The organism is Pedobacter gandavensis, assembly GCF_032677645.1.
Taxonomy (GTDB): domain Bacteria; phylum Bacteroidota; class Bacteroidia; order Sphingobacteriales; family Sphingobacteriaceae; genus Pedobacter; species Pedobacter gandavensis_A.
Genome location: NZ_JAVTSB010000010.1, coordinates 57,672 through 173,014 on the forward strand (window position 1 = coordinate 57,672; position 115,343 = coordinate 173,014).

94 protein-coding genes and 1 tRNA gene (2 of these 95 cut by a window edge) are annotated in these 115,343 nt (G+C 41.7%); 54 read left to right on the forward strand and 41 right to left on the reverse strand.

Annotated features, from left to right (window positions below):
• The 6 genes from R2Q66_RS16995 to R2Q66_RS17020 all read right to left on the reverse strand — a co-directional run.
• Positions 1-563, reverse strand: partial view of a response regulator transcription factor gene (locus tag R2Q66_RS16995; protein ID WP_316751172.1) — the 5' portion only. It extends 124 nt beyond the left edge of the window; 563 of the gene's 687 nt are visible here — the first part of the coding sequence; it begins with the start codon at positions 561-563; its stop codon lies beyond the left edge, outside the window.
• Positions 564-785: 222 nt separating this feature from the next.
• Entirely contained in the window at positions 786-1,946 is a 1,161-nt protein-coding gene (locus tag R2Q66_RS17000; RefSeq protein WP_316751174.1) for an iron-containing alcohol dehydrogenase, read from the reverse strand.
• Positions 1,947-2,041: 95 nt separating this feature from the next.
• A complete protein-coding gene (locus R2Q66_RS17005; RefSeq protein ID WP_316751175.1) occupies positions 2,042-3,037 on the reverse strand; it encodes an NADP-dependent oxidoreductase in 996 nt (331 codons plus the stop codon).
• 19 nt (positions 3,038-3,056) lie between these two features.
• Positions 3,057-3,494: a MarR family winged helix-turn-helix transcriptional regulator gene (locus R2Q66_RS17010; RefSeq protein ID WP_316751177.1), complete on the reverse strand. Its 438-nt coding sequence runs from the start codon at positions 3,492-3,494 to the stop codon at positions 3,057-3,059.
• Positions 3,495-3,617: 123 nt separating this feature from the next.
• Positions 3,618-4,346 carry a LytTR family DNA-binding domain-containing protein gene (locus R2Q66_RS17015; RefSeq protein ID WP_316751179.1) on the reverse strand — a complete coding sequence of 243 codons (729 nt, stop codon included), beginning with the start codon at positions 4,344-4,346 and terminating at the stop codon, positions 3,618-3,620.
• The gene (locus tag R2Q66_RS17020) at positions 4,321-5,412 is read right to left on the reverse strand and encodes a sensor histidine kinase (protein ID WP_316751181.1); all 1,092 of its coding nucleotides are present in this window, start codon (positions 5,410-5,412) and stop codon (positions 4,321-4,323) included. The genes R2Q66_RS17015 and R2Q66_RS17020 overlap by 26 nt, the downstream gene beginning before the upstream one ends.
• Before the next feature lie 183 nt (positions 5,413-5,595).
• Here R2Q66_RS17020 and R2Q66_RS17025 point away from each other — a divergent pair, with 183 nt between their 5' ends.
• The 4 genes from R2Q66_RS17025 to R2Q66_RS17040 are packed head-to-tail and all read left to right on the forward strand — an operon-like array spanning position 5,596 to position 10,191.
• Positions 5,596-6,948 carry a TolC family protein gene (locus tag R2Q66_RS17025; protein ID WP_316751184.1) on the forward strand — a complete coding sequence of 451 codons (1,353 nt, stop codon included), beginning with the start codon at positions 5,596-5,598 and terminating at the stop codon, positions 6,946-6,948.
• A 2-nt stretch (positions 6,949-6,950) separates the two neighbouring features.
• Complete coding sequence (locus tag R2Q66_RS17030; protein ID WP_316751186.1) at positions 6,951-8,216, forward strand: efflux RND transporter periplasmic adaptor subunit; 1,266 nt, start codon at positions 6,951-6,953, stop codon at positions 8,214-8,216.
• Entirely contained in the window at positions 8,213-8,962 is a 750-nt protein-coding gene (locus R2Q66_RS17035) for an ABC transporter ATP-binding protein (protein ID WP_316751189.1), read from the forward strand. Before R2Q66_RS17030 ends, R2Q66_RS17035 begins: the two co-directional genes overlap by 4 nt.
• Positions 8,963-8,973: 11 nt before the next feature.
• Positions 8,974-10,191, forward strand: coding sequence for an ABC transporter permease (locus R2Q66_RS17040; protein ID WP_316751190.1), 1,218 nt, complete (start codon positions 8,974-8,976; stop codon positions 10,189-10,191).
• A gap of 10 nt (positions 10,192-10,201) precedes the next feature.
• Here R2Q66_RS17040 and R2Q66_RS17045 read toward each other — a convergent pair whose 3' ends face one another.
• Positions 10,202-10,693, reverse strand: coding sequence for an Lrp/AsnC family transcriptional regulator (locus R2Q66_RS17045; RefSeq protein WP_316751192.1), 492 nt, complete (start codon positions 10,691-10,693; stop codon positions 10,202-10,204).
• Positions 10,694-10,824: 131 nt separating this feature from the next.
• Here R2Q66_RS17045 and R2Q66_RS17050 point away from each other — a divergent pair, with 131 nt between their 5' ends.
• Entirely contained in the window at positions 10,825-12,213 is a 1,389-nt protein-coding gene (locus R2Q66_RS17050) for an MFS transporter (RefSeq protein WP_316751194.1), read from the forward strand.
• Position 12,214: 1 nt separating this feature from the next.
• On the opposite strand, the gene R2Q66_RS17055 is transcribed toward R2Q66_RS17050, so the two are convergent.
• The gene (locus tag R2Q66_RS17055; protein ID WP_316751196.1) at positions 12,215-14,107 is read right to left on the reverse strand and encodes an ATP-binding protein; all 1,893 of its coding nucleotides are present in this window, start codon (positions 14,105-14,107) and stop codon (positions 12,215-12,217) included.
• Between the two features lie 122 nt (positions 14,108-14,229).
• On the opposite strand from R2Q66_RS17055, the gene R2Q66_RS17060 reads away from it, so the two are divergent.
• Positions 14,230-15,546, forward strand: coding sequence for a HAMP domain-containing sensor histidine kinase (locus R2Q66_RS17060; protein WP_316751198.1), 1,317 nt, complete (start codon positions 14,230-14,232; stop codon positions 15,544-15,546).
• A 2-nt stretch (positions 15,547-15,548) separates the two neighbouring features.
• Here the strand turns inward: R2Q66_RS17060 and R2Q66_RS17065 are convergent, their stop codons facing one another.
• The gene (locus R2Q66_RS17065) at positions 15,549-16,205 is read right to left on the reverse strand and encodes a hypothetical protein (RefSeq protein WP_316751201.1); all 657 of its coding nucleotides are present in this window, start codon (positions 16,203-16,205) and stop codon (positions 15,549-15,551) included.
• A 148-nt stretch (positions 16,206-16,353) separates the two neighbouring features.
• Between R2Q66_RS17065 and R2Q66_RS17070 the strand changes: the two genes are divergently transcribed.
• Both R2Q66_RS17070 and R2Q66_RS17075 read left to right on the forward strand, forming a co-directional pair.
• Positions 16,354-16,785 (forward strand): VOC family protein, encoded by a 432-nt coding sequence (locus R2Q66_RS17070; protein ID WP_316751203.1) that lies wholly within the window; start codon positions 16,354-16,356, stop codon positions 16,783-16,785.
• 80 nt (positions 16,786-16,865) lie between these two features.
• Positions 16,866-17,102 carry a hypothetical protein gene (locus tag R2Q66_RS17075; protein ID WP_316751205.1) on the forward strand — a complete coding sequence of 79 codons (237 nt, stop codon included), beginning with the start codon at positions 16,866-16,868 and terminating at the stop codon, positions 17,100-17,102.
• Positions 17,103-17,174: 72 nt separating this feature from the next.
• Here R2Q66_RS17075 and alaS read toward each other — a convergent pair whose 3' ends face one another.
• Positions 17,175-19,877: an alanine--tRNA ligase gene (gene alaS, locus R2Q66_RS17080; RefSeq protein ID WP_316751207.1), complete on the reverse strand. Its 2,703-nt coding sequence runs from the start codon at positions 19,875-19,877 to the stop codon at positions 17,175-17,177.
• 118 nt (positions 19,878-19,995) lie between these two features.
• On the opposite strand from alaS, the gene R2Q66_RS17085 reads away from it, so the two are divergent.
• The 16 genes from R2Q66_RS17085 (at position 19,996) to R2Q66_RS17160 (ending at position 41,073) form a co-directional block, all read left to right on the forward strand.
• Complete coding sequence (locus R2Q66_RS17085) at positions 19,996-20,331, forward strand: MerR family transcriptional regulator (RefSeq protein WP_062547648.1); 336 nt, start codon at positions 19,996-19,998, stop codon at positions 20,329-20,331.
• A gap of 53 nt (positions 20,332-20,384) precedes the next feature.
• Positions 20,385-22,427 (forward strand): helix-hairpin-helix domain-containing protein, encoded by a 2,043-nt coding sequence (locus tag R2Q66_RS17090; protein WP_316751211.1) that lies wholly within the window; start codon positions 20,385-20,387, stop codon positions 22,425-22,427.
• 26 nt (positions 22,428-22,453) lie between these two features.
• The gene (locus tag R2Q66_RS17095) at positions 22,454-24,316 is read left to right on the forward strand and encodes a ComEC/Rec2 family competence protein (RefSeq protein WP_316751213.1); all 1,863 of its coding nucleotides are present in this window, start codon (positions 22,454-22,456) and stop codon (positions 24,314-24,316) included.
• Positions 24,317-24,407: 91 nt separating this feature from the next.
• Complete coding sequence (locus R2Q66_RS17100; protein WP_316751215.1) at positions 24,408-25,187, forward strand: enoyl-CoA hydratase/isomerase family protein; 780 nt, start codon at positions 24,408-24,410, stop codon at positions 25,185-25,187.
• A gap of 85 nt (positions 25,188-25,272) precedes the next feature.
• Complete coding sequence (locus R2Q66_RS17105; RefSeq protein ID WP_316751217.1) at positions 25,273-25,950, forward strand: hypothetical protein; 678 nt, start codon at positions 25,273-25,275, stop codon at positions 25,948-25,950.
• A 116-nt stretch (positions 25,951-26,066) separates the two neighbouring features.
• A complete protein-coding gene (locus R2Q66_RS17110; RefSeq protein ID WP_316751219.1) occupies positions 26,067-27,827 on the forward strand; it encodes an LTA synthase family protein in 1,761 nt (586 codons plus the stop codon).
• 2 nt (positions 27,828-27,829) lie between these two features.
• Positions 27,830-30,004, forward strand: a complete 2,175-nt coding sequence (locus tag R2Q66_RS17115) for a S9 family peptidase (RefSeq protein ID WP_316751222.1) — start codon at positions 27,830-27,832, stop codon at positions 30,002-30,004.
• Between the two features lie 155 nt (positions 30,005-30,159).
• On the forward strand, positions 30,160-30,969 hold the full coding sequence (locus tag R2Q66_RS17120; protein WP_316751225.1) for an ABC transporter permease: 810 nt from the start codon (positions 30,160-30,162) through the stop codon (positions 30,967-30,969).
• Positions 30,970-30,979: 10 nt separating this feature from the next.
• Complete coding sequence (locus tag R2Q66_RS17125) at positions 30,980-31,753, forward strand: ABC transporter ATP-binding protein (protein ID WP_316751227.1); 774 nt, start codon at positions 30,980-30,982, stop codon at positions 31,751-31,753.
• A gap of 4 nt (positions 31,754-31,757) precedes the next feature.
• Positions 31,758-32,753, forward strand: a complete 996-nt coding sequence (locus R2Q66_RS17130) for an MlaD family protein (RefSeq protein WP_316751229.1) — start codon at positions 31,758-31,760, stop codon at positions 32,751-32,753.
• 137 nt (positions 32,754-32,890) lie between these two features.
• Positions 32,891-33,088: a YtxH domain-containing protein gene (locus tag R2Q66_RS17135; RefSeq protein WP_316751231.1), complete on the forward strand. Its 198-nt coding sequence runs from the start codon at positions 32,891-32,893 to the stop codon at positions 33,086-33,088.
• A 207-nt stretch (positions 33,089-33,295) separates the two neighbouring features.
• A complete protein-coding gene (locus R2Q66_RS17140) occupies positions 33,296-34,390 on the forward strand; it encodes a sensor histidine kinase (protein ID WP_316751233.1) in 1,095 nt (364 codons plus the stop codon).
• Between the two features lie 10 nt (positions 34,391-34,400).
• Positions 34,401-35,159: a LytTR family DNA-binding domain-containing protein gene (locus tag R2Q66_RS17145; protein WP_316751236.1), complete on the forward strand. Its 759-nt coding sequence runs from the start codon at positions 34,401-34,403 to the stop codon at positions 35,157-35,159.
• A 124-nt stretch (positions 35,160-35,283) separates the two neighbouring features.
• The gene (locus tag R2Q66_RS17150; protein ID WP_316751238.1) at positions 35,284-36,471 is read left to right on the forward strand and encodes an efflux RND transporter periplasmic adaptor subunit; all 1,188 of its coding nucleotides are present in this window, start codon (positions 35,284-35,286) and stop codon (positions 36,469-36,471) included.
• A 25-nt stretch (positions 36,472-36,496) separates the two neighbouring features.
• Positions 36,497-39,652: an efflux RND transporter permease subunit gene (locus tag R2Q66_RS17155; protein ID WP_316751240.1), complete on the forward strand. Its 3,156-nt coding sequence runs from the start codon at positions 36,497-36,499 to the stop codon at positions 39,650-39,652.
• A 2-nt stretch (positions 39,653-39,654) separates the two neighbouring features.
• Positions 39,655-41,073, forward strand: coding sequence for an efflux transporter outer membrane subunit (locus R2Q66_RS17160; protein ID WP_316751242.1), 1,419 nt, complete (start codon positions 39,655-39,657; stop codon positions 41,071-41,073).
• Between the two features lie 60 nt (positions 41,074-41,133).
• Here the strand turns inward: R2Q66_RS17160 and R2Q66_RS17165 are convergent, their stop codons facing one another.
• Complete coding sequence (locus R2Q66_RS17165; protein ID WP_316751244.1) at positions 41,134-43,491, reverse strand: PAS domain S-box protein; 2,358 nt, start codon at positions 43,489-43,491, stop codon at positions 41,134-41,136.
• 50 nt (positions 43,492-43,541) lie between these two features.
• On the opposite strand from R2Q66_RS17165, the gene R2Q66_RS17170 reads away from it, so the two are divergent.
• A complete protein-coding gene (locus R2Q66_RS17170; RefSeq protein ID WP_316751246.1) occupies positions 43,542-44,414 on the forward strand; it encodes an aldose 1-epimerase family protein in 873 nt (290 codons plus the stop codon).
• An 11-nt stretch (positions 44,415-44,425) separates the two neighbouring features.
• Here R2Q66_RS17170 and R2Q66_RS17175 read toward each other — a convergent pair whose 3' ends face one another.
• From R2Q66_RS17175 to R2Q66_RS17205, 7 genes are all read right to left on the reverse strand, one after another.
• On the reverse strand, positions 44,426-45,622 hold the full coding sequence (locus R2Q66_RS17175; protein ID WP_316751248.1) for a GAF domain-containing sensor histidine kinase: 1,197 nt from the start codon (positions 45,620-45,622) through the stop codon (positions 44,426-44,428).
• Between the two features lie 175 nt (positions 45,623-45,797).
• Complete coding sequence (locus R2Q66_RS17180; RefSeq protein ID WP_316751250.1) at positions 45,798-46,706, reverse strand: NAD(P)/FAD-dependent oxidoreductase; 909 nt, start codon at positions 46,704-46,706, stop codon at positions 45,798-45,800.
• Between the two features lie 171 nt (positions 46,707-46,877).
• Positions 46,878-47,663 (reverse strand): DUF4249 domain-containing protein, encoded by a 786-nt coding sequence (locus R2Q66_RS17185; RefSeq protein ID WP_316751252.1) that lies wholly within the window; start codon positions 47,661-47,663, stop codon positions 46,878-46,880.
• A 12-nt stretch (positions 47,664-47,675) separates the two neighbouring features.
• Complete coding sequence (locus tag R2Q66_RS17190) at positions 47,676-50,003, reverse strand: TonB-dependent receptor (RefSeq protein ID WP_316751254.1); 2,328 nt, start codon at positions 50,001-50,003, stop codon at positions 47,676-47,678.
• A gap of 190 nt (positions 50,004-50,193) precedes the next feature.
• On the reverse strand, positions 50,194-51,462 hold the full coding sequence (bioA, locus tag R2Q66_RS17195; RefSeq protein WP_316751257.1) for an adenosylmethionine--8-amino-7-oxononanoate transaminase: 1,269 nt from the start codon (positions 51,460-51,462) through the stop codon (positions 50,194-50,196).
• Between the two features lie 2 nt (positions 51,463-51,464).
• Entirely contained in the window at positions 51,465-51,896 is a 432-nt protein-coding gene (locus R2Q66_RS17200) for an NUDIX domain-containing protein (RefSeq protein WP_316751259.1), read from the reverse strand.
• Positions 51,893-52,816 (reverse strand): cation diffusion facilitator family transporter, encoded by a 924-nt coding sequence (locus R2Q66_RS17205; protein ID WP_410479439.1) that lies wholly within the window; start codon positions 52,814-52,816, stop codon positions 51,893-51,895. The genes R2Q66_RS17200 and R2Q66_RS17205 overlap by 4 nt, the downstream gene beginning before the upstream one ends.
• A 189-nt stretch (positions 52,817-53,005) precedes the next feature.
• Between R2Q66_RS17205 and R2Q66_RS17210 the strand changes: the two genes are divergently transcribed.
• A complete protein-coding gene (locus tag R2Q66_RS17210; protein WP_316751263.1) occupies positions 53,006-54,199 on the forward strand; it encodes a pyridoxal phosphate-dependent aminotransferase in 1,194 nt (397 codons plus the stop codon).
• Between the two features lie 511 nt (positions 54,200-54,710).
• Here the strand turns inward: R2Q66_RS17210 and R2Q66_RS17215 are convergent.
• Complete coding sequence (locus R2Q66_RS17215; RefSeq protein ID WP_316751265.1) at positions 54,711-55,952, reverse strand: ABC transporter permease; 1,242 nt, start codon at positions 55,950-55,952, stop codon at positions 54,711-54,713.
• A 453-nt stretch (positions 55,953-56,405) separates the two neighbouring features.
• Between R2Q66_RS17215 and queA the strand changes: the two genes are divergently transcribed.
• Both queA and R2Q66_RS17225 read left to right on the forward strand, forming a co-directional pair.
• Positions 56,406-57,455, forward strand: coding sequence for a tRNA preQ1(34) S-adenosylmethionine ribosyltransferase-isomerase QueA (gene queA, locus R2Q66_RS17220; protein WP_316751267.1), 1,050 nt, complete (start codon positions 56,406-56,408; stop codon positions 57,453-57,455).
• A gap of 114 nt (positions 57,456-57,569) precedes the next feature.
• Positions 57,570-58,244, forward strand: coding sequence for a 2-C-methyl-D-erythritol 4-phosphate cytidylyltransferase (locus R2Q66_RS17225; protein ID WP_316751268.1), 675 nt, complete (start codon positions 57,570-57,572; stop codon positions 58,242-58,244).
• A gap of 45 nt (positions 58,245-58,289) precedes the next feature.
• Here R2Q66_RS17225 and R2Q66_RS17230 read toward each other — a convergent pair whose 3' ends face one another.
• The 6 genes from R2Q66_RS17230 to R2Q66_RS17255 all read right to left on the reverse strand — a co-directional run bounded on the left by R2Q66_RS17230 (position 58,290) and on the right by R2Q66_RS17255 (position 61,317).
• Positions 58,290-58,451, reverse strand: coding sequence for a lmo0937 family membrane protein (locus R2Q66_RS17230; protein WP_182955044.1), 162 nt, complete (start codon positions 58,449-58,451; stop codon positions 58,290-58,292).
• A gap of 155 nt (positions 58,452-58,606) precedes the next feature.
• Positions 58,607-58,828: a DUF2795 domain-containing protein gene (locus R2Q66_RS17235; RefSeq protein ID WP_008240955.1), complete on the reverse strand. Its 222-nt coding sequence runs from the start codon at positions 58,826-58,828 to the stop codon at positions 58,607-58,609.
• An 86-nt stretch (positions 58,829-58,914) separates the two neighbouring features.
• Positions 58,915-59,463 carry a cob(I)yrinic acid a,c-diamide adenosyltransferase gene (locus tag R2Q66_RS17240; RefSeq protein WP_316751273.1) on the reverse strand — a complete coding sequence of 183 codons (549 nt, stop codon included), beginning with the start codon at positions 59,461-59,463 and terminating at the stop codon, positions 58,915-58,917.
• Positions 59,464-59,472: 9 nt separating this feature from the next.
• A complete protein-coding gene (locus tag R2Q66_RS17245; protein ID WP_316751275.1) occupies positions 59,473-60,231 on the reverse strand; it encodes an ABC transporter ATP-binding protein in 759 nt (252 codons plus the stop codon).
• Positions 60,232-60,296: 65 nt separating this feature from the next.
• Positions 60,297-60,587: an Asp-tRNA(Asn)/Glu-tRNA(Gln) amidotransferase subunit GatC gene (gene gatC, locus R2Q66_RS17250; RefSeq protein ID WP_187666921.1), complete on the reverse strand. Its 291-nt coding sequence runs from the start codon at positions 60,585-60,587 to the stop codon at positions 60,297-60,299.
• A complete protein-coding gene (locus R2Q66_RS17255; protein ID WP_316751279.1) occupies positions 60,574-61,317 on the reverse strand; it encodes a lysophospholipid acyltransferase family protein in 744 nt (247 codons plus the stop codon). The genes gatC and R2Q66_RS17255 overlap by 14 nt, the downstream gene beginning before the upstream one ends.
• Positions 61,318-61,457: 140 nt before the next feature.
• Between R2Q66_RS17255 and trpS the strand changes: the two genes are divergently transcribed.
• The 11 genes from trpS (at position 61,458) to R2Q66_RS17310 (ending at position 76,980) form a co-directional block, all read left to right on the forward strand.
• Positions 61,458-62,456, forward strand: a complete 999-nt coding sequence (trpS, locus tag R2Q66_RS17260; protein ID WP_316751281.1) for a tryptophan--tRNA ligase — start codon at positions 61,458-61,460, stop codon at positions 62,454-62,456.
• A gap of 50 nt (positions 62,457-62,506) precedes the next feature.
• Positions 62,507-63,121 (forward strand): deoxynucleoside kinase, encoded by a 615-nt coding sequence (locus tag R2Q66_RS17265; RefSeq protein ID WP_316751283.1) that lies wholly within the window; start codon positions 62,507-62,509, stop codon positions 63,119-63,121.
• Position 63,122: 1 nt separating this feature from the next.
• The gene (kdsB, locus tag R2Q66_RS17270; protein WP_316751285.1) at positions 63,123-63,854 is read left to right on the forward strand and encodes a 3-deoxy-manno-octulosonate cytidylyltransferase; all 732 of its coding nucleotides are present in this window, start codon (positions 63,123-63,125) and stop codon (positions 63,852-63,854) included.
• A 35-nt stretch (positions 63,855-63,889) separates the two neighbouring features.
• Positions 63,890-64,438 (forward strand): hypothetical protein, encoded by a 549-nt coding sequence (locus tag R2Q66_RS17275; protein ID WP_316751287.1) that lies wholly within the window; start codon positions 63,890-63,892, stop codon positions 64,436-64,438.
• Positions 64,439-65,194: 756 nt separating this feature from the next.
• The gene (locus tag R2Q66_RS17280) at positions 65,195-67,930 is read left to right on the forward strand and encodes an outer membrane beta-barrel family protein (protein WP_316751289.1); all 2,736 of its coding nucleotides are present in this window, start codon (positions 65,195-65,197) and stop codon (positions 67,928-67,930) included.
• 5 nt (positions 67,931-67,935) lie between these two features.
• Positions 67,936-68,694 (forward strand): GLPGLI family protein, encoded by a 759-nt coding sequence (locus tag R2Q66_RS17285; protein WP_316751291.1) that lies wholly within the window; start codon positions 67,936-67,938, stop codon positions 68,692-68,694.
• Positions 68,695-68,852: 158 nt separating this feature from the next.
• Positions 68,853-70,469 carry a CTP synthase gene (locus R2Q66_RS17290; protein WP_316751293.1) on the forward strand — a complete coding sequence of 539 codons (1,617 nt, stop codon included), beginning with the start codon at positions 68,853-68,855 and terminating at the stop codon, positions 70,467-70,469.
• A gap of 20 nt (positions 70,470-70,489) precedes the next feature.
• Positions 70,490-72,289, forward strand: a complete 1,800-nt coding sequence (yidC, locus tag R2Q66_RS17295) for a membrane protein insertase YidC (protein ID WP_316751295.1) — start codon at positions 70,490-70,492, stop codon at positions 72,287-72,289.
• A 156-nt stretch (positions 72,290-72,445) separates the two neighbouring features.
• Positions 72,446-75,289, forward strand: coding sequence for a prolyl oligopeptidase family serine peptidase (locus R2Q66_RS17300; protein WP_410479440.1), 2,844 nt, complete (start codon positions 72,446-72,448; stop codon positions 75,287-75,289).
• Between the two features lie 136 nt (positions 75,290-75,425).
• Positions 75,426-75,584: a hypothetical protein gene (locus tag R2Q66_RS17305; protein ID WP_316751299.1), complete on the forward strand. Its 159-nt coding sequence runs from the start codon at positions 75,426-75,428 to the stop codon at positions 75,582-75,584.
• Between the two features lie 124 nt (positions 75,585-75,708).
• Positions 75,709-76,980, forward strand: coding sequence for a nucleoside recognition domain-containing protein (locus R2Q66_RS17310; protein WP_316751301.1), 1,272 nt, complete (start codon positions 75,709-75,711; stop codon positions 76,978-76,980).
• 73 nt (positions 76,981-77,053) lie between these two features.
• Here R2Q66_RS17310 and R2Q66_RS17315 read toward each other — a convergent pair whose 3' ends face one another.
• From R2Q66_RS17315 to R2Q66_RS17325, 3 genes are all read right to left on the reverse strand, one after another.
• Positions 77,054-78,493: a SusD/RagB family nutrient-binding outer membrane lipoprotein gene (locus R2Q66_RS17315; RefSeq protein WP_316751304.1), complete on the reverse strand. Its 1,440-nt coding sequence runs from the start codon at positions 78,491-78,493 to the stop codon at positions 77,054-77,056.
• Between the two features lie 10 nt (positions 78,494-78,503).
• Positions 78,504-81,728 (reverse strand): SusC/RagA family TonB-linked outer membrane protein, encoded by a 3,225-nt coding sequence (locus R2Q66_RS17320; protein ID WP_316751307.1) that lies wholly within the window; start codon positions 81,726-81,728, stop codon positions 78,504-78,506.
• A 134-nt stretch (positions 81,729-81,862) separates the two neighbouring features.
• A complete protein-coding gene (locus tag R2Q66_RS17325; RefSeq protein WP_316751309.1) occupies positions 81,863-82,099 on the reverse strand; it encodes a hypothetical protein in 237 nt (78 codons plus the stop codon).
• 189 nt (positions 82,100-82,288) lie between these two features.
• Between R2Q66_RS17325 and R2Q66_RS17330 the strand changes: the two genes are divergently transcribed.
• Together R2Q66_RS17330 and R2Q66_RS17335 are read left to right on the forward strand one after the other, a co-directional pair.
• The gene (locus R2Q66_RS17330) at positions 82,289-82,693 is read left to right on the forward strand and encodes an OsmC family protein (RefSeq protein ID WP_316751311.1); all 405 of its coding nucleotides are present in this window, start codon (positions 82,289-82,291) and stop codon (positions 82,691-82,693) included.
• Between the two features lie 101 nt (positions 82,694-82,794).
• Entirely contained in the window at positions 82,795-84,165 is a 1,371-nt protein-coding gene (locus tag R2Q66_RS17335) for an exonuclease domain-containing protein (RefSeq protein WP_316751313.1), read from the forward strand.
• Here the strand turns inward: R2Q66_RS17335 and R2Q66_RS17340 are convergent.
• A complete protein-coding gene (locus R2Q66_RS17340; RefSeq protein ID WP_316751315.1) occupies positions 84,162-84,632 on the reverse strand; it encodes a hypothetical protein in 471 nt (156 codons plus the stop codon). The genes R2Q66_RS17335 and R2Q66_RS17340 overlap by 4 nt on opposite strands.
• Before the next feature lie 176 nt (positions 84,633-84,808).
• On the opposite strand from R2Q66_RS17340, the gene R2Q66_RS17345 reads away from it, so the two are divergent.
• Positions 84,809-84,882, forward strand: a tRNA-Arg gene (locus R2Q66_RS17345).
• Positions 84,883-84,950: 68 nt separating this feature from the next.
• Here R2Q66_RS17345 and R2Q66_RS17350 read toward each other — a convergent pair.
• From R2Q66_RS17350 to R2Q66_RS17365, 4 genes are all read right to left on the reverse strand, one after another.
• A complete protein-coding gene (locus tag R2Q66_RS17350; protein WP_316751317.1) occupies positions 84,951-85,664 on the reverse strand; it encodes an SPFH domain-containing protein in 714 nt (237 codons plus the stop codon).
• On the reverse strand, positions 85,665-85,853 hold the full coding sequence (locus R2Q66_RS17355; RefSeq protein WP_316751319.1) for a hypothetical protein: 189 nt from the start codon (positions 85,851-85,853) through the stop codon (positions 85,665-85,667). It abuts the gene before it with no gap.
• 324 nt (positions 85,854-86,177) lie between these two features.
• The gene (locus R2Q66_RS17360; protein WP_316751322.1) at positions 86,178-86,483 is read right to left on the reverse strand and encodes a hypothetical protein; all 306 of its coding nucleotides are present in this window, start codon (positions 86,481-86,483) and stop codon (positions 86,178-86,180) included.
• A gap of 130 nt (positions 86,484-86,613) precedes the next feature.
• Positions 86,614-87,216, reverse strand: coding sequence for a GNAT family protein (locus R2Q66_RS17365; protein ID WP_316751324.1), 603 nt, complete (start codon positions 87,214-87,216; stop codon positions 86,614-86,616).
• Between the two features lie 528 nt (positions 87,217-87,744).
• Between R2Q66_RS17365 and R2Q66_RS17370 the strand changes: the two genes are divergently transcribed.
• Together R2Q66_RS17370 and R2Q66_RS17375 are read left to right on the forward strand one after the other, a co-directional pair.
• Positions 87,745-89,244 (forward strand): acyl-CoA dehydrogenase, encoded by a 1,500-nt coding sequence (locus R2Q66_RS17370; RefSeq protein ID WP_316751327.1) that lies wholly within the window; start codon positions 87,745-87,747, stop codon positions 89,242-89,244.
• Positions 89,245-89,361: 117 nt separating this feature from the next.
• Positions 89,362-93,339 (forward strand): Pls/PosA family non-ribosomal peptide synthetase, encoded by a 3,978-nt coding sequence (locus R2Q66_RS17375; protein WP_316751329.1) that lies wholly within the window; start codon positions 89,362-89,364, stop codon positions 93,337-93,339.
• 64 nt (positions 93,340-93,403) lie between these two features.
• On the opposite strand, the gene R2Q66_RS17380 is transcribed toward R2Q66_RS17375, so the two are convergent.
• From R2Q66_RS17380 to R2Q66_RS17415, 8 genes are all read right to left on the reverse strand, one after another.
• The gene (locus tag R2Q66_RS17380; RefSeq protein WP_316751331.1) at positions 93,404-95,431 is read right to left on the reverse strand and encodes an ATP-binding protein; all 2,028 of its coding nucleotides are present in this window, start codon (positions 95,429-95,431) and stop codon (positions 93,404-93,406) included.
• A 141-nt stretch (positions 95,432-95,572) separates the two neighbouring features.
• On the reverse strand, positions 95,573-96,670 hold the full coding sequence (dinB, locus tag R2Q66_RS17385; RefSeq protein ID WP_316751334.1) for a DNA polymerase IV: 1,098 nt from the start codon (positions 96,668-96,670) through the stop codon (positions 95,573-95,575).
• A gap of 97 nt (positions 96,671-96,767) precedes the next feature.
• Positions 96,768-96,944: a histone H1 gene (locus R2Q66_RS17390; RefSeq protein WP_265840216.1), complete on the reverse strand. Its 177-nt coding sequence runs from the start codon at positions 96,942-96,944 to the stop codon at positions 96,768-96,770.
• A 222-nt stretch (positions 96,945-97,166) separates the two neighbouring features.
• Entirely contained in the window at positions 97,167-98,030 is an 864-nt protein-coding gene (locus tag R2Q66_RS17395) for an RNA polymerase sigma factor RpoD/SigA (RefSeq protein ID WP_316751337.1), read from the reverse strand.
• A 399-nt stretch (positions 98,031-98,429) separates the two neighbouring features.
• On the reverse strand, positions 98,430-99,503 hold the full coding sequence (locus R2Q66_RS17400; protein WP_316751339.1) for a Gfo/Idh/MocA family oxidoreductase: 1,074 nt from the start codon (positions 99,501-99,503) through the stop codon (positions 98,430-98,432).
• Positions 99,504-99,514: 11 nt separating this feature from the next.
• Entirely contained in the window at positions 99,515-100,972 is a 1,458-nt protein-coding gene (locus tag R2Q66_RS17405; RefSeq protein ID WP_316751341.1) for a Gfo/Idh/MocA family oxidoreductase, read from the reverse strand.
• 40 nt (positions 100,973-101,012) lie between these two features.
• Positions 101,013-104,438, reverse strand: coding sequence for a DUF1080 domain-containing protein (locus R2Q66_RS17410; RefSeq protein ID WP_316751343.1), 3,426 nt, complete (start codon positions 104,436-104,438; stop codon positions 101,013-101,015).
• Positions 104,439-104,480: 42 nt separating this feature from the next.
• Positions 104,481-105,752: a Gfo/Idh/MocA family oxidoreductase gene (locus R2Q66_RS17415; protein WP_316751345.1), complete on the reverse strand. Its 1,272-nt coding sequence runs from the start codon at positions 105,750-105,752 to the stop codon at positions 104,481-104,483.
• 280 nt (positions 105,753-106,032) lie between these two features.
• Here R2Q66_RS17415 and R2Q66_RS17420 point away from each other — a divergent pair, with 280 nt between their 5' ends.
• The 10 genes from R2Q66_RS17420 to R2Q66_RS17465 form a co-directional block, all read left to right on the forward strand.
• Positions 106,033-106,929 (forward strand): J domain-containing protein, encoded by an 897-nt coding sequence (locus R2Q66_RS17420; RefSeq protein ID WP_316751347.1) that lies wholly within the window; start codon positions 106,033-106,035, stop codon positions 106,927-106,929.
• An 11-nt stretch (positions 106,930-106,940) separates the two neighbouring features.
• Complete coding sequence (locus tag R2Q66_RS17425) at positions 106,941-107,228, forward strand: chaperone modulator CbpM (RefSeq protein ID WP_316751349.1); 288 nt, start codon at positions 106,941-106,943, stop codon at positions 107,226-107,228.
• Positions 107,229-107,263: 35 nt separating this feature from the next.
• On the forward strand, positions 107,264-107,938 hold the full coding sequence (locus R2Q66_RS17430) for an SOS response-associated peptidase (protein WP_316751351.1): 675 nt from the start codon (positions 107,264-107,266) through the stop codon (positions 107,936-107,938).
• Positions 107,939-108,007: 69 nt separating this feature from the next.
• On the forward strand, positions 108,008-109,570 hold the full coding sequence (locus R2Q66_RS17435) for a SulP family inorganic anion transporter (protein ID WP_316751353.1): 1,563 nt from the start codon (positions 108,008-108,010) through the stop codon (positions 109,568-109,570).
• A gap of 95 nt (positions 109,571-109,665) precedes the next feature.
• Complete coding sequence (locus tag R2Q66_RS17440; RefSeq protein ID WP_316751356.1) at positions 109,666-109,995, forward strand: metalloregulator ArsR/SmtB family transcription factor; 330 nt, start codon at positions 109,666-109,668, stop codon at positions 109,993-109,995.
• A gap of 37 nt (positions 109,996-110,032) precedes the next feature.
• Complete coding sequence (locus tag R2Q66_RS17445; RefSeq protein WP_316751358.1) at positions 110,033-110,602, forward strand: DUF6428 family protein; 570 nt, start codon at positions 110,033-110,035, stop codon at positions 110,600-110,602.
• A 4-nt stretch (positions 110,603-110,606) separates the two neighbouring features.
• Complete coding sequence (locus R2Q66_RS17450) at positions 110,607-111,023, forward strand: arsenate reductase ArsC (RefSeq protein WP_316751360.1); 417 nt, start codon at positions 110,607-110,609, stop codon at positions 111,021-111,023.
• Between the two features lie 21 nt (positions 111,024-111,044).
• On the forward strand, positions 111,045-112,115 hold the full coding sequence (gene arsB / locus R2Q66_RS17455) for an ACR3 family arsenite efflux transporter (RefSeq protein WP_316751362.1): 1,071 nt from the start codon (positions 111,045-111,047) through the stop codon (positions 112,113-112,115).
• A 151-nt stretch (positions 112,116-112,266) separates the two neighbouring features.
• The gene (locus R2Q66_RS17460) at positions 112,267-112,587 is read left to right on the forward strand and encodes a DUF6660 family protein (protein WP_316751365.1); all 321 of its coding nucleotides are present in this window, start codon (positions 112,267-112,269) and stop codon (positions 112,585-112,587) included.
• A 67-nt stretch (positions 112,588-112,654) separates the two neighbouring features.
• Positions 112,655-115,343: the 5' portion of a CusA/CzcA family heavy metal efflux RND transporter gene (locus R2Q66_RS17465; protein WP_316751366.1), read on the forward strand. The gene runs 1,697 nt beyond the window's last position; 2,689 of the gene's 4,386 nt are visible here — the first part of the coding sequence; it begins with the start codon at positions 112,655-112,657; the stop codon falls past the right edge of the window.

The following is a 115,343-nucleotide window of genomic DNA, read 5'->3' on the forward strand; positions in this document are numbered from 1 at the left end:
TCAAAATGGGTATCCCATACCTTTTCGGCGATTTCTGTGCGGGACAGCATCCGTTCTTTATTGCGCAACATATATTCCAGTAACTTAAACTCTTTAGGAGTCAGGCTGATTTCCGTTCCCATGCGGCTTACCACCTTCGTTTGAAGGTTCATTTCCAGATCTGCATATTTTAACAAAGTAAGCATTGGCACCTGTAAAGTACCGGTATTTCGGTTCAGCAACACCTTAATGCGCGCATGAAGTTCGCGGAAATCAAAGGGTTTCACCAGGTAATCGTTAGCACCGGCATCAAAGCCATCCAGTTTATCTTCTGTTGTCCCCAATGCAGTGAGCATGATAATAGGTAGCTCCGGCCATACGCCACGAATCTCCTTACAAAGTTCAATCCCGTTCATTTGCGGAAGCACAATATCAGTAATGATGAGGTCATACCGATTCGCAATCATTAATTTCTTGCCCATCAGGCCATCATAAGCCAGCGTTACCTGATAGCCATGTTCCTCCAATCCTCTTTTGATCAGTTCTGAAACACGAAGATCATCTTCAACTAATAACAAGTCCATATTTATCCTGCTTTATTTCCCTGCTGGAATCTTCCGGAAGGGCTATCGCCAAATATCCAGAATTATTTCTGAATTCGGCTGTTAAGGGGTTTTTAAGAAAAACTCAGTTCCTTGAATCATCAGCCGGTTATTAAAACAAAAATGCCGGATTCCTGAACAATTCAGCAACCCGGCATCTTAAAATCAGCGGTCAAAAATGGCAGTATGACCGCCTTTTAAACTTTAATAACTCATTTCTACAATTTTCTCCACGTCTGATGGCGCAAGGGTTTTATGTTCACCCAAACCTAACCAACCTCTTTCCGTAAAGCGTTTCGCGATCTTTTGTGCAGTTCCCTCGAAATCATCGGTATATTCAGAAAGTGTTGTTTTGATTTCCATCGAATGGAAGAAATCTTCCGTTCTGGCAATTGCCGCGTTAGCGATATCATCGGTACTACCAGAAGTAATTCCCCATACACGCTGACCGTATTGCGCCAGTTTTTCTTTCTTCGCTTCAAAGTTATAACGGTAATGACTTGGCGCAATGATGGCCAAAGTTCTCGCATGGTCGATACCGAATAAAGCCGTTAACTCATGACCCATCGCATGTACTGCCCAATCGGTAGGTACACCTTTTTGAATCAATCCGTTCAGGGCCATCGTACAAGACCACATAAAGTTAGCTGCAGCCTCATAATCTCCAGGGTTTTCAATCACCTTCGGACCTACTTCAATCAGCGTTTGCATGATACTTTCTGCAAAGCGATCTTGTAAATGCGCACCTGCAGGATAAGTCATATACTGCTCCAAAACATGCGTAAAGGCATCCGTTACCCCATTTACCAATTGGCGTTTAGGGATAGATTTGATCACTTCCGGATCAAGAATAGAGAATTCAGGGAACAAACCAGGACCGCCCATAGCCAGTTTCTCCTGAGTTTCCTTGCGGGTAATTACCGCGCCAGAGTTCATTTCTGAACCTGTAGCAGGTAAAGTCAGTACCGAAGCAAAAGGCAAACCTTTTTCGGTTCTGATGTTTTGTGTCAGGATATCCCAAGGGGTATCTCCATCATATAATGCTGCTGCAGAAAGGAATTTCACCCCGTCAATCACAGAACCACCACCCACAGCCAACATATAAGTCACCTTTTCTTCTTTGATCACTTTCAGTGCCTGCATCAACACTTCATATTCAGGATTTGCAGGGATTCCAGAGAATTCCAATACTTCAAAACCTTTTAATGCATCCATTACCTGGTCATACACGCCATTGGCTTTGATACTACCAGCACCATAAAGCACCAATACTTTAGCACCTGTAGGGATTTCTTTACTTATCTTTTTTATTTCCCCTCTTCCAAAAATGATCTTGGTCGGGTTTTTAAATTCAAAATTTAACATCTTGATTGGGTTGTTTATAATTAAAATTTGACAGCTGTTATAGCTAACAGCTGTCATTTGAGTTTTATCTTTCGGTTAGCGATTCGATCCCAGGGTTAAACCTTAACGATCATTTTACCTTCATTTTTACCTTCAAAAAGATCCATAAAGGCTTGTGGGATCTGATCAAAACCATTTACTACCGTTTCTGCATAGCTCAATTTACCTTCTTTTAACCAGGTACTCATCTGTCCAATGGCCTCAGGAAACTTATCGGCAAATGCAGATACAATAAAGCCTTGCATTAACGCACTTTTGATCACCATAGTTGGCTGGATACGTGGTCCTAAATCTGGTGCCGTAGCATTATACAGTGATATTGCACCACAAACCGGGATACGTGCATACCTGTTGATATTGGCAAGTACTGCATCAGAAATCGCTGCACCCACATTATCAAAATACACATCTACGCCATCCGGACAAGCGGCTTTTACGGCAGCTTTCAGGTCTTTAGTTGTTTTATAATTGATGGCTTCATCAAAGTGGAACTTAGATTTCAGCATTTCTACCTTCTCATCCGTACCTGCAATTCCAACCACTCTGCAACCTAAAATCTTACCAATCTGGCCAACTATTGTTCCAACAGCACCCGCAGCACCAGAAACAACGATGGTTTCCCCTGCTTTTGGCTTCCCGATTTCTAATAAACCACAATAAGCAGTTAACCCGGTCATGCCCAGAATCCCCAGGTAAGCACTTAAATCTGCCGCCTTAGGATCAACTTTAAGCAAGCCTTTTCCATCATGACTCTGGTATTCTTTCCATTCCAGGTTTCCGGAAACGAAATCTCCTTTTTCAAAACCTGGTAATTTACTCTCTATTACTTCTGCAACCACACCTGAACCCATCGGTTTACCCAACTCAAAAGGTGGGATATAAGATTCCGAATCATTCATTCTTCCTCTTAAATACGGGTCTACAGAAACATATTTTGTTTTCAGTAATACCTGGCCTTCATTCGCCACTGGCATTGCTTCTTCTATAAATTTAAAATCACTTAATACCGGTTTTCCTACCGGCCTTGCGTTCAACAGAATTACTTTATTCATAGCCATTTTCTTTACAATTTTATTTTCTTAATTTTTCCAGAAGACCATTTAACAGGTCAGCATCTTCATTACCAAGGTCAAGCACCCCCTGGTCGATAATCGCTCTGGCCTCCATTTTCAGCTTCAGCCCTTCCGGACTTAGCTTAACGTATACCACACGTTGATCAGATAAGTTTCGTTCTTTTACAATTAGTCCTTTATCCATCAATTTATTGAGTAATCTGGATACATTGGGCATGCGGTCTATCAAACGATCTTTGATCAGGTTAACGGTAGCCGTTTGTCCCTCCTGACCATGTAAAATACTCAACACATTAAACTGCTGTAGTGATAAACCCGTCGGTTTTAAAGCAACTGCAATCTTATTGAGAATCCAGTTTGAAGTAAAAATGATATTTGTTGCTGCCCGCTGTTGAGGAGTTACAAATTGATGTTTTAATTCTTCTTCTATCTTCATACGTATTGGTTTTAGAGGCGCTATCAGTAGCTGACACAAAATTAACATCCATGGATTATAATTCCAAGGGACACAATAAGGGAATTGCCTAAGGAATGTCATTTTAGCTGGATCGGATCTCCTTTAAAGCCATTTTCTGAGGTAAGTATTAAAAGCCTCCTTGTGTTGTTCGGAAAGCGAAATCATCCGGTCTCCGATAAATAAGGTGTTTTTAGTAACCGCAGTAATCTGCTCCAGCGAAACAATAAAAGAGCGGTGAACCCGCATAAAATCTTTAGGAGCAAGCTTAACTTCCAGGTCTTTAAGACTAGTTAAACTGAGTATCGGCCTGTCATTATTTTTCAGGTATACCTTCACATAATCTTTCAGTCCTTCGATATAAAGAATGTCTTTCACCGCCACCCTAACCAACTGGTATTCCACTTTCAAAAAGATAAAGGCATCACCTGGTTCCTCCAGGGATTTAACTGGAGCTTTCATTTCAGCATAATTCCGTGCTTTATGGGCTGCGGTTAAAAACTCTTCGTAATCAAAAGGTTTCAGGAGGTAATCCAGTGCATCTACTTTATAGCCATCCAAAGCAAAATTATTAAAGGCGGTGGTAAAAATCACCCTTGGTCCGGTACCGCCTGGCTGATGATCTAAGAGACGAGCCACCTGAATTCCATTGAGATCAGGCATCTGAATGTCCAGAAAAATGAGATCAACCTGCTCATGATGCACCATTTCCAATGCTTTCAACCCTCCGGAAAAGAAACCTTTAAGCTCCAGAAAAGGCGTTTGTTCGATAAAACCACAAACCAACCCTAAGGCCAGCGGCTCATCATCAACTGCTATACATTTCAGTACCATCAAGAATTAGTGTTAAATGAACGATAAAGACATTGCCAGGTTCAGACTTCGCAGCTGAAAAGGTGTATTTTTCTGGATACAACAAATCTAACCGTCTTTTTGTGTTGGCTAATCCAATTCCGCCATAAGGATCTGCCAAAGCCCCCTGTTCCTTAAAAATGGAGTTTTCAACAGTCATCTCTAAGCGCTGGCCATTCATTTTAATCGCAATGCGAATCTCCGAAGGAGAAAGCGTACTGATGCCGTGTTTGAAAGCATTCTCTATGTAAGGAAGGAACAACATAGGTGCGACCATCAGCTCTTCATTCAACACCGGCTTTTCAAAAGAGATTTTCACAGTATCAGTCAGGCGAAGCCGCATCAATTCAATATAATCACTGATAAAAGAAAGCTCTTTACTTAAAGGCGTAATCCCTTGCTGCGTCTCATACAACAGGTAGCGCATCATCCTTGACAATTTATGCAGCGCTTTTCGCGAAGCTTCCACATCAACATGGCTGAGTGCATAGATATTATTCAGCGTATTGAAAAAGAAATGAGGATTGATCTGTGCCTTTAAAAAGGAAAGCTCCGAGCTGATCTTTTCTTTCTCTAAAAGTTCTCTTAGTTGTTTATCGGCCTGCCACTTCTGAATCAACGTTAAACTGGTACTGATCCCCACAATCAGGAGGATCATCATCACTAAAAAAAGATCTACGCCATCATCCCTTTTCGGCAAACGGGGAATGCCCACCTTACGGACGGCCTGCTCCATCAATAAGGGCAGGTGTAGTATATTTTCGAGAGCTTTTACCAAAGGGCCGGCGAGTAAAGCAATGGCCAGCACGATGACAATGAACAGGATGTTTTTGTTCCTGAGCAATAACCGGGGCACCAATACATAACTATTCAGGTAGAAAACTACCATTAGAATCACCAGCACCAGTCCCTGTTTAATCCAAAACTGCAAAGGCAGCCGAATATTCCAGGACAAAGGATGATAAAACAGTAAAATAAAGGCAAACAATCCCCAAAGCAAAAAATGCAGTAACACGGTAATATAGGAACGGCTTTTTAAAGAAACCATCGTCTTCAGGATTAGGTACAAATTCGATAGCACAAGGTACTGAAAGGGGAAAATAAAGTCCAAATATTGCCGTCGGCGTATTCGGCTCATTCGTCGACGTGTTTTCCCGCTCCGTCTATTCTGTTTTTTATAACGCGCAAAGAAGCGTTGATTTGGGTGTTATTAGCAGTTTAAACGCATCCTATGTCACGATTAACTTTAAAAATCCTGCTCCTCTCCTGCCTCAGCATCCCTGGTATTCAAGGATATGCACAGGACAGCACTGCCCTTCAAAACGCTGCGTTGAAAGTTATCCCTCCGGTATGGGATCTGGCCAGTTGTTTACAATATGCCAAAACCAACAACATCCAGGTAAGAAGTCTGATTCTCAACAAAAAAAGCGCGGTAGAAGATCAGCTACAAGCTAAATCTGCGGTATTACCCAATCTTTACGGCTCCGCCTCCCAATCGTTTAACCATTATAATGTGACACAAACAACGGGGAGCAACGCGATCAATACTTCGGGTTCTTATGGGCTAAACTCTTCCTGGACTTTATACAAAGGAGGTTACTTAAAGACCGACATCAAACAAAAAGAACTTTCTGTACAATCTGCCGGACTCAGTGTGCTCGAAACGGAGAACGACATTACCTTACAGATCACACAGGCCTACCTCAACATTCTGGTGGATAAGGAAAGTATTGTGTACAATCAGGACCTGGTAAAAACCTCCGAAGCGCAGCTGGGGCAATCCAGAAACCGGTTCAAAGTAGGCGCTGCCGCACAAAAAGAAGTGGTACAGTTTGAAGCACAGCTGGCTACGGATAATTACAACTTAACCGCTTCACAAAACGCAGAACGCCAGGATAAAATCACCTTAAAACAATTGCTCCAACTTCCCGAAAGCAGGGAATTTGACATTGTAAAACCGGATACCATCATTGGCAACCAAAATATCCCTGATCTGGCAACAGTACAGCAATATGCGTTGCAAAATCGCCCTGAGGTTAAAAACGCGGAACTGGGCATCCGGATTTCCGACCTCAACCTCAGTAAAGCTAAATCCGGATTCTTACCCAGTCTGACTTTAGGTGCTGGAATTGGTTCCAATTATGCAAACGACCCAAATTACAACGTATTCAAACAGATCAATAACAACTTCAATCAGCAGGCTGGATTAACCCTTTCTGTCCCAATTTTCACCAACAGGATCAACAAAACCAATGTAGCGAAGGCGCGGATAGACCTGGAACAATCCCGGTTAACGCTCGAAAACACCCGGACTACCTTAGCCCTGACCACAGAAAAAGCGCTCATCACTGCCGAAAACAGCAAAAACCAATTGGTTGCCGCAACTGAGCAATTGAAATACAACACCGAAATTTATCGCATTGCGAATCAGGAATTAAAGATCGGCGCGGCTAATATCGTCGACTTTTATCAGCAGAGAAACCTGTATATACAGGCCATGCAAGCCTATATACAAGCCAAGTATAACGCGCTGCTCGCTGCCAAAATCTATGAATTCTACCTTGGAACACCTATAAAACTATAACCATGAAACCGAAAAAAATATTCATCATCCTTGCCTGCGTCATCGTGTTATTCGGTATCTGGTATTTCTTTTTAAGGAGCAAAGAGCAAAAAGTAACCCTCAGCACAGAAAAACCGGTTATTGGCGCCATATCGACCAATGTAACGGCTACAGGAACTGTTCAGCCTGTAGATACCGTAACCGTTGGTACACAGGTTTCAGGAACCATTTCTGCCCTTTATGCCGATTTCAATTCTACCGTTAAAAAGGGAGAACTGCTGGCGGAGCTGGATAAAACCCTGATTCAATCTACCGTAGATCAGGCAAAAGCCAGCCTGGTACAGGCACAGAGTAACCGGAATTATCAGGAGGCTAATTTCGACCGCCAGAAACAACTGTTTCAGACCGGGTCTATTAGCAAGGCGGATTACGACCTGGCTTTAAACACGTTGCAAGTCGCAAAAGCCAACGTCAGTAATGTACAGGCACAGTTAAGAGCCGCAGAGCGGAACCTCTCTTTTACACAGATTTATTCTCCGATTGATGGTGTAGTCCTGAGCAGAAGTGTTAGCATTGGTCAGACTGTTGCCGCTAGTTTTAGCACACCTACCCTGTTCACCATCGCCAAAGACATCACTAAAATGCAGGTGCAGGCCAAAGTGGATGAAGCCGATATCGGAAATGTAAAAACAGGTCAGCGCTCCACTTTTACTGTAGATGCTTTTATTGACGATACGTTTAATGGCACCGTTAAAGAGATCCGGTTACAACCTTCCATCTCTTCCAACGTAGTCACCTATGCCACTTTAATCGATGCGCCCAATGACGATAAGAAGCTAAAACCCGGAATGACTGCCAATATTGTGATCTTTACCAAAGAAGTAAACAATGCCTTGCTCGTTTCTGCGCAAGCTTTAAAATTCCAACCGGATTCATCCCTTTCCAAACAGTATGAAATCATTCCTGACCCCGGACATAAAAAAGGCGGCAGAGGAGAAAGAGGTTCCCGACAAGGAAGTGCCGGAAAAGGAAATCGTCAGGGTAAATCCCCTAAACCTACCGACGGAGACGTTGTAGCCAACCCTACCGCCTATGTATGGGTGTTGGAAGGAAATAAGCTGATTCAAAAGAAAATCAAGACTGGTCTGAATGACAATACACAAGTACAGGTATTATCCGGACTTTCCGAAAATGAGGTCGTGGTTACCGGAACAAACGGGCTTACTTCCACAGCTCCGGCAGCCGCAGCAAGCAGTCCCTTTATGCCAAAAAGAGGAGGTAGACGATGACCGGCAAAAAGATCCTGGAAATCCAGAACGTAAAACGGGAATTTATCATGGGTGATCAAATCGTTCGTGCCCTCAAAGGAGTTTCATTTGATGTGAATGCAGGAGAATTCCTGACCATTATGGGCAGTAGCGGTTCGGGCAAAACCACCTTATTAAACATGCTCGGTTGTCTGGATAAACCCACCGAAGGCAGTTATATCTTAGATGGCGTAAACGTTAAAGCGCTCAGTAGGGATGAACTAGCAAAAATGAGAAACACGAAGATTGGCTTTGTATTTCAAGCCTATAACCTGCTACCCAGAACCACCGCTTTAGAAAATGTAGAACTTCCCTTATTGTATAATCCAACGATCAGTACTAAAGAGCGTCACGAAAGAGCTATCGCAGCATTGCAAGCAGTAAAATTAGACGGCCGTTTTGACCATACGCCAAATCAGCTTTCCGGCGGGCAACAACAAAGGGTTGCCATTGCCAGAGCACTCGTTAATGAACCGGTCATGATCCTGGCGGATGAGGCCACAGGAAACCTCGACACCCGAACCTCTTATGAGATCATGTCGCTGATGCAGGAACTCAATCAAAATGGTAAAACCATTGTATTTGTAACCCATGAGCCTGATATCGCTGCATTTACCAGTCGGACTGTAATGTTAAAAGATGGCCGTGTACAAAAAGACACGGTCAATCCAAATCCACGTTCCGCGAAAGCCGCTTTAGCCGAACTACCCGATTCTGATGATTATTAAATGATAAGCAAATGAAAATCCTAAACCTCATCAAACTTGCTATAAGGGCATTACAACGCAATAAATTACGCGCCCTGTTGACCATGTTGGGCATCATCATTGGTGTTGCTTCTGTGATTACCATGATGTCTATCGGTGAAGGTTCTAAACAAAGTATCAATGCTTCACTGGCCAGTATGGGTTCCAATATGATCACCATTCAACCTTACAGCAATGAACCTGGCGGAGCAAGAGCAATGGGAAGCAGCCTTAAAACACTGACCATTAAAGATGTAGAGGCCTTAAAAAACGCAGCTGATGTTGCCCTGATTTCTCCATTGGCTTCTTCCAGCGGACAAGCGATCAGTGGCGCAAACAACTGGCCTACTTCCATCCAGGGCGTAAGCCCGGATTACCTGGAAATTAGAAAAGTAGTGGTCAAAGAAGGGATTATATTTTCAGATCAGGATGTACGATCTTACGCAAAAGTATGTCTATTAGGTAAAACGGTGGTCGACAACCTCTTTCCTAACGGGGATGACCCGATTGGGAAAGTGATCCGGTTTGGCAAAACGCCTCTCCAGGTGATTGGCGTTTTGGTTCCAAAAGGAACCAGTAACTTCGGACAAGATCAGGACGACATCATCATTGCTCCTTATACCACAGTACAGAAAAGAATCTTATCTACCATCTATTTCAACAGTATCTATGCCTCAGCGGTTACAGAAGCTGCTTCTGATGCTGCAGTTGCTGAAATTACGACCATTTTAAGGGAAACACACCATCTGCGCGACAACCAGGATAACGATTTTCAGGTGCGTACCCAGGCAGAGCTGATGACCATGATGAACTCCACCAGCAGTATGCTTACCGCTTTACTAACCGCCGTTGCCAGTATTTCCCTTTTAATCGGAGGGATTGGCATCATGAACATCATGTATGTATCGGTAACGGAGCGCACCAGGGAAATCGGACTCCGGATGTCTATTGGCGCCCGTGGGGTAGATATTTTACTTCAATTTTTAATCGAAGCAGTCATGATTAGTATTACCGGCGGCATCATCGGCGTGCTACTCGGCATAACCGCAGCCATTGTCATTCCGTCAATGCTCAACTGGCCAACCGTAATTTCACAGTCTTCCATTGTTATTTCATTTCTGGTTTGCGCCCTGACCGGCATATTTTTCGGCTATTATCCGGCACTAAAAGCCTCCAGACTGGATCCTATAGAAGCCTTACATTACGAGTAAAGGTTGTTTTTTACAACAAATGATGGGTATCTTTAATGGTATCCATCACAAAAATACTCTTCGTCTGGGCAATCCCCGGAATTTCACTCAGCTTATTCATGGAGAAAGAATGAAAACTTTCCATGCTTTCCGTGACAATTTTCAGCATAAAGTCAAAATCTCCGGATATATTATAACATTCCGTCACCTCTTTAAAAGCCAATACCGCATCAATAAATTCCTGAGCTGCTTTTTTATTGTGAACCTTCAGCGAGATCTGTACAATCACAATAATACCCTTATTGATTTTCCGGTTATCCAGCAAAGCCACATACTTCCTGATTACCCCTTCCCGCTCCATTCTTTTGATCCTTTCATGCACGGGGGTTGGACTTAAATGCACTTGAGACGCGATTTCACGGATAGTAAGCTTCGCATTCTCCTGCAATAAGCGCATAATTTCATAATCTTTATCATCTAAAACCAGTGCTGCCTGGCGGACTTGTTCTGTTTGGGGAGCCATATCTAAGATCAATAACGCATTTGTTCTGTTAAATTAGGAAATAATACTCATTTGTTCTAAATAAGCAGAACTTATTTTTAGTCTGTGTTACGAAAGTTACCTTTGTAAGGAAAATTTCCTCCATCACTTTTATGACTCAAAGAAAAAACCTCATCCTTGCCATCGCTTCTATTGGTATTTTTATAGAAGCACTGGATATTGCCATTGTTAACCTTGCCATTCCATCCATACAATCAGATTACGGACTCAGCAGTGATAAGGTACAATGGTTACAAACACTCTACGTGTTGTTGTACGGGGGATTTTTAATAATTGGAGGTAAATTATCCGACCTTATCGGAAAGAAAAACATCTTTCTTGCCGGCTCTGCACTTTTCCTGATCACCTCTTTAGGTGCCGGTCTTTCCAGCTCTTTCGAAATGCTGGCTTTTTTCCGTGCCGCGCAGGGAATTGGCGCCGCATTGATTATGCCCTCCGCCTTTTCTATTGTAACCCATACTTTTACAGAACCCCGTGAACGTGCAAAAGCCATCGGTATTTTCAGTTCATTTGCCGCTATCGGATCTGGTAGTGGCCTCGCATTAGGTGGTATCATCACCACATTCTGGGGTTGGCATTGGATTTTCTTTATCAACGTACCTGTATTATTTGTCATTATCGGCCTTGCCTGGTATTACCTTGCTCCGGACGACTTAAAGAAATCGAAATCCAGACCAGACTTATTATCCGGTATCTTATTGGTATTAGTATTGCTGATGCTGAGTTATGGTGTTCATGAGCTGGGTAGAATCCGCGAACATTATATGATGCTGATCGGTCTGACCATCGCGGTTATTGCCGGCTTTAAAATCATCCAACACCGCTTAAAATCTCAACAGGAACCTTTAATAGAAGTTTCCTTATTCCGTTCTAAAGCAACTACAACGGGTATTGGGGTCTTCTTTTTACTAGGCGCCTATTTCACGGGATATATGTTTTTACTTTCTTTATTGATACAAAAAGACATGAGTTTCACTGCCGCAAAAGCAGGTGTCACCCTGGTTCCATTCAGTATTATTTCTGCCCTGTTTGCAAAATTTGCACTTCCTCCTTTAATGAGAAGGCTCAATGTATGGCAAACAGGTGTTTTTGGAATGTCTTTAATGGTAGGTGGCGCAGGGTTTTTACTCGCCTCTGTCCTGATAGACCATAATTTTATTTTGCTATTGTGTTCTGCATTTTGTGTATCCGGATTGGGTATGACGATCTGCTATACCAGTTTATCAGTGATTTCGGTGCAAGGTATTCCGCCACAGCATTACGGACTTGCATCCAGTCTGGCTTCAACCTCTTATTTTCTGGGCGGGGGCATCGGACTATCGATCCTTTCCTTATTTATCAGCAGTCATGACACCGGCAATTCAGTAAGTACAACGGCTATTCTGGTCTTGTGTATTTATGCGATTGGCGCATTAATCTGGCTGGCCTCTTATACCAAAAGACACGTTTCAGTACAGCGACCAAGCCTGGCCGCAGAATAAATTATTGACTATTGATCCAGTCTTCTCCAGACTGGATCTCTTCAAAAAACTGAATGACCACCTCAACATTGGCAAGCTCTACAGCCTTTTTCGCAGAAAACCGACAAAAAAGATCAGGGGAATTAATCCAGGCAAAATGGGTTAGCCCAGCTCTTTCTACCATCGGAAACCAGATTTCTCCCACCCATTCTGAAGCATAAGACCAGGAGCCGATTACCCCGCTGTTGTCATTTAATATCTTAGTACAGGCATTCGCTCTTAACATGGCCAACATCACCATCGCCCCATGTTGTACGGTTTCTTTGTTGTTAAAACCTGTCCAATAAGCATCTATACGATGATGTACTTTGTTATAGGTAACAGTTACGGTATCATCTTTATAATAATGATGTTTTTCGACCTGACAGTCGGCTGCTTCATATTCCTTTAAAGGAAGCCTGAAATAAAAGGTAGAACCAGCATCCAACTCACTTTCAACCCAGAAGCTGCCCTGATGTGCTTTCAATATTTCTGAACAGATAAACAGTCCCAGACCAAGACCTTCATAACGTAGCTCCTCGTTATCCACCCGGTAATATCGCTCAAATAACCGCTCCATTTCAAAATCAGCAATGCCTATTCCAAAATCCTGTACAGAAACCACGATATTATCCAACTGAATCCTTCCATTCACCAGTACTTTACCTCCATTCGGAGAATATTTCACCGCATTGGTTAAGAAGTTAATCAGCAACTGCTCGATTCTCAGCAAGTCTCCATGGTACTGAACAGTTATACTGTCCTCCAAAAGCAATACATGATCCGGAGACACTGCCTGAACCGTATCCACCGCACGTTGCATAATTTCATGGAAATTGAACTCCGATTTTTCAAAGATCATGTTGCCGGAATTGATCTTCGTGACGTCCAGTAAATCTGCGATCAGCTGCTCCAAACGAAAAATATTACTCGCAGATTTCTCCACAAAACCATGTAATTTCTCTGCATCACTCGTCCTTTTCATCAATTGATTAAAGGCTTTTATAGCGGTTAAAGGGGTTTTCAATTCATGACTGGCGATAGCCAGAAACTCATCTTTGCGTTGTTCATTTGATTTCTGAACGTCAATATTGGTATTTGTCCCCATCCACATTTTCAGTTCACCACTTTCTATCAGTGGAATCGCCTTTCCTAAATACCATTTATATTGTCCGTCGGCCATTCTAAGGCGAAATTCTACGGTATATTCAGAATTCTGACCTAAGGCATAACTCCATGCCCTGATACAAGCAGGAAGGTCATCCGGGTGCACGAAAGACTGCCAGGCCAGCCCCCTCAATTCAGCTAGGGTATATCCAAAATCACGACAACAGATTTCATTCACATAACTGATGATGCCATGGGCGGTACCTGTCCAAACTTGTTGAGGCATGGAATTCAGCAAAAATTCAAGGTGTTTTTCACTGACCACAATTTTTTTCTCGCGTTGCTCTACTTTCTTGCGCTCTGAAATCAGATTGCTGACGTCAAAACTGTACTGAATAATATACTGGATGGAGCCATTTTCATCCAGGAATGGCGTATGTGTCGTATCCCAATATCTGGAAATGACGTTCCCTTTATCATTTGGATCCGGCAACGCTAATCTCAATAATGGCAACTGGTGTGCTTGTCTGGTTTCCACAACCCGTTGAAGAGAGGCAGAGAAGCCCAATTCATATGGAGTTAGCGGATCCTGGGGGAAAAGTGTTAAGAAATCACGTCCTTTGATGTCTGCCCTGGTTAGCCCTTGCGCAGCTAAATAAGCATCACTGGCGGTAAGCACCGTCAATTCAGGAGAAAGCACCAAATATAAGCCAGGCACTGTTTCATACGTTTTTAAAAGGGCAGCAGGCAGTACAACTAATTGTTCCATAATGTGATATTTTACCCCTTACAAGACTCATACCACGAATGCTAAATTTTACCTAATTCAAAATCATTCCCTATAGCGCTATTATTTTCTACAACATCAATTACTTTGCTTATTTTTAGGTAATGATTCCAGAAAGCATCACCCACATTCTCAACGGCTTAAAAAGACTGGTTTATTTACTTATCGGGCCAAGCGAACATTTCAAACTTGAAAATCAGGTTTTTAATGCCATCTGTCTACTTGCTATCCTCATTATCGGGTACGATGTGCCCTTTAATTATTACAATGGCATGGAAACAATTGCAGCGCTGTTTGCCGGAGTACTGCTCGCATTGATTTTCAGCTACTACCTTTCCCGGTTCAAAAAGAAGTTCAGATACAGTATTATTCTCTCTTCCCTACTGGTTTTACTGGCCTTAGGAAGTATATATTTTTTAAATAACGGGATAAAAGGACCATCGTTACTCTCTTTGTCCATCGCGTTTTTTATGATTATGATCATTTCTCCCAGAAATCAGTACTGGTTCTGGTCTATTCTTTGTCTGACTACAGGCTTAGGTTTACTATTCTTTGAGTACAAAAATCCAGGTCTCATCCAGGATACTTATAAGGATAGAGCGGCCGTTTTTGCAGACATCGCTTCCTCTTATATCATTACGATTGTGGTCACATTTATGGGCTTATTTTATCTTAAAACTGCTTATTATAAAGAGAAGCAGGATGCGGAGGCGAAAACCGCAGCACTGGAACGGATGAACTATGAAAAGACAAAATTCTTCTCTATCATTGCGCATGACCTTCGCGCTCCACTCGCTTCCATACAAAGCTATATGGAACTTTTTCGCATGGATATCCTGACTAAAGAGGAGAAAGAAATGATGGATAAAAAGTTGAGCAATGCCATCTGCGGTACACAGGAAATGCTGGACAATATGCTTTCCTGGTCCCGCGCAGAGCTCAACGAAGGAAAAGCATTAATGGGCGTTAATAAGCTGTATGAGGCACTGGATTCTGTAATTATGATTCAAAAAGCCGCATCAAAAGAAAAACAGATCACCCTTACTGCTGAAATTGACCCTTCCCTGGAGCTGTTTTCCAATGTACACATGCTGCAACTGATTGTCAGGAACATCATTGGCAATGCAATCAAGTTCACCCCTTCAGATGGTTTGATAGAACTGAACGCCAGCCGGTATGGGAAAGATTGTTTAATTGCCATCCGCGATACCGGAAATGGTATTCCCGAAGAAAATAAATCAGAAATATTTACGCTGAAAGCACAGTCAACTTTCGGCACAGCCAATGAAAAAGGGATCGGCCTCGGATTATTCCTTTGCAAAGAATACACCTTGGCTCAGGGAGGAAAAATATGGTTTGAAAGCCAAAAAGGTGAGGGAACTGTTTTTTATGTATCCCTCCCCCTTTCTATGAATACCTAAAATCAGGAGATATTCAGTTCCTGATCTTCCGCTGTGCCATTATTGAAAACCATTTTTATAGGAAATGATTTTGCCTTTTGTGTGGTAGGATACCAATCCCTATCCTGATTTACCAGGATTAATAAACCATGATCGTCACCCAAAACCGTAAAATTATCCTGCGCAGGTTGCTTTTCATATACCTCCAGGTCGTATTTACCCATTAGCGTTTCTGCTAAAAAGGCAACATCCTCAGACACCAGTCCGATTTCAGTAATGGCCAATATAGAGGAGCCGTCAAACGGAAGGTCAGATTCATTGTCCAGGTCGTAACGGCAAATGAATTCCAGCAGGTTTTTATTATTATCATGGAAATAAAAGGATTTCGCATTCCACAATTCGAAGTTAGAAAAGTCTGATTCCGGACTTAAAGGAATCACTGGAGTTCGTTGCTTTAACCATTTGTAAGCCTCCATCAATTGGTTCTTTGGGATATCAAACGCAATATGATAAACGGGTTGCACTGCTGTGGTGACTTCAAATGAAAGTTTGCTGCTACCCAACATAAAAGACACTTTATTTTCGGTTTTCTCCAGGGTAGAAATATTTAATATCTGATTGTAAAACGTTTCCGTTTCTGCTAACTGACTGGTAATGACTTGTAATTCCTTAATCTCCATAACACGGTTCTTTTTGTACAGAACAAAGCTAAGGGTTAATGGTTAGGAAACATTGCAACAATAATATATATCCCCAATTATTGGTCGATTCCAAATATTCTATTACCTTAATGGAATGATCTGTTAACCAGTTAAAAAGGAGAAATTTATGTCAAATGAGACCACTTCAGTAAAACCGATAAAAATTCAGGGATTTACCCCTTTACTTTCGGTTTTCAATATGCCCACATCAGTACGTTTTTACCGGGATTTACTCGGTTTCGATCTGGTAGAAGCTTCTGAAAGCCCTGAAAGACCGGATAATTTCAAATGGGCAAGATTGAGCCTGAATGGAATAGAACTGCTGCTGGAACCAAGAGGCGAAAAAACATGTCCGAAACCTGCCACTGCTCATGACTGGCTGGACCGGCACGATATGTCCATTCATTTTGGCTGTTCGGAATTAGATCACGTTTATGAATATCTGCAATCTAATGGTGTGGATGTAACCGCGCCAGCCAGTACTTCTTATGGGTATAAAGCTCTATATGTTAGAGATCCTGATGGATTTCCCCTGGTATTTCACTGGCCGGAAGCATAGGTCGAATAAACTTTGCTTTGATTGATTTGAAACAAGCGAGCACAATCTGCTGTTATGGATATATACTTAAATATGCAACTATGGCTATCCCAAAAAACCCTGAAGACAATGTGCCCATCGATGACGCTGTAAATTCAGAAGCTGATGATCAGCAAAGTCAGAAAGACATTCATTCTAATGGCTTCGATGAAGATTTTGATAAACCAACAGAGATTGAACAACCTCCGATAGGTTTACTTAAACAAGCATTTGAGGCCTCTGAAGCCGCTTTTACATTAGATGTAGATAAAGGAATTGCCCCGAAAAAAGGATCTTAACAACCGTAATTAAATAAGAAAACTCCCTGCATAGTAGATGTACTTTGCAGGGAGTTTTTTGCTTTATATTATTTATGCTGGAATTAACGCTTCTACTTTAGTTAGAACCGCAGCTAAACCATCCTTGTTCTTACCACCTGCGGTAGCGTAGAATGGCTGGCCACCGCCACCACCCTGGATATCTTTAGCCAGTTCTCTAACAATGTTTGAAGCATTCAAACCTTTGCTTTTAATCAGATTTTCTGAAAGCATCACCGTAATCCCCGGTTTGTCATCGATCAAAGTAGTGAATACTAAAAACAGATCATCTACTAAATCTTTCACAGCGAAAGCCAGATTTTTCACGGCATCCGCATTCGGAAGATCTACATGCGTTGCAATCACATTTACCCCATGAATGGTTTTAAGGTGATGAACAATTTCATGTTTTAAGTTTGCACTCTGCTCTCCTACTGCTTTCTCCGCTTCCTTTTTCAGCTTTGCATTCTCTTCCAATAAAGAAGAAACCGCAGCTTTAAGGTCTTTATTCCCTTTCAATAAGGTTCTCAGCTCATTAAGCTCTCTGTTTTGTTCTAAGATAAAAGCTTCAGCTTTATCCGCTGTGATCGCTTCAATACGTCTCACACCTGCCGCCACTGCACTTTCAGAAATGATTTTGAAGTATCCAATCTGTCCGGTTGCCTTTACATGAGTACCACCACAAAGTTCTTTTGAATAGTGGTCATCGAAAGTAATAACACGTACAAAATCACCATATTTTTCTCCGAACAAAGCGGTAACACCACTAGAAATTGCCTGCTCGTAAGGCACATCTCTTTGTTCTTTCAATGGAATATTTTCTCTGATCTTTTGATTCACCAAATGCTCTACCTGTGCCAGATCCTCATCGCTGATTTTCGCGAAATGCGAAAAGTCAAAACGTAAGTAATCAGGATTTACCAGGGAACCTTTCTGGTTCACATGATTTCCAAGCACCTTTTTTAAAGCGGCATGTAGTAAATGCGTAGCCGTATGGTTATCCTGCGATAATAAACGCTTGTCTTCGTCTATAACTGCCCAGAAAAGACCATCTAAATCTTCTGGTAAAGTATCCGTATAATGAACGATCACCCCATTCTCTTTCTTCGTATCCGTAACTTCTACAAAGAACATTCTACTGTGGTCTTCCAATCTACCGGTATCACCAACTTGTCCACCGCTTTCCGCATAGAAAGGTGTTTTGCTCAATACAATCTGGTATTGCTCTTTCCCTTTTGCAGAAACTTTACGGTATTTTATAATTTTCGTTTCGACTTCAAAATCATCATAACCTACAAACTCCGTTTCCAGATCAGAATTTACCATGATCCAGTCGCCGGTATCTACTGCCGTTGCTGCTCTTGATCTTTCTTTCTGTAAGGTTAAAGCTTTATTATATTCATCCATATCAACAGTCCAGCGCTTTTCTCTGGCCATCAATTCCGTTAAATCAATAGGAAATCCATAAGTATCATTCAGCTCGAAAGCGAATTCTCCGGAAATCACCATCTGGTCTTTTAAGATGCTATATACCCAGTTATCATCAAATGATTTTTCCGTATCAATGGCATTTTCAGACATCAAAAACTCCCCTTGTTTCTTGGTATAGGCTTCAAAACGTTGAATTCCTGTAGCCAAAGTTCTCAGAAAGGAAACTTCTTCTTCCAATACTACTTTCTGTACGAAATCCTGTTGTAAGAAAAGCTCATCAAAAACACCTTTAAACTGATTGGCTAAAACTGGCACCAACTGGTTTAAAAATGGTTCTTTTAAGTTTAAGAAAGTATAAGCATATCTTACTGCACGACGAAGAATACGACGGATCACATAACCAGCCTTATTATTAGAAGGTAACTGACCATCCGCGATTACAAAAGATATCGCACGGATATGATCTGCCATCACACGCATAGCGATGTCGGTTTTCTCATCAGTACCATAAACAACACCAGAATGTTCAGCAATAAACTGAATCATTGGCTGGAAAACATCCGTATCATAGTTAGAAGATTTCTCTTGTAACACACGTACCAAACGTTCAAAACCCATTCCGGTATCTACGTGTTGTGCTGGCAATGGCTGCAATGAACCATCTTTAAGACGGTTGAACTGCATAAATACATTGTTCCAAATCTCAATTACCTGAGGATGGTCTGCATTAACAAGGTCTTTTCCGCTTACTGCGGCACGCTCTTCTGCTGATCGGCAATCCACATGGATCTCTGAACAAGGACCACAAGGTCCCATATCACCCATTTCCCAGAAGTTGTCTTTTTTATTTCCTAATATGATGCGGTCTTCCGGAACAAATTGTTTCCAAAGGTCATAAGCTTCCGTATCTCTCGGCAAACCTTCTTTCTCATCTCCCTCGAAGATAGACACATATAATTTTTCCTTAGGGATTTTGTATACTTCTGTTAAAAGTTCCCAGCTCCAGGAAATGGCTTCTTTTTTAAAGTAATCTCCAAAGCTCCAGTTTCCTAACATCTCAAACATGGTATGGTGATAGGTATCAATACCCACCTCTTCCAGGTCATTGTGTTTACCGGAAACACGTAAACAGCGTTGTGTATCTGTTACGCGTGGATATTTGATCGGTGCTTCACCCAGAAACAAATCCTTAAACTGGTTCATTCCCGCATTGGTAAACATCAATGTAGGGTCATTCTTTACTACAATTGGTGCAGACGGAACAATATGATGTTGTTTTGATTCAAAAAATTTTAAGTATGCCTGTCTGATTTCCTTAGCTGTCATCCTTCTCTATATTAGTGGTGAACAAAATTAAAATTTTATTGCGGTATTCTACTAAAATCCCTTTACATTTGAACACTTTATATAAATTCCGTAAACCACTAATAATCAAGATCAAACTATGCCTTACAAAGAACGGGAAATTAATAAAATGTATTATACGATGGGTGAAGTCACCGAAATGTTTAACGTAAATGCATCTCAGATCCGCTTTTATGAGAAAGAATTTGATGTACTACAGCCTAAAAAAAACAAAAAAGGTAACCGTTTATTCACTCCTGAAGACATTGAAAATCTAAAGATCATTTTCCACCTGGTAGATGATAAAGGCTTCACACTTAAAGGAGCGAAGGAACACTTAAAGAACAATACTTCCGAAGTAAAAGAAAACCAAAAGATCATCGCTTCTCTCGAAAAGTTAAAAGACTTTTTACTAAAGTTAAACGAAGAGATATAATTTAATTATTAAATAATTCTTATTTCAAATAAATAATATAGTGATTAGGCAACATGATGTCCTACTCACTATTTTTTTGCTTAATATTTATACTCAGTTGCTCAAGCCTTCCGGTATTCGCACAGGAAGAAGAACAGCTCAAAGAATGGAGGGAGCACCTTGCCGAAAATGGAAAGGAAGAGGAAGACCTGTCCGACTTTGAAGCGCAGCTGGATTTTCTCCGGAAACACCCGATAGACCTCAACCATACCAACGCAGAAGAACTGAAAACACTGTACCTGCTTTCTCCCCTTCAGCTCATCAGCTTTTTTCAGCACCTGCTGATTAATGGAAAATTGCTGGACCTCCTCGAATTACAATCTATTTCCGGCTTCGATCCGGAAACGATCTCTAAAATACAACCCTTTGTTACCCTTCATCCAATCACACCTTATGCCGCCATAAAGCTTAAAGACCTGTATCGGGAAGCTGAACAGCAAATCTTAGTACGATATGGCAGAACCCTGGAGCAACAAAAAGGTTTCAGGGATTTACCGGGGAGCAGATACCTAGGCTCCGCAGATAAGCTGCTACTGAGCTATAAATACCAGTACCAAAAAATTGCCGCCATCTCCCTTTTAATGAAGAAAGATGCTGGTGAAACCATAGGACGCAGTAAATTACCTGTTGTTGATTTCCTTTCCGGGAACATTGCGCTCTTCAATTACAAGCGCATCCAGAAGCTGGTTCTAGGCGATTACACCCTGCAATTTGGGCAGGGACTTGCCCTTTGGTCGGGGTTTTCGCTGGGTAAGGGGCCGGATGTAACCAGTGTTGCCAGTAAAGATCTGGGCTTAAAACCTTATACTTCTTCCAATGAAAGTGCTTTTTTCCGGGGGATTGCCGGCACCATTCAATTGCCGGAAAAGCTCTACCTGACACCATTTTATTCTTTCAGAAAACGGGATGCAAGTTTAAAAACCGATGCCACTGAAGAGCTTACCTTAACCACCATATCAGAAAGCGGCTTACACCGGACAGCTTCCGAGATCCGAAACAGAAAGCAGCTTTCGCAAATGGTTTATGGCGCGAGCTTACAATATCTGAGCAATCCGCTAAATCTGGGCTTCTCCGCTTACCATAGCCAATATGGGCAAGCTTTCCGAAGAGAACCAGACAGTTACAGGAAGTACCGTTTCGAAGGCAGGAGGCTAAATAATTTCGGCCTGCATTATCAGACGGCCTTTCAGAACATTTACTTTTATGGAGAACTCGCCAGGGGAGTTCCGGGTGGATGGGCGGGATTGCAAGGCGCAATGACCAGCCTTTCCAAAACGATTTCACTGGTGCTGCTGTACCGGAAGTACGACAAAGATTACCATAGCTTTTTTAGTCAGGCAATAGGAGAAAACACGGAAACCAGCAATGAAAAAGGCTGGTACCTCGGTTTAAATTACCTCCCCAATTCACACTGGAAATTTGCGCTCTACATCGATTACTTTAAATTCCCGGAGAAAAAATATAGGGTAGACACGGCCTCTTCCGGATATGAGACCCTGGCCCAGATGGTTTATACGCCTTCCAAACAGTTAAAAATAACCACGCGCTTTAAAACCGAAAAAAAGCAACAAAACTCCGCATCAATAATTCCGCTACGGTCTTTAGATCAAGTCCGGAAAAGCAGTTTCAGGCTCGAAGCAAATTGGAAACTGAACCGCAAGTTTCAGTTTCAGCAACGGCTGGAACTAATCCATTATCAACAGGGAAGGCAGCTCAAAGAATTAGGCTACCTACTCTATCAGGACCTGGATTATACGCCAATGCAATCCAAAATCTCCGGCAATATCAGACTGGCTTATTTTAACACGCCTTCTTATCAGTCCCGCATCTATGCTTATGAAGCCGATGTGTTGTATGGATCGGGTTCCGGAGGGTATTATGGACAGGGCATCCGCAGCTTTTTAAATCTTCGCTACCGCTTACTAAAAAAACTGGATATCTGGACGCGCTATGCCCTCTTTTATTACCCACATCAAAAAATGATAAGCTCCGGTCTGGATGAAATTAAGGGAAATAAAAAGTCTGAACTCAAGTTATTAATCCGCCATCAATTTTAACAAAAATCCGCCAACCATTTTAAGACATGAGCAGCCCGGAAAAACCACTACAAGTGTTCCCCAGAATCCTTCTCCCCTACCTAACAGGCCTGGTTGTCTTTTATCATTTCAGATATGAGGGTTTTATAGCTGTTTTTATATTTATCAACCTGGTCTTATTAATCGGATTGTTCCTGCTCAACTGCCATTATCTAGAAATTAAAGCCTATCGTTTTAAATCATGGATAGGACTGTTATTTCATTTATTTTTATTCTTTTTCGGTGGACTAATGTGTTACCACCATCAAAGCCTGATCAAACCAGACCATTTTTCAAAATCACCCACAGCCAGTTATTTAAAAGTTCAGGTGATCAATGAGCCGCAACGAAAAGGCAATATATTAAGATTTAAAGTGGAAATTGAAACAGTTTATCTACAGGAAAAGCAAAGTCAACAGTCAGATAAGCGCTCCAGAAACAACCCTTTACGCGCAAAAAAGGCTTCCGGAACCCTGATGATTGCCATCAAATCAGATCCGAAACAACCTTTAGTAATCGATTATGGAACCACCTTACTGGTTCCTGCCCGCTTTACAACGATCAGTCCACCTTTTCATCCGGCACAGTTTGATTATCAAGCCTGGCTGGCTTCACAAAACGTGCATCACCAAAGCTTTTTATTGCAGCACCAAGTTTTAAAACTACGCCCAAATTCCGGAAACAGGTTGTTTACATTTGCGATAGCCCTCCGCGCTCAACAAATAGAACGGTATAAAAAGTTGCTCAAAGACAGCACCTCTGTAGGATTGGCCTCCACACTTATCCTCGGTTACCGTGCAGAACTCAGTAAAGAAACATTGGATACCTATGCTAAAACCGGCACCATCCATGCGCTTTCTGTTTCCGGGATGCACGTAGGGCTGATTTATCTTATTATAAATCACGCGCTTGCTTTCCTAAACCAGAGAAGGGTCTGGAAAAAAACCAGGCTATTCCTCATCCTTGGCTTGCTGTGGTTTTACGCCTTACTAACCGGATGTACGCCTTCCGTGCTACGTTCAGTCATCATGCTCTCTATACTTTTAATTGGACAAACGTATTCCAGATCTACAAACAGTTATAATATCCTATCGTTTGCCGCCTTTTTTATGCTGCTCTATGATCCCTTCCTAATCTGGGATGTAGGCTTTCAACTATCCTTTATGGCTGTGCTTGGTCTCCTATATCTCCAGCCCAAATTACAAGAGCTCTGGCCGGTAGACGAGAACCAACAGGACTACTGGAAGCTCAAAAACACCTGGTCTTATAAATTATGGGGCATGATCTCCATGTCTTTAGCCGCACAACTATTCACCTTTCCTTTATCCATCTATTATTTCCATCAATTTCCGCTTTACTTCCTGCTGAGTAATCTGTTTATCCTGATTCCAATCACCTTAGTTCTATATCTGGGGATTTTACTCCTGATTCCCGGCCTTGACTTCCTCGCACCGGCGTTGAACTGGCTGATTCAATTCAACAATTCCGGATTACAATACCTGGCGGCGCTTCCCGGGGCTAGCTTAACCGGAATATGGATTAATAAATTAGAGTTGATACTCCTTTCTGTATCTCTAACTTTAGGTCTACTCGCTTTAGTAAAATGCAACTGGAAACTACTCCTCGCTACTTTTACCGTTTTTTTACCGCTGCAACTTTCCATCAGTCTAACTACAATCAAAAGATATCATCAGGAACTGGTGATCCATTTTAACCTACCAAAACACAAAGCTGTAGCTTATCTTTTTTCTCATCAGGCCACTGTTTATACCGAATTAAAGCAGGAAGACCCCACTTTCCGATATTTTATTCAACCGGTATTAGATTACCATCAAATCCGGTTTGTAAGTATCAAATCATTCCCTCCTTAATCTTACCTACATTTCAAAACGTTTTCACCACAATGATTCTCTTTTTATTTACTTTTGAATAGAAAGCAAAAGAAACTTAGCCCCAGACTCTATGACAGCGCCATTGGTTTTATACTCTGTTGAACAACGCATTGCCACTATTTCTATCAATCGCCCGGAAAAGCGTAATGCGCTTAATCCGGAGCTGGTTACCTTACTTAGAGAAACATTAATTGAGGCTTCTGAGGATGACGATGTTAAAGTCATCATTTTAAAAGCGAACGGAACCACCTTTAGTGCCGGTGCCGACCTTGCCTATTTACTGCAATTGCAGCAAAATAGTTATGAGGAAAACCTAGCCGATTCCGAAAACTTAAAACGCCTGTTTACCACCATCTATTATTTACCGAAAGTGGTGATTGCCCAGGTAGAAGGACATGCGATTGCCGGAGGTTGTGGACTGGCGACGGTATGCGACATTACTTTTGCCGTACCGGAAGCTAATTTCGGCTATACAGAAGTTAAGCTGGGATTTGTGCCCGCCATTGTATCCTGCTTTTTGCTCCGTAAAACTTCTGAAACAATTGCCAAGCGAATCCTGTTAACAGGAGAATTGTTCTCTGCACAACAGGCTCTGGACTACGGATTGATCACTTTTGTAACAAACAAAGACGACATTAATCTTAAGGTTACAGAATTTGCATTAAGTTTGTGTGCTGAAACTTCTGCCAATTCTCTTATGGTGACAAAACAATTGATCGGTCAAACCACCAACCCGCAGTTAGAGAGCTGTCTATCACTTGCCGTTCAAATCAATGCCAGAGTAAGAGATAGTGAAGATTTCAAAAAGGGTGTTGCTGCCTTTATCAGCAAAGAGAAAATACAGTGGTAATCACATCAAAACAGTACAAATACGGATCAATTCAACATTTAAAGTATCATACGAATCAAATATTGTAAACACTAAAAACTATCATATGTTAAAATCAATTAAAACCGGAGTTTTAGCTGCTATTCTTGTCAGTACAGCAATCTTCGCGCACGCTCAAAAGAAAATTACTGAAGGAACGATTGTTTACGATCTGGAATATTCCTTAACTCCGGAACAACAGCCTATGGCCGCTATGTTCCCTACAGAATCTAAAATCAAATTCAATGGCAACATGTCCAGAATGGAAATGCAGCAAGGTCCTGCAACCATTACGGTGCTTGTCAATGTTGCAGAATTGAATTCATTGGTTCTGATTGATGTACCCGTTGCTCAATTGCAATTTGCAGTAAAAGGCACTAAAGCTGATTACGAATTGGAAAAAGCAAATGATCCTAAGTTCAGTGATTTCAAAGCTACAGGCGAGAAGAAAAAGTTCTTAACCTACGATGCAGAGAAATACACGTATAAAGATGACAAAGGTGGTACTTACGAATTATGGGCAACTACTGACATTGAACTTCCTGCAGGTTTAGTAGGTCGCGATTTTGTAGGTATTAAAGGAACGCCTGTTAAATTCACCAGCTTCAACAGAGGTGTGAAATCTACCGCTACTTTAAAAAGTCTGACAGAAGAAAAAGCTGGTCCTTTTAGTTTAGAGGTACCTAAAGGTTATGAAGTGAAAACCATGGACGAGATTAAGGCCATGCAAGGTGGAGGTCAATAGCATTCGCTAAAATGTTTAGAAGCCTTATTTTTTTACTCAGATTCTATATCTTCTGGTTGCTGTTTTTCTTTATCGACCGGTTGGTATTTATTCTAATTTATCATAAAAAGCTAGCTATGGTTCCCTTATCGGAAACCATGGCTACTTTCTATCACGCTTTGCTACTAGACCTATCGATGACGGCATATCTTGCTGTCATTCCTCTTTTAGGCTATATCATTTGGTTACTCAGTGGTTGGAAATCCGTTAACATCAAATGGATCTCTATTTATAATTTAGTATTGCTGGTTTTATTCAGCATCATTTCAGTTGTCAATTTTAATATTTACCGCGAATGGGGGACTAAAGTAAACGCCAAAGCCATTGGTTTTGCGTTTTCATCGCCCGGAGAAGCGATGGCTTCCGGTGCCTCTTCCCCTATTGCTTTATCCCTGCTTGTATTACTGGTACTGATCGTCGCTGGATTCTTCCTGCAAAAACGGCTGATCCCCAAACAACTTTCTTTTGAAAAGTCAGCATTAGGATGGCGCATCACCATTGCTGTGCTGCTCCTTCCGCTTACCTTTATGTTTATCCGTGGAGGCTTTAAAGGTTCCCCGATTACGCAAAGCATGGCCTACTTCTCTAAACATCAATTGCTCAACCATGCGGCAGTAAACACCGAATGGAACCTGCTTAGGAGCCTGCTTTCAGAGAAGATGACCAACCATAATCCTTATGTGTACCTTGATCCTAAAAAAGCAGAACAGCTGATTCAGGAATTGTATGCAGTAGAAAAGGATAGTACCACCCGTATTTTAACGACCGACCGCCCTAATGTGGTCATGGTCATTATTGAAAGTTTTACCGCCGACCTTACCCAAACGCTTGGAAACGAAACTGGCATTACCCCACATTTCGATTCTTTAATGAACAAAGGCGTGTTGTTTAGTCAGGCATATGCTTCCGGTAGTCGCACCGACAAAGGAATTATCGCCAGTCTGGCAGGTTTTCCAACACTTGGCGCAGGTAGTATTGTCAAGTTTCCGGAGAAAATGCAAAAGTTACCTGCGATCTCTCAATCCCTGGCAAAAAATGGTTACCACACCTCTTTCTATTATGGAGGAGAATCTGAATTCGACAATTACAAAGCTTTTATTCTCAGTCATGATTATCAAAAGCTCATCGATAAAAATAACTTCACAGGAAATACCCCAAAATCTTTCTGGGGACAGTATGATGAGGCCGTATTTGACAAGCAGCTGCAGGATTTGAATACCGAAAAACAACCTTTCTATTCTACCTTGCTCACCCTGACCAATCACGAGCCTTACACCCTTCCCGGGAAACATAAATTCGGCAATACCAATAATGTAGCGCAATTTAAAAGCACTGCTTATTATACCGATTCTGTGATCAATGCGTATTTAAACAATGCCAAAAAACAAGCCTGGTATCCCAATACCCTGTTTATTTTTGTGGCGGATCATGGCCATGTCTTACCAAAAGAGATTCACGACATTTCAACTCCGGGGCGTTACCACATCCCACTCCTGTTTTTTGGAGAGGTGATTAAGCCGGAATTCAGAGGCAGGAAATTTAGCAATATAGCTTCACAAGTGGACATTGCAACCACCTTGCTGGCACAATTAAACATTCCCGCTAAGGATTTCAACTGGAGTAAAAACCTGTTGAACCCTTACACTAAATCCTTCGCCTATTTTAGCTGGGACAATGGGATGGGCTTTATTGATAATGAGCAATGTGTTACCTTTGATAATGTCGGTAAAATGACCCTGTACAATAGTAACGATAAGGACAAAGAAGGAACCGAAAAACGGTTAGACCTGGCGAAAGCTTACCTTCAACAAGTATATCAGCAATTTATAGCACTATAACAATGAACCTAAAAAACCTCTTTTTTAAACTGGCAGTCCTGCTTATTCTATCAAGTTACGGACAAAGCTATGCACAGAAGCAATCCGACCTTAAATGGGCAAAAGACGGTAATTCCTATTATCAGATTAAAGAATCGGGCATTGTAGCGATCACACTTCCTAAAAATGAAGAGAAAATCATTCTGGACCCGAGTTTCCTGTATGCCAATGCCTCCAAAGGTATTGGAGCCATCAAGGATTTCGAAATCTCTGCAGATGGGACTAAAATACTACTGTATACCAACAGCAAAAAGGTATGGAGATATGAAACCCGCGGTGATTATTTTGTAGCAGATTTGAAAACAAAAGAAATGACCAAAATCGGTCAGGACAAACCAGCATCGTCACTGATGTTTGCCAAGTTCTCCCCGGATGGAAATAAAGTGGCTTATGTAAGCAAGCACAACATCTATGTTGATGATTTAACTACCAAGAGCAGCAAAGCACTGACTACTGACGGCACTGACCGCATGATCAATGGAACATTTGACTGGGTGTATGAAGAGGAATTTGATTGCAGAGACGGTTTCAGATGGAGCCCTGATGGTGCCACTATCGCCTATTGGCAATTAGATGCCCGCGACATCAGGAATTTCCTGATGATCAACAACACGGATTCTATCTATTCTTTCAATGTACCGGTAGAATACCCTAAAGTTGGACAAAACCCTTCTTCCTGTAAAGTAGGTATCGTAGACATCAATACCGCTGCAACCAAATGGTTAGACGTTCCTGGTGATATGATCCAACATTATATCCCTAGAATGGAATGGATTCCGAACAGCAATGAGGTGATCCTTCAACAGCTGAACAGAGAACAAAATGAAAGTAAACTGTTTGTTGCCAATGCAAAATCAGGAGCGGTAAAGAATATCTACTCAGAAACAGATAAAGCATGGATCGATGTTGGTCAGGGATGGAACTGGGTGAATGCAGGGAAAGAATTCCTTTGGTCGACTGAAAAAGACGGCTGGCGTCACCAGTACCGCATTAGTAAAGATGGTAAAAAGCAAACACTGATCACAAAAGGAAATTTTGATGTGATCGAAAGTGCCCTGGTAGACGAGAAAAACAACCTGTTATATTTCATGGCTTCTCCGGATAATGCGACTCAAAAATATTTATACAAAACAAAACTTAGTGGTGGCGGTCAGGCAGAAATGGTAACCCCATCTATCCTGCCGGGTACGCACAATTATGACATCTCGCCGAATGGATTATACGCACGTCATAGTTATACCAGTGGAACGGTACCTACCATTACAGAATGGATGAAACTGACTACCTTGAATCCTTTCACCATGGAAGGCAGTATTACCAATCAACTGGGTAGAATCAAGGCGCAGAAAAACCCTGTAGAATTCTTTAAAGTAACAACCGAAGATGGCGTAACCATGGACGGCTGGATGAAGAAGCCAGACAACTTTGACCGCACTAAAAAATACCCGGTTGTATTTTATGTTTATGGAGAACCTGCTTCTCAAACAGTAACGGATACTTATGGTGCCGGGCGTAATTTCTTGTACAACGGAGATATGGCCAAAGATGGTTATATCTATATTTCTGTAGAAAACCGTGGCGCTCCTGCTCCAAAAGGCAGAGAATGGCGTAAAAGCATTTATAAAAGCATTGGTACATTAAACATCCGTGACCAGGCTATGGCGACTAAGAAAATCATGGAATGGCCATTTGTTGACAAAGACAGGATTGCAGTATGGGGATGGAGTGGTGGTGGATCTTCCACATTAAACCTGCTTTTCCAATATCCTGAGATTTACAAAACAGGTATTGCCATTGCAGCAGTAGCCAACCAACTGACCTACGATAATATCTATCAGGAACGTTATATGGGTTCTCCCCTAAAAACGACGGAAGCGTATGTAAAAGGATCACCAATCAGCTATGCGAAAAATCTAAAAGGTAATCTATTGTATATCCATGGTACCGGAGATGACAATGTACATTATCAGAATGCCGAAATGCTGGCGAATGAATTGATCAGGTTCGGAAAAGTTTTTCAAATGATGTCTTATCCTAACCGTACACACAGCATCAGCGAAGGAGATGGAACTTTCCACCATTTATCGCTGACTTACACCGACTTTCTAAAGAAAAACTGTCCTCCGGGAGGCAAATAACACTTATAATGAAAAGGATGGTCTGTAATTTACAGGCCATTTTTTTTTACTAAAGCACCTTTATTGAGATAATATCGTTAATATGGCGCAAATTTTGATAAGCGTTGCACATCTCTGTTATAACACCTATTATCTGAACACATCGATACACATTAATGGATAACCAAGCTGAAAATCCAGCCATTTTAAAAAAACAAGCCAAGCCACCTGGAAAAATTACCAGGATGTTCCTGACACTCTATGACGTATGTCAGTTCGTCACCCGGTTTTTCAGGGAAGGATTCCTTCCTCCTTACGAAGGAAGAGAATTAATGAGACAATGTTACGACATCGGCTATCGCTCACTCGCCCTGATCTCCTTAACCGGATTCATCACCGGCATCGTATTCACAAAACAATCAAGGCCCTCGCTGGCAGAATTTGGTGCCACTTCATGGCTGCCCTCTTTAGTCGGCATTGCCTTGCTCAGAACCCTTGCTCCCCTCCTTACCTCACTCATCGCAGCAGGAAAAGTAGGTTCCAGTATCGGTGCAGAACTTGGATCTATGCGCGTTACCGAACAGATCGACGCCATGGAAGTTTCCGCCACTAATCCTTTTAAATTTTTAGTGACCACCAGAGTTCTCGCAGCAACCATTACCATTCCTATCCTGACCTTTTACACCGCTATGGTGGGTATGTTAGGGGCGCTACTTAACGTTTCCTTGTTTGAGGATACCAGTGCAAGGGCATTTTTTCAGGCCTCTTTAGAACAGATTACCTTTTTAGACATCACTGCTTCAACGGTTAAAGCCATTATTTTTGGTTTTACCATCGGAATTGTAGGTTGCTATCAGGGCTATAACTCTTCCAAAGGAACTGAGGGTGTAGGTAAAGCGGCCAACTCAGCGGTAGTGATCGGGATGTTCCTCATCTTTATTGAAGAGGTAATCTCCGTACAATTCTTTGGTTTATTCAGAACTTGATCTTAAAATAATGGAACAAAAGAAAGCCACCAATATAGATCAGGAGAAAGTAATAGAGATCAAAGGACTATACAAGTCTTTTGGAACCTATGACGTGCTGAAAGGCGTAGATCTGGATTTATATAAAGGTGAAAATTTAGTGGTTCTTGGGAAATCAGGAACCGGAAAATCAGTGTTAATCAAGATTATTGTCGGCCTCCTTACCCCCGATCAGGGTTCGGTAAAGGTACTCGGCCAGCTGGTAGATGAAATTAGTTACAAGGAACTTCTGGCCTTAAGGTTAAAAGTTGGTTTCTCTTTTCAAAACAGCGCCTTGTACGACAGTATGACGGTTAGACAAAATCTGGAATTCCCACTGGTGAGGAACCAGCGAAATCTGACCAAAGGAGAGGTTAATATTGCAGTTGAGCGCGTGCTCGATGCGGTTGGCTTACTTCAAACCATCAACCAAATGCCATCAGAACTTTCCGGTGGACAAAGAAAAAGGGTGGGTATCGCCAGAACATTGATTCTGCAACCGGAAGTGATGTTATATGATGAACCTACCGCGGGATTAGATCCCATCACCTGTTTGGAAATCAATAACCTGATCAATGAGGTGCAGGAACGCTTCCACACCAGTTCTATTGTCATCACGCATGACCTTACCTGCGCAAAAGCGGTAGGCAACAGGGTGGCGATGTTACTTGATGGCAAATTTGAACGTCAGGGAACTTTTGATGAGGTATTCAATACCGATGATGAACGGGTAAAACCATTTTACGAATATAATTTTATACAATAACAATATGCAGGTAACAGACACGCGTCGCAAAGTAACAGTAGGAGTATTCGTATTCCTTGGACTACTCATTTTTGTATTAGGAGTTTTTACCTTGGGAGGCCAGAAAAAAACATTTGTAAAAAGCTTTACTGTTGATGTTGTTTTTAATGATATCCAGGGACTAAAAGCAGGAAACAATGTTTGGTTTTCAGGCGTTAAAGTTGGAACCATCAAAAAGGTTCAGTTCTTTGGCACTGCACAGGTTCAGGTGTTTTTAAGCATCGAAGAAGAAGCACACAAATACATTCATAAAGACGCAACAGCCACCATCAGTTCAGACGGTTTGATTGGTAATAAAATCATTGTGGTAACCGGTGGTTCCCCTAAATTCCCTTTTGTGGAAGACGGTGACCGCTTAGTAGCCAGCACAGCACTTTCTACAGATGATATCATGAAAACTTTCCAGGTGAACAACAAAAACCTGGTTGATGTGACTTCAGACTTTAAAATCCTTGCCAAAAATCTGGTCGAAGGTAAAGGTGCTGCCGGTGCTTTATTAGCAGATCAGCAGATTGCTGACAACTTTAAAGCCATCGTACAGAACTTAAAAGTGACCACAGAAGCAGCAAATAAAATGGCTTTAGACTTAAACACTTTCACCAGAAAGATGAATACTAAAGGCGGATTAGCTGATAAGATGATGACCGATACCATGGTATTTTCACAACTACAGGCTTCGGTTAATGAGTTAAAGAAAACAGCAAGTTCTGCTGCAGCATTAACAGACAACCTGAATAAAGCAAGTTCTAAATTAAACCAATCTGACAATGCAGCCGGTTTGTTATTAAACGACCAGAAAGCAGCAGAGCAGATCAGGGTGATCATGCAAAATCTGGAAGGCAGCAGCAAGAAACTAGATCAGAATATGGAAGCATTACAACATAACTTCTTGTTGAGAGGCTTCTTTAAGAAAAAAGCGAAAGCAGAGGCTGAAGCCGCAAAAATGCCGGTACAACCTTAATATTTCTTTGTCCTTATAAAAAAGACCTGCTTCAGCCGTTTATGAATAGCTAAAGCAGGTCTTTTTTGTAAAAGGTAAAACTATTAGCGGGCAATATTGTTTTTACAGGGAAGCAATTAATCAAAAAACTATACCATATGGGCCTACTAAAATCTCTACTGATCGGTGCCGCAGTTTTTGGGGCTGTAAAATATGCCACAAAAAAAGGTGCCAATGGAAAATCTCTTGTCGACGAACTGTCAGAACAGGCTCCGGAATGGTTGGATAAAGCGAAAGAATTTGGAAACGACCTGAAGCAACAATACCGCGAAACTACAGATCCCTACAAAGAATAAGCGCGAGCCTAAAAATTATTACCTTCGATTAGCAGCCATAACTGTTCATCGAAACAAATCCACTACCTGTTAGTGGATTTTTCTTTTACCCCCATTTGGGTAATCCATTTATCCGCTTGAGTTACCCATTTGGTCAGCTGAGTCAAATTCCTCCATTATAAAGCTCATTTTATGTAATTTTGCAAATAAAATCACAATCAAGGAAATATGGTGAAAACCCACACAATGCTTTCCAAACCATTAAATCGAAACCTTCGTTTTATTACGATTCCTTTGATATTTGTGGTACTGAATTTACTGTCTTATTTCGTCAACCCTTACAGCCCCTATTATCAGCAGTATTTCGACAGACCGGTACTAGAAATTATCACTGACGCGGGTTTAACCCTTCTTTTTTGTGTATTGATTTTTGAGCTGAGTGTCTTCAATTCCTCCATGCTGGATAAAGTAATTCCCTGGACAGAGCGCCCTTTCATGCGTTTCAGTGTACAATTACTCACCCAGATCGTGTTTGTCATCATACTAATGGTCCTTTTATATTATATCGGATCACTTGTTTATACCTATAAAGAAAAACCCACCTTTGAAGAGGAATTGAACAGCATTCAATTCGTATATGTATGCGTCATTATGGGGATTCTGATCAGTGCCATCACCACCGGGAACTTCCTGTTACAAAAATGGACCACCACCATGATTGAAGCCACAGAATTAAAGTTGAAAACCGCAGAGTTTAAAGAAATCGCCATGCAGGCCGAGCTCCAATCGCTCAAGCTACAACTTGATCCCCATTTCATGTTTAACAATTTCAGCACCCTTTCTGAGCTGATCTCGGAAGATCAGCTGAAAGCAGAAGTTTTCCTGAGAAACCTATCCAGGGTGTACCGTTACATGATTGCTAACCTTAAAAAGAACATTGTATCTCTGGAAGAAGAACTTAAATTTGTAGATGCCTATCTATACCTCATCAGAATCCGTTATGGAGAAAACGTGATTGTTTCTGTAGACATTAACAATGACGACGACCGGGGCATCCCTCCCATCACCTTACAGCTACTCATTGAAAACGCAATTAAACACAATGCGGCCACTAAAAGCAGTCCATTACTCATCGAAATTTACAATACCGATTCTCATATTGTAGTGAGTAATAACCTGCAACGGATCAAATTATCCATTCCTTCTGCCCGTATCGGCTTAGAAAATATACGCAGCAGGTATGCCCTTTTATCAGAAGATCTACCTTCGGTGATAGAAAACGAGCATACTTTTGCCGTTCATTTACCTTTACTTCCACTATAGTCCCTCAAACATGAATATCCTGATCATCGAAGACGAACAGCCGAATGCCAACAGACTCATTAAACTGCTCGCAGAACTGAGGGAAGACGTCCGCATCATGGGCGTTCTGGCCAGTGTAGAAGAAAGTGTAAACTACCTGACCACGCATCCACATCCGGATCTGATCCTGATGGATATCCGCCTGGGAGACGGTTTATGCTTTGAGATATTTCCTAAAGTAACCATCAACTGTCCGGTGATTTTCACGACCGCCTATGATGAATATGCACTTCGGGCTTTTAAGATTTACAGTCTGGCCTACTTACTAAAACCCGTTGAAAAGAACGAACTAAAGGAAGCTTTAGGCCTTTACGATCATATTATACAGGAAACAAATCCCAATAAGGCATTGGATCAACTGGTGGATTACATCAAATCTAAGTCTGTCATTTACCGTTCCCGCTTCCTCTTACCTTATAAAGATGGCTATAAAACCATCCTCGTTTCTTCGATTGATTACATTTACTCCGAACATAAAATCACGCACCTGGTATTAGAAGACCAGACGGATTTGATTGTTCCTTTCACGATGGACGAACTGGAAGACCAGCTAGACCCGGTTTGTTTTTTCAGGGCCAACCGCCAGTACATGATTCATGTGAACAGTATTTTCTCTATCCATAACTATTTCAATGGCAAACTCAAAGTCATCCTGAAAAGTAAAAGCGCAGGGGAGATTATCATCAGCAAGGAAAAATCCGGACAGTTTAAGGCTTGGCTCGACCGCTAATTCAGTCATTGTTTTTCTACGTTTCAGCAGCAAAAATATCCATTTCGGTCAATTAATACCCTCATCGCGCGGGTATAGTTTTTATGTTTGCAGACATTTTAAATGAACATAAACCATAATCAAGATGTTTTCCCAATTAAATCTTAAAAACAATACCCGATATTTCCTGCTATTGTCCCTGTTCATCCCTGTCTTAATTTTAAGCAGTTGCGGATCGAAAGGCGGAGCAGAACAAGCAGCAGGCGGAACCCCGCCACCAGCAGCCGAGATTCCGGTTATCGCTGTGCTGGAGCAATCCGCAATCACATTTAACGAATATAGCGCTGCCATTGAAGGCAAAGTCAATGTAGACATTCGCCCGCAAGTGGATGGTTACCTGGACAAGATCTTCGTGGATGAAGGTGCTTTTGTAAAAGCTGGTCAGCCACTTTTCAAAATCAACGACCGAGTTTATCAGGAGCAATTAAACACAGCGAATGCGGCCATGGAAGCTGCTAAAGCAAGCTTACGTACTGCTCAGATTGAAGTCAACAAAATCAAACCCTTAGTGCAGAACAAAGTGGTTTCCGAAGTGCAATTGAATACCGCAGAAGCAAATTATAGTCAGGCACAAGCCGCAGTTTCACAGGCTAAATCTACCATTGCCTCGGCAAAGATCAATATCGGATTCACACTGATTAAAGCGCCAATCTCCGGATTCATCGGTAAAATCCCTAAAAGAGTAGGCAATCTGGTGAGCAAAGGTGACCCGGAACCAATGACCACCTTGTCTGACACGAAAGATGTATATGCTTATTTCGCCATGTCTGAGCCTGCATTTCTGCAATTTAACGCACAGGTTAAAGGTGCAAATATGGCTGAAAAGCTGAAAAGATTACCTCCTGTAAGTCTGATCCTTGCCGATGGCACAACGTATCCACATAAAGGAAGGATTCAGATCGTAGATGGTCAGTTCGATAAAAATACGGGTTCTATTAGCCTGAGAGCAATATTCCCTAATCCACAAGGATTGTTACGTTCTGGAAATACCGGAAAAATCCGTTTAGAAGAACAGCATGAACAAGTAGTCATGGTGCCTAAAGCAGCAACGATGGATGTACAGGATAAGATTTTCGTGTACTTAGTAGGTCCGAAAAACAAGCTGGAACGCAGAGCGATCACGATTTCAGGTAAAAGCGGCAACAATTATCTGGTTAAAGATGGCCTTAAAAAAGGAGAAACCATTGTGTACTCAGGACTGGATGGTTTAGCGGAAGAGGCAGAGATTAAGCCGAAACCATTAAATGCCGACAGTATTTACCGCGCTCAATAATTTACCCCTTTAACTAAAAAACAACATGTTACAATCTATTATAAGAAGGCCGGTATTGGCAACGGTGATCTCTGTTCTCCTGGTACTCCTGGGGATCGTGGGACTTACCCGTTTGCCGATTACCCAGTTTCCCGACATTGCCCCTCCCACTATTTTCGTTTCCGGTGTATATCCAGGAGGAAACTCAGAGGCCGTAATCCGTTCGGTGATTACCCCCCTGGAGGAGTCTATCAATGGGGTAGAAAACATGGACTACATGAAATCTTCCGCCAGTAATGACGGTTCATTCTCTGTATCCATCGTATTTAAACAAGGTACAGACCCGGATCAGGCCGCAGTAAACGTGCAGAACCGCGTAGCACAGATCAACAGTCAGATGCCACCGGAAGTTTTACAAGCAGGGATTAGTACCTCCAAACAGCAGAACAGTAATGTGATGTACTTCAACGTTTATAGCGAAGACCGTACAAAATATGATGAGAAGTTCCTGCAAAATTACATCAAGATCAACCTTGTTCCTGAACTAAAAAGGATTCAGGGTGTAGGTCAGGTGCAGATGTTTGGTTCCAAAGATTACTCGATGCGTGTCTGGTTAAATCCGCAGAAAATGGCGGCCAATAACTTAACGCCGGGAGACATTACCGCAGCTATTGCAGATCAGAGTCTGGAGACTGCTCCGGGTAAATTCGGAGAAGAATCTAAAGAAGCGATCGAATATGTGGTGAAATATAAAGGAAAATTAAACCTGCCTGAACAATATGAGAACCTGATCATTAAATCATCTGCGGATGGTGGTGTACTGCGTTTAAAAGACGTAGCCAGAATAGAGTTTGGTGCAGCAAGTTATTCCAGTGACACCAAAATGGATGGTATGGATGCCGTTACTTTAGGTATCCTGCAAGCCAGTGGTTCCAATGCCAATGAGATTGAAATTGCGGTTCGTAAGTCTTTAATTAAAGCCGCTAAGGATTTCCCAAAAGGGATCAATTATGAAATTATTCAGAGTACGAAAGAAAGATTAGATGAATCAATCAGTCAGGTAAAAACAACCTTAATTGAGGCCTTTATTCTGGTATTTATTGTGGTATTTATCTTCCTGCAGGATTTCAGGTCTACCCTGATCCCGGCAATTGCCGTTCCGGTAGCGATTATTGGTACCTTCTTCTTTTTACAACTAATTGGATTTACGGTCAACGTATTGACTTTATTTGCATTGGTACTTGCCATTGGTATTGTGGTGGATGATGCGATTGTGGTGGTAGAGGCTGTCCATGCTAAAATGGAGGGTTCAGACTTAACTGCCCGCGAAGCCACTTACTCTGCCATGAGTGAAATTACCGGAGCCATTGTATCGATTACCCTGGTGATGGCGGCGGTATTCCTGCCGATTGGCTTCATGGAAGGCTCTTCGGGGATTTTCTATAAACAATTCGCCTTTACCCTGGCTATCGCGATTCTGATTTCTGCGGTTAACGCACTTACTTTAAGTCCGGCCTTATGTGCCTTGTTCTTAAAGAACCCGCACGCAGAAAAAGCAGGTAAGAAACAAGGTTTTTCTCAGCGCTTCTTCTCGGCTTTCAATACCTCTTTTGATCGTATGACCAATAAATACATTGGTAGTCTGAAATGGCTGATTAAATTCAAATGGCTGAGTTTAGGCGGATTGGCAATCGTAACCGGCTTAACGCTTTACATGATGAACAATACCCCTAAAGGTTTTGTACCTATGGAGGATGATAGTTTCATGATTTACTCCTTAACGATGCCTTCCGGTACTGGTTTAGACCGTACTACCAAGTTCATCAAAAAGGTAGACTCTACGTTCAAATCTTTTGAAGCAGTAAAAACGACAACCAGTGTATCCGGTTTCAACATCATGAGTAACTCTTCCAGTCCGGCTTATGGACTGGGCTTTGTCAAACTGAAAGCACCAAAAGAAAGAGGTGAAGTTCAGAACATGGACGAGGTATTGGGTATGGTTAATGCTAAAATGGCCACACTTAAAGAAGGAACAGTAAGTGTATTCCGTATGCCTCCTGTTGCCGGATATGGTGCAATTGGTGGGGTAGAGTTTGTATTACAGGACCGAACAGGTGGAGACCTGCAGAAATTCAGTCAGGTAGCTAACCAGATTGTTGGTGAACTATTCGGCGTTGATGGTGTAGCTGTCGCTTTTACCACTTTTAAAGCAGATTATCCGCAGTTTGAGCTGGAAGTAAATGACGAAAAAGCCAAACAACTGGGTGTAAGTGTGAAGGATTTACTAAGTACCATCCAGGTATATTATGGTGGTTCTCAAGCTTCCGACTTTAACCGTTTCGGTAAATATTACCGTGTTAATGTAAAAGCGGATGGTGTTTTCAGGACGGATAAAGAATCACTGAACATGGTGTTTGTAAAAAATGCCAAAGGTGATATGGTACCTGCAAGTGAGTTAGTATCTGTTAAAAAAGTATACGGACCTGAGTCTGTAGACCGTTACAATCTATTCAATTCCATCACCATCAATGCGATCGCCAAACCTGGGGTGAGCAATGGAAAGATCATGGAAGAAGTAGAGAAATTACTGGCAGAAAAACTCCCTAATGGTTATAGCTACGAATGGAATGGCCTTTCCAGAGAAGAGAAATCTTCGGGATCGCAAACCATATTCATTCTGGCATTGAGTTTACTGTTTGTATACTTCCTGCTGGCCGCTCAATATGAGAGTTATATTTTACCATTAGCAGTGATGTTATCTATCCCTACCGGCCTTTTAGGTGTGTTTATTGCCATTAAGCTTGCTGGTATCGACAACAACATCTATGTACAGATCGGATTGATCATGCTGATTGGATTACTGGCTAAAAATGCCATTCTGATCATTGAGTTTGCCTTACAACGTCGTAAAGAAGGTATGGACCTGATTGCAGCAGCCTTAGAAGGTTCCAGACTACGTTTAAGACCGATCCTGATGACTTCCCTCGCTTTCGTTGCGGGTATGATTCCCTTGATGGTTGCTACCGGTGGCTCTGCCATGGGTAACCGCTCGATCAGTACCGGTGCTGCCGGTGGGATGCTTGCCGGAGTAGTGCTGGGACTGTTTATCATCCCTGTACTCTTCGTTGTATTCCAATCCTTACAGGAAAAAATAACCGGAAAACCGGGATTAGACACCGACCCACAGGTCAAATCTAAATAATCATGAATCACAGTAATAAATTATATGCCATCACAGCCCTTGCCATCCTGTCCGCAGGATGCAAGGTTGGCAAAGAGTATGTGCGTCCGGCAACAGATCTGCCGGCACAATACCGTGCTGCGCAGACCTCCACTGATTCGCTCAGTGTAGCTGCTTTAAGTACCAAAGCATTCTTTAATGATCCGGAATTACAACAACTGATCGACAGTGCCAATATCAAAAACTTTGACTTACTGATTGCCTTGAAAAACATCGATGAAGCCAATCAGAGTTTAAAGGAAGCGAAGGTCAACTTCTTACCGGAACTGGGTGCAAATATCCAGGCCAATACCAGCAGGCCTTCAAAAAACAGTCTGAATGGCTTAAGTATGGGACAGTTTCTAGGTACCACTACGGTTCAGGATTATAATGCCGCCCTGAATTTATCCTGGGAAGTTGGCTTGTGGGGTAAATTAAGAGGGATGAAAGCACAGGCGCTTTCTAAATACCTGCAAACACAGGAAGCCTCAAAACTGGTCCGCAGCAAATTGGTTTCCAGTGTAGCTACGGGTTATTACAACCTGTTGATGTTGGATGAGCAATTGCGCATCGCTAACAGAACAGTCGCTTTAAATGACAGTACCTTAAGGATGACTAAATTGCAATGGGATGCTGGTTTAACCACCATTTTGGCCATTCAACAGGCAGAAGCACAGAAACTAAGCTCAGAACAACTGGTTCCTGCCCTGCTGCAAAACATCAGCATTCAGGAAAATGCGTTAAGTATGCTGACAGGTACCCTTCCTGCCTCGGTTTACCGCTTAAAGAAACTGAATGAAATCAGTCCGGCAGTTCAAATTCCTGCTGGTTATCCAGTCGCCTTATTAAACAACCGTGCGGATGTTAAGGCTAGTGAATACAGCTTATGTGCTGCCAACGACGCTGTTGGCATTGCTCAGGCAAGTATGTACCCTACCTTAAACATTACCGCTCAGGGTGGTTTAAATTCCTTTAAAGCCAGCAACTGGTTTAACATTCCAGGTTCTCTTTTTGGAGTGGTAGCCGGATCTGTAGCTCAACCAATTTTTCAACGCAGACTGTTGAAAACCAGGTTTGAGATCGCGAAAATAGAAAGAGAGAAATCGGTGCTGGCATTCAGACAAACCGTTCTTGTAGCGGTAACCGAAGTGGCTGATGCCTTAACTACCGCTGCCCGCTTAAAAGAGCAGCTGGTACTGGCAGAAGCCCGTGTAAACACCTTACGCTCGGCGATTAAGAATGCAGATATGTTGTACAAAAGCGGCATGGCCACCTATCTGGAAGTGATTCTTGCACAAGGCAGCTTGCTGCAAAGCGAACTGGAACTGAGCGATTTAAAACGCCAGCGACTAGCTGCTGATGTAATTCTTTATACCGCCTTAGGTGGTGGTAATTACCAATAATATCCCCCAAAAACTAAATAACAAACCTACTGCGGTGCTTTTAAAAAGGCATCGCAGTTTTTATTTAAAGAATATCGTAAAAGTAGTTCCCGTACCAAATTCACTTTCTACCGTCACCTTTCCACCCATCGCGTCGATCTGATTCTTCGAAATAAATAGCCCAACCCCTCTGGAATCGGCATTACCATTGAAAGTTTTATACATCCCAAACAACTCCGCGCCATGCTTCTCCAGGTCCATTCCGATCCCGTTATCCTTGATCTTTAAAACCAGCTGGCTTTCCATGGCGCAACTCAGTTCAATTATAGGGCTCCGTTCCGGGTGACTATACCTGATCGCATTAAAGATAAAATTCAGCAGGATACTTTCCAGATACGCCGGATTATAGTTGACCAGCACTTCTTCCGACACCCTATTGATGATGCGGGCCTTTTTCAACACAATCTGATCTTGTAATACATCCAATGTCCTGTTGATATATTCGCGCAGCTCCAATGGCTCCACAATTACATTGATATTGGTTTGAATATTCACCACCTTATTTAGGTTCAACAATGTTTCATTCAAGGAATTTGATACGGTCTTCAATAAAGCTACCATCTCATTCCGCTCCTCATTGGAGCTTGCAGATTCGATCAAAGCAGCGATAGACTGGATGTTACTCGTATGCGAACGCAGGTTATGAGAAACGATGTAAGAGAAATTCAGCAACCGCTTATTCTGTTCATTGACCAGGTCAAAAGAGTGATTCAAATCTTTCTCCGCCTGTTTATTCCTGCTGATATCAATCATGATTCCCCTGAGCATCACCACCTTCCCCTGCGAGATCACCACATTCACAATATCTCTTAACCAGACAATACGACCATCTTTAGCAATCATGCGGTACTCAAAATCATGCTGTTCCAGTTTATCGGCAAAAGAATAACAATAATGAAGGCGGTATTCCCGGTCTTCCGGATGAATATGATCCAGCCAGAATGTTGGAGAAGCCAGCCATTCCTCGCTACTATATCCAAGAATATCTTTTGATTTTTCACTCACAAAAGCAAATTCAAAAGTAAAAGGATTGGCTTCCCATACGATTCCGTCAATGGTATTGATCAATGATTCAATCCGCTGTCTATATTCTACCGCGATGCGTTCTGCCTCAATTTTTTCCGTTACATCTTCTACAATCGCAATGTGACTGGTTGGCTTAGTGCCCGGATGCCACAGTGGGGTGATCACCAGGTTTGCCCAAACCACTGTTCCGTCCTGATGTAAATACCTTTTCAGTAATTCAAATTCGGAGATCTCCCCGTTCTCCATACGCTCGAAATAATTGAGGCCATTGTCCAGATCGTCAGGATGACTCAGCATTTGAAAGCGCTTACTTTCCAGCTCTTCGGCAGAATAACCGAGGATTTTACAGAGACGGGAGTTCACATGAAGTAAATCGCCGGTATTGGAATCTACTTCCATAATTCCGATTGCTGCCTGGTCGAATATCGTTTTAAACTTCAGTTCATTTTCCAGTAATCTACTGGCCTGAACATGCACCAGTTGTTCCAGTTCTGCCGGTCTTTTGAACACCAGGGAGACTAAAAACCCGCTTAAACCGGCAAGAAAAATAGCAAAGATGGTAGGCAATATGATTTTTATATAGGGCTTATAGCTTGGAATGCTCATCATGTACAATTTCCAGTTGCCATCAGAAAAGGTGACGCTTTCCTTAACCGCATCGGGAGTAGTCTGTATTTTTGGCATAAAAAACTCCTCCATACCCGTTGCAGGGTTAATTTTGGACAATTGAAAAGCATAACGCCCCTTGGCAACTTCCCTAACTCCTGCTTCTTTTAAAAAGATATCCAGCTTGATCACTACCGCAGAAAACCCCCAGAACTTATTGTCGAAAAACAAAGGCATCCGGCCAACAATACCCACTCCACCCTGCTTGAGCTTCATTGGCCCGGCAAAATACATCTTCCGGTGTTCCACTGCTTTTTTCGCTTCCAGACTAATCTCTTTCGACAGCTTAAAAACATTGATATTTAAAGCGGCCTCATTGCCTTTTAAGGGATAGATGTATTTAATCACCCCATCTGGCACCAGCTCTACCGCCTGGAGATTGGGATTAGATTGGATCAGTTGTTCGGCAACCAGCTCGAAATCTCTGGGCTTCCCATCACCGCTAATCGTTAAGCCTAAGGTTAAAGCAGCGGTGTAACTGTTTTTGAGGGATTGGTCTACATTGTAACGTACCACATTTAAAACCCGGTTCATCTCCAGTCGCTGGTCGTCCTTAACCATCTGGTAGCGCTGATTTGCAATGTAAAGAATCAGCGTGATGAGCAGCAGAGAAATAACCGCTCCGGTTACTTTGGGCCTTTTAAATAAAATATTGGTACTGGAAGATAATTTTTTCTCTAAGTTCATTTTGTTGCCAGACAGAGCCTAAATGTAATATTTAATTTTTACTTTTATCTATGATCATTACTTTGGAAAATGCAGAAATTTCTGTCTCCTTTTCTACTAAAGGGGCAGAATTACAAAGCCTGGAAAGTAAACAAACAGGTTTATCCTACCTTTGGAATGGAAATCCCCAATTCTGGGGAAAGCGTAGCCCGGTTTTATTCCCTATTGTAGGGGGCTTAAAGGACGATACTTACTATTTTGAGGGCCAGTCTTACCACTTACCCAGACATGGTTTTGCGAGGGACAGGGAATTTGAGGCCATTAAAATCAGTGAAGAAGAGGTCTTGTTTCTACTGAAAGAAGATGAGGAAAGTTTAAAAGTTTATCCTTTTAAGTTCCAGCTAGGCCTACATTACCGGCTAACCGGCAACACGCTTTGTTGTGGTTATGAGGTTTTAAACACCGGCGACAATGACTTATGGTTTTCTGTAGGTGGCCATCCGGCCTTTAGTCTACCGCTTAAACCCACCTTAAGTTACCAGGATTATTACCTGCAGTTTAACAAGGATTCAGAGTTGAAGGTTCATGAGGTCTTTGATAACCTGATCACTGACACCACCGAAACTATTCGTTTAACAGCCGCGGGAAAGCTGGCCTTAACTCATGAGTTATTTTACAAGGATGCCCTGGTATTTAAAAATCTGAAAAGCAATAAAATTCGTTTAAAGAGCGACAAAAGTCCTCATGGTCTGGACTTTCATTTCGAAGCTTTTCCATACTTCGGTATCTGGGCTGCCAAAGACGCTGATTTTGTTTGTCTGGAACCCTGGTGTGGCATCGCCGATCCCGTTCATCATGATCAGCAGCTGATCCATAAAGAAGGTATGGTTAACCTGGAGCCTGGAAAAGACTGGCTCAGACATTGGGAAGTCACCTGTTTTTAACCTCAGGTGATTTAGCCATTCCTGCCGGGTAATTCCACAATGAATTTACAACCTTTATCTTTTCCTTCGCTTTCCGCATGAATGCTCCCGTCATGTGCTTCCACCAATACTTTCACAATGGATAGCCCAAGACCAGTAGAAATCTCTCCTGCCGTTGGTTGTGCGCTTAAGCGGGTAAAACGCTGGTACAATTTCCCTTTATCTTCTTGTGTAAGGCCTAATCCCTCATCCTCCACCTCAATCAGCACTTTACCTGCAAGTTCTCTTACCCGAATATAGATAGGTTTACCTTGCGCTGAATATTTGATCGCATTGTTGATCAGATTGTCAATAATTTCCGTCAGCTTCCCTTCATCTGCATTTACATACAGGTCTTTTTCATAACTAAAATGAAGGGTCTGGTTCTTTCTTTCCGCCAGAGGCTGATTCATGGAGACCACATTACTCACTAAAAAGGAAACATTAACTTTGATGAGCATCAAATGTATTTTGCCCGCTTCCATACTTCCTACCTGCAATAGTTCATCGATAATTCGCACCATATTGAGGCTGGCGATTTTAATCTGATCACAAAGTGTATCCACCATTTCGTGGTTATCTTTCTTCATTTTAATCAGATCTGCACGGACAGGAATGGTTGTTAAAGGGTTCTTTAGATCATGGGCAGTGGTATTAAGAATTTGATTGTGTTGCGCGATGCTCGTTCTGGAGGCTAACCTCAACTCGATCTGATCCATCACAATATCTCTCAAATCCCGAAGGATCAGCTCCTCTTCTTCAGTTAATATCCTTGGCGATTTATCGATAACACAAAAAGTCCCCAGGTTAAAACCATCTCTGGTACGCAAGGGTACTGCAGCATAAAACCGCAATCCGAATTCACCGGCTACCAGTGGATTTGCCAAAGTTCTTGGATCTAAGGATGCATCTTCCACCAGGTAAAGGTCATCAGAAAAAATCACGGAAGCACAAAGACCTTCATCTCTGTCAATTTGCTGTGCATCCAATCCGTATTTCGATTTAAACCAGATACGATCCGTGTCTACCAGACTCACAATTGCGATAGGTACTTTCAACAGCGTTGCCGCCAGCTTGGTGAGCTTATCAAATGAACCATCAGGAGGCGTATCCAGAATACTATACCTTTTTAGGGCTTGTATGCGTTCTTCCTCTAATGTTGTAGTATCCAGATCTATATGAGTCGCCATTGAAATTTACCTTAAGAAACCTAAAGTTAGTAATGTTTCCAGCAGAAAACAAATTACGACGATTTATATAGCTTCAATATGACTTAAGATAAAGATTTACGCAGGGAAAAAGCTATTTCAAAAAATCATTTCTTTAGCTATATATATTTCCTTGTGAAGAAAAAAAAAGCTGATTTTACCAGCTTTCAAGGGTCAATGCCGAGTTGATTGCAACCCCTGATAAAGTGCCCGATGCCACTGCCATGGAAACTGTCCGCGCCATAGTGGTATTGTCGCCGGCAGCATAAACACCGGGAATGCTAGTCTGTTTTTTATCATCCAGCACCAAATAACCTTGCTCGTTAATTGTACAGCCCAGACTTTCGGGAAGATCCGAATGTTGAGCAAAACTGACCCTGCTATACATCGCTTTAAAGAAATGAGCTTGTCCATCTGCCAATAACAAGCTTTTCAGCTGCCCATCCTCCTGCTGGATTTCTTGAACAGGCGTATCAATCACCGGAATACCATGAAGATGCAATTGTTGCTGCTGTTCTTCGCTCAGTTGAACCTGCCCATTTGTGTACAATACCAGGTCTTTTGTCCACTGACTTAGCACCTGTGCCATGTGAAATGCGGTTTCACCATTGGCGAGCAAGGCTGTCTTTTGTTGGGCAATTTCATAGCCATGGCAATAGGGACAATGAATCACAGAGATACCCCAGCATTCCGAAAAGCCCTTTATTGCGGGCATCAGGTCTTTTACACCGGTTGCAAACAATAGCTTTAAAGCTTTAAAAGACCGACCTGAAGCCGTTTTCAATTCAAAACCATCAGCAATTCGCCTGGCGGAAATTACCAGATCATTTAAATGACTCAGTGTTGGATATTTTAAAACCTCCGATAAAGCGATAGCCGCAATTGTTGCAGGTTCCTGCCCGTCCTGTGTGAGAAAATTATGAGAATGTGGCGTTTGTGTATTGCAGGGCTTCCCGCTATCTATAACCAGCACTTTTCTTCCTGCCCTGCCTAAAGCCATCGCTGCAGAAAGGCCGGCGTAACTTCCACCAATAATAATTACTTCTTGTGTTGATTCCTTTTCCATCTTTATTTTGTTTTAAGGTTTAAACGGAACAAATGGCTGATCAGTTCTTTTCATAAATAATAGCCAGCTGTTAACCAGTGAAAAACAAAGTTAGAAAGGCACGCCAGTAATGCAACACAATTGCAGTAATACAACATAAAGATGACACAATGTTGCTTTACTAGCCTATTCTTATTTAATAAGCGCGGTTCTGATACTGGAAGTATGTGCATTGAATACGCCCAATGCGCCATTACTAAAGTTAGAAGGAGGATTTGCAGGCGCTACCGGTGGACCACCAGCCCCGGAATTCTGGCCCATACTAAAAAAATAACGGTATACATTTCGGTCCACACATTGAATTTCTACCTGAATAGAATCACCTTTAACCAGGTCATTCAGCTCATAAAAGATCACATTGGTTACTTTATTACCATCATCAAAACGGTCTTCGGAAACGACATCTTTCTCTACCACACCTTTAAATTTCAGGATATAACGGTACTGATTGGCTACTCCGGCAGGATCTCTATAATTTACGGCTACATAATTCTTAGTTTCTCCAAAAAGGTTATAGCTTTTAAAAGTAAGCGAATCCATAGGAACCCTGGCTGGCATAACCGAGCTGGCTTGGTAAGTCTGGCCTTCCAGCGTCACTGAAATATCGTATTTAGAACCGGATTTACCTTTGAATTTCACGCTCTCATAAATCCCAGGAGACACTTCTTTAAAAACGATGGAACCTGAGCCATCTACGCCAAGTACCACTTTCGCCCCTGTTGCCCCATTAAATTTATTGGGTTCGGTGAAGCTGTAGGTTTTAGAAATTTTAATCCGCTGAACCTCATTCTGATCGCTAACGCCACCATCAATTACCACAACTGGTGTAGCTTCATCCAGTTTTAACTCGATCACTTTCTCACAGGCGGTAAAAAGAAGGATCATGATCAATCCGATATATAGTTTCATTTTCTTCATGAGTACTGTCGTTTAAAATTTGAAGTTCCAGGTTACCGAAGGGATGATTCCGAACAAAGTGGTTCTAACCACCTCTGTCCGCGTAGGATCATCAGGATTGTCTTTAAAATCAATTGAAAAAGCATTCTGTCTGTTGTACACATTGTAGATTCCAAAAGACCAGCTGGATTGCAGTTTCTTTCCTGGCTTTCCTTCCAGCGTAGCTGCCACATCTAAACGGTGATACGCTGGCGTCCGGTAACCATTCTTTTCTTTGTAATAAAAAGCGGTATTCCCATTAATTTCATATTTACCACTCGGATAAGTGACTGCATTCCCCGTATTGTAGACAAAAACAGAAGAGAAAGTCCAGCGTGGACTCGCTTTATAAATCCCGACCAGGGAGATGTCATGAGTCCGGTCTTGTTTCGCATAAAACCATTTCCCTTCATTGATGGCCTCAAATTTACGCTCTGTTTTGGATAAAGTATAGCCAATCCAGCCATTGAACCTGCCAAATCTTTTCTTCAAAAACAATTCAATCCCGTAGGCACGCCCATCGCCAAACAACAAATCTGCTTCCACATTTCCATTCCCTCTTAAATCTGTTCCACTGCGGTATTCGATTTGATTTTGCATCCATTTGTAGTAAACTTCTGCGGAGAATTCATATTTATCATCATTAAAGTTCTTAAAAAAGCCAGTTGCAACCTGATCTGCAATTTCCGGTTTTACGTTATTGCTGTTCATAATGTATAAATCCGTTGGCGAAGTTGAAGTAGAATTAGACATCAGATGAATATTCTGAACATTCCTGGTATAAGCTCCTTTTATCGCAGCGGAAGGGTTTAACTGATAACTGGCAGATATCCTGGGCTCCAGATTGAAATAGGTCTTAACGAGTTGCCCTGCACTGTAATATTTACTGGAAATGGTATTCCCATCTGCATCATAGCTTTTGAAATTACCGGGGCCTACTAAAGAAAAACTACTCAGCCTCAAACCATAAACCAGGTTAAAGCGCTCATTTACGGCCCACTCGTCGGACACATACATGGCGGATTCTAAACCTTTCCGGTCCTCAAAAGTAGTTGGATTGACACTGGAATTTTCTTCGGCACTTAGATTACCAGGTGCAATTGTATGGTGAATCACATTGAGCCCAAATTTAAGATTATGGTTATTACTCAACCTGTAATCAAAATCCTGCTTCAGGTTGAAATCTTTGATAGAAGAATTCACTTTAAAGCTATTGTCTTTCATCATATTCTGGATCACGTAATTATAATTACTGTAGATCAGGGAAGTATTAGAAAACAGCTTATTACTATACAAATGGTTCCAGCGTAGGGTAACGGTTGCATTGCCCCAGTTAAAGCCAAAGGCATCGGCAATACCGAGCTTATCCCGCCCAAAATAACCGGATAAATAGATCGTGTTCTTATCATCCAGCTGATAATTGGCCTTGGCATTTAAATCGTAGAAGAACAAGGTATTGCCGCTGATCGAACTATCAGGAGAAAGCTTAAAGAAAAGATCCATATAGGTTCTTCTGGCACTCAACATAAAAGAGCCTTTATCTTTTACAATGGGACCTTCTACTTTGAGTCTGGAAGAGATGAGGCCAATGCCGCCTTCAGCAGTGAACTCTTTGCGGTTCCCATCGTTCATTTTTATATCAAGAACCGAGGCTAAACGACCGCCATACTGTGCTGGCATCCCCCCTTTATACACGCTCACATCTTTGATAGCGTCGGAATTAAAGGTGGAGAAAAAGCCGAGTAAATGGGAAGCATTATATACCGGAGCTTCATCCAGGAGGATCAGGTTTTGATCCGTTGCCCCGCCACGCACATAAAAACCACTATTTCCTTCTCCTGCGGATTTAATTCCCGGCAGCAGTTGCAAAGTTTTCAGTACATCACGTTCTCCGAGCAACACCGGAACATCATTAATTTCCCGGACACTCAGCTTTTGCAGTCCCATTTGCGGACTACTCACATTTTCGTTCTTTTTATTCGCCGAAATGACAACTTCATCCAATTGATTGTCCTCCTCCAATGCAAAATTGAGGCGCAAATCCTTTGAGATTTCTACTTGTTTGATGGTAGTTTTATACCCGATAAAACTAACGGCGACCTCATATTTCCCTTCGGAAACAATGATGGAATAAAAACCGTAAGCATTGGTCAGGCTTGCAGCATTACTGCTCCCTTTTACGCTAACGCTGGCTCCAATCAGCGTTTCCCCGGTTTTTGCATCAGTGACACTCCCACTTAGCGTTCTTTTGGTTTGGGCACTGGAATACTGAAAAAATATACACAGCAATAACAATAGTACTAATCGAATGGTATTAGGCATAAAACAAATCAGCTATAATCTTCCGTTAACCTTGCCTTAAATACGGACATGGATGGATAAATATACTGAATGCTACGTGTTTTTCGCAGAAATATTGAGCGCAAAGCTGGAGTTGCCCTGCAATTACCCAAAACCGGGTGTATCAATTGCGTCCCTACCTTAACCGGTCAGGAACGCAATTTTCAGGAACTTATATGTCGTTTAAAGCCTGTATGATGGTTTCATAAATATGATCCAGGTCTTCATCGCTGATAATATAGGGAGGTAAAATGTAAATAGTATTCCCCAAAGGTCTTAAAATAATTCCTCTATCCAGGAAATATAAATACAATTGGTTCCTAAGTCCACTCAAATAAGAAGTATCGTTGCCGGTTTCCCATTCCATCACTAGAATAGTTCCTTTCTGACGTACATCTTTCAGCTTCGGATGGTCTTTAATCTGCGCGGCAAAGGCTTCATGTTTTGCTTTTACCCTTTTGATATTTGGCAAAGTTTCCGGACTCAACAGGATGTCCATACTGGCCAATGAAGCTGCGCAAGCTACCGGGTTGGCGGTAAACGAATGCCCATGATACAATGTTTTCAGTTTATCTTCACTCAAAAACGCTTCAAAAACCCGTTCATTGCAAGTGGTAACGCCCAAAGGCATTGTACCACCTGTTAATCCTTTAGAAAGACAGAAAATATCTGGTTTTGCCGTTAAAGCTTCACAGGCAAATAAAGTACCTGTACGACCGAAACCGGTCATTACCTCATCAGCAATCGTTAAAATCCCGTGTTTCTGACAAGTTTGAATCAGTTGATCCAGGTGTTCTGCTTCGTACATCAACATCCCTCCGGCACCAAGCACCGTTGGTTCAAAGATGAAACAAGCCACTTCATTGCTCAGGTAATTGATTTTAGATATGATCTGCCCGATATTATCGGCAGTAGGAAGGTCGATAAACTCCACATCAAACAACATCGAGCTGAAAGGTCCGGTAAAAATACTACGGCCACTCACAGACATCGCCCCAAAAGTATCCCCATGATAGGCATCTTTAAAAGCGATAATTTTAGTACGGTCTTTACTTCCGGTATTAGACCAGAATTGCAGGCACATTTTAAGGGCAACTTCGACAGCTGTAGAGCCATTATCGGTATAGAAAACTTTCTCCTGTCCGGCAGGAAGGATTTCCAGTAACCTTTCGGCCAATAACACTGCCGGTTCATGCGTAAAGCCTGCGAAAATCACATGCTCCAATACATTCAATTGTTCCGCTACTTTTTTTGCAATATGCGGATGCGCATGTCCGTGGATATTTACCCACCAGCTGGAAACGGCATCAATATATTTCTTTCCATTCTCATCAAAAAGATAGACTCCTTCTCCCCTCACAATCGGGATATGCGGCAAGGCATTTTTCATTTGCGTATAAGGGTGCCAGATTACTTTCTGATCTCGTTCTGCTAAAGTCATGCTTAACTGTTTTTAAGTATTTCGACCACTTTCTGGTCTGTCAGGAAGGTTACATCTTCCACTTTAAGGTCTTTCAAATCTACCCATCTAAAGGCTTGCAAACTATCTCCTACAAAATCAAAAGGTATGGTTTTAAAATCCAGTAACAGCGGATGCAACTCTTTTACCATATAATAAATACTTAAAATCTGACTGTCATTAAAGGAAGACTTCTCGTAAAAATCGGTGGTATAAATATGCTCCAATACTTCAATTTCGGCTTCACACTCTTCCATAAATTCTCTTTTGAGTGCGTCAATCAGGCCTTCACCCAGTTCTAATCCACCACCAGGAAATTTACTGAAAATCTTCCCCCCCGACTGCTCATCACTGATCAATATCTGATTGTCAGCATTGATAAGCAGGCCGTATACCCTTACGTTAAAATAACTCATTGATCGAAATGTTTTTGATTTTTTGTTGCATTCTCCACCGTCCATGGAATCTCCTTACGGAATGCTTCCTGTCTCACGTTACAGTTTTTCATCTTGCAATAGTTGCAACATGCCGGCAAACAAGGGTCTGCGTGGATAAAAAGCTCCGTGGTATGTGCTGCATTCACATTGATCATTTTATCAATGGCTGATATTTCATGATGAACCTGATTGAGGTCGTAATAATATGGTAGTGTAATGTGGCAATCGATATGTAAATCTGCGCCATATTGTTGCGCTCTTAAATTATGGACATCAATCCAGGATTCCTGTCTGTTTTCCTGTAAAATACAAACGATTTCTTTGACCAGTTCTACATTACTTTCGTCCATTAATCCGCCAACCGATCTTCTGGTCAGCTTGTATCCATTGTAAACGATATAGCATCCCAGCAAAATAGAAATGACACTATCCAACCAGAATATCTGTGTCAGCTGTATCAGAATGATCCCAACCACCAAACCGGCACTGGTAATCGCATCGGTCATCAGGTGTTTCCCATCGGCTTCCAGCGTAATAGAACGGTGTTTTTTACCGGTATTGATCAGGTAAAGCCCCACAAGAAGGTTCACAATTCCTGTTGCCCCTATAATTACCGCACCTTCATACAGTTGTTTGATTTCGCGGGGGAAGACCAGGTCGTAGCTGGATTTAACGATGATGATTAATCCGGCGATAGCGATCAGGATTCCTTCCACAAAAGCGGAGAAGAATTCGACTTTTCCATGTCCGTAAGGATGGTTTTCATCTTTAGGTAAAGTAGCGAGGTAGATGCTGTAGAAGGCAAAGGAACTGGCCAGAACGTTGACGATGCTTTCTGCGGCATCGGTAAGAATGGCATTGGAATGCGTCATAAAATACGCAGCAAATTTGGCCAGCATCAGGACTACACTGATACATAAAGAAAGGAGTATTGCTTTTTTCTGAGGTAACAATTGGCAGAGTTTAGCTGTCAAAAATACGTTTTAACCAGCAAACTACATTAAAAAGTATTTTTTTTAGTTTATAATTCCGTTAGGTTTATATATTTGCGTTCTCACAAAATTATATTTGCTTGCACACAAAACACTATGACATTTTTATCCAACAGAATCAATAACCTTTCAGAGTCTCAGACCATTAAAATGGCAAAGCTAGGTAGAGAACTATCCTCCAAAGGGATCGATGTAATCAACCTGAGCTTCGGCGAACCGGATTTCTTTACTCCAGAGTTTGTAAAGGATGCAGCGAAGATCGCTGTAGACGAAAACTACTCCTATTACACTCCTGTATCAGGTTATCCTGAATTACGTAAGGCAATTGCTGATAAGTTATTGAGAGAAAATGGACTAAGCTATGGTTTTGACCAGATTGTAGTTTCTACTGGTGCAAAACAATCTTTGGCGAATGCGGTAATGTGTCTTGTAAACCCTGGAGAAGAGGTTATTGTCCCTACTCCTTACTGGGTATCTTACTCAGAAATGATCAAACTTGCGGAAGGCGAGACTGTATTTATCAAAGCTTCCTTAGAAAATAACTTCAAAATTACTGGCGCACAATTAGAGGCGGCGATCACGCCAAAATCTAAATTGTTCATGTTCTCTTCTCCAAACAACCCAACAGGGTCTGTTTATACGAAAGAAGAACTTGCAGACCTGGTTGCTGTATTTGAGAAACATCCAAACATCTATATCATCTCTGATGAGATTTATGAGCACATTAACTTTGTAGGAAAACATGCTTCGATTGCTGAATTTGACTCGATCAAAGACAGAGTGATCTTAATCAATGGTTTCTCAAAATCTTATGCCATGACTGGATGGCGCGTAGGCTATATGGCTGCAAACAAAGAAATTTCTAATGCCTGTGATAAAATGCAGGGTCAAGTTACGTCAGGAACTTCTTCTATTGCACAACGTGCTGCTTTACATGCTTACCAAGGTGGTTTAGATACAGTTAACGAGATGGTTGATGAATTCAAAAGCCGTAGAGACATCGTTTATTCTTTACTAAAAGAAATTCCAAACATCAAAGTAAACCTTCCTGATGGCGCTTTCTACTTCTTTCCTGAAGTTAAAGGTTATTTCGGTACAAGTGTTGGCGATTACAAAATCACTAATGCAGAAGACCTTTGTCTATACCTGTTAAACGAAGCTCATGTTTCTACAGTTACTGGTGAAGCTTTCGGTAACGAAGATTGTATCAGAATTTCTTACGCTGCTGCGGAAGATAAATTAAGAGATGCTGTATTGAGAATCAAAACCGCTTTAGCAAAATTAAGCTAAGGAGTTCTAAATAAGAAAAGCCGGTTTCTGCGTAGGAGACCGGTTTTTTTATGCGCTATAAAATCTATTGGCTGCTTGTTAATTGTATCTGCTAAGCTGTGCTTGTTAGGTTTTACTTAAGTAAACTAAAAATACCCATCCGCTTTTCATCCCCGAATCTTTGCTGAAGGGCAAACATTCGAATGTCTTCAAAGCTAGATGTCCATTTTATAGCCTGAAACTTATCCTAAAAGATTGAAAGTTTAACTGGCCGGGTGTTAACCTTATGCACCCTATTCTCATGCATGATACTCACATCAAATCTATTGCAATTTGTATCATACCGTCCCTTTGCATCATGCTATTTAAATTTGCATCGTGCTATTTAAAAGAGCGAGTAAGTATTCCGCAGTAACATGGCGGCAATGCAGTAGTGATCTCAGAAAAGGCCTAGAAAGTTTTCCGCCCTTCAGCGGAAAAGGTTTCAGCCTTTGAGGAGTATCCTACTGCATTGCAGCGCGCACCAGGCCTATTACGAGCGAATTGCTTCGACAGGATCCAATCTCGACGCCGAATACGCCGGCCAAAACCCTGATATCACACCTATCACTAACGATATCGTAAATCCTAAAACAACATTCTTCATGAACAGCGTCATTTCGAAACCGCCGGCTGTTGCCCCTATGGTCAGCAGGTAGACCAGTAAAAGTCCAAAAGCTCCTCCTAACAAACACAAAGCAATCGCTTCGAACAGGAACTGCAAAAGAATAAAATAATTCTTTGCGCCCAGCGACTTCTGAATCCCGATAATATTAGTTCTTTCCTTTACGGAAACGAACATGATATTGGCAATTCCGAAACCACCTACAAGTATCGAGAAGCCACCGATCACCCAACCTGCGAGATCTACCACACCGAACATCTGGTCCAGCTGATTGGAAGCGATGGTACTTTTATTCAGTGCAAAATCATCTTCAGCGCCTGGCTTAGTCCTTCTTATGGCTCTTAATGCGCCTCTAATCTCACTTTCTACCTCATCCAGGGCTACATAATCTTTTCCTCTTACGGTGATGGTAGGATCATACCTGTCACTTTCGACATCCATAATCCCTTTGGCAAAATTAAGAGGCATGAGGATATTTTTATCTTGCGACATCCCCATCATATCTTCCCCTTCTTTTTTGAACACGCCAACTACGGTTAATCTTCTTCCCATTACAGAAATCGACTTACCTACTGCCTGTTCGCCATTAAACAAACCATCGGCAATATCGGCACCAATAATCACGACAGGGGCTCCGGATTTCCCTTCACTTTCTGTAAAATACCTACCCTCCTGAAAGTCGAGGTTCCAGGTTTTATTAAAATCCTGCGAGGCAGCCCTGATGGCACCACCTTCTACGGAGTTACTTCTATATTTTATGGTTCTACCATTGGCAGAAATCTCGTAGGAAACACCTTCTACATATTCCAGACGATCTTTTAAGCCTTCATAATCTCTCAGTGAAGGCTCAGGTCTGTTTACATATTTCCACCATGGATAATCACCGAAACCACCCCATGGCCATTTCTGAACGAATACGGTGCTGGAACCCAGCTTATCAATACTGGATTGTAATTTACCTCTCAGGGTATCCACAGCGGAGAAAACGAAGATGATGGTGAAGATACCGATGGTGATTCCCAATAAGGAAAGCATGGTACGCGTTTTATTTTGGCGTAGGGCATCTAGTGCAAATCGAAAACTTTCGCCTATTAGTCTGAGAATAATCATAATTAGGGTTTAGACCAAAACTACCTAAAAAGGTTACAGGGAAATCTTATATAATATAAAAAATACATAACTGCACCAAAATTCAAGCGAATCAGTTAAAAACCAAGTCCTAGTAATCAGATTTAGGCGATGCTATTGAAAAACAAATCGACAATAATCCAAAATAAATAATACTTCTAAAAAATAACAAACAATTAGATTACCTGTTTGTAATAGAAAAACCAATTGGTTTACCACAAGAATATGCATAACACTAAAAAACATCAATACCAGCTGGAAACATAATTCACACTATAAAATCGGGTTGCAATGCTAAGAAAATACCTGGTATTTCTGAAAAAACAGGCGAAGCCTTGAAGATTTAACAATTCAAGGACAGAGTATGAGGAATATGTATGGAAAAGAAAATTATATTTCGTAAATTTGCGCCCTTAATTATCACATCGAAAAAATATGAAGTTATCTCAATTTAAGTTTAATCTACCTGAATCATTAGTTGCCAATAATCCTTCAGAGCATAGGGACGAAGCCCGTTTAATGGTTTTGCATAAAGATAGTGGCAAAATTGAACATAAAATATTCAAGGATGTTTTAAGTTATTTTGACGACCAGGATGTCATGATTTTAAACAACACCAAAGTTTTTCCTGCGCGTTTATATGGTAACAAAGAAAAGACTGGTGCAACGATTGAAGTATTTTTGCTTCGTGAACTGAACAAAGAATTACGTTTATGGGATGTTTTAGTAGACCCGGCTCGTAAAATTCGTGTTGGAAACAAGCTATACTTCGGTGATGACGACCTGTTAGTTGCAGAAGTAGTAGACAATACCACTTCCCGCGGGCGTACCATCCGTTTCTTATTTGACGGTACTGACGAAGAGTTCAGAAAAAACATTGAAATTCTAGGAGAAACTCCACTTCCAAAATATATCAAGCGTAAAGCTACTGCTCAGGATAAAGAGCGTTACCAAACGATCTTCGCTAAACATGAAGGCGCGGTTGCGGCTCCAACAGCAGGATTACACTTCAGCAGAGAGTTGATGAAACGTCTGGAACTGAAAGGTATTAACTTTGCGGAAGTGACGTTACACGTAGGTTTAGGTACTTTCAGATCAGTCGAAGTAGAAGACTTAACAAAACATAAAATGGATTCTGAGCAATTCATCATTGAGCAAAAAGCTGCGGATACGGTGAACAAAGCGATTGAAGAAAAAAGAAGAATCTGTGCGGTAGGAACCACTTCTATGCGTGCAATTGAATCTGCTGTTTCTTCAGGAAGATTGCTAAAACCAGCAAACGACTGGACCAGCAAGTTCATTTTCCCTCCATATGATTTCAGTATTGCAAATTCCATGATTACCAATTTCCACACCCCTGAATCAACGTTATTGATGATGGTAAGTGCTTTTGGTGGTTACGATTACGTAAGAAATGCTTATGAAGTAGCCTTAAAAGAAAAATACCGTTTCTACAGTTATGGAGACGCAATGTTGATCATCTAAGTAAAAATATAATTCATAAAATAGGAGATTTTGAACCATTCTGGTTTGGATCTCCTATTTTTGTTTAAGAACACCCCAAAAACCAGGCAGTGCAATCTGCCTAAGCGCCCAAACATGAAGTATTACGCAATTATAGTTGCCGGAGGTTCCGGATCCCGGATGCAAAGTGAAATCGCCAAGCAGTTTTTGCTGCTGGATGGCAAACCCATCCTGATGCATACCCTGGAGGCCTTTGCAAATTCTGAATTACAACCTGAATTGATACTGGTTTTAAACATCCACCAGCACCAATACTGGGAAGAACTCTGCAGCAGCCACAGCTTCACCGTAAAGCATTTGGTAGTGAAGGGTGGCGAACAACGCTTTCATTCCGTTAAAAACGGCTTAAAGGCCATTAAAGGCAAAGGAATCGTGGCCATACATGATGCTGTGCGTCCATTAGTCTCCGCAGAGCTCATTTTACGTGCTTTTACTGCTGCCGAAATCAATGGCAATGCCGTTGCCGGAATAAAATCGACGGACTCGGTTAGAAGCATCGATATGGAAGGTAAAACGGAAGCCTTAAACCGTGAGCATCTGTTGATGATTCAAACGCCTCAGACCTTTAGCACAGAAATATTAAGAAAAGCGTACCAGACCCCTTTCCGGAATGAATTTACAGATGATGCTTCGGTAGTGGAGTATGCCGGTTATCAGATTCACATTATTGAAGGGGCTCGTGAGAACATAAAGATCACTTATCCCGAAGATATGGAGATCGCCTTGATCTTAAAAAAGAAAGGCCGCTGATCTTCTCAGCGGCCTCTAACTATATCAAAAGAAGAACTAAGACAATTAAGCTGCTCTGTTAATAATTTTCAGAATGATAGCGATCACTGCAATCACTAAAAGAACGTGGATCAAATTGCCAACATTTGGACCGAATCCCTGAAAAAAGAAGCCAATCACCCATAATATCACCAATACTACTGCTACTAAATAAAGTAAATTTCCCATAACGTTTGATTTAAGAACTATTTTTTAGATGAAACTGATTCAGGTTATTTCGATAACCCATGACACTATACAAACAATCATCATTCCAAAAAAGTTCTGGCACAAAAAAAAGGCCCCGAGTTGACAGGACCTTTACAGTTAAAAAATCTTAAAGATTAGTATTCGTCTTCGTTGAAGAAGAAGTCATCCTTAGTAGGATAATCCGGCCAGATTTCTTCAATGGTTTCATATGGTTCCCCATCATCTTCCAAAGCTTGAAGGTTTTCAATTACCTCTACTGGTGCGCCTGATCTGATCCCGTAATCAATTAATTCGTCTTTTGTTGCAGGCCATGGAGCGTCTTCCAAATGCGATGCGAGTTCTAGTGTCCAATACATATTTCCTATCCTAATTAAGTTATTCTATTCGTTTCGCAAAAGTATATTAAAAAACCTGAGTAAAACAAACTTTTTTTCAACCATTTTTAGAGCCTTGGAATCCAGATGTTTTCCGTTGCTTTTGCATCTAAGTTCAGTTTACGTGCCAAAACAAATAAATAATCACTTAAACGGTTCAAATATATCGTCATTTTTTCGTCAACAAAGCTCTCGGAGGCTAAATGTACAGTCAAACGTTCAGCACGTCTACATACGCAACGTGCTAAGTGGCAGTAGGAAACTACGGTTGTACCACCAGGCAACACAAAGTGTTTCAATTCTGGCAGCAACATGTTCATATTGTCCATTTCGGTTTCCAGCAAAGTAATGTCCGAATCCAGAAGATCGGGGATTTTCATCCTTGATTTTTCGGGATCTGCGGCCAATGCTGCCCCTACAGTGAATAATCTGTCCTGTATTTCCTTCAGCATCTTTTGATGATGCGGGTCAATATCCTGGCATAGGATGAGTCCGATATAAGAGTTCAGCTCATCTACCGTTCCATAGCATTCGATGCGCAGATGGAACTTAGGCACCCGGGTTCCACCTATTAAGGAGGTCAAACCCTTGTCGCCGGTTTTGGTATATATCTTCATATTGGAAAATTAGCCAATTTTTTCGAAGTCGTCACCACTTTCCTCTAATTTTACAAGGCGTGGGGAAACCGTTTTAATATCAGTATTCGGGTAATCATTTTCAATCAGACCATCACGCATTCTAACAATACGGTGGGCATGTTGCGCGATATCTTCCTCATGGGTAACGAGAATAATGGTATTTCCTTTACTGTGAATCTCTTCCAGCAGGCCCATAATTTCTATGGATGTTTTAGTATCCAGGTTACCTGTTGGCTCATCGGCAAGGATAATAGAAGGGTTATTGATCAAGGCTCTTGCTACAGCAACCCTTTGGCGCTGACCACCGGAAAGCTCATTTGGTTTGTGCGTAACCCTGTTTCCTAAACCTACATTTTCCAATGCTTTTTGCGCTCTTTCGTCACGTTCCTTTTTATTTGCACCGGCATAGATCAATGGCAGAGCCACATTATCCAGAGAAGTAGAACGCGGTAATAGATTAAAAGTCTGGAATACGAAGCCGATTTCCTTATTACGAACTTCTGCAAGTTCATTTTCCGTCATATGACTTACATTAATGCCATTTAACACATAGGTGCCTTTACTTGGGGTATCTAAACAGCCCAGAATGTTCATCAAAGTAGACTTTCCGGAACCGGAAGGTCCCATTAATGCTACAAATTCACCTTTTTGGATATCCAATGAAACTGATTTTAAAGCATGGATCACTTCTGATCCGATCACGTATTTACGGCCTATATCTTTGATGTTGATTAACGCTTTTTCCATTGGTAGCTAAATTATTCGGGTTTTTGATTAAGACGGTAAAGTACTCCGGAATGTTACATCCGGCTTTATTTTTCCAGGATTTTGGGCACCATAAAGAAGTTTTCATTGTGTTTCGCAGCGTTTTTCAATCCATCTGCCACAGAAATCTCCTGTTTTACCACATCTTCGCGCCAAACATTTTCTTCTTCATTCATGTACACCAATGGCGCTACACCTTTGGTATCCAACTCATTGAGCTGCTCCATAAAAGTAAGAATCTTATTCATATCCCCCATCAGGCTGTCTACTTCTTTCTCTTCTATGGCGATTCTGGCCAGGTCGGCCACCTTATATATGGTTTCTTTATCTATGGTCATGCAAAAGGAGTTTACTATTTATTATATTAAAGATGCGTTCTTTTAACTCGTCGGCATCCTTTATCGTTAAATCAGTGGTATCAACCGGCTGATGGATGTAAATATCACAAATTCCCGGCGTACTACCATATTTTGAACCATCATCCCACATCTTTTTCCATACATTGGATAAACTGACGGGCACAATAGCCAGGTTTTTTTCTATCGCCAGGCGGAATGGCCCGTTTTTAAAAGACTGCAAAACAGGCGGATAATGACTTCCATCTATCCCTCCTTCCGGAAAGATAATCAGACTCCAACCGGCTTCCAACCGCTCGCCAGCCTTTTTAAAGGCCCTAAAAGCAGAGATATTGCTGTCACGGTTTACCGGAATATCAATGGTCTTAAAAAAGATTTTCAGCATGGGATTTTTCAGCAGCTCATCCTTCCCCATAAAATGAAATTTCCCCCGGGCAAGCATACAAAAAATCATGATATCCAGGTTTGAAGTATGGTTGGCACAATAAATATAGGTCCGGTCATTGACTAAAGGCTGTTCAAAATTGAACCGGAAAAAGAAACCGGTTAGCCAGCTACTGAGGAAACTATTTGCTTTTCTGAGCCTATTTAGCGTCAGGTAACCTTTCGGAGACTGCGCAGCGACATAGTAAAAAGGGTAAAATACCGCAGAAAGCGACACGATAACAAATACAGAATAGATGCGATGGCTATGCTTTAAGAGGCGGATCATTGATTCAAAGCTACTATTTTTTTAAAGACAGGACCGCTAAAATGCTCATTCCAATGTAAATTCCTGCTTTAAACAATTTATAAAAGATAAAAATGAAATTATAAGCCTCCCCAATACCTGTTTTTTCTTAATTTCGTTGCATGAAAGAAACGGTAGTTAGCGGGATACGTCCTACAGGAAAATTACACCTGGGAAATTATTTTGGTGCGGTTAAAAACTTTGTAAAAATGCAATACGATTACAATTGCTATTTTTTCATTGCCGACCTTCATTCTTTAACCACACACCCAACGCCCGGCGATCTTCATGGTTATGTAAAACACGTATTAGTAGAATATCTTGCTTGCGGAATCAATCCGGAAGAAACCACCATCTATGTTCAGTCTGACGTTCCTGAAGTTGCGGAGTTGTATTTATACCTGAATATGAATGCCTATATGGGTGAACTGGAGCGCAGTGCTTCTTTTAAAGACAAAATCAGGTCTCAATCCGACAATGTGAATGCTGGTTTATTAACCTATCCAACCTTAATGGCTGCTGATATTTTAATCCACAAAGCCACTAAAGTTCCGGTAGGAAAAGATCAGGAGCAACACCTTGAAATGACCCGTACTTTTGGAAATCGTTTCAACAGAATGTACAAAACAGACCTTTTCCCTGAGTCTTTCGCCTTCAATTATCAGGAGAATCTGGTAAAAGTTCCGGGATTAGACGGTAAAGGAAAGATGAGTAAATCATCAGGAGAAGGTAGTTGTATTTACCTGGCTGACAGCCCTGAGGTGATCCGTAAAAAGGTTTCCCGTGCGGTAACAGATGGCGGACCAACGGAAGAAAATCAACCAAAACCAGAAGCAATCCAGAACTTATTTGACCTGATGAAAATCGTTTCTCCGGCAGATACGATGGCTCATTTCGATGGCTTGTATAACAAATGTGAACTTCGTTACGGTGATTTCAAGAAACAACTGGCAGAAGACATGATTATTTTTAATACGCCAATCCGCGAAAAAATCGAAGAGATCTCTAAAGACACTTCTTATTTACGTCAGGTAGCGAAACATGGTGCTTTAAAAGCTAGAGAAAGCGCACAAAAAACCATTAAAGAAGCAAGAGAACTGATCGGATTCAAATCCTTTTAGTCCACGAATTTAGATCATATAGCTACAAAGGCTACAAAAATTACTAGAATATGCATATAGCTATAGTTGGAAATATTGGTGCCGGTAAAACCACCTTAACAGAATTACTTGCCAAACATTATGGCTGGGAAGCGTTATACGAAGGTGTGGATGACAATCCTTATCTGGAAGATTTTTATAGCGACATGAAACGATGGAGCTTTAACTTACAGATTTACTTTTTGAACAGTCGTTTCGAGCAGATTGTAGATATTGAGACCAATAAACGCAATGTGATTCAGGATAGAACCATTTATGAGGATGCGTATATTTTCGCGGACAATCTTCATGAAATGGGCTTAATGACGACCAGAGACCATAATAATTACCGCGATATATTTAAGAATATCACCTCATTTATTAAACCACCGGATGTATTGGTCTACCTGCGTGCCTCGGTTCCTACCTTAGTTAATAATATCCAACGTCGTGGTCGTGAGTATGAAGCCAGTATCCGTCTTGACTATTTAATGAAGCTGAATGAAAAATATGAAGCCTGGATTAAAGATTACAGCATGGGAAAATTACTGATTCTGGATAAGAACAAGCTTGATTTTACGAATAACCCGGAAGATTTAGGCAGTATCATCCGATCTATTGATGCAGAAATAAACGGTTTATTCTAAGATGAAGGTACTCGGAGTAATCCCTGCCCGCTTTGCTTCTACGCGTTTCCCCGGAAAACCATTAGTGGATATTCAGGGGAAAAGCATGATCCGCAGGGTTTATGAGCAGGCACAGAAAGCTAAAGGACTCCACAAAGTGGTGGTAGCTACCGATGATGAACGGATTGCCGAAGAGCTGAGAAGTTTTGGTGGCGAGTATATCATGACTGGTATCGACCACCAGAGTGGTACAGACCGTTGTGCAGAAGTGGCCAGGCAATTGCCAGGTTTCGACGTGCTGATCAATATACAAGGTGATGAGCCTTTTATCAATCCCGCACAAATAGACCTGCTGGTTTCCTGTTTCACAGATCCGGAAGTACAACTGGCTACGCTGATCAAGCAGATCCATACGCAAGCAGAGTTGTTTAACCACAACCTGCCTAAAGTAGTGCTGAATGCGCGCCAGGAAGCCGTTTATTTTAGTCGCCAGACCATTCCATACCTGCGAAATACAGAAAAAGAAAACTGGTTGGAGGCCCATTTGTTCTATAAGCATATCGGTATTTACGGCTATACGGCCTCCGTATTACAGGAAATCACACAACTCCCTCCTTCTTCCCTGGAAATTGCAGAAAGTCTGGAGCAGTTGCGTTGGGTAGAAAACGGTTATGCGATTCAAACCCGGGTAACGGACATTGAAACAATTGCTATTGATACCCCTGAGGACCTTAAAAAGATACTGGAATCCTAAAAGAAAGCAAACGGAATTCTAATTTATTCGCTTATATGAAGAAACATTATACCTATCTGTTATTATTCCTATGCGTTCTTGCAGCCTGTAAAGGCAATAAAACCACTGCTTCGGCGGAGGATTTAAAAAGCAATATGAAGGGCGAGACGGTATTAAAAGCATTCAGCGACACTTTGTTACTGGACACCTTTAAAGTAGTCTTAAAAGGAGAGAAACCGGCCAACATGACCATGAATTTTACCATTACTGCTCATGACGGGGCCTTGATTTATCAAAAAGACTTCAAGGCAACTGATCTTTTGAAAAACTACGCTTCTACGCTGGACCTTAAAAAGAAAGCAAAGCAACTGGAATTTATGCAGCAGGAGTTGAAATTGTTCCTGGATGAGGAAAACTTTCTGGAGCCAGCGGTGACAGAAAACGAAAACCCTGACCAGCATGCACCGGATAAAGACTTTTATAATGAGCTAAAGCGCAGCGGACTCAACGGCTTTAAATACCGTTTATCCAATGAAACGGAGGTTTACATCGCCTGGTCGGCACAGAAAAAACAGGTTTTACCATATTACAGCTGTTGCAAGTAAAAATTATTTAGTTGCTAAATCTTACCGGAAAAGGCCACAAAGCAAGATTATTTGATATTTAGATTCGCTTTATGAAAAAAGTTGAAAATTATATTGTGATTAAAGTATATTTTGCATTATATTTAAATAATCAAAGACCACATTATTAAAGTAACAACAACCCAAACCTGCATATTCTAACCAAATATACTTTAACAAAAGTGCCCGGATTTTATTCGGGCCTTTTTTATGCCCGAAATTTCCGGCATGCCTTTACCCCTCCCCCGAATTAAAGCTTTCTTCCCTCCTGCCTGTCTTCCCTATGCGCCCGATATGAGTCCGGTATCCCTTCTTGTTTTCTTCATATTTAACAGGTCCTTACACCATCGTTGAAAGGTCCATTAGACCTATCAAGGACCTATCAACCATTAATCAACGACCTATCAGGGATTAAGAAAATCCGGACACATAGCGGCAACATTCCGGACGCATTCCGAAGACAGCACAAGCGCAAGCCATAGCATTTCCTCAGCAGCCTCCATCCGGGGTAACCGGCTTAATTTGTTTTAATCCTCAAATACTGAAAGCATTAACCCTAACCCTTCCTTTCAAAAATTTAACCTCTGAAACAGCGGGTTTTAAAATTCTTAAAAGATTATGATTAAAAATTAATAGAGACAAAAAAAATCTTGTTAGATTTAGGAAATCACCAGGAGAGATAGCCGGTAAATTATGCTGAAAAAATTTTTCACTTATATAATTTTCACAATATTTTCATTGACCACATTCGCACAAAAATCTGTCATCAAAGGTTTGGTAGCGGATACTTTAGAAAAAAAGGTTCTTGAAAACAGTGCTGTCCTGTTGATCAGGGCTGTGGATTCTATATTGGTAAAAACAGCGCGTACCGACAAAAAAGGTCGTTTCGAATGGGGAAATATTGGAAAAGGCGATTATCATCTCCTGATCACTTATCCTAAAATGGCCGATTATATCCGAAACATCAGTATTGGAGCGGATACGGTGGTTAACCTCGGGCAGATTAACATGGAGTTAAAGTCAAAACTCCTGCATGAGGTCATTATTGCAGCCAGCAAAAAAGCCATCAGAATGCGTGGTGATACCTTAGTCTTTCAGGCCGACAGCTTCGCTGTGCGGAACAATGCCAATGTACAGGAATTACTAAAACGACTTCCCGGGATGGAGGTTGATAAAAATGGTTTGATTAAAACTCAGGGTAAAGAGGTGAAAACTGTCCTCGTGGATGGCGACGAGTTTTTTGGTGACGACCCCTTGCTGGCCACCAGGTATTTAAAAGCAAATGCGGTAGACGAAGTCCAGGTCTATGACCGGAAAAGTAAAGCCGCAGAACTGACCGGAATTGACGATGGGATCAAGCAGAAAACCATCAATATTAAACTTAAAGACAATGCGAAGAACGGTTATTTAACCACCTTAGATGCCAATGCGGGAAGCGATGCCTTTCAGGATTATGGCGGTATGATTGGCGCCTTCAAAAGCAAACTGAAGATGGCCGTTTTCGGCACCTATTCTAACCTCGACAACGACTCAAAGATCAATAATTCGATGCGGAAGCTCAAAGGAGAAGATTACGACCAGATTGAGATCGGAGACGATGGCAGTTCCATTATGTATGCTTCCGGTGGCGATGATGATGACGATTACTATTCCTCCACGGGAGGTCTCCCCAGCAACATCAACCTTGGCGCCCATTATTCGGATAAGTTTTACCGCAATAAGATGGGCTTAAAAATGAATTTCAAAGTCTTTAACAACAAGAATACCAATCATAAAACTTCCATTTCTCAGGAATTACTCCCTTCCGGACAGCAATTTTTGAGTACAGGTAGCACAGACGATCATTCTAATGTGACGGGCGAAAATATGCGTGGGACTTATACTTACCATACCGATTCCTTATCAATCCTGAAAGTATCGTTTGGCCTGAAACAGAACCGGAGTTATAACGAGTCTAAGAGCCTCAATGGCAGTAAAAACGAATATGGCTTACCGATCAGTATGAACAACCAATCCAACATCGGGGATGGCGCTTCCGATCTCTTTAATGGCAATATCAACTGGTCTACCAAGTTTAAGAAAAAAGGAAGGGTATTGTCTATTGATATTCAGCCGGAAAGTCAGAACAGCAGCGGACTGGAGCGCAGTTTAAACCATACCGAATATTACAATGCCCAGGGCCAATGGAGCCGCAGTGAGGACGTCAATCTGATCAAGGACAATTCCGGCAAGCAAAATTCTATTGGAACGCGGATCAGCTATGCGGAGTTATTGAGCAAACGCTGGTCGATGGAAGCAGGTTATACCTTCAAAACGATTGCCTCCAGTAGCAACAGATTGGTTTTTGATGCGGTTACTGGTGCGGTTCAAAAGATCGACTCCCTCAGTAATAATTTTAAGTTCATTAATTTCTCCAATATCGGGAAGATGATCTTTCAGTATAAAGTGAAAAATTTCTCCATCTCTAGTGGTCTGGAGGCTACCCAAACTAATTTCGAGCTGAAAGATCTGGATAAGGCCAGTAATTTCAAGCGGAGCTACCTGAACCTTTCCCCCCGTACTAACCTGTTTTACAAAATCAGCAACAGTGCGAGCATGGCGATAAACTACAATGGCTACACGCAGCAACCTAGCATTGAGCAGATACAACCTGTAATCCAGATCAACACACCTTTGTATCAGGTGATTGGAAATCCAACATTAAGGCCTTCATTTACCAATAATTTCGCAATTTCTTACAGCAGCTACCTGATGAATTTAGATCAGTTTTTCTCTACTTATCTTAATTATGGCTTCACCAATAATGCGATTGTAAGTTCCGAAATTGTGGATGAGTTTAACAAAAGGGTTTCCAGTTTCGTCAATTTAGATGGCAATAATTCCCTGAGTGGAAATGTATATTATTCGAAAGGCTTTTCGAAACTTCATTTCCGTATGGGGCTGGACCTGAGCTTCTACCGCTCCGGTAATATTGCCAGAATCAATGGGGTGCAGAATAAAACCATCAATACGCAATACAATGCCAAGGCTTCCTTCAATTATTACACGCCAAAAGTAGATTTATCCTACTCCCCTTCTGCCTCCCTGATGTATGGCACCTCTTCTATCGGAGGTTTTAATGATGGAAAAAGTATCATCCACAACCATGAATTTTCGGGAACGGTGCAATTGCCTTACCGTTCGGAATTTAACAGTACCTTATCCGTATCGCTACGTCCGGCCAATGCTTCTTTTGGAACAGACCTGAATGTGGTGATCCTAAATAGCTATCTGGCTACCAAACTAGGCAAAAACGAGGCTTTTGAGTTGAAATTAACCGCAACAGATATTTTAAATCAAAAGATTGGCTATACCCGTTTTGTGGGTGGAAACGTGATTTCTGAAAACACATTTAGCTATATTCCACGTTATGTATTGATTGGCATAAACTGGAATTTAAGTGGTAACTTTACGAAGGCTACGGCTAATCCTTAATCCTCATGAAGCAATTGGTTTGTCTGTTACTTTTTTCCATTTCTTTTACGACGGTAAAGGCGCAGCAGCTTTTTATTCCGAACGGGACGATCATCTTTGAGAAAAAGGTAAATCTACAGCGCCGTTATGCAGATTCAGGATTCCCTGATGAGTCGAAAGAAAGGATGAAAAAGTATAACATTACCCATTGGGAATTGTCATTTGATCCCTCAAAATCTATATTCCGTCCGGTAAAAAAAGAAGAAGATGCTGAGGATATTTCCTTTTTTGGAATTTCGGATACCCCTGAAAATGAATTGTATGCCGATTACCAGCAAGACAAAAGGCTACTCAAAAAGAAAATCTGGGGAGACGAGTACCTCTTAACTGACACGATCCCAAAACTGGACTGGAAAATTATGCACGAAGTCCGGAATATTGCGGGTTACGAATGCAGAAAAGCGATTGGAGTGATGAATGATTCGGTGTATGTGGTGGCTTTTTATACCGATGAAATTCTGTTAAAAGGAGGTCCGGAAGGTTTCAGTGGCTTGCCGGGGATGATCCTCGGACTGGCGATTCCACGTTATTACAGCACCTGGTTTGCCAGCAAAGTGTCGCCATATACGGCAGAATCTCTGGCCATTCATCCGCCTTCGAAAGGGAAGAAGACAGATACCGCAAAAGAAATGAATAAACTGATTGAAATCTTTACGCGATATGATCTGCCTCAAAAACAAAAGCCGGAGGAGGTCAAAAAGCGCCTCTACGGATTTGTACTCTAACTTTATCAGGGATAACAGCTTATGTCTGGAAATTGCAACATCAACAATATTTCCGCAATTAGCCCTCCAGCTTCCGTTTTATTTGCTAACTTTGTATCCCGTACAAAAACAATAAAAGTAGCCGTTAAAACTGCCTTTATTTTCAGAAAATCACAAACATGACTAAGTATATTTTTGTTACGGGCGGTGTTACTTCCTCTTTAGGTAAGGGCATCATCTCCGCTTCATTAGCCAAATTATTACAAGCAAGAGGTTACAGTGTAGCCATTCAAAAATTCGATCCGTATATCAACATCGATCCGGGAACATTAAATCCATACGAGCATGGCGAATGCTTTGTAACGGAAGATGGTGCGGAAACAGATCTTGACCTTGGTCACTATGAGCGTTTCTTAAACATTCCGACTTCACAGGCGAACAACATTACCACCGGAAGAATTTATCAGAATGTAATCAACAAAGAGAGACAAGGTGAGTATTTAGGAAAAACTGTTCAGGTAGTTCCACACATCACTGATGAGATCAAACGCAACATGCGCATCTTAGGTGATACTGGTAAATACGACATCGTAATCACTGAGCTTGGTGGTACTGTTGGTGATATTGAATCTTTACCTTTCATTGAAGCTGTTCGTCAGTTTAAATGGGAAGAAGGTGCAAACAATGCCATCGTAATTCACCTGACTTTGGTTCCTTACCTTGCTGCTGCAGGTGAACTGAAAACAAAACCAACACAACATTCGGTAAAAGCATTATTGGAATACGGTATTCAACCGGATATCCTGGTTTGTCGTACAGAACACCATATCAATATGGACATCCGTAAGAAAATCGCGTTATTCTGTAATGTGAACATCAATGCGGTAGTAGAATCTATTGATGCTTCGACCATTTATGATGTGCCATTGTTGATGATGAAAGAGCAATTGGACAAAACGGTATTGAGCAAATTGAAGCTGGCGCAGAAAAACGAACCGGATATGGAAAGCTGGAAAGACTTCCTTGGTCGTTTGAAAAACCCTACTTCAGAAGTTAAAATCGGTCTGATTGGTAAATATGTTGAGCTTCCTGATGCTTACAAATCGATTATTGAATCTTTTGTACATGCAGGTGCTAAAAATGAGTGTAAAGTAAAAGTAGAATATATCCATTCTGAGGGAATCTATGCTGACAATGCCAAAGAAAAATTAGCACACTTAGACGGTGTATTGGTTGCTCCTGGTTTTGGTAGCCGTGGTATTGAAGGAAAAATTGATGCGATCAAATATGTTCGTGAAAATGATGTTCCTTTCTTCGGTATCTGTTTAGGTATGCAGTGTGCAGTGATTGAATTCGGTAGAAATGTATTGGGATTAACCAATGCGAATACCGTTGAGATCGACGAAAATACAGAGAATCCAGTGATCAACATGATGGAAGATCAAAAAACCGTGACCAACAAAGGTGGTACCATGCGTTTAGGTTCTTACCCATGTGATGTTAAAAAAGGTACAAAAGCTTATGCAGCTTATGGCAAAGCTCACATCACTGAGCGTCACAGACATCGTTATGAGTTCAACAACGCGTATTTAGAGCAGTATGAAGCAGCAGGAATGATTGCATCAGGATTAAATCCAGACAGTCATTTAGTAGAAATTGTGGAGCTTAAAAACCATCCTTTCTTTGTTGGTGGACAATTTCATCCAGAATTAAAATCAACAGTTGCTAATCCTCACCCACTTTTTGTTAAATTTGTCGCCGCTGCGATGGAATTTGCAAAGAAAAAAATCAAATAATACGAGTTTAAATAACAATAATGGATAGAAATACGTTTACAGGCCTGTTCCTGATCATGATCGTTTTGGCCGGTTCTTTTTACTTTTTTGGTCCTAGTCAGACTGAAATAACCAAAGAAAAGGAAAGAATTGCCGCAGATTCTTTGAAAAAAGTAGCTGCAGCCACAACAACTACTGCTCCTTCAATAGCAGCGGCAACACCAGCTGTTGATTCAGCAACATTATCAGGACCATTTGGTGGCAGCATCACAGGTACTCCTAAAACAACAGTTTTAGAGAATGAGAACTTAAAATTAACGTTAACCAATAAAGGTGGTAAGCTTTTATCTGTACAGGTAAAAGGCGAGAAAACTTACAATGGAAAACCGGTTATTTTATTTGACGGTGACCAGAATAAGTTCGGTTTAAAAATGAACATCAACGGTAAAGTATTAAATACTGATGATCTTTATTTTACACCAACCGTAACGGACAATAAAGTGAGCATGCGTGCCACTTATCAAGGTGATAAATACATTGAATATACTTACGATTTAAAACCTAAGTCGAATAATGTTGCTTTTAACATTAATCTGAACGGTTTAAATCAGGTGATCCAAACGGATTCTGTGATCCTAAACTGGACGACTACGTTATTAGAGCAGGAAAAATCTGCTAAGAAAGAAAAAGAACACTCTGCTCCTTTCTACAAATACACGAACGCTAGTCCAGATCATTTGAGCGTTGCTAAAGATGCAACTGAAGAATTGAAAAAAGGAAAAATCGAATGGTTCTCCTTCAAACAACAGTTTTTCTCTGCAGTATTACTTCCTAAAGATGGTTTTGAAAGTGGTAAACTTTCCATTACTGATTCTACAAAACCAGGGGAGATCAAACGTTACGATGCAGATATGAAACTGCACTTCGGTCAGTTGGCAACAGTTAACTATCCGATGGAGTTTTACTTCGGTACGAATAAGTTTTCTACGTTAAAAGCACAAGGCCACGAAATTGAGAAATTAGTGGATATGGGTTACTGGCCTTTAAAATACATCAATAGATTTGTTGTATTGCCAGTGTTTAAATTCCTGGAAGGTTTTGGATGGAACTACGGTGTGATCATTCTGATTCTGACAATCCTTCTTAAAGTTGCCATGTCTCCGTTGACGTATAAATCATACATCTCTATGGCTAAGATGAGAATTCTTAAACCAGAAATGGATGTGATTAAAGCTAAAGTAGGCGATGATAACCCAACACTTTTACAACAGGAATACCTGAAATTGTACAAACAAGTAGGCGTAAACCCATTGGGTGGCTGTTTACCGATGTTGCTGCAATTGCCTTTTGTAATGGCCTTCTTCTTCTTCTTCCCGAACTTATTTGAGTTAAGAGGAGAAAGCTTCTTATGGATGAAAGATCTTTCCACTTATGATGATTTCATCAAATTTGGTTTCACTATTCCATTTATCGGAGATCACTTGAGCTTAATGTGTGTATTGATGACGATTTCGACTTTGATCTACACTTATTTCAATAACCAGATTTCTGGTGCAACTGGTCAGATGAAGTACATTGGTTATATCATGCCAATCATTTTCTTAGGGGTATTAAATAGCTATCCTTCCGGATTGAACTATTACTACTTCCTGGCGAATATGTTGACGTTTGCACAGCAGTTCATGATTAAATCTATGGTTGATGATGAAAAGATTCACCGTACTTTACAAGAGAACAAAACAAAACCTGTAGAAACTAAAAAGAAATCTAAGTTCCAAACGAGATTAGATGACTATATGCGCTCGCAACAACAAGCGGCAGCTCAGGCAAAGAAAAAATAGTCTTTTTAAAGACCTTTAGTAAAAAGCACCTTTCGGGGTGCTTTTTACGTTTAAGGCGGTTTTTATTGTAATAATTTGGTGGAGATTGCGGATTTGGTGCTAAAAAACCAGAAATTTAAAGCTGAAGAAATCAACAACAAAAAAACTGTCTTTATGATGCACAAAAAACTTACACTGATGCTCCTTTTATTGGCCAGCGCCGCCTATGCGCAGAAAAAGCCACTGGACCATAGTGTTTATGATACCTGGGAGTCTGTGGGCTCAAAACAATTGAGTAATAACGGCCTCTGGGCCATGTATGGCATTAACCAGCAGGAAGGTGACGCCAACTTATACCTGAATAACCTGGTTAGCCTTTCCAAAATAAAAGTAAACCGCGGTACCAATGCACAATTTAGTACCGATTCAAAATATGCAGTCTTTGCCATTAAGCCTTTTCAAAAAGACATCCGTCAGGCAAAGATTAAAAAGAAAAAAGCAGATGACCAGCCTAAAGACAGTTTAGGAATCGCAAACCTAACCAGTATGGCGATTCTTAAGGTTGCCCGGGTGAAGTCCTTTAAAATGCCGGAGAAAGCTGCCGGTTTCCTGGCTTATCAATTGGAAAAACCACTGGATACGGCTAATAAAACAAGTACCCCTGTTCCTACGGATAAGAAAAAAGATAGCGAAGACTTCTTTGCGGATGACGAACCAGGCGCTGCTTCCAAAACAGAAGGAACGGACCTGATCTTTAGAAACCTGAATACCGGTGTAGAGCGTACGTTTAAATATGTGAGCGAGTATGCCTTCAGTAAAAATGGCAAGCAGTTTATCTTTGCCAGTACTGGTGCTAAAAAAGACAAATCAGCTCCGGTTGGTGTCTTTGTTTTGAATACAGAAAAAGGTACGTTGAAAACATTGGTTAAAGGAAAAGGTACGTTCAAGAACTTTGCTTTTGATGAAGATGGAGGATATTTAGCTTTCGTTGGTGAGCAGAGTCCGGAGAAAACGGAGATTAAAGAGTTCAATGTGTATTACAATTCTCTTTCTTTAGATACTGCGCAGATCCTGGTAGACAATGGGATTCCTGGTATGCCTAAAAAATGGGCAGTAAGTGGTGATTCCCGCGTTAACTTTAGCAAGGATGGCACGAAGTTGTTCTTCGGCATTGCCCCTGTTAAAACGCCTAAAGACACGACGCTCGTGGAGTTTGAAAATGCGAAACTGGACATCTGGGGTTATAAAGATGATTACCTGCAACCGATGCAGTTGAAAAATGCAGACAGGGAGTCGAAACGAGCTTACCTGACCGCTATTGAAATCTTTAACAGTGATCCGAAAGTTGTTCCTTTAACAGATGTTAAACTGCCTGAAGCAGTGGTAATGAACGAAGGTAATTCGCCTTTCGTTTTGGCTTCTACCGATTATGGCAGCAGAGTTCAGCAGCAATGGACGGCAAGTACGATTAAAGATTATTACCTGGTTGATGTGAAAACCGGTGCCAGAAAGAAAATCATGGAAGGCCTTACTGGTTCTGCGATGGCTTCTCCAGGCGGTAAATACGTGCTTTTCTTTAATAAAAAAACAGGTATCTATTCGACTTATCAGGTGGCTACCGGCAAGTTAACGCCTTTGAATACTGGTTTAGCAGTTAAATTAGTAGATGAAGACAATGATGTTCCGGATGATCCTTCTGCTTATGGTGTAGCCGCCTGGACGGAAGATGATAAAACAGTTTTAATCTACGACAGGTATGACATCTGGGAGTTCTCCCCGGAAGGAAAAAGTCCGGCGAAAAACATGACCAATGGTTTCGGCAGACAAAATAAGCTGACTTTCCGCTACCAGAAGGTAGATCCGGAAAGTCGTTTCCTGGAGAAAAAGCAACACATTTTAATGGATGCTTTTAACAATACGACCAAAGAAAATGGTTTCTATAAAACTGTAGTTGGCGAGCAAAAGAACCCGGAAATGATCGTGATGGAAAAATTTAAGTATTCGGATTTAGCGAAAGCTAAGGATGCTGAAATGTATATCTATGACAAGGGGAATTATAGCGTTTCGCCAAATGTGTATGTTTCAAAAGATCTGAAAACAGAGATTAAATTGAGCAATACCAATCCACAGCAACAAAACTACAACTGGGGTACTGCAGAATTGGTGAGATGGGAAACACCAAAAGGATTTAAATCAGAAGGGATTTTATACAAACCGGAGAATTTTGATCCGGCTAAAAAGTACCCGATGATTGTGTATTTCTATGAGAAGCTTTCTGATGGTTTATATGGTTATCAAGCCCCTGCCCCTACGCCTTCCAGATTGAACATTTCGTTTTTTGTAAGTAATGGTTACCTGGTGTTTGCACCGGATATCTCTTATGAAACTGGTTATCCGGGAAGATCTGCGGAAGAGTTTATCAATTCTGGTGTAGAAGCATTGAAGAAAAACCCTTGGGTAGATGGTAGCAAAATCGGTATCCAGGGTCAAAGCTGGGGCGGTTACCAGGTGGCTCACCTGATTACACGTACCAATATGTATGCTGCAGCATGGGCTGGCGCTCCGGTAGCCAACATGACTTCTGCTTATGGTGGTATGCGTTGGGAAAGTGGAATGAACAGACAGTTCCAGTATGAGAAAACACAAAGTAGAATCGGTGCTACCCTTTGGGAGAAACCAGAATTGTATATCGAGAACTCTCCTTTATTTTTCTTACCGAAGGTAAATACGCCTTTAGTAATCATGGCGAACGACGCGGATGGCGCCGTACCATGGTACCAGGGAATTGAGTTGTTTAGCGGCTTAAGACGCTTAGGTAAGCCGGTATGGATGCTAAATTATAATGGTGAAGCACATAACCTGGTTCAACGTCAGAACAGAAAAGATATTCAAATCAGAGAACAGCAGTTTTTTGACCATTATCTGAAAGGTGCTAAAGCACCGCTATGGATGACTTCGGGTATTCCTGCGACAGAAAAAGGAAAAAACTGGGGTTTTGACCTGACAGACGAGAAACCTTAACCGGTTAAAATAAATGAAGCGGCCGTATCCCTTAATTGGTGATACGGCCGCTTTGGTTTTTACCGGTTTTTTATCATATTTGAATAGGGACATTCCTAAAAAAGGCTCGTTCTCCCCTATTCAATTAACGTCCGCTATGAAAATCGAAGACAATTACCCTTCCCTAGATGAGTTCGATTATTCGCCCTATAATTGTTTAAAAGACATGCTGGAAATTGAACCGGGAAAATATAGGATTGCACATCTGGAGAACCGAATCCCGATGGTTTATGCAGTTTTGGCTACGAAAAAATAACAAGCTCTTGCTGCTGTTAGTCGAATTAACCGCTTTCTTCCTCAAAAAGGACAATTATTACCTTTGAACACCTGATTATTAGAATCAAAACTATAAATTTAACCGTTCAACTAATTTTGTTTTAATGGCCCTAAGTAGGATCTGGTCTGCATTCATCATCATTGCGATTGCAGTAGCCAGTATTAAGTGTTTCTTTTTCGGAGAAACGGAAATTTTCAACCTCATGATCATTGGAAAAGCCAGTGATCCGGGTAACGTGTTAAAGGTAGACGGGATTATTGAAACCTGCTGGACCGCAGTCAATATTTGCTTAAAGCTGATCGGAATTATGGCCTTGTTTATGGGCTTTATGACTATTGCTGAAAAAGCCGGAGGTATCCGTTTACTATCCAGAATCATCAGTCCTTTCTTCTCTAAACTTTTCCCTGATGTACCAAAAGGTCATCCGGCAACGGGCCACATGGTGATGAACTTTTCAGCCAATTTATTAGGCTTAGACAATGCAGCCACCCCTTTCGGATTGAAAACCATGGAAAGTTTGCAGGAGTTAAATCCAAATAAAGACACGGCTTCCAACGCACAGATCATGTTTCTTTGCTTACATGCTTCGGGATTAACCATGATTCCGGTCAGCATCATCGCCGTGCGCGCTTCTTTAAATTCAGCAAATCCAACAGATATATTTATCCCTTGCATGATTGCTACATTTGTAGCCACCATGGCGGCCATGTTTATCGTTTCTTTTAAGCAAAAAATCAATGTTTTTCAGCCGGTTATTCTGGCCTGGGTATTAGGACTTTCTTCAATCATCGGTTTATTAGTGCTTTACCTGACCAGTCTGAGTACTGCCGGCCTGCAACAGTTCTCCGGAATTTTAAGCAACGGCTTATTGCTATTGATTTTCCTGCTGATTGTTTTAGGTGGATTGTATAAAAACATCAACGTCTATGATGCGTTTGTAGAGGGTGCCAAAGGCGGTTTTGATACCGCAATACGCATTATTCCTTACCTGGTGGGTATGTTAGTGGCCATCAGCTTACTTCGTACCAGTGGTACTTTCGACATTGTGATCAATGGAATAAAGCACGTTTGTACGGCAATAGGCTTGGATTCCAGGTTTATTGACGGGATTCCAACAGCCTTAATCAGGCCTTTAAGCGGTAGTGGTGCCAGAGGGATGATGATTGATACCATGAATACTCATGGTCCGGACTCCTTTGCAGGTAGATTATCGAGTATTTTACAAGGCTCTTCAGATACTACGTTTTACGTGATCGCGGTTTATTTTGGCGCGGTAAACGTAACTAATACGCGTTATGCAATTGGCGCGATGTTACTGGCAGATTTAGTGGGTGTATGTACTGCTATCGGCTTATGTTACCTGTTTTTTGGGTAATACCGCGTAGTTGTTTTATCATAAAAAAGGGTTCTAAAATATAGTTTTAGAACCCTTTTTTATGCTTGTTCAATTAAGGCTTATCCCACCATACTCTTGAATTCAGGTTATCCGCGCCACCATAAGGGAATGCAGCAACTGCAGCACTATAATTTGTCCCGTTATTGGTGATTTCTTGTGTTGGATACCCTTCCCTTCTTGGAATTGGCGTGTTGTTATTGTTTGGCGCAGGACTTAACAAAGGAAATCCTGTTCTTCTCCATTCTGCCCAGCCTTCATAGCCATGCAGAAAAAGATGTACCCAGCGCTGTTCCGCAATCTGACGTAAGGCAGTAGCCGGTTGATAAATAACCGGTGCTTTTGCCATAAAATCCGTTAAACCTGTCGCATTATTATTATTCCACTGCAAAACAGATTGCTCAATGGCCAGGTCATAATTAGTTTTCGCAACTCCATCTCCGCCGGCGATCCAACCTAGTTTTGCTGCTTCCGCTTTAGCAAACAAAGCCTGAGCATAAGTAACGAGGTAAACCGGAGAATTCTGCTGACGAAGTGCAGTGCCCAATAATGAATAGTTATTGATCACCACGGTTACTGAACCCGGCAAGCCATAATCCAAACCAACGTAATTACCGGCAACGTTTTTATCCGCAAAAACCGGCAGTCTCGGGTCATTTAAAGGCAGCATATAATCTACTATTGGCTTACTTACCGCAAACCATTTCCTGTTTAATCTGGTAAAAGAGGTATTCCAATAATTTTCATTTACCTTATCCGCCAGGTGATTGTAAATCAGGTTATCGATGTTTTTTTCCATGATGCCATTGGTCAGTGCCTTCTGAAATTCTGCGGCACCTTTAGTTGCATCGACTTTGGAAAGCCTTAAGGCCATGAGCAAATGGATGGTATTACCCAGCTTTTTCCACTTGCTTACATCGCCGTTATAAATGATATCGTTTTTAATGGCACCAGGTACAAAGGCAGCATTCGCTTCATCTAATAGTTTAAAAAGCCCGTCGTAAACGGCCTGTTGCGAATCATAAGCAGGCGTAAAATTCCCCGCCGCTTTTAGGGCCTGACTGAAAGGAATGGCTCCCCAACGGTCGGTAACGTGCCACAAGAAATACGCTTTCAAGATTTTGGCGACCGCAATCTGGTTCACAATAGGCCCCTCATTCGGGTCATTTGCCACTTCTATCGCCTTTTCCAGGTTCATCAGCGGACCGGCATAGATCGGGTAAAAGCTAAAGTTGATCGTATTGTAACGGCTGTTGTCTGTGAAGGAAGTATTGGAAAGATATTGGGGATAATGCTCGCCATAAATGGAAGCGGATTTATCAAAAGTTGTCGCAATATCCGGCAAACTTACTTGCGAATTGGCAATCAATTGTGTGGCCGAAGCCTTCACCGGATTATTCGGATCGGTGTTGATGGCATCATCAAATTTGTTGCAGCTGCTGGTGAGTGCGGCGAGCAAAAAGATCAGGTATATGGGTTTATTTATTTGTTTCATTTTGCGAAGGTTAAAATGTGAGGTTCAGGTTAATGCCATAAGATCTTACGGTTTGCAACTCCCCTTTTTCGAGCCAGCTGATGGAAGCGCTTCCGGTAGACAGTTCCGAAGGATCTAACCCTTTAGGGGCTTTTTGCCAGATCATGACTGGATTTCTAGCCATGATCGACACCTTAGCCGATTTAAAAGGCGTTTTTATCAGTAGATCACCTGAAAAATTATAACCCAGACTAACCTCTCTTAATTTGATGTAAGAAGCATCGTAAAGCCATTCTTCATAAATCTTAGTTCCAAGATTAGTTCTGAAATAAGTCCGGGCATCTACATAACCGTTAAATTCTTGTCCGCCAACATTCTGACCGGCAACTATGGTTCCCGGTGCATAGACTCCGTTGAGTTTTACACCCCCTCCACTAGCCAGTGGATCACGTACATTGGAGCCTCTATCATTCATAGCCGCTGTTTCTGCCGCTTGTCCCGACTTAACGGAAAGCATTCTCGACCAGCTAAAGAACTGTCCGCCGCTCTGAAAATCGATCATCGCAGACAGGTCAAACTTGCCAATTTTAAAATGATTCAGGAAGCCTCCGGTAAATTCGGGCAACACGCTACCGAAGTCATGATTGGTTTCCATGAGGGGCATATTATCGCTACCCAATAGCACTTTTCCACTTTGTGGATCGCGTTGATAAGCTTGTCCGACTAAACTTCCGAAGCTTTTATTTAGCGTCGCATTCAGGTAAATATTAACACTGGAATACGTGTTTACATCTAACTGATAGACGGTTAAATCTTTATAAAGCTCCCTGATAATACTTTTATTTCTGTTGAAATTAAGTGTCGCATCCCAGCTAAATAACTTCGATTGAACTGGTGTGCCAGTTAGGGAAAACTCAATTCCTTTATTCTGAATCATCCCTGCATTAATCACATAGCTGGTATTACCGCTGGCTCCGGAAACCGATAAATCAATGATCTGATTTTTGTTCTTTTGATTGTAATACGTGAACTCCAGTCCCAGTCTGTTCTTTAGAAATTTCAGGTCAGTACCGATTTCAAAAGAATGTGCAAAGGCAGGTTTTACATCCGGGTTATTCAATTTATCCGGCACAAAAAGCGTGTTGATATTGGTGGTTGTATTTTTATAAACACTACCTGGCGAGTAGGTATACTGGATTTGATAAGGTTTTAAGTCTGATCCGGCAACTGCATAACTCGCTCTTAATTTACCGAAGGAAAGCGGTTCCCATTTAGTCAGCTCAGAAAACACAAAACTTCCGGAAACCGATGGATACCAGTAAGAATTGTTGTTTTGTGGCAAGGCCGAAGAGTTGTCATTTCTAATCGAGGCATCCAGGAAATAGGTGTCTTTATAGCCAACTGAAGCCATCGCATAAGCACTTCTGATCTCTTTTCTTCTTTCATATGATCTGCTATCCGGGCGGTCTACAGAACCTGCGATATTGTAATAATCAGGACTGGATAATCCGCCTACCGTAGCCTGGAAAGTAGAAGTAAATTTCTCCGTGTAGAGGTTGGCGCCAAAATTCCCGTTGAGGGAAAAATCGCCAAATTGCTTGTTGTATTGCGCCAGAAACTCATAGTTATTATCAATACCCTGGTATTTTCCTACCGAATATCCCGGATCTAAACGACCTCCAAGGGCCTCTTTATGGGTAATATTCTGAATGTAGCGGTCGGTGCGGGCGAAAGCACTTAATTTTAACTCCGGCAAGACCTGATAGTTAAGGTTTACATCACCAAAAAGACGGTCACGATTATCGTTATTTAAGCTTTTATAAGCATCAAAAAAGGGATTATTCCAATCGCTGGGCTTATTGTTATCTCCGGTGATCATTCCGGTAACAGTGTTTGGATTCACATTCCAGTTCAGGATTGTACCGTCTGGATAACTGTATTTGCGCAATCTGTTCAGGTCGATGTTCCTTTGGAACCACTGTGTTGCACCTGTAAAGGAACCTTGGTAGCCTTGTACAGGACGTAAACCGTTGTTATTGGCATAATTCCCATTCACTCCTACCGTTAATTTGTCGGTTAACTTCAGGTCTGAACTCAAGCTCAGATTATTGCGTTTCAACCATGTATTTGGGATAGTTCCATTGATATATGCGTTGTTGTAACTTAAACGGAAGGAAGAGTTTTCATTTCCTCCGGAAACTGACAAACTGTTGTTGATGTTTAATCCGGTTTCATAAAAGTCTTTGATATTGTCCGGCTGAGGTACAAAAGGCGATGCTTTTCCGAAATCCGGGTCCTGAGGGTAAAAACTATAGAACATCCTGACTGGCGTTCCATCCATTTTTGGGCCCCAGCTTTCGTCATTTCCGTTTACGTATTTCTCGCCATTGGCCAGGGTGAGGAAAGTTTGATTGTTCCCTACACCATAAATATTTTGCAAGGGTGCAAAATTGCTGACTTTCTCTATGGAGACACCCGAATTGAAGCGGACTTCAACAGATTTAGGGCCTTTCTTTCCTTTTTTAGTGGTGATCATAATGACCCCGTTTTGTCCGCGGATACCATATAATGCAGAAGCAGCAGGTCCTTTTAACACGTTTAGCGACTCAATATCTTCGGGATTGATGTCCTGTGAGATGTTACCGAGATCCACTCCGTTTCCGGAACCGGTGCTAAAATTGGCGTCAGAAATAGGTGTACCATCTACTACAATCAGCGGTGCACCGTCGCCATTCAAGGAATTGACCCCTCTGATTTTAATCTTTTGCGTACCGCCCATACTTGCGCCGGAAGAACCAACAACCTGTACACCAGCAATTTTACCAGAAAGTGAGCCGAGCACATTTTGCTCCTTGGTCATGGTCAGGTTTTCACCTTTTAAGCTTTGCGTGGCATAACCAAGAGATTTTTCATTACGCTTAATTCCGAGGGCGGTGACCACCACTTCTCCAAGTGATTGCGCATCCTGGACCAGGGCAACATTAATGGTAGTTCGGTTATTGATGGGGACTTCCTGCGTTAGATAACCCAGGTATTTTACGATGAGGGTTGTGGCATTGGGCGGTAAACTGAGGCTGTAACTGCCATCCGGTTGCGAGGAGGTGCCAACACTACTGCCTTTTACAAGCACACTGGCGCCTGGAATCCCTGTTCCATTACTGGCATCGCTGATCTTTCCCTTCAAAATTTGTTGGGCAAAACCACTGAAAGCGAATAAAATGAAACAGGAACAAATGAGGGTAAATCTTCTGTTCATGTGGTTAGTATTTTAGGTTTGGTACAGGAAAATACTAAAAAAATGACAAGAAAATCAATAATTTGTAATGCATTAAAGGAATTGACACGAAAGTATCACAGAATGACGAACAGAAAATAGAACTGCGTAATGGATTAACGCAGTTTGCTGATTGATAAGCGGTTAATAATTTGCTCCAGAATCCTTGGTTCTACGCTGGTATGCCTGGATGACCTCCAGGTACTGGTAGAATCCAGCCATACGCAGAAAGAATGGTAGCCATCTAAGACTACTGCATAAGTTTCATGAAAATCGTCTTGAATCTGCATGCAAAAACCGTTCACAGGCTTGCCATGAATATCAAACTGAAAGTTGAGATAAGTGCCGAGCATAGTTATAGGAGTTAGGTCAGTTATAACAAATGTAGGTTTGAAATGTTTAACTAATCTTAAGAAATTGATACTATATTGTAAAAACAACAGCAGTTCTATCGTGCATTTTTTGGTAAAATGTCAAACGATTTAAACATTGAGTTGTTGCAATATTTATATACACGCTATTAATCCCTTATTTAACCCCTTATGTCAGCAAGAAAAATCACTGCAATTACCGAATTAGATCAGTCACATTACAAAACAAAAATATATTCAGATGGCCATTTTATCTATGCCGATGAGCCGGAAGAAGTGGGAGGAACAGATGAAGGTATGGCACCGGGCGCTTTATTATTAGCCAGTTTAGGCAGTTGCACCGCCATCACCATCAGGATGTACGCGGATAGAAAAAAGATGAATCTGGAAACGATCAAAGTGGAACTCGCCATTTGCAATGAAGAAGAAATGAGTAAGGAAACCACCATCACCAGAAAACTAACTTTTACCGGCGATTTGTCTTCTCAAGACCAGGATAGGCTGATGCAGATTGCAGATAAATGTCCGATTCATAAGATTCTTAGTAATCCGATCAAAATCGAAACGAAAGTTTAGCAGGGTAATTTCTTATAATCGAGTCATTTATTAGAATTATTTAATAATATACTAAATTAATTAGCATATTTACAAATTAAAATCACTCTTTTTAAGAAACTATGCTGTACGCTGTTGTAGATATAGAAACCACTGGCGGTCATGCTTCAGGAAATGGGATTACTGAGATTTCAATTCTGGTGCATGACGGTCTTTCTGTGGTGGATTCATATGAAACACTGATCAATCCAGGACAATATATACCCGATTATATTGAGGCTTTAACAGGCATCAGCAATGATATGGTGGAAAAAGCACCCATGTTTCATGAGGTGGCTGAGGTTATTTATAACCTGTTACAGGATAAGATTTTTGTGGCTCACAATGTGAATTTCGACTTTTCTTTTATCAAGCACAACCTCAGTCTGGCTGGTTACGATCTGGTTTGTAAAAAGTTATGTACGGTCAGATTGAGTCGTAAAATATTGCCGGGGCATGCTTCTTATAGCCTTGGAAAGTTATGCGCCGCCTTAAAGATTTCTTTAAATAACCGCCACAGGGCCGGTGGCGATGCTGCTGCAACCGCAGTGTTGTTGAGTCTTTTACTGCAAAGTGATTCGGAAGGAATTATCCCTGCTTCGCTTAAGCTGGGTTCAAAAGAACAGGCACTCCCTCCTAACCTTCCAAAATCTCAGATAGACCAGCTTCCGCTATGTCCGGGAGTGTATTATTTTAAAGACCAGAAAGGAAAAGTAATTTATGTCGGTAAGGCGAAGAATCTGAAGAAAAGAGTTTGTTCTCATTTTACAGGAAATAATACCGGAAAACAGCGTCAGGATTTCCTGAAAGATATTTATACGGTAGATTTTGAAGTTTGCGGCACAGAATTGATGGCTTTTATCCTGGAAGCCACGGAAATCAAAAGACTATGGCCGGAAAACAATCGCTCTTTAAAGCGCTACGAGCAAAAATATGCGCTTTATGCTTTTGAAGATCAAAAGGGCTACCTCAGATTGGGGCTGGATACTTTCAAGAAAAACATGCCGGTTTTATATAGTTTCAATACCATTCTGGAAGGTCATCAGGTCTTAAAGATCCTGATCAAAGATCATTTTCTATGCGAAAAGCTTTGCTATATCCAAAGTAAAAGACTGGCTTGTACAGGGCATGAAGAAGGAAATTGCAGTGGTGCCTGTTTGGGGAAAGAATCTGCTCCTGCCTATAATGTGCGGGTAAAATATGCGATAGAGCAGTTGAAAACGATGCTGCCGAGCTTTGCCATTTTAGATGCCGGCAGAACAGAAGAGGAACAAAGTTGCATCCTTGTGGAGCAGGGAAAATTATACGGTATGGGTTATATTTCTCAGTATTCTGATATTAAAGACCCCGGAATGCTGAAATCAGCCATGCAACCCTACCCTTCCAATGACTACATTATGCACCTGATTCTGGCGCATACCGAATTACATCCGCAGAAGCGTATCGCCATTTAATGACTACGCTTCTCTATTTTACTATGGATTTTCAGCGTTTCTTTTAAAGCGGCTGAACCGTACCATATAAATAGTTCAACATCCAGTAATCTGGATTTTATTGCAGGATCTGTGCCCACTAATTGCTCCGCTTCGGCAATGGTAGGCACATCAAGAATGAAAATTCCACGGTAATTTTTATCATTTTTACCGAGTGGACCAGCCACAACCAGCTTACCATCCGTTACCAATTTGCCGATATTCAGCATGTGACCAGTAAACACACTGTCTTGTTTTGCCTTTGAAAAGCCTTTTTCAGGGCCTGTTTTTAAAATAGCAAGCACATAAGTCTTCATTCCATACTCATCGGCATGCAGTTCTTTAGCTAGCTTTTCATCGTAGTTTTTATTGGTCTCCTGAGCTGAAACATTGGTATAAAAACCTATAGTGCAGCAAATTAACACACAGAACAACAGTTTGATTCTCATTTTAAAGGAAACAAGGGGTTATATCCCCTCGATTTCCATTGTACTAAATTACGTTTTTTTTTAACATTGTATCATGCTTAAAAGCAGGCAAATGCGCCTTAGAAGCGATAAAAATGCAAATTAGATTTGTAGATGTTCATTATTACTCCTACATTTGTCGCACCAACAAGGTAAATGCATCCATAGCTCAGCTGGATAGAGCAACGGTTTTCTAAACCGTAGGTCATAGGTTCGAATCCTATTGGGTGTACAAGAGATTTATCTCTTAATTAAAGGCGAAGTTGCTCCAGACTTCGTCTTTTTTTTGTTTAACAGCTTTTATTTCTCTTCTACTACCTGCTCCTCTTTTTGAACCGTAACTTCTACTTTAGTTGCACCTGCCCTCGCTGCTGATACCGCTTTTCCAATTTCAGTAAGCCCCTTTGATTCGTAAATCTTCATTGCCGTAACCACATCAATAGCCTGTCTCGTCTGTTCTTCAGGAATTGGCACAAAGGAAAGGAAGTTCAAGCTAACACCTTTGGTTTTCAATAGGTTGTTTACATTTTTCAACAACTCTGCTTCAAACTCATTTTGATTAAAATCAACGATATCTTCATTTAACAGCAGATCTCTGGCGATTTCTTTGATTCTTTTATCGATCACAGAGTTCTCTGCAGTTTCATACGCTTTTGAACTATTTACCTCACTATCACTGTCGCTATTCATTTTACCCAGATACTTAGCTTCGCCAATGTATAATTTAGCGTCGGTTATCGAATAATCATAGGTCACTTCAATTTTCGCCATAACACGATTTTTAAAGGCACTCTTAAATACACTTTCCCCTTGCATCGGATAATCGGGTACGGTGATTTTATAAGAACACATACCAACGCCTTTTGGCACGGTTTCTCCGGCTTTGATCAGCTCCCAGCTCACGCCACAGTTACTGGTATAAAGCGTTTGTACATTAGATTGAGCGCGATCGCAGGAAGAAAGGAATAGCGCCATAAGGCCAACAGAAGTGGTAGCAAGTAAGTTTTTCATCATTTAGTTGTTTTTTATTCGTTTGATTAATAAGTAAGAAATGTAGATGACGACCAGCGGAAATAATCCGGCAATAATCGTGAAGAATAAACCGGCACTGGCGTAATACCTGCCTAGAACATAGACCTGATACCAGAAATTGATCAGCGTGACGGCTATTAGCGTAATCAAAATGTAGAGCGTTATTTTCATGGCTCTAATTTATATTTTTTGCTCCTATTCCTTTTGACTATTTTAAAATTCAGGAAAAAGATGCGGTTTTGCGGATTAAACCCAAAACACATATTTGCGCCCCCATTAGCGGACAGAATGTTATTCAGATCGTATAGTAGTTGTGGTTGCCGAAGGATTGATGAAGAATTCCTCAGGATTCTCCGGAGTATTTCCCTTAAACACGCGCCGGCCACCCTTCTACAGATCTTCAGGAATCCTTCAGGAATCAGTAAGAGCACACCTGTCCCATAGCAGCTTTATGCGAATAAAACTACGCTATTAACTACAAGAAAACACGGTATTTTAGTAACTCGGCTCTATAGAAATCAAATGCTGATCAATAGATTTGATCAATTGATCATTAAAAGTGGCTGTATTCAGCTCATTTAAGGGAACATCTAGATTCAGATATTTACCATAAAAGCTTTTTACAAGCAACTTAACCTGGTCAGGACGATCATCCGGATGCCCACCTACTTTATCCGAATACTTATCAATATGGCATACATATAGGTAATGATTACCATTGTATTCAAAACTTTTAATATTTGAATCCAGTTTATTTGGATCGACTTCTAAATGTAATTCGAACTTTTCTGTTTTTTGCATCACTTATGGATAAGCATCTTTTATTATTGGCAATTTACGTATTCTATTTGATAGGCATAGGCACAAAAAACCTCCTTAAAAACGAAGACCATTCTTCTTACCCTAAGCTGACAGAGGAACCAGCGAAAACTTAAATCAGCTTTGCTTTCAGCAGCTCTTCTCCTCCTTCAAACCAATCTTGCTTCAGCATGCTCAGTACCGCCGAATCTCTTCTGCTGCCATCCGGGCGATAACCGTTACTTCGTAATACCCCTTCAAAAGTGCAACCCAGACCTTTTATAGCGTGCATACTTCTTGCATTTTGACTATCCAAACGGAACTCTACGCGTTCCATTCTCATTTGCTCAAATACAAATTTAAACAGTAAATACTTGCAGTGTTTATTTAATCCTGTTCCCTGAAATTCTTTACCATACCAGGTATGGCCCAGCGAAAGACACTTATTGAACAGGTCAATATCATACAAACGGGTAGCCCCGGCATACTGCTGTTTCACTTTATCAAACACGATAAAGGGATAAGCAGTCCCCAGCTCTTTGGCCAGCAATGCCTTTTCAATATACTGCTTCATTCCAGTTTCAGAACCGGCATTGTGTAGAGACCAGGTCCACAATTCAGGTTCATTAATCGCAAAAGTCTTCAGATGTTCAAAATCAGAAATCTTTAGCGGGCGTAACAAAACATGTTCATCTTCCAGGATATAATCTGTCTCAGGATCAAAAATATACAGCATACTTTAAATATTATTGGATAAAGCTACAAAAAACTGCGCTTTGCCTATAAGCCTCCAGCGGATAAAAGAAAACAAAAAGACGAACTACAGATAAGTTATTCTCAACAGAGAAAATCCAATGACATCATTTAGAATCAAATTATGATAATAAATCCCCAAACTACATAAATAATTTTCAGCACCTACACCGATTCTGGTCCCGATTATTATGCTATTCCGTTATTTTTTTATAATTTTAACCTATTAAATAGGCATAAACCGTATATTTCGGTACTATCCTGAGCACAATGAAACGAATTTTCGTTTTTAACCCTGCTAAGATTAGATTAAACAGCTGTGTAAGAGGGATTAGGGACCTTCGCATCCGGAGTAAATCAAACCAATGTGACCGTGATCATTTTATGTTTCGCGGGATTGTCATTATTTTGAGTTCGATGTTCAGCAAAAATTGTTTATTATTTAAAAAGGTTCTAGATAAATATTCACTTATTTGCTGAACGATCTTTTTAAAATACTTGTATTCTATATATGACATTAACCGACATCAAGTTTTCTGATTACATCAGAGACTTCGAGCAAACATTAAAACACTTATTCCATGTGGAGGCAGACATTGATCAATTGAGTCTGGAAAGAGGCCTTCCACCAGAAATTCTTAAAGGAATTATGGACCAAAAACCACTTTCTGTAGCAATTCCTACTGAATATGGCGGACGTGGAAGCATCGTTAAAGAATGCCTTGGACTTTTAGCCGCTGCTTCTTATGAATCTTTACCCTTATCTTTAACTTTTGGAATCAATATCGCGCTTTTCTTAGAGCCTGTTTCAAAATACGCGGATGATTCCGTTAAAAAAGAGATCTTTGATAACTTCCTGGAAAAAGGAAATATGGGTGGTCTGATGATCACTGAACCTGATTATGGCAGCGATGCACTGAACATGAAAACCGCTAGCAAAGCTGTTCCGGAAGGTTACCAGATCAAAGGAACCAAACATTGGCAAGGTCTTACCGGCATGGCTGATTACTGGATCATCGCTGCGAGAAACGAAAATGAGAATGGTGATTTAGGAAGAGACATCGACTTTTTCCTTTGCGATATCACTAAACCAAAACAAAAAATTGTAGTAGAAGAACTTTATGACAACCCGGGTTTGTACATGATCCCTTACGGATTAAACCAACTTGACCTTGTTGTTCCACAAAACTACAGACTGAAACCAGAAACAACTGGTATCAAAATGATGTTGGACATTCTTCACAGAAGTCGCATGCAATTCCCTGGAATGGGCATGGGATTCATCAAAAGAATGTTAGATGAAGCGATGCAACATTGCCGTACCCGCATCGTGGGCACTGGTAATTTATTGGCTATCGACAATGTACAATTCCAACTTTCCAGAATTCAATCTGCTTATACCATTTGTTCTGCCATGTGTGCGCACAGTAGTCAAATCAGTGGTATTGAGCATAATTTAGCCATGGAAGGCCTGGAAGCTAACACAATGAAAGCTGTAGTAACCGATTTAATGCAGGAATCTGCACAATTACTGGTACAACTTTCAGGTGCTAAAGGTTACAGAACCAGCCATATCGGTGGTCGTGGAATCATGGACAGTCGTCCGTTCCAGATCTTCGAAGGATCAAATGAAATGTTGTATAACCAAATCGCAGATATGGTGACCCGTTTAATGAAGAAACAAAAACAATCCCATCTTTTTGATTTCCTTGCAGAATTTAAGGTTACTGCTCAACCTGTTGCTTATTTTAAAGAAGAATTGTCTTTCCAATTATCGGAAAATCTTTCTCAACGTAAACTGGTAGATCTTGGTAAAGTAATTGCCAGAGTAATCTGCGTTGGATACGTGCTTGAATTACAAGAAAAAGGATATAGAAAAGACCTGGTTGATAACTGTATTACGATGGTTAAACAAGAGGTTTCCGCGTTAATCGCGTCGTTTAAATTCGATAATAAAGTAGCTGCTATTGATGATTATTCAACGGGTAGTTCCTGGTTAGATTTCGCCTAAGCGATTAAATCATAACGTAAAAAAAAGGCATTCATCTTTTGATGAATGTCTTTTTTGTTTTTAATGGTTTTATCAAAAAAATTCGGTTATTTCGGTTAACTAAATTTCAGCGTCCTCATGAATTCAAAAAGCATTGTTACCGGCAAAATACGTCCAGAATTCATTAGAGATGAGACCATTGGAGACATTATCCGCGCTACTGTAGCGGCCTATCCAGATAAAACCGCACTAATCTTCAATGAGCAATCGTTAACCTACCAACAATTAGACATCTGGAGTGATGCCATAGCTGCCTTTCTAAACGAAAAAGGGGTTGGCAGAGGTCAGAGCATAGGTTTATGGTGGCCAAGAAGTATGGAATTACAGGTGGCCATTTTAGGGATTGCAAAATCCGGCGCTGCCTATGTTCCGCTGGACCGGGAAATGCCCGCCGACCGTGTCCATACCGTGATACAGGAGGTTGGCGCATCCGGCTGTTTCAGCGATGCCCTCGATGAAGGATCTTGTCCTGTATTCCGCATCCCGGCTTGTCCGGATTTTCAGCTACCTGCTTCAAGCTACCAAATACAGGCCCAGCCAGACGACCGTGCCTATGTATTATATACTTCCGGAAGCACAGGAAAACCTAAAGGGATTCCGATCAGTCACCGCCAGATTTGCCACCTGATTCGCTCCGAACAAAGCGTAATCCAAATCCTGCCCGAAGACCGCGTCTACCAGGGCTTCTCCGTTTCATTTGACATGTGGTGCGAAGAAACCTGGATTAGTCTTGCTGCAGGTGCAACAATTTGGGTAGCCGATGCAACAACCGCGAAATCTATTGATGAACTGAGTGATATTTTCAGGGCACAAAAGATCACGATTCTTCATGCCGTACCCAGCCTCCTTGCAGTAATAGATGACGATATACCCACACTCCGCCTCATTAATGCTGGTGGCGAAGCCTGTACCAGTCAGGTATTGAACCGCTGGAGTAAACCAGGTTACAATATATTTTACAACAGTTACGGGCCTACAGAAACCACCGTTACCTCCACCATGATCCCTTTAAGACCTGGTGATCTGATTACGATTGGCAGTCCCCTACCCAATTATAACCTTGCCGTAGTCAATGAGCAATTCGAGATTTTGCCTTTCGGGGAACAGGGGCAACTCATTATTTCCGGCCCTGGAGTTTGCGACGGCTATGTGAACCGCCCGGACCTTACCGCGAAAAAATTCCTGACTAAACCTGAAACTCTTCAGGAGCTTCCCGGAGACCGGATTTACCTGAGTGGCGATGCCGTAATCATGCAGGAAGATGGCAGTATCGATTTCAGAGGCCGCCTGGACGACCAGGTTAAGCTTCGCGGCTACCGCATAGAACTTGGCGAAATTGAAGTTAAACTGAATGAACTGGAAACCGTCTCCGCAGCAGCGGTGGCCTTAAAAAAAGACGCAAATAACCAGGATCAACTGATTGGCTATGTTTCCCTCAAACCAAATGTTTCCTTTGATGAACACCAGGCAAGGATGCAACTGGCCAAGGTACTACCGCCTTATATGGTTCCCCTGGTGATGGTAGTCCTGGATAAAATGCCACGTCTTCCAAGTGGTAAGATCAATAGAAAAGAATTACCGGTACCACAGATTTTACTGGAAGCCAAGCCGGAAGAAGAAATTGTGCTGCATCCCGATGACGACCTGGAAACCAGGGTTATGGCTGGGTTAAAACACCTCTTCCCGGGCAGAACCCTCAGCGCAGAAAATGACTTTTTCATGGATTTAGGTGGTCACTCTTTACTTGCAGCCTCGTTTTCTTCCTGGCTGAGGAAAGAAGCGAACATTCCACAAGCTTCCTTAAAGGATATTTATACCAACCGCCCAATCAGCAAACTGATTCAAACCTGGACCATTGCTGCAGAAAAAGAGAAACAAAGTGCTCCTAAAGACAAGGAGCCTTTTCATCAGGTTTCTTCCCTGCGTTACTGGATTTGCGGTATCGCCCAGGGCTTTTCATTACTCGTCATTTACGGACTTTTTGCTGCACAGATTTTTGTGCCCTACCTGGGTTATTATTACCAACTGGCTAAAAGTGAAACCGATAAAGGAGACACGTTTTGGGCCATCATTACCGCCTTGGTTCTGTTTTGCCTCATCGCCCCTACATTTTCTCTCCTGAGCATCGTGATGAAATGGCTACTCCTTGGTAAAACAAAAGAAGGTGATTATCCTTTATGGGGAGCCTATTATTTCCGCTATTGGCTGATCAAATCCATCCAGCGTTTAGTGCCCCTTCAATTTATGAATGGCACACCGCTTTACCCATTTTATCTAAGGTTGATGGGTATGAAAATGGCCCCGGATTCCCAAATCAGCTCCATTACCGTTGGCATGGAAGATTTGCTGGAAATAGGAAGCGATGTCAGCATCAGTTCCGGAGTAGTACTCAACAATGTAATTGTAGAAAACGGGCTCTTGAAACTGAGAAAGATTAGAATTGCAGACCATGCTTATATCGGCAGTGGAGCTGTTATTTCCGGAGGCACCACCATAGACGAATGGGGCGAATTACAAGACCTGAGTCACCTACAAGCAGGTCAGCATATCCGGGAAGGAGAAGTCTGGAAAGGCAGTCCGGCAGAACCAGTAGACAAAAAACGTCCGGAAGAACTTCCTCAACCTTTGATCGTTTCTGGTTTCAAAAGAAAGTGTTTCGGCCTGCTTTATACCATCTTACTGATCCTTTTTCCTATCGTAATTTTACTGCCTTTACTACCGGTAATCGAAATGTTAAACTACCTGGATACACAAGCTCCGGATTACAACTTTAATTACTTCATTCATATCCCCCTGCTTACGGTGGTCTATCTGGTGATTTATGCGCTGGAAACCATCTTGTTATCCCGGTTATTGTTATACAAAATGAAACCCGGCACCTACCCTGTCTATGGATGGATTTATGTAAGAAAATGGTTGTCAGATCAATTGATTTCTACCTCTTTAATTGTGTTGCATCCGATGTATGCAACCGTTTATATCTCTTCCTTTTTCAGGATGCTTGGCGCCAAAATCGGTAAAAATACAGAGATTTCTACGGCTAGTAATGTGACCCATACCTTATTGGAGATTGGCGACGAGTCCTTTATTGCCGACGCGGTTACCCTCGGTGAAGAAGATATCCGCGGACAACAGTTAATCCTGGATAATACCAAAGTTGGCAGCAGAAGTTTTGTAGGCAACAGCGCCCTGATTCCTCAGGGTTATGAGCTGGGAGACGATATGTTGATTGGCGTACTTTCGACCCCGCCAACAGCAGATCAACTCCAGGAGTCAGCTGCTAAAGACTGGTTTGGATCACCGGCTATTGCCCTACCAAAAAGACAGAACAGTGGGGATTACCCACCTGAATTAACCACAAACCCAACCTGGGGCAGAAAAACTGCCCGTTATATTATTGAAGGAATAAGAATTATACTACCAGAAACAGTCATCATCTGCTGTAGCGTCTTGTTTATTGCGTATTGCCACGATTTAGTGAAGGACAGAACATTATGGCAAATCTTAAAAGAGGCACCAAAAGTTCCCTTTTATTACCTGTTCTATATGGGCGGCCCGGCTTTACTAGTCACACTGGTCCTAAAATGGCTTTCCATTGGTAAATTTAAAGCAGAACAGCACCCAATGTGGACACATAAAGTATGGAGAAGTGAGGCAAACACAACTACTTATGAAGCACTGGCCGTACCTTTTTTACTGGAATTCATGAAAGGCACTCCATTCTTACCCATAATGCTCAGCTTATTTGGTGTGAAATTCGGAAAAAGAGTCTGGTTAAACACCACAGATATCACAGAACACGACATGGTGAGCATCGGTGATGACACCGCTTTAAATGAAGATTGCGGCCCTCAAACCCATCTTTTCGAAGATCGCGTCATGAAAGTAGGTTCCGTAAAAATAGGTGCAAGATGTAGTATCGGCTCGAGATCTATCATTCTTTATGACAGCGAAATTGGGGATGATGTGAAACTCGAACCACTTTCTTTAGTGATGAAAGGTGAAAAACTAGCCAGCGGTACGGAATGGACCGGAAGTCCGATCAGGTTAAGCTAAAATCCCTCTTGCAGCTACCTCAGCGTAGCTGCAAGAGGATTATCTTAAGCATACAAAACGCTAATTAATGGTCTGCACTGACAACTTCCGTCAGCAGCTCATACATTTCGTCGGGATTGAAAGGTTTTGACAGCACGTATTTGATACCCATATCCCATAATCGCGTCCTCACTTCCTCCAGTATATCCGCAGTAAAAATGATCACCTTAATCTTCGGATACAAAACCTGTACCCTTCGGGCCAACTCATATCCATCTATTTCAGGCATGTGTAAGTCGATCAAAATGACATCAATTTCTTTTTCTTCTAAAATTTCCAAAGCCCTGATCCCATTACCCGCCTGCTCTGCATTAAGTCCAAAACAGCTCAACTGACGTTTTGCAACCAATAAGTTTACAGGATTATCATCCACAACCAACAACCTTAATTCGGGTAACACACGAATTGGCGTAGCCTCCCTGACGGCATGGAGTCTGTTTTCTGAAGTAGCCAGGATTTTAAAATCAATTTCGAACTCGAAAGTGGTACCTCGGTCTACTGTGCTCTTTAACACAATTTCGCTTTTAAACAGGTCTACCAGACCTTTAGTGATACTTAAACCCAGCCCTGTTCCTTGTTGCTGGCGATGACTCGCTTGTTGTACCTGATGAAATTTATCAAAAACAAGGTTATGCAGGTGTTCAGGAATCCCGATCCCGGTATCCTCCACTTTAAAAGATAGCCTCACCATTTCTGCTGTCCGCGCTATTGTGCTTAAATGAATCGTAACATGACCACTCTCTGTGAACTTAATGGCGTTTCCAATCAAGTTGTTCAGGATTCTACCCAGGCGCAGGTCATCTACATTCACCAATTCAGGGACATGCTCATCATGAAAAAACCGAAGTGCTAAACCTTTCGCTTTCGCCAGGGATGAAAACTGCTTTTGAATGTTGCCAATAAAAGTGACTAATCGAATCTCATGCTCCATAAGCACCATTTTCTTATTCTCGATCTTCTCCAGATCTAAAATATCATTCACTAAATTCAAGAGGTGATTGGAAGAAAAATTCAGGTGATCAATATATTCCCTAATGTGAGGATCAGTATAAGTCCCTTGATGGAGTAAGTTACAAATCCCTATTATTCCATTTAGTGGCGTGCGGATTTCGTGGCTCAGAATGGACAGAATCTCTGTCCTTTTTCTTGCTATTTGCTCCGCCAGATTTTTTGCCGCAATCAATTCCAGGGTCTGATGATGCAACTGGTCGCTCATCAGCTTTTTTGCAGTAATATCCTCGATCACACAGATCATCCTGATCTCCTCCCCTGGAGCTACCGGGTCAATCTTTTGAAATTTGGCACTATACCAGGCTTTTTTCTCCGGATTAAAGTCCGGATAAATACATTCCTGACGTTCATCAGTTAACAGCAACTTTTCTATACACTCCATGAAGACATTTGCAAAAGTCCCCAGTACTTCTACCATGGTTTTCTCTATAAAGAATTCCGGAGGCATAAATAGTTTGGTCGCATCTCTCACCCAAACCTTTTTAATCACTGCATTTTCGTCCAGTTCGATAATAATATCGTCCAATGAGGCAATTAGAGATTGTAGATGAGCCGTTTTCTGATGTTGTCTGCCAATTTCTGCAATTGCATTTAAATGGAGTAACATCCCATTCAAAACAGGCAAAGCTGGTTTTAAGGTCTGATAAGCTGTCAAGCTATAGGAGGAGGAATCCCTGGCCAGATACAATATATTGTCTTTTCCTATATCATCAGAAAGCGGACAGATCAGCACTTGATGTCCATTAATACTTTTCAGTTCATAAGAAACAGCGGTCGCCTGATCATCGGTTAATAAAAAATCAGCACTGATCATGAAGTTCGGAAGGCCGGGATTTACTGCAATAAAAAGCTTACTATCCCTATTAAATATTCCCGCAGCCTGACTTTCAGTGACCAGACATAGTTCCAGGAGCAATGCTTCTATTACTTTTATTTTAGCATCACCGCCATAATAAGCCTGTTGTAATTCAAATAATTTATTCAGAAAAGCCACATCAGGCTGCTGTAAATCAGGATCAAAAAACTTTGATAAGGATTCCATAGGCTATACGTTACGATTGGAGGTTAATTCAATTTACATAAATAACCCACAATCAGGCCCTGTTCCTACATATATTTTAGATAACTGGAGAAATCGGTTATTAAATTCGCAAAAAATTACGTTGTATGCAGAGCATTGGAATTAAGGAAAAAGTCTTGCCTGATACCACTCGCCCTGTTCTTTTGTACTATTAAAATTAGAGATGGAAACCCCGAGTAACCTGACGGATCCGCCATCCAAACCAGCAGTATCCAACAACGTACTGGCTACTTCTACCATCATTTCCAGTTCCGTATATGGGGCTGGGAATGACCTGCTTCGGGTGATCTGTCTAAAATCACTAAACTTAATCTTAATGGTTAGCGTTCTGCCAAACAACTGGTACAGGCTCATCCGTTTAAATACGATTTCGGAAAGGCGTGCCAATTCCAGGTTCATCTGTTCCAGCTCAGTAAGGTCATAAGAAAAAGTATCCTCGGCACCGATGGATTTGGTTTCCTGATTTGGATCTACTTTGCGGTGGTCAATTCCGCGAACAATCTTATAAAAGAAGTGACCACTCTTTCCAAAAAGGTAGACCAATTCCGCTTCGGTCAGCTTTTTTAGATCAGCACCTTTATGCAAACCACGGATTTTCATCTTTTCTGCGGTAACCTTTCCCACACCATGAAACTTCTCTACGGGTAGTGCAGCGATAAAACGCTCTACTTTGGAAGGGCCAATAAAAGTTAAGCCATCCGGCTTGTTCATATTAGAAGCCACTTTTGCGACAAATTTATTGATAGATACCCCCGCAGAGGCGGTTAGATTCAGTTCGGCCTTTATCGCGGCTTTAATTTCTTTGGCGATATCAATGGCTGAACCAATTCCTAGTTTATCTTCGGTCACGTCCAGGTAGGCTTCATCTAAAGACAAAGGTTCGATCAGGTCGGTATATCTGCTAAATATTTCACGGATTTGTTTGGAGATCTCTTTATAAACAGCAAATCTGGGATAAAGAAAGATCAGATGGGGACATAAACGCTGAGCTTTTTTGGAGGACATCGCAGAATGCACACCGAACCTTCTCGCTTCATAATTTGCTGTGGCTACCACACCACCTCTTCCATCAGGAGACCCGCCTACAGCGACCGCCTTACCTTCCAGCGTAGGATCGTCCCTTTGCTCTACCGAAGCATAGAAGGAATCCATATCAATGTGAATGATCTTACGTTGTAGTGGTTGTTCTGGAGGACTCATAGGGCTGAAGCCCTAAAATTAAAAAATAAAAACCTCAATAGCTATAAATGAGAAAGGCCCGCATTAAGCGGGCCTTTCTCCTGACATTCAAAGTAGATTACTTCGTGTTTTTCTTATCAGTTACTTCAGTACGGATGTCCTGAGCAAGACCTTTTAAATCTTGCATTGCTTTACGTACTCTTGTACCAGCTGCACCGTTACCTGAATTATAAAATTTGTCTGCATCAGCTTCAACGCTTGCAATAAGTTCTTTAAGTTTCGAGAATTTTTCCATGTTTTTCTTTCGTTTAAGATTTTAAATATATGATATAACGCTTTAAAGTTAATAATTATTGGATTTCCACCAAATGAATATTTAAGTAAATGACTCTTTTTTTCAATAAAAAAGCCCTTTTCTTCATAAAAGCCTCAGAATAGGCTATTTCGTTTAAATAAATCAGCTCAAAATTTAAACAAAACGCGATTACTAATCTTGCCAAAACCGCCTGTTTTTCAATTATTCGAGGTATTCCCTGATCAATTGTGATCTCGGGTTATTGCGCAAAGTCTTCAAAGCTTTGTCTTTTAGCTGCCGGATTCTTTCCTTACTCAGGTCAAAAATATAGACCATATCGTCTAGTGTGGTCTCGGCATAATCGTCCAGACCATAATAAAGTGATAGGATTTTCTGCTCTCTTTCCGGCAATTTCAGAAGACATCTTTTTAAATCCTCCGTTAAGGATTCTTTCATGAGCTCTTCGTCTACCGCATCTATATTTTTGGATGGAATCTTGTCTAATAAACAGTAACCGGTTTCTTCATTCATTGGTTTATCCAAAGAAATTGCCAACGGAGCATTTGACTGATAATCTGAAATCCGCTCTGCTTTTAAGCCGATCTCTTCTGCAATTTCTTCTATAGTAGGCATACGTTCCAATTTCTGCTCTAAACGCATGCTGGCCTTATTTATAGCGCTATTTCCAACGATTTGGTTTCCAGGCAACCGAACCATCCTTTGCTGGTCTGAGATCGCAGATAAAATCGCCTGCCGGATCCACCATACGGCAAAAGATATAAACTTAAAGCCCTTGGTATGGTCATATCTTTTAGCGGCCTTAATCAAACCGATATTACCTTCACTAATCAAGTCTGAAAGCCTCAGCCCCTTATCCTGATATTTCTTGGAAACAGAAATCACAAAACGAAGATTTGCATTCACTAACTTTTCCAGGGCTACCTCATCCCCTTCTGCGATACGCATAGCCAACTGGATTTCCTCCTCAGCTTTTAACAGCTCGAATTTCCCCAACTCATTTAAATACTTCTCCAGGGAATCCCTCTTTCTGTTTGTGATACTTTGTGATATCTTTAAAGCTCTCATAAAATGGATCAATAGTTAACTTAATAATTGATTTTACACCAACTTGCGAGTCAAACCTGAATAAATTCAGATCCCCTAAACCCCTTAGATAGCTTACATTTTTAAGAGCGCAATCCATCCCAAACCACCTTCGCAAATAAAGTTTAAAGAGACCAGTCTTCCAACAAAAACCAACACCTTCAGCAACAAAAATATAAAAATATAATACACTAAGCATTAAATATGAAAATATTTATATCAGTTAAAACACTCAAAAACACCACATAAAAGCCATTTTTGATTAAGATTTATAAAATACATATACACTAAGTAAAATAACTGCCAAACATTAAAATTATTTGAAAAACAAAAAAGGCCCGCTTATAGCGGGCCCTAAATAATTGATATTTTACAAAAATATTAGCTCAGTTTAACGATGCCTCCCGTCCGGACAGATTCATCACAGGCAAAAGCCACTCTTAAACTATTCAGTGCATCCTGAGTGGGTATGCTCAGGTCGAGATCTTCTTGAATAGCGCGAAGAAAGTGGCGTTGTTCTCTTTTACACAATTCCAGATGATCCGGTTCATCATTCAGGTCAATCCATTCATCAGCACGGGAAAACTTTCCTTCCTGATCCAGGTCTGCATAATGAACTTTAATAGACTCAGTTTTGGTATGCGCCTCCACTGAATCCGACTTCCCTGCTGCCGAAGCTTCCTTTGCCAGGATAGAGACTGCACCTTTTGGCCCAATCACATCCTTCACAAAAAACGCGGTTTCACTAATCATCGGGCCCCATCCTGATTCATACCAGCCTACAGAACCATCCTCAAAACGAATCTGTAACTGCCCGTAATTATAATTATCCTCAGGAATATCATTGGTTAACCTGGCGCCCATTGCACTCACCTGAACCGGCCTGGAACGTGTCATCTGGCACATTACATCGATATAATGAACCCCACAGTCCACAATCGGACTCAGGCTTTTCATTAAATTCTGATGCACTTTCCATTTTGCACCCTGACTCTGTTGATTCAGGTTCATCCGCATCACCAATGGTTTTCCCATTTCCTGAGACAGCTCGATAAAACGTGTCCAGGAAGGATGGTAGCGTAAAATATAACCCACCAGCAATTTCTTCCCGTATTTAACAGCGGCATCTGCAACACGTTGCGCCCCTGCCAGAGAATCCGCCAGTGGCTTTTCTATAAACACATGACAGCCTTGTTCCATCGCCTTTATGGCAAAAGATTCGTGGGTATCCGGATAAGTTGAAATACAAACGGCATCGGGTGCCGTTGCCAGCAAAGCCTCTTCAAAATCACTGAACAATGGATAACCGCCGCCCAGTTTTTCATTCAAAACTACCTTACTCTCCCCTGTAGATACGATTCCACAGATTTCAAAACCTTCCAATTGCTGGTAAGCCAGGGCATGAGAAGTCCCCATATTACCACAGCCGACTACCAAAACTTTAATCTTCTTCATCTTTATAAAAATTATCCTCCCAAACTCCAACCCTGACGGTATTCTCTGCGCACAAACTGATTCACATCATCAAAGTTTGTAACCCTTAGATTTTCCTTATCCCAAAGCAGTTTAATATCACGCCCCGGATAGTCAAAACCGTTACCACTTTGTCTTGCTTTTTGAATATCGGTTCCTCTGATCGCCAGATTGGCAATCAATAAAGTCTCGGTCAGCGGACCGGCTATTTCAAAAGGAGAACTTAGCTTTTTCTTGCCATAACCGGCGATACAAGCTTCTGCCCAATCCCAGTAATGACCGTCTACCCCTCCGATAACCCGTTCTACACCTGGTTTAATCTTCACTTCTTCGTTGCGCGACAAAGGCAATAACCTTGGGTTTGCACCATACACATCGCACATCATCTTCCCTTTAGTTCCTTCAAACAAGACCCCATTTGCCCCGAAAGATTCATTAGGGCCCAATTCCGCTGGTCTTCCAGGCTTGATACCGCCATCCATCCAGTGGATCTGCACATCATCCTTTGTCTTTTTAGTCTTCTTAAAAGTCATGATGACATGGCTCGAAGGCGGACAACTATCAGGGAAATAACCCCTTTTAAATTCATCCACATAAATACTTCCAACACTACATTGTACATCAATCGGGGTATCCAATCCCAGAATGCGGAAAGGCGGTTCTACCAAATGGCAGCCCATATCACCAATCGCACCGGTTCCGTAATCCCACCAGCCGCGCCAGTTAAAAGGTACCAGTTTATCTACAAAAGGTTTATAAGGTGCCGAACCTAACCAAAGATCCCAGTCCAGCTCTTTAGGAATTGCACCGTTTATCGAAGGCCAGGTAATCCCTTGTGGCCATGAAGGCCGATCCGTCCAGCAATATACCCGTTCTACTTTTCCAATCACACCGGCATCTACCCAATCCTGCAATTGTCTAACCCCATCTCCCGAAGATCCCTGATTTCCCATTTGGGTAACCACCTGGTATTTATTGGCTGCTTCGGTCAGTTTTCTTGCTTCAAAAATATCATGCGAAAGCGGTTTTTCTACATAAACATGTTTACCGAGCTGCATCGCGGCCATGGCAATCATCGCATGATTATGATCCGGTGTAGAAACCACAACCCCATCGATATGCTTGCCTTCCTTTTCCAGCATCACCCTGTAATCTTTATAATACTTTGCAGCAGGGAAGTTTTTTACCGAATTGGCGGCTCTACGATCATCCACATCGCAGAGGAAAGCGATATCTGCTTTCCCCCCTTTATAGATGTTACTTAAATTACTTTGACCTTTGCCGCCAACTCCCACACCAGCGACGATTAAACGGTCGCTGGGTGCTAAAAATCCTTTACCGCCCAACACATGTCTGGGCACAATCATAAACCCGGCAGCCGCCAGCGCTGTCGTTTTAATAAAGTTTCTTCTCGAACTATTTTCTGCTGAATGCTTAATTTCTTCAGTCATATTTTATACTATAAAATTCAATTTCACCATTTACCTACGCTTATTTTGAAACGCTCAGGTCTTTAATTCTGATATTCTTAAAACGCACAACCGATCCGTGACCAAGGAAACCTACACGACCTTTATCGCGCTGTAAACCCGGGTGACTTTGTCCATCTACCGTACCTTTTTTACGAGCTTCCGTGATGTCGCCATCCAGAATTACATTCCCATTCAACACCACTTTGATCTTTGGCCCTTTAACGGTAACCTCCTGATAATTCCACTCGCCCAATGGCTTTAAAGAACCTCTTTTCGCTGCCTGAACGCCATAAATAGAACCATGGTACTGGTACACATGAAGGTCTTTATAGATATCAGCATCATTGTCCAGAATTTGCAATTCCATACCTTCATAAGCCGCATCACCAGTTAATGGTGCGCGAATACCCAATCCGTTATTTGCGCCCGGAGTCAATTGAAACTCAAAACGGAATACAAAATCACTGTAATCATCTTTACTGAAAAGATTGCCACCAGAGCCTTTGCCCGGTTTAGGATTGATCTCCATATTACCATTTGCAACGGTATAAGCACTGGTATTTCCAGTCCACTCATGCATATTAGTCCCATCAAACAACACTTTATAGCCTTCTTTTTTCTCGGCAGCACTCAGCTGAAAAGGAACAGGACGCTCCAGTTCTTTGATCGCGATATCTCTATAGGCCACTCTGGAACCATGCGCCTGCAATTCAATCTGCTCTTCTGCAAAAATCGGAAGTTTGCGATCCCAGTAGTTTTCAAGGATCACATCGTCAGTAACCAATACACCATTCAGATATACGGTTACGCGATCACCTTTCATGATGATATGGAAATTATTCCATTCTCCTAATTTGTTATCTACCACTTTTAAAGGCTTGCTTTCGTTCACCTGGTTGTTATACAAACCACCTGAGCCCACCTGTGCACCAACATCTACTCTGGAAGTATCCCACATTTGTACCTGTGGGCTGCCACGTAAATAGATCCCTGCATCTCCTTTTTTATTGCCATCATCATAGATTTTCCAATCTACCAGCATCTCAAAATCACCGTATTTCTTTAAGGTAGCCAGGTTATCTCCGTTTCCGGTAAATAATAAAGCGCCTTTATTGTCAATCACCCAGCTTTTTAAGGCTTCGGCATCTGCTTTTTCCTGTGCCGTAGCTAAGGTTTTAGCATCCATCTTCGCTCTTTTCAAAGGATCTGCAACCAGGCCTTTCCAACCCGTCAGGTCTTTTCCGTTAAACACGGATACAAAACCTAATCCGCCTTTCATTTCCGCAAGATATTTGCGAATCGCCTGTTTCTCATACTCACTATCCCCACCTTTAAGCACCTGAATGGTCTTATTTAACAAGTCTTTCAACTGCTGACCTTCATAAGACTTATCCGCTAAAGCAACCATCATTACGGCTCTTGCCGCAGCTTGCTGTAAGGCTGGATTGTCGATATACTTACCTGCAAAAACAACCGCGTTATAGGTTTTAGCATCCTGTAAGTCTGTTAAAATCTGTTGTTGTAATTGTTCCGTTTTAGCCACATCCATCGCATCACGCAATAGCAATAATCTTTGCGCTGCAGGCACCTGAGCCGAGCGTACCAGGCGTAAATATCCGCTGATCGCTTCCTGCTGAAATGCCGGATTGGTCGTTGTTCTTGCAATCGCGATTAAGCTTTCTAAAGAACCTGTATTTGTCCAGGAAGACAATGCCTCCAGTGCCAGTTTTTTTGTTTGCTCATCACCAGTTTCAAAAGCATTATTTACTGCTTTTAATGCCTGAGCGTCACCTAAACTTGCCAATACTTTGTAAAAGAACTTTTTCTTTTCAGGGCTGACATCTGCCATTTTCTGTAACACCGTAGCCGTCTCATTTTCTGTTGCTGTACCTTTTAAAGCCGCAATTAATGCCGACTGAATCATCACCGATTCTTCCTCAGAAATCTCATTACTATTCAATAAGGCAAACAATTCCGGAAGATCAGCTTTAGTAGCCACCTGAGTTAAAGCTGCAAATGCCGCTTTTCTTACTGCCGGATTTTTGCTCTTCTGCAAAGCATAAATGCTACTGATTTGTTCATGAGCAGCACGTGCTGCAAGCACATCAATTAAAGCCACCTGTACATTAGGCTTCATTTTAGGAAGCGCAAGGGCGATTTTCTCTGTTAATCCATCACCTTTCATTCTCAACAACACATCAGCTACTTTTTTCACTGTAGCGTCATCGCCTTTAGCCATTGTTTTGAACAAGTCGTCCAATACATTGACACCACCAATATTCGCGGCAGCTTCAATAGCGGCAAATCTTAAACCTTCATCTTTATGGTTGATTAATTTCAACACTGCCGGTAAGGCCTCTGTCGCTTTTCCATCGCCTAGCATGGTCACCATTTCCGCCTGTACATCAGGTTTTACCTGAGTCATTTGTTTTAACCACAACGCCGTAGTTGCCGGAGATAAATAAGGCATCGCAAATTTCAATGCGGCAGCTCTGTAAGCAATCGAGGGATCTTTTACTGCGGCCAGAAGAACTGAAATATCTTGTCCTTTACTTTCATCTGAAAGGATTTTTAAAGCACCAGTACGAACGGATACTAAGTCCGGAGCAGTCGCTTTCTCTAACAATTGAAGGGCAATTTTATGTGCTAATGCAGCATTACCATCTGATAAAAGATTTGCACCATAATCCAGATAAGCAGGTACTGCATTTGTGTTTTCATAGTTGAAATTGCTTTTTGATGCTGCCGAAGCCATTAACGCTTCCGAAGAAGGATCCGCAATTTTCGACAAAGCATAAAGGCTCATTTTAGTTAAGTTCTGATCAGAACCCGCAGCCAAGGCCGCAATTGGCTCTGCAGCTTCTTTAACACGGCTATCCCCTAAACCTTCTACAACCGACAAACGGCTTTTTCCTGAGCTTGAAGCCAAAGCATTCAATAAGGCTTTTTTTGCTGCTGGTGTATTGATTTTCACCAATACCCGAACTGCCGGATCAGAAACCTGTACATCCTTTAAGGAAGCAACCAGATAAGGAATCGCATCATCCTGCGCTATCCCATCCAGCTGACTCATGATAAAGGCTTTATTTTGCGAGTCATTTGCTTTTTGCAAGCCTTTACCAAGCGCAGCAACGCTCATTTTTCTCCAGTTTTCTTTTCCTGTCTTTGTAGAGGCAGAAGTAAAACCGCCAATTGCATATTCAATTAAAGCATTATTACCTTTTCCTGCCGGAGAAAGCATACCAATTAGCTCCAGGTAACCGTTTTCACCGAGTGCTGCAATATCATTGGCATTAGTGGCCGCCTGGGCCGCGTCTTTTGCCGGCATCTGCGCCAGCAAATCAGCGATACGAGTGGTCTGCGTACGCTGGTCTTTTTTATCCTGTGCGATTACCGTTCCCTGGAAGGCAAGGCTAACCAAAAGGATAAAGAATATCTTTTTCATCGTTATATCTGTAAAATTGAGAATTGATTAGATTTTTTGGGTTTAAATGGTGTAAGGAGCGCGCATAACTGGATTGATCAATCTGTTTGCACCTTCATCGTCAATAAACTCCTGTTTTACCGGATCAAACTTTAACGAACGACCTAAGCGTAATGCTGCCAGTCCGATGTTGATGATATTGCAGGAACGATGTCCGTTTTCCTCATTTAAAGCGAACTGAGTTCTGGTTTTTACCGAGTTAACGAAATCAATCATTTGTGGTTCCGGATCAGGGAATGCAGCTAGTTTACGCTCTAAATCCGGAATATCCGATTTAAATCCAGCATAAAGCTTGCCTTTAGGGCCTTCGATATAAGCTGCTTTTTCATCTTTTCCTTCTCCATCGAGTATAATCTGACAACCGTCGGCATAGGTATAAGTAATTCTGCGCCAAATACCCACGGCATCCGTATGTTGTTGCGGGGCATCAATTTCTACAGAAACAGGGTTTGTATCATCCTTACCCAGGAAATATTGAATCGGATCCAGGTAATGCTGACCCATATCACTCAAACCACCACCATCATAATCCCAATATCCTCTGAAAGTCTGGTGTACACGATGCGTGCTGTATGGTTTAAATGGTGCCGGACCTAACCAGGCGTCATAATCCAGTTCTTGTGGCACCGGTTCAACAGGTAAATTGTCTTTACCCACCCAGTAGAATTTCCAGTCGAAACCAGTATGCTTACTTACCGTTACCTTTAACGGCCAACCCAACATACCGCTATCTACTAATTTCTTGATCGGTTTTACCGTAGTACCCATCCCATAGAAATTATCTTTGAAACGGAACCAGGTATTCAAACGGAACATACGGCCATGTTTTTGAACAGCCTCCATCACACGTTTACCTTCTCCGATAGTATGTGTCATCGGTTTTTCGCACCAGATATCTTTTCCGGCATTTGCAGCGTCAATAGACATAATCCCATGCCAATGCGGTGGCGTAGCAATGTGTACAATATCTACTTCCGGTAATTTGATCAATTCGCGGTAGTCACTAAAAGTTTTAACCCCTTTATCCAACATTGGTTTTGCGATATCCAGATGTCTGGTATCTACATCACAAATGGCCACTACCTGTGTACCATCATATCCAAAATGGCCTCTTCCCATGCCGCCAACACCGATTACGGCTTTAGTTAACCGGTCACTAGGTGCAATAAATCCGGTGCCGCCAAGTACATACCTGGGGACAATGCTGAAAACAGCTGCACCCACCGCAGCCTTTTTAATAAAATCTCTTCTTGAGTTTGGTTGATTTGGTTTCATATATGGTTTGTGTATTAATGTATTTAATCAATAATCAAACGCCATGTAAACCGATCCGAAACGACACATGGAGGTACTCATCTTAAAAAGAAGGACTTCCTACAGGAACAGTTTACACTTGGTTTATCGCTTTAGTGGTCAGCAAAAGTGATTCATTCTCAAATTTATTATTATTATTGAGAAAATCGGTGTGATTGTAACACTAACTTAATACAATTGGTCAAAAATTGAGGAATGATAAGAATAATAACTTAAATTTGAGGATAGACCAATTATTGACATGGCATTTATCGACTATTATAAGATTCTGGGCGTTGACAAAAAGGCTTCACAGGATGATATCAAAAAAGCATACAGGAAACTGGCCAGGAAATATCACCCGGATTTGAACCCTAACGACAAGGAAGCGAACAAGAAATTCCAAGAGATCAATGAAGCAAATGAAGCGCTGAGTGATCCTGAAAAGCGAAAAAAATACGATGAGTATGGAGAACACTGGAAAAATTCCGATCAGTTTGAGCAATCCAGACACAACCAGGGTGATCCCTTTGCCCGCAGCAGGTCAAGAGGACAAGGTTCAGCCGACTTTGGCGGTGGTGATTTCTCTGACTTCTTTGAATCCATGTTTGGCGGTGGCGGAAGATCATCAGGAAGAAGCAGCATGAAATATAAAGGACAGGATTTTAATGCCAGTTTTAGTATTTCACTCAGAGATGCTTATACCACGCATAAACAAACGCTGACCATCAATGATAAAAAAATCAGGATTACGATACCTGCTGGTATCGCTGATGAACAAATCATTAAATTAAAAGGTCTTGGTGGAGAAGGTGTAAACGGTGGCCCTGCCGGTGATTTATACCTTACCGTTAATGTTCAGGAAGATCCGATTTTCAAAAGACTACATAATGATCTATATCTGCAACAGGATATTGATTTATACACCGCTATTTTAGGCGGAGAAGTGATGGTGGAAACACTGGACGGAAAGGTAAAACTTAAAATCCCTGCAGGAACACAAAACGGCACTAAAGTGAGGTTGAAAAATAAAGGCTTTCCATTGTATAAAAAAGATGGAGAATTCGGCAACCTTTTCATTACCTACAATGTTAAGCTTCCTGAAAACCTAACAGAGAAGCAAATAGAACTGTTTAAAGAACTACAAAACCTGAGTTAACCACTACAGCTATGGAAACAGAATTCATTACCATCACTGAATATTGTATCAACTACCATATAGATCCATCTTTTATGGTCTCACTCGAAGAATCGGACATTGTCCGGTTCCCCGTAGTTGAAAAAGAAAAATGTATCCATACCGATCAGCTCGCAGAACTGGACAAATACATCCATTTGCATTACGACCTTCAAATCAATATTGAAGGAATTGATGCGATCCGCCACTTGCTGCAACGCGTACAGGAAATGCGGGAAGAGATTAAAGAATTACAAAACGAACTCCAGCTACATAAATAATTGCTCAATTGGAAAATAAACATTATTTTCACCCTATGAGTTTATCGTTTTCCCTTACAGAATCATTACCTGTTATACAACAGTATTATCCGTATGAACTGGAAGATGCCTATACACCTACCTACAATATCAGCATCTATATGCCCGGGTTGGTAATCACTGCTGATGAACCTCATGTGATCAAAAAAATGCACTTTTCTATGGTTCCTTTTTTCTTTAAGGACCGAAAATCTACCATGTGCACCGTAAGGCATACGCAGATCTTATCCAAACCGCTTTTTAGAAAGCTAATGATAACCCATAAACGCTGTCTGGTACTGGCAGACGGCTTTTACCTCTGGAAAAGATTTGACGCAGAAAAATATCCTTTCCGATTCACCTTAAAAGACCGCGAGGTTTTTTCTATGGCTGGAATCTGGTCTGCCTGGATAGATCCGGACACTAAAGAAAGATATGAATCCTTCTGCATCGTTACCATACCGGGGCAAGAACTCACCAACAGCATCTATAAATCTATGCCGGTCATCTTAACACCGGAAACAGAAAAGGAATGGCTGAGTAAAACCATTGAAGAAGCGGAAGTCCCCGAACTCTGCAATACCTACCCTCCAGAACTGATGACCCGGTTCCAGGTCACCAAAGACATTGCAGATCGGAGCCTGAACGACCCCAGTCTGATTAAGCCGATCAACAATTACCTGCCTCTCTAAATCCGGGCTTCTTGTTTTTCTTATCCTTGCTGTAAAAGCCAGATAAATCTGGCGTAACTTTACCGGCAAATGAAGCCTTACCTCCAAAAACCCTTTATCCAGCTCTTCGACTTTTCTAAAAAGATCAATTATAAAACCGAAATCCTTGCCGGGCTAACCGTAGCCATGACCATGATGCCGGAATCCTTGTCCTTTGCTATTCTGGCAGGCTTTCCTCCATTAACAGGTTTATATGCAGCCTTCATTATGGGCTTGGTTACTGCCATATTTGGTGGCAGACCAGGTTTAATTTCCGGTGGAGCAGGTGCTACCGTGATTGTATTGATCGCCTTAATGAAAACTCATGGATTGGATTACGTTTTTGCAGCAGTAGTACTCGCTGGTGTTTTTCAAATCAGCATTGGCCTGTTCAAACTAGGGAAATTTGTACGCCTCGTACCCCAACCGGTTATGTTTGGCTTTGTAAACGGACTAGCCATTATCATATTTATGGCACAACTGGAGCAATTTAAAACGGTCGTTAACGGAGAAACAGTCTGGCTTACCGGCCCTGCATTGTACCTGATGGCAGGCCTCGTAGCTTTAACCATTGCCATTGTTTTGATCTTACCTAAATTCACGAAGGCTATCCCTCCTGCCCTGGCAGCTATTATTGTGGTCTTTCTGTTGGTTTTAGGATTCAATATAGACACCAAAACCGTCGGAGATATCGCAGCAATAAGTGGTGGATTTCCTCCTTTCCATATCCCTCAGGTACCATTTAACCTGGAAACCCTGCAAATCATACTGCCTTATGCACTGATCATGGGCGCAGTAGGATTAACAGAAGGATTACTGACCTTAAATCTGGTGGATGAAATCACCGAAAGTAAAGGCAACAGCAACCGCGAATGTATCGCACAAGGCAGTGCAAATATGCTCAACGGCTTTTTCTTCGGTATGGGCGGCTGCCCGATGATCGCGCAAACTTTAGTGAACCTTTCCGCAGGGGCAAGAGCCAGACTATCTGGAATTGTAGCTGCCGTTACAATATTGATCATTATTCTTTTTGCTGCTCCGCTGATAGAAAAAGTACCCATGGCCGCCTTAACGGGTGTCATGATTATGGTCGCCATAGGCACATTTGAATGGATGAGCTTTAAAGTGATCAATAAAATGCCTGGGAAAGATATTTTTGTAGGGATTCTGGTTGCAGGGATCACCGTATGGCTGCATAATCTCGCACTGGCCGTACTCATCGGCGTAATCGTTTCCGCATTAATGTTCGCCTGGGAAAGTGCCAAAAGAATCCGCGCAAAGAAATACATTGATGAAAATGGCGCAAAACATTACGAAATCTATGGGCCCCTATTCTTTGGTTCCAGCCATAATTTCATGGAGAAATTTGAACCTGCGACAGATCCGGCTGTCGTAATTATTGATTTTAAAGACAGTAGGATTGCCGATATGTCTGGCATAGACACCCTCAACAAACTAACCGATCGCTATCGAAAAGCAGGGAAAATCGTCCACCTAATCCATTTAAGTGAAGATTGCCGGAAGCTGTTAAAAGATGCGGAAGCCATCATTGAGGTCAATATCCTCGAAGACCCTACTTATCTGGTCGCCACTGAAAAGGAAGCAACTATTTAATTCAGCTAAAAGTCATAACACAGCTTTTTAACCGAAAAGATTTGGAACTCATCTCTATCTATCGTATTATTGCAATTTATTAATTAACACCTGCTATGGGACTTACTAAATCAGAAATATTTACCGATGAACAAAACCAATTGTCTCAACTATTGAAGGCAATGGCTCATCCGGCAAGAATCGCCATCCTGCAAAGGATTCTGGCTTCCAATACCTGCATCTGTGGAGATCTGGTAGAAGAGCTTGGTTTGGCACAAGCCACCATTTCACAACATTTAAAAGAATTAAAAAACGCGGGACTAATCCAGGGAACGATTGAAGGCGTTAGCGTATGCTACTGCATCAATCCTACAACATGGAAAATGCTGGAAAACAAATTGGGAGCATTCTTAGGTTCCTACAAAGGTGAAATCCCCTGCTGTTAAAAAAAATTGTTTATATCAATCGTAAAATTGCAATATCATGAATACAACAACACTTATGACCTGGGAAAGCTTTAAAACAAAGCTTCAGGAAAATCCGGAATTAACACTACAATTCCAATATGCCGCTGATAAATTGGTAGATGCTTCTTACCACATCACGGAAATCAAACAGGCACCAATCGTATCCGTTGATTGTGGTGGTGTGATGAACTCCTGGACGGAAATCATCGTACAACTTTGGGAGCCTTCCGAAAAAGACAGCGAAAGAGCTATGCAGGTAAAAAAGGCTTTATCAATTGTAGAATTGGTAGAGAAATCATTGCCTTTAAACCCAATTGGCATCGTTAAGATAGAATTTGGAAACTCAGAATTTGACACCCGTCAAATGTATCCTGGAGAAATCAGCATTGCTGGCGAAGACCTGATTGTAAACCTGATTCCTGATGCCACACAATGTAAAGCCATCAATCGTGGAGGCAGCTGTGGTACTGATGATAAAGGTGAAGAATGCTGTAGCCCAACACCTGTCGCAGAAAAACCGAAAATTCAATTAATCAATCTTGCTGCTGAAGGCGAGGTATGTACACCAGGATCAGGCTGCTGCTAAACCTATGAAGAAAATACTCGTGCTCTGCACCGGCAATAGTTGTCGCAGTCAGATTGCAGAAGGTTATTTAAGACTTTTCGCAGAGAATAAAGCACTGATTTATAGTGCAGGTATAGAAACCCATGGTGTAAATCCAAGGGCCATTGAAACGATGAAGGCGGATGGAATGGATATTTCTACCCATACCTCCAACCACATCGAGGAATATATGGCCCTTGATTTTGATTTCGTCATCACAGTATGCGACAACGCGAAAGAGAGTTGTCCGTTTTTCCCAACTAATGCCCTTAAGTTTCATTACAATTTCCCGGATCCTGCAAAGGCTACAGGAACTGAAGCAGCAATCAAAGCACAGTTTGCGGAAGTCCGCGACCTGATCAAAAGTTACTGCCATAATTTTATCCAGGAAAACCTGAACTAAGAACAAAACTGCGCGAACAAAATGTCTGCAAACCACTGTACCCCTGTAGCGGAGCGAAAAAAGCTCAGCTTTTTAGACCGCTACCTTACCTTATGGATCTTCCTGGCCATGGCCATCGGGATTAGCATCGGTTATTTCATACCTGCTTCTGCCGGAATGATCAATTCTTTTTCCAGCGGAACAACCAACATCCCACTGGCCATTGGTCTGATCCTGATGATGTATCCGCCACTGGCTAAAGTGAAGTATGAAAACATGGGTGCAGTATTTAAAGACACCAAAGTACTTGGCACCTCATTGGTCCTCAACTGGATCATTGGCCCCATACTAATGTTCCTTTTGGCCATCACTTTTCTCCGGGATTACCCGGAATACATGATCGGATTGATCCTGATTGGATTGGCCAGGTGTATCGCCATGGTGGTGGTCTGGAATGAACTGGCCGAAGGAAACCGGGAGTATGCTGCCGGTTTAATCGCCCTGAACAGCATATTTCAGGTCTTATTGTACAGTGTTTATGCTTATGTTTTCATCACGGTACTCCCTCCCTTATTCGGATTAAAAGGACTGGAAGTTTCCATAACTATCGGACAGATTGCAGAAAGTGTAGCCATTTATTTAGGAATTCCTTTCGCACTGGGTATCCTCAGCAGATATAGCCTCATCAAATTAAAAGGCGAAGCCTGGTTTCAGGATAAATTTGTGCCTTTAATTTCTCCGGTTACCCTGATCGCGCTGCTATTTACCATTGTGATTATGTTTAGCCTGAAAGGGGAACTGATTGTTCAGATTCCATTAGATGTGGTTCGTATTGCCATTCCACTAGCCATTTATTTTGCATTGATGTTTGTCTTGAGCTTCTTCGCCGGCAAGTATTTCGGTGCTGACTACTCAAAAAGCGCTGCGATTGCCTTTACTGCAACCGGAAACAATTTTGAGCTGGCCATCGCAGTGGCAATAGGTGTATTTGGCATCAACTCCGGACAAGCCTTCGCAGGTGTAATCGGACCATTGGTAGAAGTCCCGGCCCTGATTGCCCTGGTCAATGTTTCCTTCTGGTTTAGAAGAAAATATTTTAGCGGGAATAACTAACCACCTGACTATGTTTAGTAAACAAGGGAAATATGATTACATCGCTAATAAAACCTCAAAAAACCCCTCCTTTTAGGAATAGATATCTCCCTAAAGTAAAAAAACTTCAAAAAGATCACCAGTATTTTAAAAAAATCTATAAGTTTGTGGGGTGAGGTATTTAGCTTATATATTTACGATTGTCATCATGGCCCTTTCTGTATGGCCATGCTGCGACGATGAAGCTGAAATCAGTACCGAACAAACGCATATCAGCGAAGTACAACAGATCCCTTGTGATCAGGACCCGGGCCCACATACCTGTTCTCCTTTCTTCCATTGCAGTACTTGCCAGGCTTTTGCAATCGCCAGCCCGGGCAATTTCATCAATCCCTCCGTATTTTCTAAAAAAGAAGTCAGCTACCCTGAGCTTCCTGCTGCTCCACTTATTGTCTTTGCCGGCGATATCTGGCAACCGCCTCAGTTAGGATAATCCACACCATTTCATCAACGATGATGAATCCATGTATTGATTATTTTTAGCAACAAGACAAAACCTTATGTTTGATAAGATTATTTTATTCTCTATAAAGAATAAACTGGCCATTGGTTTAATGACACTTGCCCTGGTCATCTGGGGTATTTACTCCCTAACCAGATTACCCATTGATGCCGTACCCGACATCACGAACAACCAGGTACAAATCATGACTCAGGCGCCAAGTTTAGGCGCACAGGAAGTAGAGCAGTTTATCACCGCTCCTATCGAACTGGCCATGGCCAATATCCCTCAGGTCATCGAAAAACGTTCCATCTCCAGATCCGGAATCTCGGTGATCACCATCGTTTTTGAAGACGATACTGATATTTACTGGGCACGCCAGCAAGTGAGTGCCCAACTGAAAGAAGCAGAAGCCAATATCCCAAAAGGACTGGCAGAACCTAGACTAGCCCCGATTACCACCGGTTTAGGCGAAATTTACCAGTATGTACTCCATACCAAAAAAGGCTATGAAAAGAAATATAACGCTACCGACCTCCGCACTTTACAAGACTGGGTGGTTAGAACACAGCTTGCCGGCACCAAAGGTGTAGCCGAAGTAAGTGGCTGGGGTGGCTATGTAAAACAATACGAAATCGCCCTCGATAACGACAAACTAAACTCCCTCAATATTACCATTGCTGACATCTATAAAGCTTTAGAAAACAACAATGAAAATACCGGAGGTTCCTATATCGAACAACAAAGTAATTCTTATACCATTCGTGGCGTCGGACAGGTAAAAAGCCTGTCGGATATTGAAAAGATTGTCGTAAAAAACATGGGTGGTGTACCAATACTCATCCGCGATGTTGCTACTGTACAATTTGGCTCTGCCACCAGATATGGTGCCGTAACCCGCGACGGAGAAGGCGAAGTGGTAGCCGGTATCACGCTGATGCTGAAAGGTGAAAACTTCAATGAGGTCATCAAAAACGTAAAAGAACGCATTGCACAAATTCAGAAATCCCTTCCGGAAGGAGTGGTCATTGAACCTTTCATTGACCGTACAGAATTGGTAGGCAGATCCATCAGTACCGTTCAGAAAAACCTGATTGAAGGTGCGCTGATCGTGATTTTCGTACTGCTTTTGTTATTAGGAAACTGGAGAGCCGGCTTAATTGTGGCTTCTGTGATCCCACTATCCATGCTCTTTGCATTTGCAATGATGCGCCTTTTTGGCGTCTCCGGAAACCTGATGAGCCTTGGCGCCATAGATTTCGGACTAATTGTGGATGGGGCGGTGATTATTGTAGAAGCCATCATCTTCCGCTTAACCACCAGAAATCAAGGAAAGGATAACCTGCCACTTACCGACCAGCAAATGGATGAAGAAGTATATACTGCTTCTTCAAAAATCAGAAATAGCGCTGCTTTCGGTGAAATCATTATCCTGATCGTATACCTTCCCCTGTTAACATTGGTTGGTATTGAAGGTAAAATGTTTAAACCAATGGCGCAGACCGTAGTTTTCGCCATTGTAGGTGCTTTTATTTTATCCATGACTTACGTCCCAATGATGGCGGCTTTAGTCTTAAGTAAAAACACAACGCATAAACGCAACATCTCTGACAAAATCATGGATGCCATGTTAAGCGTCTATCAGCCAGCCCTGAAAGCAGTCTTAAAATTCAAGAAACTCACCGTAGCCGCAGCCGTTCTGATGTTTGCCATCACGCTCTGGGTATTCAATAGTATGGGTGGCGAATTTCTGCCGCAATTAGAAGAAGGCGATCTTGCTGTAGAAATCTCGATGTCGCAGGGAACTTCCCTAAGCCAGGTCGTAGAAACTTTTGGCAAGGCCGAGAAGATACTAAAAGATAAGTTTCCTGAGGTTAAACAAGTGGTTACCCGTATCGGTAGTGCCGAAATCCCTACAGACCCGATGCCAGTAGAACGTGGCGATATGATGGTAGCCATGATGCCTAAAGAAGAATGGACCTCCGCAAAAACTAAAGAAGAAATGTCGGAGAAGATGGAAGAAGCATTGTCCATCCTACCCGGTGTCAACATAGAAATCACACAGCCGATGCAAATGCGTTTCAATGAGCTGATGACTGGTGTCAGACAAGATGTAGCCATAAAAATCTACGGAGAAGATCTGGACATATTAACACAACAAGCCAATAAAATCGCCAAATTGATTGCGCCTGTTCAAGGGGTAAACGAGCCTTTTGTAGAACAGGTAACTGGTCTTCCGCAGGTGGTGGTAGAATACGACCGTGATAAAATCGCTCAATACGGACTGAGCATTTCTGAGGTCAACACGCTTTTAAGAACCGCTTTTGCCGGTAATACCGCAGGAGTGATTTTTGAAGGAGAGAAAAGGTTTGAAATGGTTGTTCGTCTGCAAAGAGACTTACGTGAGAACATTTCGAGCATTGAAAACCTTTACATCCCTTTACCTTCAGGTAATAAAGTACCCCTAAATCAGGTGGCTAGTGTGACCTTAAAAAATGCGCCGGCGCAAATCTCCAGAGAAGATGGAAAACGTAGAATCTACGTTGGGTTTAACGTAAAAGGCAGAGATGTGGAACGCACTGTAGCAGAAATTCAAAGCATCCTCGATAAGAAACTAAAACTCCCTTCCGGATATTACCTGACTTATGGCGGACAGTTTGAAAACTTAACGAAAGCAAAAGACAGGTTGTCCATTGCTGTTCCTATCGCCTTAATCCTGATTATGGGCTTGCTATATATGACCTTTA

What these genes read in the sequence shown, in the direction of transcription:
- R2Q66_RS17000 (WP_316751174.1), bottom strand. Translation starts at nt 1,946, where the DNA reads ATGTTAAATTTTGAATTTAAAAACCCGACCAAGATCATTTTTGGAAGA.
- R2Q66_RS17005 (WP_316751175.1), bottom strand. Translation starts at nt 3,037, where the DNA reads ATGAATAAAGTAATTCTGTTGAACGCAAGGCCGGTAGGAAAACCGGTA.
- R2Q66_RS17010 (WP_316751177.1), bottom strand. Translation starts at nt 3,494, where the DNA reads ATGAAGATAGAAGAAGAATTAAAACATCAATTTGTAACTCCTCAACAG.
- R2Q66_RS17015 (WP_316751179.1), bottom strand. Translation starts at nt 4,346, where the DNA reads ATGGTACTGAAATGTATAGCAGTTGATGATGAGCCGCTGGCCTTAGGG.
- R2Q66_RS17020 (WP_316751181.1), bottom strand. Translation starts at nt 5,412, where the DNA reads ATGGTTTCTTTAAAAAGCCGTTCCTATATTACCGTGTTACTGCATTTT.
- R2Q66_RS17025 (WP_316751184.1), top strand. Translation starts at nt 5,596, where the DNA reads ATGTCACGATTAACTTTAAAAATCCTGCTCCTCTCCTGCCTCAGCATC.
- R2Q66_RS17030 (WP_316751186.1), top strand. Translation starts at nt 6,951, where the DNA reads ATGAAACCGAAAAAAATATTCATCATCCTTGCCTGCGTCATCGTGTTA.
- R2Q66_RS17035 (WP_316751189.1), top strand. Translation starts at nt 8,213, where the DNA reads ATGACCGGCAAAAAGATCCTGGAAATCCAGAACGTAAAACGGGAATTT.
- R2Q66_RS17040 (WP_316751190.1), top strand. Translation starts at nt 8,974, where the DNA reads ATGAAAATCCTAAACCTCATCAAACTTGCTATAAGGGCATTACAACGC.
- R2Q66_RS17045 (WP_316751192.1), bottom strand. Translation starts at nt 10,693, where the DNA reads ATGGCTCCCCAAACAGAACAAGTCCGCCAGGCAGCACTGGTTTTAGAT.
- R2Q66_RS17050 (WP_316751194.1), top strand. Translation starts at nt 10,825, where the DNA reads ATGACTCAAAGAAAAAACCTCATCCTTGCCATCGCTTCTATTGGTATT.
- R2Q66_RS17055 (WP_316751196.1), bottom strand. Translation starts at nt 14,107, where the DNA reads ATGGAACAATTAGTTGTACTGCCTGCTGCCCTTTTAAAAACGTATGAA.
- R2Q66_RS17060 (WP_316751198.1), top strand. Translation starts at nt 14,230, where the DNA reads ATGATTCCAGAAAGCATCACCCACATTCTCAACGGCTTAAAAAGACTG.
- R2Q66_RS17065 (WP_316751201.1), bottom strand. Translation starts at nt 16,205, where the DNA reads ATGGAGATTAAGGAATTACAAGTCATTACCAGTCAGTTAGCAGAAACG.
- R2Q66_RS17070 (WP_316751203.1), top strand. Translation starts at nt 16,354, where the DNA reads ATGTCAAATGAGACCACTTCAGTAAAACCGATAAAAATTCAGGGATTT.
- R2Q66_RS17075 (WP_316751205.1), top strand. Translation starts at nt 16,866, where the DNA reads ATGGCTATCCCAAAAAACCCTGAAGACAATGTGCCCATCGATGACGCT.
- alaS (WP_316751207.1), bottom strand. Translation starts at nt 19,877, where the DNA reads ATGACAGCTAAGGAAATCAGACAGGCATACTTAAAATTTTTTGAATCA.
- R2Q66_RS17085 (WP_062547648.1), top strand. Translation starts at nt 19,996, where the DNA reads ATGCCTTACAAAGAACGGGAAATTAATAAAATGTATTATACGATGGGT.
- R2Q66_RS17090 (WP_316751211.1), top strand. Translation starts at nt 20,385, where the DNA reads ATGATGTCCTACTCACTATTTTTTTGCTTAATATTTATACTCAGTTGC.
- R2Q66_RS17095 (WP_316751213.1), top strand. Translation starts at nt 22,454, where the DNA reads ATGAGCAGCCCGGAAAAACCACTACAAGTGTTCCCCAGAATCCTTCTC.
- R2Q66_RS17100 (WP_316751215.1), top strand. Translation starts at nt 24,408, where the DNA reads ATGACAGCGCCATTGGTTTTATACTCTGTTGAACAACGCATTGCCACT.
- R2Q66_RS17105 (WP_316751217.1), top strand. Translation starts at nt 25,273, where the DNA reads ATGTTAAAATCAATTAAAACCGGAGTTTTAGCTGCTATTCTTGTCAGT.
- R2Q66_RS17110 (WP_316751219.1), top strand. Translation starts at nt 26,067, where the DNA reads ATGGTTCCCTTATCGGAAACCATGGCTACTTTCTATCACGCTTTGCTA.
- R2Q66_RS17115 (WP_316751222.1), top strand. Translation starts at nt 27,830, where the DNA reads ATGAACCTAAAAAACCTCTTTTTTAAACTGGCAGTCCTGCTTATTCTA.
- R2Q66_RS17120 (WP_316751225.1), top strand. Translation starts at nt 30,160, where the DNA reads ATGGATAACCAAGCTGAAAATCCAGCCATTTTAAAAAAACAAGCCAAG.
- R2Q66_RS17125 (WP_316751227.1), top strand. Translation starts at nt 30,980, where the DNA reads ATGGAACAAAAGAAAGCCACCAATATAGATCAGGAGAAAGTAATAGAG.
- R2Q66_RS17130 (WP_316751229.1), top strand. Translation starts at nt 31,758, where the DNA reads ATGCAGGTAACAGACACGCGTCGCAAAGTAACAGTAGGAGTATTCGTA.
- R2Q66_RS17135 (WP_316751231.1), top strand. Translation starts at nt 32,891, where the DNA reads ATGGGCCTACTAAAATCTCTACTGATCGGTGCCGCAGTTTTTGGGGCT.
- R2Q66_RS17140 (WP_316751233.1), top strand. Translation starts at nt 33,296, where the DNA reads ATGGTGAAAACCCACACAATGCTTTCCAAACCATTAAATCGAAACCTT.
- R2Q66_RS17145 (WP_316751236.1), top strand. Translation starts at nt 34,401, where the DNA reads ATGAATATCCTGATCATCGAAGACGAACAGCCGAATGCCAACAGACTC.
- R2Q66_RS17150 (WP_316751238.1), top strand. Translation starts at nt 35,284, where the DNA reads ATGTTTTCCCAATTAAATCTTAAAAACAATACCCGATATTTCCTGCTA.
- R2Q66_RS17155 (WP_316751240.1), top strand. Translation starts at nt 36,497, where the DNA reads ATGTTACAATCTATTATAAGAAGGCCGGTATTGGCAACGGTGATCTCT.
- R2Q66_RS17160 (WP_316751242.1), top strand. Translation starts at nt 39,655, where the DNA reads ATGAATCACAGTAATAAATTATATGCCATCACAGCCCTTGCCATCCTG.
- R2Q66_RS17165 (WP_316751244.1), bottom strand. Translation starts at nt 43,491, where the DNA reads ATGAACTTAGAGAAAAAATTATCTTCCAGTACCAATATTTTATTTAAA.
- R2Q66_RS17170 (WP_316751246.1), top strand. Translation starts at nt 43,542, where the DNA reads ATGATCATTACTTTGGAAAATGCAGAAATTTCTGTCTCCTTTTCTACT.
- R2Q66_RS17175 (WP_316751248.1), bottom strand. Translation starts at nt 45,622, where the DNA reads ATGGCGACTCATATAGATCTGGATACTACAACATTAGAGGAAGAACGC.
- R2Q66_RS17180 (WP_316751250.1), bottom strand. Translation starts at nt 46,706, where the DNA reads ATGGAAAAGGAATCAACACAAGAAGTAATTATTATTGGTGGAAGTTAC.
- R2Q66_RS17185 (WP_316751252.1), bottom strand. Translation starts at nt 47,663, where the DNA reads ATGAAGAAAATGAAACTATATATCGGATTGATCATGATCCTTCTTTTT.
- R2Q66_RS17190 (WP_316751254.1), bottom strand. Translation starts at nt 50,003, where the DNA reads ATGCCTAATACCATTCGATTAGTACTATTGTTATTGCTGTGTATATTT.
- bioA (WP_316751257.1), bottom strand. Translation starts at nt 51,462, where the DNA reads ATGACTTTAGCAGAACGAGATCAGAAAGTAATCTGGCACCCTTATACG.
- R2Q66_RS17200 (WP_316751259.1), bottom strand. Translation starts at nt 51,896, where the DNA reads ATGAGTTATTTTAACGTAAGGGTATACGGCCTGCTTATCAATGCTGAC.
- R2Q66_RS17205 (WP_410479439.1), bottom strand. Translation starts at nt 52,816, where the DNA reads ATGCTGGCCAAATTTGCTGCGTATTTTATGACGCATTCCAATGCCATT.
- R2Q66_RS17210 (WP_316751263.1), top strand. Translation starts at nt 53,006, where the DNA reads ATGACATTTTTATCCAACAGAATCAATAACCTTTCAGAGTCTCAGACC.
- R2Q66_RS17215 (WP_316751265.1), bottom strand. Translation starts at nt 55,952, where the DNA reads ATGATTATTCTCAGACTAATAGGCGAAAGTTTTCGATTTGCACTAGAT.
- queA (WP_316751267.1), top strand. Translation starts at nt 56,406, where the DNA reads ATGAAGTTATCTCAATTTAAGTTTAATCTACCTGAATCATTAGTTGCC.
- R2Q66_RS17225 (WP_316751268.1), top strand. Translation starts at nt 57,570, where the DNA reads ATGAAGTATTACGCAATTATAGTTGCCGGAGGTTCCGGATCCCGGATG.
- R2Q66_RS17230 (WP_182955044.1), bottom strand. Translation starts at nt 58,451, where the DNA reads ATGGGAAATTTACTTTATTTAGTAGCAGTAGTATTGGTGATATTATGG.
- R2Q66_RS17235 (WP_008240955.1), bottom strand. Translation starts at nt 58,828, where the DNA reads ATGTATTGGACACTAGAACTCGCATCGCATTTGGAAGACGCTCCATGG.
- R2Q66_RS17240 (WP_316751273.1), bottom strand. Translation starts at nt 59,463, where the DNA reads ATGAAGATATATACCAAAACCGGCGACAAGGGTTTGACCTCCTTAATA.
- R2Q66_RS17245 (WP_316751275.1), bottom strand. Translation starts at nt 60,231, where the DNA reads ATGGAAAAAGCGTTAATCAACATCAAAGATATAGGCCGTAAATACGTG.
- gatC (WP_187666921.1), bottom strand. Translation starts at nt 60,587, where the DNA reads ATGACCATAGATAAAGAAACCATATATAAGGTGGCCGACCTGGCCAGA.
- R2Q66_RS17255 (WP_316751279.1), bottom strand. Translation starts at nt 61,317, where the DNA reads ATGATCCGCCTCTTAAAGCATAGCCATCGCATCTATTCTGTATTTGTT.
- trpS (WP_316751281.1), top strand. Translation starts at nt 61,458, where the DNA reads ATGAAAGAAACGGTAGTTAGCGGGATACGTCCTACAGGAAAATTACAC.
- R2Q66_RS17265 (WP_316751283.1), top strand. Translation starts at nt 62,507, where the DNA reads ATGCATATAGCTATAGTTGGAAATATTGGTGCCGGTAAAACCACCTTA.
- kdsB (WP_316751285.1), top strand. Translation starts at nt 63,123, where the DNA reads ATGAAGGTACTCGGAGTAATCCCTGCCCGCTTTGCTTCTACGCGTTTC.
- R2Q66_RS17275 (WP_316751287.1), top strand. Translation starts at nt 63,890, where the DNA reads ATGAAGAAACATTATACCTATCTGTTATTATTCCTATGCGTTCTTGCA.
- R2Q66_RS17285 (WP_316751291.1), top strand. Translation starts at nt 67,936, where the DNA reads ATGAAGCAATTGGTTTGTCTGTTACTTTTTTCCATTTCTTTTACGACG.
- R2Q66_RS17290 (WP_316751293.1), top strand. Translation starts at nt 68,853, where the DNA reads ATGACTAAGTATATTTTTGTTACGGGCGGTGTTACTTCCTCTTTAGGT.
- yidC (WP_316751295.1), top strand. Translation starts at nt 70,490, where the DNA reads ATGGATAGAAATACGTTTACAGGCCTGTTCCTGATCATGATCGTTTTG.
- R2Q66_RS17300 (WP_410479440.1), top strand. Translation starts at nt 72,446, where the DNA reads ATGCACAAAAAACTTACACTGATGCTCCTTTTATTGGCCAGCGCCGCC.
- R2Q66_RS17305 (WP_316751299.1), top strand. Translation starts at nt 75,426, where the DNA reads ATGAAAATCGAAGACAATTACCCTTCCCTAGATGAGTTCGATTATTCG.
- R2Q66_RS17310 (WP_316751301.1), top strand. Translation starts at nt 75,709, where the DNA reads ATGGCCCTAAGTAGGATCTGGTCTGCATTCATCATCATTGCGATTGCA.
- R2Q66_RS17315 (WP_316751304.1), bottom strand. Translation starts at nt 78,493, where the DNA reads ATGAAACAAATAAATAAACCCATATACCTGATCTTTTTGCTCGCCGCA.
- R2Q66_RS17320 (WP_316751307.1), bottom strand. Translation starts at nt 81,728, where the DNA reads ATGAACAGAAGATTTACCCTCATTTGTTCCTGTTTCATTTTATTCGCT.
- R2Q66_RS17325 (WP_316751309.1), bottom strand. Translation starts at nt 82,099, where the DNA reads ATGCTCGGCACTTATCTCAACTTTCAGTTTGATATTCATGGCAAGCCT.
- R2Q66_RS17330 (WP_316751311.1), top strand. Translation starts at nt 82,289, where the DNA reads ATGTCAGCAAGAAAAATCACTGCAATTACCGAATTAGATCAGTCACAT.
- R2Q66_RS17335 (WP_316751313.1), top strand. Translation starts at nt 82,795, where the DNA reads ATGCTGTACGCTGTTGTAGATATAGAAACCACTGGCGGTCATGCTTCA.
- R2Q66_RS17340 (WP_316751315.1), bottom strand. Translation starts at nt 84,632, where the DNA reads ATGAGAATCAAACTGTTGTTCTGTGTGTTAATTTGCTGCACTATAGGT.
- R2Q66_RS17350 (WP_316751317.1), bottom strand. Translation starts at nt 85,664, where the DNA reads ATGATGAAAAACTTACTTGCTACCACTTCTGTTGGCCTTATGGCGCTA.
- R2Q66_RS17355 (WP_316751319.1), bottom strand. Translation starts at nt 85,853, where the DNA reads ATGAAAATAACGCTCTACATTTTGATTACGCTAATAGCCGTCACGCTG.
- R2Q66_RS17360 (WP_316751322.1), bottom strand. Translation starts at nt 86,483, where the DNA reads ATGCAAAAAACAGAAAAGTTCGAATTACATTTAGAAGTCGATCCAAAT.
- R2Q66_RS17365 (WP_316751324.1), bottom strand. Translation starts at nt 87,216, where the DNA reads ATGCTGTATATTTTTGATCCTGAGACAGATTATATCCTGGAAGATGAA.
- R2Q66_RS17370 (WP_316751327.1), top strand. Translation starts at nt 87,745, where the DNA reads ATGACATTAACCGACATCAAGTTTTCTGATTACATCAGAGACTTCGAG.
- R2Q66_RS17375 (WP_316751329.1), top strand. Translation starts at nt 89,362, where the DNA reads ATGAATTCAAAAAGCATTGTTACCGGCAAAATACGTCCAGAATTCATT.
- R2Q66_RS17380 (WP_316751331.1), bottom strand. Translation starts at nt 95,431, where the DNA reads ATGGAATCCTTATCAAAGTTTTTTGATCCTGATTTACAGCAGCCTGAT.
- dinB (WP_316751334.1), bottom strand. Translation starts at nt 96,670, where the DNA reads ATGAGTCCTCCAGAACAACCACTACAACGTAAGATCATTCACATTGAT.
- R2Q66_RS17390 (WP_265840216.1), bottom strand. Translation starts at nt 96,944, where the DNA reads ATGGAAAAATTCTCGAAACTTAAAGAACTTATTGCAAGCGTTGAAGCT.
- R2Q66_RS17395 (WP_316751337.1), bottom strand. Translation starts at nt 98,030, where the DNA reads ATGAGAGCTTTAAAGATATCACAAAGTATCACAAACAGAAAGAGGGAT.
- R2Q66_RS17400 (WP_316751339.1), bottom strand. Translation starts at nt 99,503, where the DNA reads ATGAAGAAGATTAAAGTTTTGGTAGTCGGCTGTGGTAATATGGGGACT.
- R2Q66_RS17405 (WP_316751341.1), bottom strand. Translation starts at nt 100,972, where the DNA reads ATGACTGAAGAAATTAAGCATTCAGCAGAAAATAGTTCGAGAAGAAAC.
- R2Q66_RS17410 (WP_316751343.1), bottom strand. Translation starts at nt 104,438, where the DNA reads ATGAAAAAGATATTCTTTATCCTTTTGGTTAGCCTTGCCTTCCAGGGA.
- R2Q66_RS17415 (WP_316751345.1), bottom strand. Translation starts at nt 105,752, where the DNA reads ATGAAACCAAATCAACCAAACTCAAGAAGAGATTTTATTAAAAAGGCT.
- R2Q66_RS17420 (WP_316751347.1), top strand. Translation starts at nt 106,033, where the DNA reads ATGGCATTTATCGACTATTATAAGATTCTGGGCGTTGACAAAAAGGCT.
- R2Q66_RS17425 (WP_316751349.1), top strand. Translation starts at nt 106,941, where the DNA reads ATGGAAACAGAATTCATTACCATCACTGAATATTGTATCAACTACCAT.
- R2Q66_RS17430 (WP_316751351.1), top strand. Translation starts at nt 107,264, where the DNA reads ATGAGTTTATCGTTTTCCCTTACAGAATCATTACCTGTTATACAACAG.
- R2Q66_RS17435 (WP_316751353.1), top strand. Translation starts at nt 108,008, where the DNA reads ATGAAGCCTTACCTCCAAAAACCCTTTATCCAGCTCTTCGACTTTTCT.
- R2Q66_RS17440 (WP_316751356.1), top strand. Translation starts at nt 109,666, where the DNA reads ATGGGACTTACTAAATCAGAAATATTTACCGATGAACAAAACCAATTG.
- R2Q66_RS17445 (WP_316751358.1), top strand. Translation starts at nt 110,033, where the DNA reads ATGAATACAACAACACTTATGACCTGGGAAAGCTTTAAAACAAAGCTT.
- R2Q66_RS17450 (WP_316751360.1), top strand. Translation starts at nt 110,607, where the DNA reads ATGAAGAAAATACTCGTGCTCTGCACCGGCAATAGTTGTCGCAGTCAG.
- arsB (WP_316751362.1), top strand. Translation starts at nt 111,045, where the DNA reads ATGTCTGCAAACCACTGTACCCCTGTAGCGGAGCGAAAAAAGCTCAGC.